At 60.3% G+C, this 111237-nt stretch carries 105 protein-coding genes, 2 tRNA genes and 2 pseudogenes; 82 read left to right on the forward strand and 27 right to left on the reverse strand.

Features of this window, described 5'->3' with window-relative positions; translation table 11 throughout:
* Positions 1–264 precede the first annotated feature (264 nt).
* Together ACTM86_RS05075 and ACTM86_RS05080 are read right to left on the reverse strand one after the other, a co-directional pair.
* Positions 265–672, reverse strand: coding sequence for a type II toxin-antitoxin system RelE/ParE family toxin (locus ACTM86_RS05075; RefSeq protein ID WP_441015903.1), 408 nt, complete (start codon positions 670–672; stop codon positions 265–267).
* Complete coding sequence (locus ACTM86_RS05080) at positions 563–979, reverse strand: type II toxin-antitoxin system prevent-host-death family antitoxin (protein WP_370513641.1); 417 nt, start codon at positions 977–979, stop codon at positions 563–565. Before ACTM86_RS05080 ends, ACTM86_RS05075 begins: the two co-directional genes overlap by 110 nt.
* A gap of 61 nt (positions 980–1040) precedes the next feature.
* Here ACTM86_RS05080 and ACTM86_RS05085 point away from each other — a divergent pair.
* Positions 1041–2786 (forward strand): annotated as a pseudogene (locus ACTM86_RS05085) (carbon starvation CstA family protein); the annotation flags it as partial.
* 183 nt (positions 2787–2969) lie between these two features.
* Positions 2970–5132: a hypothetical protein gene (locus ACTM86_RS05090; protein WP_441015906.1), complete on the forward strand. Its 2163-nt coding sequence runs from the start codon at positions 2970–2972 to the stop codon at positions 5130–5132.
* Between the two features lie 803 nt (positions 5133–5935).
* Here ACTM86_RS05090 and ACTM86_RS05095 read toward each other — a convergent pair.
* The 4 genes from ACTM86_RS05095 to ACTM86_RS05110 all read right to left on the reverse strand — a co-directional run bounded on the left by ACTM86_RS05095 (position 5936) and on the right by ACTM86_RS05110 (position 8693).
* Positions 5936–6010, reverse strand: a tRNA-Gln gene (locus ACTM86_RS05095).
* Between the two features lie 38 nt (positions 6011–6048).
* Positions 6049–6954 (reverse strand): peptidoglycan-binding domain-containing protein, encoded by a 906-nt coding sequence (locus ACTM86_RS05100; RefSeq protein ID WP_441015909.1) that lies wholly within the window; start codon positions 6952–6954, stop codon positions 6049–6051.
* Positions 6955–7092: 138 nt separating this feature from the next.
* The gene (locus ACTM86_RS05105) at positions 7093–8106 is read right to left on the reverse strand and encodes a polyprenyl synthetase family protein (protein WP_441015912.1); all 1014 of its coding nucleotides are present in this window, start codon (positions 8104–8106) and stop codon (positions 7093–7095) included.
* Positions 8107–8234: 128 nt separating this feature from the next.
* The gene (locus ACTM86_RS05110) at positions 8235–8693 is read right to left on the reverse strand and encodes an HAD family hydrolase (RefSeq protein WP_441015915.1); all 459 of its coding nucleotides are present in this window, start codon (positions 8691–8693) and stop codon (positions 8235–8237) included.
* 224 nt (positions 8694–8917) lie between these two features.
* On the opposite strand from ACTM86_RS05110, the gene ACTM86_RS05115 reads away from it, so the two are divergent.
* The 3 genes from ACTM86_RS05115 (at position 8918) to ACTM86_RS05125 (ending at position 10761) form a co-directional block, all read left to right on the forward strand.
* Positions 8918–9637, forward strand: coding sequence for a GntR family transcriptional regulator (locus tag ACTM86_RS05115; protein WP_441015918.1), 720 nt, complete (start codon positions 8918–8920; stop codon positions 9635–9637).
* A 184-nt stretch (positions 9638–9821) separates the two neighbouring features.
* Complete coding sequence (locus ACTM86_RS05120; protein ID WP_441015921.1) at positions 9822–10163, forward strand: extracellular solute-binding protein; 342 nt, start codon at positions 9822–9824, stop codon at positions 10161–10163.
* A gap of 25 nt (positions 10164–10188) precedes the next feature.
* Positions 10189–10761 (forward strand): extracellular solute-binding protein, encoded by a 573-nt coding sequence (locus ACTM86_RS05125; RefSeq protein ID WP_441016119.1) that lies wholly within the window; start codon positions 10189–10191, stop codon positions 10759–10761.
* A 114-nt stretch (positions 10762–10875) separates the two neighbouring features.
* Here ACTM86_RS05125 and galE read toward each other — a convergent pair whose 3' ends face one another.
* Positions 10876–11937 (reverse strand): UDP-glucose 4-epimerase GalE, encoded by a 1062-nt coding sequence (gene galE / locus ACTM86_RS05130; protein ID WP_441015924.1) that lies wholly within the window; start codon positions 11935–11937, stop codon positions 10876–10878.
* A 266-nt stretch (positions 11938–12203) separates the two neighbouring features.
* Between galE and ACTM86_RS05135 the strand changes: the two genes are divergently transcribed.
* A complete protein-coding gene (locus tag ACTM86_RS05135; protein WP_427719726.1) occupies positions 12204–13409 on the forward strand; it encodes a PcsB-like coiled-coil domain-containing protein in 1206 nt (401 codons plus the stop codon).
* A gap of 217 nt (positions 13410–13626) precedes the next feature.
* On the opposite strand, the gene murB is transcribed toward ACTM86_RS05135, so the two are convergent.
* Complete coding sequence (murB, locus tag ACTM86_RS05140; protein WP_441015927.1) at positions 13627–14589, reverse strand: UDP-N-acetylmuramate dehydrogenase; 963 nt, start codon at positions 14587–14589, stop codon at positions 13627–13629.
* A 183-nt stretch (positions 14590–14772) separates the two neighbouring features.
* Here murB and ACTM86_RS05145 point away from each other — a divergent pair, with 183 nt between their 5' ends.
* The 21 genes and pseudogenes from ACTM86_RS05145 (at position 14773) to hisE (ending at position 35589) form a co-directional block, all read left to right on the forward strand.
* Entirely contained in the window at positions 14773–15801 is a 1029-nt protein-coding gene (locus tag ACTM86_RS05145) for a LacI family DNA-binding transcriptional regulator (protein WP_118388843.1), read from the forward strand.
* A gap of 204 nt (positions 15802–16005) precedes the next feature.
* Positions 16006–18387: pseudogene (locus ACTM86_RS05150) on the forward strand (phosphoketolase family protein); the annotation flags it as partial.
* A gap of 237 nt (positions 18388–18624) precedes the next feature.
* Complete coding sequence (locus tag ACTM86_RS05155) at positions 18625–19116, forward strand: hypothetical protein (protein WP_441015930.1); 492 nt, start codon at positions 18625–18627, stop codon at positions 19114–19116.
* A 35-nt stretch (positions 19117–19151) separates the two neighbouring features.
* A complete protein-coding gene (locus ACTM86_RS05160) occupies positions 19152–19919 on the forward strand; it encodes a GntR family transcriptional regulator (protein WP_154515124.1) in 768 nt (255 codons plus the stop codon).
* Positions 19904–20617 (forward strand): GntR family transcriptional regulator, encoded by a 714-nt coding sequence (locus ACTM86_RS05165; RefSeq protein WP_154515122.1) that lies wholly within the window; start codon positions 19904–19906, stop codon positions 20615–20617. The genes ACTM86_RS05160 and ACTM86_RS05165 overlap by 16 nt, the downstream gene beginning before the upstream one ends.
* 275 nt (positions 20618–20892) lie before the next feature.
* Positions 20893–21954: an SIS domain-containing protein gene (locus tag ACTM86_RS05170; RefSeq protein ID WP_441015932.1), complete on the forward strand. Its 1062-nt coding sequence runs from the start codon at positions 20893–20895 to the stop codon at positions 21952–21954.
* Between the two features lie 22 nt (positions 21955–21976).
* Entirely contained in the window at positions 21977–22396 is a 420-nt protein-coding gene (locus ACTM86_RS05175) for a PTS sugar transporter subunit IIA (RefSeq protein WP_154515120.1), read from the forward strand.
* A gap of 57 nt (positions 22397–22453) precedes the next feature.
* Positions 22454–22936, forward strand: a complete 483-nt coding sequence (locus ACTM86_RS05180) for a PTS sugar transporter subunit IIB (RefSeq protein ID WP_441015935.1) — start codon at positions 22454–22456, stop codon at positions 22934–22936.
* Positions 22937–23229: 293 nt separating this feature from the next.
* Complete coding sequence (locus tag ACTM86_RS05185; protein ID WP_441015938.1) at positions 23230–24003, forward strand: PTS mannose/fructose/sorbose/N-acetylgalactosamine transporter subunit IIC; 774 nt, start codon at positions 23230–23232, stop codon at positions 24001–24003.
* Positions 23984–24817 (forward strand): PTS system mannose/fructose/sorbose family transporter subunit IID, encoded by an 834-nt coding sequence (locus ACTM86_RS05190; RefSeq protein ID WP_441015941.1) that lies wholly within the window; start codon positions 23984–23986, stop codon positions 24815–24817. Before ACTM86_RS05185 ends, ACTM86_RS05190 begins: the two co-directional genes overlap by 20 nt.
* A 113-nt stretch (positions 24818–24930) precedes the next feature.
* Positions 24931–25776, forward strand: a complete 846-nt coding sequence (locus ACTM86_RS05195) for a sugar phosphate isomerase/epimerase family protein (protein WP_441015944.1) — start codon at positions 24931–24933, stop codon at positions 25774–25776.
* Between the two features lie 267 nt (positions 25777–26043).
* Positions 26044–27105 carry an SIS domain-containing protein gene (locus ACTM86_RS05200; protein WP_441015932.1) on the forward strand — a complete coding sequence of 354 codons (1062 nt, stop codon included), beginning with the start codon at positions 26044–26046 and terminating at the stop codon, positions 27103–27105.
* A gap of 263 nt (positions 27106–27368) precedes the next feature.
* Positions 27369–29084 (forward strand): ATP phosphoribosyltransferase, encoded by a 1716-nt coding sequence (hisG, locus tag ACTM86_RS05205; protein WP_441015947.1) that lies wholly within the window; start codon positions 27369–27371, stop codon positions 29082–29084.
* A gap of 105 nt (positions 29085–29189) precedes the next feature.
* Complete coding sequence (gene hisD / locus ACTM86_RS05210) at positions 29190–30683, forward strand: histidinol dehydrogenase (protein ID WP_441015950.1); 1494 nt, start codon at positions 29190–29192, stop codon at positions 30681–30683.
* Position 30684: 1 nt separating this feature from the next.
* Positions 30685–31800 carry a histidinol-phosphate transaminase gene (gene hisC / locus ACTM86_RS05215; protein ID WP_441015953.1) on the forward strand — a complete coding sequence of 372 codons (1116 nt, stop codon included), beginning with the start codon at positions 30685–30687 and terminating at the stop codon, positions 31798–31800.
* Positions 31801–32388: an imidazoleglycerol-phosphate dehydratase HisB gene (hisB, locus tag ACTM86_RS05220; protein WP_427795451.1), complete on the forward strand. Its 588-nt coding sequence runs from the start codon at positions 31801–31803 to the stop codon at positions 32386–32388.
* 137 nt (positions 32389–32525) lie between these two features.
* Complete coding sequence (locus ACTM86_RS05225) at positions 32526–33227, forward strand: imidazole glycerol phosphate synthase subunit HisH (protein WP_441015956.1); 702 nt, start codon at positions 32526–32528, stop codon at positions 33225–33227.
* Positions 33224–33967: a HisA/HisF-related TIM barrel protein gene (locus ACTM86_RS05230; protein ID WP_427718862.1), complete on the forward strand. Its 744-nt coding sequence runs from the start codon at positions 33224–33226 to the stop codon at positions 33965–33967. The genes ACTM86_RS05225 and ACTM86_RS05230 overlap by 4 nt, the downstream gene beginning before the upstream one ends.
* Positions 33968–33970: 3 nt before the next feature.
* Complete coding sequence (hisF, locus tag ACTM86_RS05235; RefSeq protein ID WP_117769949.1) at positions 33971–34753, forward strand: imidazole glycerol phosphate synthase subunit HisF; 783 nt, start codon at positions 33971–33973, stop codon at positions 34751–34753.
* A gap of 142 nt (positions 34754–34895) precedes the next feature.
* Complete coding sequence (gene hisI, locus ACTM86_RS05240) at positions 34896–35225, forward strand: phosphoribosyl-AMP cyclohydrolase (protein WP_427728483.1); 330 nt, start codon at positions 34896–34898, stop codon at positions 35223–35225.
* 46 nt (positions 35226–35271) lie between these two features.
* The gene (gene hisE, locus ACTM86_RS05245; protein ID WP_006235893.1) at positions 35272–35589 is read left to right on the forward strand and encodes a phosphoribosyl-ATP diphosphatase; all 318 of its coding nucleotides are present in this window, start codon (positions 35272–35274) and stop codon (positions 35587–35589) included.
* 110 nt (positions 35590–35699) lie between these two features.
* Here the strand turns inward: hisE and ACTM86_RS05250 are convergent, their stop codons facing one another.
* Positions 35700–36611 (reverse strand): PHP domain-containing protein, encoded by a 912-nt coding sequence (locus ACTM86_RS05250; RefSeq protein ID WP_441015959.1) that lies wholly within the window; start codon positions 36609–36611, stop codon positions 35700–35702.
* A gap of 338 nt (positions 36612–36949) precedes the next feature.
* On the opposite strand from ACTM86_RS05250, the gene larC reads away from it, so the two are divergent.
* The 6 genes from larC to ACTM86_RS05280 all read left to right on the forward strand — a co-directional run bounded on the left by larC (position 36950) and on the right by ACTM86_RS05280 (position 41133).
* Complete coding sequence (gene larC, locus ACTM86_RS05255) at positions 36950–37435, forward strand: nickel insertion protein (protein WP_441015962.1); 486 nt, start codon at positions 36950–36952, stop codon at positions 37433–37435.
* A gap of 59 nt (positions 37436–37494) precedes the next feature.
* On the forward strand, positions 37495–38043 hold the full coding sequence (gene yfcE / locus ACTM86_RS05260) for a phosphodiesterase (RefSeq protein ID WP_441015965.1): 549 nt from the start codon (positions 37495–37497) through the stop codon (positions 38041–38043).
* Positions 38044–38045: 2 nt separating this feature from the next.
* Positions 38046–38906: a nucleoside triphosphate pyrophosphohydrolase gene (gene mazG / locus ACTM86_RS05265; RefSeq protein WP_441015968.1), complete on the forward strand. Its 861-nt coding sequence runs from the start codon at positions 38046–38048 to the stop codon at positions 38904–38906.
* 168 nt (positions 38907–39074) lie between these two features.
* The gene (locus ACTM86_RS05270; protein WP_441015971.1) at positions 39075–39836 is read left to right on the forward strand and encodes a hypothetical protein; all 762 of its coding nucleotides are present in this window, start codon (positions 39075–39077) and stop codon (positions 39834–39836) included.
* A gap of 19 nt (positions 39837–39855) precedes the next feature.
* Positions 39856–40863, forward strand: a complete 1008-nt coding sequence (locus tag ACTM86_RS05275; RefSeq protein ID WP_441015974.1) for a Ppx/GppA phosphatase family protein — start codon at positions 39856–39858, stop codon at positions 40861–40863.
* A gap of 114 nt (positions 40864–40977) precedes the next feature.
* On the forward strand, positions 40978–41133 hold the full coding sequence (locus ACTM86_RS05280; protein ID WP_441015977.1) for an IS3 family transposase: 156 nt from the start codon (positions 40978–40980) through the stop codon (positions 41131–41133).
* Between the two features lie 85 nt (positions 41134–41218).
* On the opposite strand, the gene ACTM86_RS05285 is transcribed toward ACTM86_RS05280, so the two are convergent.
* A complete protein-coding gene (locus ACTM86_RS05285; protein WP_441015980.1) occupies positions 41219–41404 on the reverse strand; it encodes a hypothetical protein in 186 nt (61 codons plus the stop codon).
* A gap of 201 nt (positions 41405–41605) precedes the next feature.
* Here ACTM86_RS05285 and ACTM86_RS05290 point away from each other — a divergent pair, with 201 nt between their 5' ends.
* From ACTM86_RS05290 to ACTM86_RS05320, 7 genes are all read left to right on the forward strand, one after another.
* Complete coding sequence (locus ACTM86_RS05290) at positions 41606–42715, forward strand: IS110 family transposase (RefSeq protein ID WP_441015983.1); 1110 nt, start codon at positions 41606–41608, stop codon at positions 42713–42715.
* 773 nt (positions 42716–43488) lie between these two features.
* The gene (locus ACTM86_RS05295; RefSeq protein ID WP_441015986.1) at positions 43489–44670 is read left to right on the forward strand and encodes a nucleotidyltransferase domain-containing protein; all 1182 of its coding nucleotides are present in this window, start codon (positions 43489–43491) and stop codon (positions 44668–44670) included.
* Positions 44660–45181, forward strand: coding sequence for a S24/S26 family peptidase (locus tag ACTM86_RS05300; RefSeq protein WP_441015989.1), 522 nt, complete (start codon positions 44660–44662; stop codon positions 45179–45181). Before ACTM86_RS05295 ends, ACTM86_RS05300 begins: the two co-directional genes overlap by 11 nt.
* Positions 45178–45948, forward strand: a complete 771-nt coding sequence (locus tag ACTM86_RS05305; RefSeq protein WP_441015992.1) for a hypothetical protein — start codon at positions 45178–45180, stop codon at positions 45946–45948. Before ACTM86_RS05300 ends, ACTM86_RS05305 begins: the two co-directional genes overlap by 4 nt.
* Before the next feature lie 25 nt (positions 45949–45973).
* Positions 45974–46240 (forward strand): PqqD family protein, encoded by a 267-nt coding sequence (locus ACTM86_RS05310; RefSeq protein WP_349117025.1) that lies wholly within the window; start codon positions 45974–45976, stop codon positions 46238–46240.
* Positions 46241–46403: 163 nt separating this feature from the next.
* On the forward strand, positions 46404–48089 hold the full coding sequence (locus ACTM86_RS05315) for an ABC transporter ATP-binding protein (RefSeq protein ID WP_441015995.1): 1686 nt from the start codon (positions 46404–46406) through the stop codon (positions 48087–48089).
* Between the two features lie 159 nt (positions 48090–48248).
* On the forward strand, positions 48249–48533 hold the full coding sequence (locus tag ACTM86_RS05320) for a hypothetical protein (protein WP_441015998.1): 285 nt from the start codon (positions 48249–48251) through the stop codon (positions 48531–48533).
* 279 nt (positions 48534–48812) lie between these two features.
* Here the strand turns inward: ACTM86_RS05320 and ACTM86_RS05325 are convergent.
* Together ACTM86_RS05325 and ACTM86_RS05330 are read right to left on the reverse strand one after the other, a co-directional pair.
* Positions 48813–48897, reverse strand: a tRNA-Leu gene (locus tag ACTM86_RS05325).
* A 31-nt stretch (positions 48898–48928) separates the two neighbouring features.
* On the reverse strand, positions 48929–49552 hold the full coding sequence (locus tag ACTM86_RS05330) for a hypothetical protein (protein WP_427718884.1): 624 nt from the start codon (positions 49550–49552) through the stop codon (positions 48929–48931).
* 163 nt (positions 49553–49715) lie between these two features.
* Here ACTM86_RS05330 and ACTM86_RS05335 point away from each other — a divergent pair, with 163 nt between their 5' ends.
* Both ACTM86_RS05335 and ACTM86_RS05340 read left to right on the forward strand, forming a co-directional pair.
* A complete protein-coding gene (locus ACTM86_RS05335; protein WP_055252380.1) occupies positions 49716–50003 on the forward strand; it encodes a PTS sugar transporter subunit IIB in 288 nt (95 codons plus the stop codon).
* An 11-nt stretch (positions 50004–50014) separates the two neighbouring features.
* Positions 50015–50389, forward strand: coding sequence for a VOC family protein (locus ACTM86_RS05340; protein ID WP_441016001.1), 375 nt, complete (start codon positions 50015–50017; stop codon positions 50387–50389).
* Positions 50390–50683: 294 nt separating this feature from the next.
* Here the strand turns inward: ACTM86_RS05340 and ACTM86_RS05345 are convergent, their stop codons facing one another.
* From ACTM86_RS05345 to ACTM86_RS05375, 7 genes are all read right to left on the reverse strand, one after another.
* A complete protein-coding gene (locus ACTM86_RS05345; protein WP_441016004.1) occupies positions 50684–51979 on the reverse strand; it encodes a sensor histidine kinase in 1296 nt (431 codons plus the stop codon).
* A complete protein-coding gene (locus tag ACTM86_RS05350) occupies positions 51963–52748 on the reverse strand; it encodes a response regulator transcription factor (RefSeq protein ID WP_441016007.1) in 786 nt (261 codons plus the stop codon). Before ACTM86_RS05350 ends, ACTM86_RS05345 begins: the two co-directional genes overlap by 17 nt.
* Positions 52749–52766: 18 nt before the next feature.
* On the reverse strand, positions 52767–53309 hold the full coding sequence (locus ACTM86_RS05355; RefSeq protein WP_154515076.1) for a DUF4342 domain-containing protein: 543 nt from the start codon (positions 53307–53309) through the stop codon (positions 52767–52769).
* A 731-nt stretch (positions 53310–54040) separates the two neighbouring features.
* Entirely contained in the window at positions 54041–55192 is a 1152-nt protein-coding gene (locus tag ACTM86_RS05360; protein WP_441016010.1) for an HpaII family restriction endonuclease, read from the reverse strand.
* Positions 55179–56192, reverse strand: coding sequence for a DNA (cytosine-5-)-methyltransferase (dcm, locus tag ACTM86_RS05365; protein WP_441016013.1), 1014 nt, complete (start codon positions 56190–56192; stop codon positions 55179–55181). The genes ACTM86_RS05360 and dcm overlap by 14 nt, the downstream gene beginning before the upstream one ends.
* 840 nt (positions 56193–57032) lie before the next feature.
* Positions 57033–57299, reverse strand: a complete 267-nt coding sequence (locus ACTM86_RS05370; protein ID WP_441016016.1) for an integrase core domain-containing protein — start codon at positions 57297–57299, stop codon at positions 57033–57035.
* A 15-nt stretch (positions 57300–57314) separates the two neighbouring features.
* Positions 57315–57536 (reverse strand): hypothetical protein, encoded by a 222-nt coding sequence (locus ACTM86_RS05375; protein WP_441016019.1) that lies wholly within the window; start codon positions 57534–57536, stop codon positions 57315–57317.
* A 126-nt stretch (positions 57537–57662) separates the two neighbouring features.
* Here ACTM86_RS05375 and ACTM86_RS05380 point away from each other — a divergent pair, with 126 nt between their 5' ends.
* The 10 genes from ACTM86_RS05380 to ACTM86_RS05425 all read left to right on the forward strand — a co-directional run bounded on the left by ACTM86_RS05380 (position 57663) and on the right by ACTM86_RS05425 (position 68172).
* Positions 57663–57926, forward strand: a complete 264-nt coding sequence (locus ACTM86_RS05380; protein WP_441016022.1) for a hypothetical protein — start codon at positions 57663–57665, stop codon at positions 57924–57926.
* Positions 57927–58302: 376 nt separating this feature from the next.
* Positions 58303–59490, forward strand: coding sequence for a hypothetical protein (locus tag ACTM86_RS05385; RefSeq protein ID WP_441016024.1), 1188 nt, complete (start codon positions 58303–58305; stop codon positions 59488–59490).
* Between the two features lie 12 nt (positions 59491–59502).
* Positions 59503–61347 carry a DEAD/DEAH box helicase gene (locus ACTM86_RS05390; protein WP_441016027.1) on the forward strand — a complete coding sequence of 615 codons (1845 nt, stop codon included), beginning with the start codon at positions 59503–59505 and terminating at the stop codon, positions 61345–61347.
* Positions 61348–61360: 13 nt separating this feature from the next.
* Entirely contained in the window at positions 61361–63001 is a 1641-nt protein-coding gene (locus tag ACTM86_RS05395) for an ATP-binding protein (RefSeq protein ID WP_441016030.1), read from the forward strand.
* Positions 63002–63004: 3 nt separating this feature from the next.
* On the forward strand, positions 63005–63844 hold the full coding sequence (locus ACTM86_RS05400; RefSeq protein ID WP_441016033.1) for an HNH endonuclease: 840 nt from the start codon (positions 63005–63007) through the stop codon (positions 63842–63844).
* Entirely contained in the window at positions 63841–65466 is a 1626-nt protein-coding gene (locus tag ACTM86_RS05405) for an ATP-binding protein (RefSeq protein ID WP_441016035.1), read from the forward strand. Before ACTM86_RS05400 ends, ACTM86_RS05405 begins: the two co-directional genes overlap by 4 nt.
* A 510-nt stretch (positions 65467–65976) precedes the next feature.
* On the forward strand, positions 65977–66378 hold the full coding sequence (locus tag ACTM86_RS05410; protein ID WP_441016038.1) for a hypothetical protein: 402 nt from the start codon (positions 65977–65979) through the stop codon (positions 66376–66378).
* Positions 66379–66531: 153 nt separating this feature from the next.
* Positions 66532–66771, forward strand: a complete 240-nt coding sequence (locus tag ACTM86_RS05415; RefSeq protein WP_441016041.1) for a hypothetical protein — start codon at positions 66532–66534, stop codon at positions 66769–66771.
* A 40-nt stretch (positions 66772–66811) separates the two neighbouring features.
* Positions 66812–67450, forward strand: coding sequence for a metallophosphoesterase (locus tag ACTM86_RS05420; RefSeq protein ID WP_441036925.1), 639 nt, complete (start codon positions 66812–66814; stop codon positions 67448–67450).
* Complete coding sequence (locus ACTM86_RS05425) at positions 67447–68172, forward strand: metallophosphoesterase (RefSeq protein WP_441016047.1); 726 nt, start codon at positions 67447–67449, stop codon at positions 68170–68172. Before ACTM86_RS05420 ends, ACTM86_RS05425 begins: the two co-directional genes overlap by 4 nt.
* 15 nt (positions 68173–68187) lie before the next feature.
* On the opposite strand, the gene gluQRS is transcribed toward ACTM86_RS05425, so the two are convergent.
* On the reverse strand, positions 68188–69198 hold the full coding sequence (gluQRS, locus tag ACTM86_RS05430; protein ID WP_441016050.1) for a tRNA glutamyl-Q(34) synthetase GluQRS: 1011 nt from the start codon (positions 69196–69198) through the stop codon (positions 68188–68190).
* A 525-nt stretch (positions 69199–69723) separates the two neighbouring features.
* Between gluQRS and ACTM86_RS05435 the strand changes: the two genes are divergently transcribed.
* Entirely contained in the window at positions 69724–71676 is a 1953-nt protein-coding gene (locus ACTM86_RS05435; RefSeq protein ID WP_441016053.1) for a DUF2207 family protein, read from the forward strand.
* A 273-nt stretch (positions 71677–71949) separates the two neighbouring features.
* Here ACTM86_RS05435 and ACTM86_RS05440 read toward each other — a convergent pair whose 3' ends face one another.
* A complete protein-coding gene (locus ACTM86_RS05440) occupies positions 71950–72591 on the reverse strand; it encodes a GNAT family N-acetyltransferase (protein WP_441016056.1) in 642 nt (213 codons plus the stop codon).
* 277 nt (positions 72592–72868) lie between these two features.
* Between ACTM86_RS05440 and purH the strand changes: the two genes are divergently transcribed.
* The 4 genes from purH (at position 72869) to ACTM86_RS05460 (ending at position 77364) form a co-directional block, all read left to right on the forward strand.
* Positions 72869–74476, forward strand: a complete 1608-nt coding sequence (gene purH / locus ACTM86_RS05445) for a bifunctional phosphoribosylaminoimidazolecarboxamide formyltransferase/IMP cyclohydrolase (protein ID WP_427794233.1) — start codon at positions 72869–72871, stop codon at positions 74474–74476.
* Positions 74477–74754: 278 nt separating this feature from the next.
* Positions 74755–75462, forward strand: a complete 708-nt coding sequence (locus tag ACTM86_RS05450; RefSeq protein ID WP_441016061.1) for a hypothetical protein — start codon at positions 74755–74757, stop codon at positions 75460–75462.
* A 177-nt stretch (positions 75463–75639) separates the two neighbouring features.
* The gene (locus tag ACTM86_RS05455) at positions 75640–76311 is read left to right on the forward strand and encodes a response regulator transcription factor (protein ID WP_154515056.1); all 672 of its coding nucleotides are present in this window, start codon (positions 75640–75642) and stop codon (positions 76309–76311) included.
* Between the two features lie 9 nt (positions 76312–76320).
* Positions 76321–77364, forward strand: coding sequence for a sensor histidine kinase (locus tag ACTM86_RS05460; RefSeq protein ID WP_441016067.1), 1044 nt, complete (start codon positions 76321–76323; stop codon positions 77362–77364).
* Positions 77365–77617: 253 nt separating this feature from the next.
* Here ACTM86_RS05460 and ACTM86_RS05465 read toward each other — a convergent pair whose 3' ends face one another.
* Entirely contained in the window at positions 77618–78055 is a 438-nt protein-coding gene (locus ACTM86_RS05465) for a universal stress protein (RefSeq protein WP_154515052.1), read from the reverse strand.
* Between the two features lie 242 nt (positions 78056–78297).
* Here ACTM86_RS05465 and ACTM86_RS05470 point away from each other — a divergent pair, with 242 nt between their 5' ends.
* Together ACTM86_RS05470 and ACTM86_RS05475 are read left to right on the forward strand one after the other, a co-directional pair.
* The gene (locus tag ACTM86_RS05470) at positions 78298–79278 is read left to right on the forward strand and encodes an undecaprenyl-diphosphate phosphatase (RefSeq protein ID WP_441016070.1); all 981 of its coding nucleotides are present in this window, start codon (positions 78298–78300) and stop codon (positions 79276–79278) included.
* 146 nt (positions 79279–79424) lie between these two features.
* On the forward strand, positions 79425–82328 hold the full coding sequence (locus ACTM86_RS05475; RefSeq protein ID WP_441016073.1) for an ATP-dependent helicase: 2904 nt from the start codon (positions 79425–79427) through the stop codon (positions 82326–82328).
* Between the two features lie 287 nt (positions 82329–82615).
* Here the strand turns inward: ACTM86_RS05475 and ACTM86_RS05480 are convergent, their stop codons facing one another.
* Complete coding sequence (locus tag ACTM86_RS05480) at positions 82616–83548, reverse strand: type I phosphomannose isomerase catalytic subunit (RefSeq protein ID WP_441016076.1); 933 nt, start codon at positions 83546–83548, stop codon at positions 82616–82618.
* A gap of 72 nt (positions 83549–83620) precedes the next feature.
* Positions 83621–84340 (reverse strand): GntR family transcriptional regulator, encoded by a 720-nt coding sequence (locus ACTM86_RS05485; RefSeq protein WP_441016079.1) that lies wholly within the window; start codon positions 84338–84340, stop codon positions 83621–83623.
* Positions 84341–84680: 340 nt separating this feature from the next.
* Here ACTM86_RS05485 and ACTM86_RS05490 point away from each other — a divergent pair, with 340 nt between their 5' ends.
* From ACTM86_RS05490 to nhaA, 3 genes are all read left to right on the forward strand, one after another.
* Positions 84681–85634 (forward strand): ROK family protein, encoded by a 954-nt coding sequence (locus tag ACTM86_RS05490; protein WP_441016082.1) that lies wholly within the window; start codon positions 84681–84683, stop codon positions 85632–85634.
* A gap of 167 nt (positions 85635–85801) precedes the next feature.
* On the forward strand, positions 85802–86725 hold the full coding sequence (locus tag ACTM86_RS05495; protein ID WP_441016085.1) for a manganese-dependent inorganic pyrophosphatase: 924 nt from the start codon (positions 85802–85804) through the stop codon (positions 86723–86725).
* Between the two features lie 263 nt (positions 86726–86988).
* A complete protein-coding gene (nhaA, locus tag ACTM86_RS05500; RefSeq protein ID WP_154515038.1) occupies positions 86989–88347 on the forward strand; it encodes a Na+/H+ antiporter NhaA in 1359 nt (452 codons plus the stop codon).
* A gap of 100 nt (positions 88348–88447) precedes the next feature.
* Here nhaA and ACTM86_RS05505 read toward each other — a convergent pair whose 3' ends face one another.
* Entirely contained in the window at positions 88448–88702 is a 255-nt protein-coding gene (locus tag ACTM86_RS05505; RefSeq protein WP_154515036.1) for a hypothetical protein, read from the reverse strand.
* A gap of 158 nt (positions 88703–88860) precedes the next feature.
* Between ACTM86_RS05505 and ACTM86_RS05510 the strand changes: the two genes are divergently transcribed.
* The 7 genes from ACTM86_RS05510 (at position 88861) to ACTM86_RS05540 (ending at position 95795) form a co-directional block, all read left to right on the forward strand.
* Positions 88861–90165: an aminotransferase class I/II-fold pyridoxal phosphate-dependent enzyme gene (locus ACTM86_RS05510; protein WP_441016088.1), complete on the forward strand. Its 1305-nt coding sequence runs from the start codon at positions 88861–88863 to the stop codon at positions 90163–90165.
* 66 nt (positions 90166–90231) lie between these two features.
* The gene (locus ACTM86_RS05515; protein ID WP_154515032.1) at positions 90232–90546 is read left to right on the forward strand and encodes an STAS domain-containing protein; all 315 of its coding nucleotides are present in this window, start codon (positions 90232–90234) and stop codon (positions 90544–90546) included.
* A gap of 153 nt (positions 90547–90699) precedes the next feature.
* The gene (locus ACTM86_RS05520; protein ID WP_441016090.1) at positions 90700–91272 is read left to right on the forward strand and encodes a twin-arginine translocase TatA/TatE family subunit; all 573 of its coding nucleotides are present in this window, start codon (positions 90700–90702) and stop codon (positions 91270–91272) included.
* Positions 91272–92066, forward strand: coding sequence for a twin-arginine translocase subunit TatC (gene tatC / locus ACTM86_RS05525; RefSeq protein WP_193221504.1), 795 nt, complete (start codon positions 91272–91274; stop codon positions 92064–92066). The genes ACTM86_RS05520 and tatC overlap by 1 nt, the downstream gene beginning before the upstream one ends.
* Positions 92067–92072: 6 nt before the next feature.
* The gene (gene hypA, locus ACTM86_RS05530) at positions 92073–92429 is read left to right on the forward strand and encodes a hydrogenase maturation nickel metallochaperone HypA (protein WP_152068469.1); all 357 of its coding nucleotides are present in this window, start codon (positions 92073–92075) and stop codon (positions 92427–92429) included.
* 54 nt (positions 92430–92483) lie between these two features.
* Positions 92484–93167 (forward strand): hydrogenase nickel incorporation protein HypB, encoded by a 684-nt coding sequence (gene hypB / locus ACTM86_RS05535; RefSeq protein WP_152068470.1) that lies wholly within the window; start codon positions 92484–92486, stop codon positions 93165–93167.
* A 54-nt stretch (positions 93168–93221) separates the two neighbouring features.
* Complete coding sequence (locus ACTM86_RS05540; RefSeq protein ID WP_441016093.1) at positions 93222–95795, forward strand: DNA topoisomerase I; 2574 nt, start codon at positions 93222–93224, stop codon at positions 95793–95795.
* 144 nt (positions 95796–95939) lie between these two features.
* Here the strand turns inward: ACTM86_RS05540 and ACTM86_RS05545 are convergent, their stop codons facing one another.
* Positions 95940–96920: a zinc-ribbon domain-containing protein gene (locus tag ACTM86_RS05545; protein ID WP_441016096.1), complete on the reverse strand. Its 981-nt coding sequence runs from the start codon at positions 96918–96920 to the stop codon at positions 95940–95942.
* Between the two features lie 306 nt (positions 96921–97226).
* Between ACTM86_RS05545 and tmk the strand changes: the two genes are divergently transcribed.
* From tmk to ACTM86_RS05610, 13 genes are all read left to right on the forward strand, one after another.
* The gene (gene tmk, locus ACTM86_RS05550) at positions 97227–97910 is read left to right on the forward strand and encodes a dTMP kinase (RefSeq protein WP_441016099.1); all 684 of its coding nucleotides are present in this window, start codon (positions 97227–97229) and stop codon (positions 97908–97910) included.
* Position 97911: 1 nt separating this feature from the next.
* Positions 97912–99039, forward strand: a complete 1128-nt coding sequence (locus tag ACTM86_RS05555) for a DNA polymerase III subunit (RefSeq protein ID WP_441016102.1) — start codon at positions 97912–97914, stop codon at positions 99037–99039.
* A complete protein-coding gene (locus ACTM86_RS05560) occupies positions 99030–100724 on the forward strand; it encodes a PSP1 domain-containing protein (RefSeq protein WP_441016105.1) in 1695 nt (564 codons plus the stop codon). Before ACTM86_RS05555 ends, ACTM86_RS05560 begins: the two co-directional genes overlap by 10 nt.
* 150 nt (positions 100725–100874) lie before the next feature.
* Positions 100875–101633: a ComF family protein gene (locus ACTM86_RS05565; RefSeq protein WP_441016108.1), complete on the forward strand. Its 759-nt coding sequence runs from the start codon at positions 100875–100877 to the stop codon at positions 101631–101633.
* An 11-nt stretch (positions 101634–101644) separates the two neighbouring features.
* Positions 101645–102754 (forward strand): hypothetical protein, encoded by a 1110-nt coding sequence (locus ACTM86_RS05570; RefSeq protein ID WP_441036926.1) that lies wholly within the window; start codon positions 101645–101647, stop codon positions 102752–102754.
* Positions 102755–103503: 749 nt separating this feature from the next.
* Positions 103504–104496: a substrate-binding periplasmic protein gene (locus ACTM86_RS05575; protein ID WP_441016121.1), complete on the forward strand. Its 993-nt coding sequence runs from the start codon at positions 103504–103506 to the stop codon at positions 104494–104496.
* Between the two features lie 317 nt (positions 104497–104813).
* Entirely contained in the window at positions 104814–105398 is a 585-nt protein-coding gene (hpf, locus tag ACTM86_RS05580) for a ribosome hibernation-promoting factor, HPF/YfiA family (RefSeq protein WP_055285508.1), read from the forward strand.
* Between the two features lie 80 nt (positions 105399–105478).
* Complete coding sequence (locus ACTM86_RS05585; protein WP_427718953.1) at positions 105479–106432, forward strand: DegV family protein; 954 nt, start codon at positions 105479–105481, stop codon at positions 106430–106432.
* Positions 106433–106530: 98 nt separating this feature from the next.
* Complete coding sequence (locus ACTM86_RS05590) at positions 106531–107610, forward strand: NAD(P)-binding domain-containing protein (protein WP_427718955.1); 1080 nt, start codon at positions 106531–106533, stop codon at positions 107608–107610.
* Between the two features lie 5 nt (positions 107611–107615).
* A complete protein-coding gene (locus ACTM86_RS05595) occupies positions 107616–108044 on the forward strand; it encodes a hypothetical protein (RefSeq protein WP_441016114.1) in 429 nt (142 codons plus the stop codon).
* A 15-nt stretch (positions 108045–108059) separates the two neighbouring features.
* A complete protein-coding gene (locus ACTM86_RS05600; RefSeq protein ID WP_427718960.1) occupies positions 108060–108758 on the forward strand; it encodes a hypothetical protein in 699 nt (232 codons plus the stop codon).
* 6 nt (positions 108759–108764) lie between these two features.
* Positions 108765–109850 (forward strand): isocitrate/isopropylmalate dehydrogenase family protein, encoded by a 1086-nt coding sequence (locus ACTM86_RS05605; RefSeq protein WP_427728602.1) that lies wholly within the window; start codon positions 108765–108767, stop codon positions 109848–109850.
* A 127-nt stretch (positions 109851–109977) separates the two neighbouring features.
* Positions 109978–111063 (forward strand): hypothetical protein, encoded by a 1086-nt coding sequence (locus ACTM86_RS05610; protein WP_441016117.1) that lies wholly within the window; start codon positions 109978–109980, stop codon positions 111061–111063.
* 101 nt (positions 111064–111164) lie between these two features.
* On the opposite strand, the gene ACTM86_RS05615 is transcribed toward ACTM86_RS05610, so the two are convergent.
* Positions 111165–111237, reverse strand: a 73-nt coding sequence (locus tag ACTM86_RS05615; protein ID WP_441015707.1) for an IS3 family transposase, incomplete at its 5' end; no start/stop codon positions are given.

Genomic DNA, 111237 nt, shown 5'->3' on the forward strand with positions numbered 1-111237 from the left:
AAGTACATAGTGGAGCACGAGTGGGGCAAGAGGAGGTACCTGGACATGTCGAAGCTGGAGGAGATGGACGAGCTGAGGGGAAAGGCGGAGGGCTAGAAGAGGACGGGGCCGAGGACGGCTAAATCAATTTGCGAAAGAATCTTGACGGTACCGTCGGGAACCTTTCTGTATCGATGCGGCTACTGAGCTGGATCGGCGTCGACAACGTCCGGCAAGGTTAGCCAGCCTGCGTCGAATTTACGGCGTGCTTTAGCTGAGAGAAACCTACCTGATAATCGACTCAATATCTCGGCTTTTATATAGCAGTCGGCGGACTTCCATGACGTCGTCGATGACGACATAAAAAACCATGTAGTTGCCAACGTAGAAGCGGTAATACGGGTGCGACCGTCTTCTTGTCGAAGGGTATGTTGGTGACATGGTTGGATTCTTGAGATGCTCGAGTATGCCTGCTTCAACATTGTCGACAAGCCTATTTGCTGCAGCGGGGTTATTGAGATCAAAGGCGATATATGACGCTGCTTGGCTGAGGTCCTCCCAAAATAGGGGAAGATAGCGGAGCTTATAGTGCCTGTTCATCGAGACCGCCGTCGAGCATTTTTCTGACAGAGCCAAAGACATCGTCGTGTGTATAGCGAAGTTGCATGCTGGCAGCCTGACGATCAGCGGCATCAAGTGCGCTCTCGATTGTATTGCACAGTGACTTGTACTGCTCAAAGCTCATGACGACCATAGAGCCCCGCCCGTTTTTAGTTAGAAAAACCGGACCCTCCTGTTCGACTTCGCGTTCAACATCCGGGTAGTGATTTCTAAGATCTGAGACTGGCCTAATATTCACAGCTACCTCCTGAGCTATCAGAATATTATCGTAATTATGATAACAGAGTTGAGATTTGGGATGGGAACTCCTCGGGGGCGGGGCGGGCGCCTGCCGCCATATATGAACTTTATCGCGAGTTCCGCACGAACAGGAGGCCACTTAATGTGGCCTCCGTCGTGAGCAGGACTGCCCGAGCAGGAAAGTTCATATATGGCGGCAGGCGCCCGTCTCCGCCTTCACCGCGTTCTCGCATCAGTTCAGCTCGATCTGCGGTGCTGGCCCTGTTACGGGTACGATCGTGGCCATGGCCTTCGGCTGGCTGCCCGTCGTGCTCTGGGTCCTCGTCGGCGGCATCTTCTTTGGCGCCGTTCACGACTTTGGCGCCCTGTACGCTTCGATGAAGAACAACGGCAAGTCCTTGGCTCAGCTCATCGAGAAGTACATCGGCAAGACCGGCCGTCGCCTGTTCCTGCTGTTCTGCTGGCTGTTCTGCATCATCGTCATCGCCGCTTTTACCGACATGGTCTGCAAGACGTTCATGTTCACCCCGGTCGTTGACGCCTCTGGCGCTGCCACCGGTGCCATCGACTTCACCAAGTCCTATGCCGCTGGCTGCGCTGGCACCATCTCCATCCTGTTCACCTTCGTCGCCATGGCCTTTGGTTGGGCTCAGAAGAAGTTCAACCTCACCGGCGCTGCCGAGTTCGTCACCGGCGTGGTGCTCATGGTCCTCATGTTTGCCGTCGGTATGCAGTTCCCGGTTTACCTGGACAAGTTCCAGTGGTTCGCCGTCGTCATGGTCTACCTGGTCTTTGCCGGTGCCATGCCCATCCAGATGCTCAAGACCCCTCGCGACTACCTCACTTCCATCATGATGATCGTCATGATTGTCTGCGCTGTCCTCGGCATCGTCGTCCTGGGCGTTAACGGCCAGGCCACCATCACCGCTCCGGTTTTCACCGGCTTTAGCAATGCCTCGGGCATGATGTTCCCGGTCCTGTTTGTCTCCGTTGCCTGCGGCGCTCTCTCCGGTTTCCATAGCCTCGTTTCTTCGGGCACCTCTTCCAAGCAGGTCGAGAAGGAGCAGGACGCCGTCAAGGTCGGTTATGGCGCCATGATCGTCGAGTCCTTCGTCGGCATCCTCGCCATCATCGTCGCCGGCATCATGTTCTCCGACATGAACACTGCCGGTACCGGCGCCCTCAACGCCGGCGTCGCTTCCACCCCGTTCCAGATCTTTGCTGCTGGCATCTCCCGCGGTATGCAGGCCTTCGGTGTTGACGGCACGCTCGCTACCGTCTTTATGACCATGAACGTCTCCGCTCTGGCCCTGCCCTCGCTCGACGCCGTCGCCCGCATCGCCCGCACCTCGTTCTCCGAGTTCTTTGCCCAGACCAACGACGCCCTGGCCATCGAGTCCAAGGCCGGCTACATGAAGGTCCTCGGCAACCCCTGGTTCGCCACGGTTGTCACCCTGCTCCCCGGCCTCGCCCTTGCCTTTGGTGGCTATGCCAACATCTGGCCGCTTTTTGGTGCTTCCAACCAGCTGCTCGGCGGCATGACCATGATCACCCTTGCCGTGTTCTGCAAGTGCACCGGTCGCAAGGGCTGGATGCTCTACGTGCCCGTCGCCTTCCTGCTCTGCTGCACCTTCACCTCGCTGGTCCAGAGCGCCATGGGCTGCATGACCGCCGTCCAGGCCTACGGCTTCTTCGGTACCATCCCAGCTACCGCCACTACGGCCGCCGTCTCCGTCGCCGCCACCAAGGGCCTGCAGCTCGTCTTTGCCGTCCTGCTGATGGTCCTGGGCCTCATCGTTGCCGTCAACTGCCTCAAGGAGCTCTTCGGCAAGGAGGCCGGTTCCATGCCCGACGAGGAGCCCGAGTGGTCCGAGATGGGCAAGGCCGAGTATGGTCGCGCTGCTGCTGCCGAGGCTCCTGCAGGCGCCGAGGCCGCCAAGGCCTAATCGACCTAACGGATTGAGCGTCACATCTATATGACTCGGAAAGGCCAGGTCCGCAACTGCGCGGGCTCGGCTTTTTTTCCTTGCAAAAGCTAGTGTGCCCGGGTGTTCTCGCAGATGTTTTGCGTGGATAGGGGCGTGCGTTGTACCATATAGACGTGTATGTGTACATATGAAAGGGGCCCCGTGGCCAAGACGGTATATTCCGATAACCAAAACAACGTCGATGCCCTGGCTGAGCGTCTGAGCAGCCAGACGTCGCTTTCTGCCGAGCGTGCCAAGCTGGTTGCCTACGACCTGCTCTGCCGCAAGGCGCTCAAGATCAAGTCGAGCGCGCTGGCGCAGATTTTCCGTTCCGTCGATAAGGAATGTGACACCAAGGCGATGCGCGATGAGCTTATCGCGGCAAAGATCGTTACCAAGATCGAGGGCAGCGGCATTAACGGGCGCCCAGCGTTCTATACCATTAATGCCGAGATTCGCGATGTCCAGGAGCAGCCTGCCGAGGCTGCCGAAGAGGCCGTCGAGGACGTTGTCGAGGCGCCTGCTGCGGTGGAAACGGCTCCGCGCGAGAACGTCGACACCGATGAGCTGCTTGACGAGAGCGTCGTTCGCGCCTTTACGGCCAAGGCGGGCCGCGGCGGTTTTGGCGGGGGCGGTAAACGCGATGCGCAGCGCCGTGCCCAGCAGGAGCGCTTCCGTCGCGCCGTGGCTCAAAAGGATGCGACGGATGTCGAGCCCGTCGAGGATGAGGCTGTTACCGAGCCGCAGTGCGCCGCTGAGGTCCAGGAGCCTAAGCGTCGCCGCGGTGCTCACTTTAAGGCCGAGCAGGGAGGTGTTGTGTGCGACGTTCAGGAGTCCGTCGAGGCTGTTGGTGCACCCGAGGAGCCCGTCAAGAAGGCTCCGGGTTCATGCCGTCCCGGACGCGGCTTTATGGATCGTGCGTATCCCGCAAGGCGTCAAGAAAAGACCGACCAGGCTCCCGCTGCACCAGCGGAGAAGGCTGAGAAGGCTGCCGAGCCGATGGTCCGTGAACAGAAGCCTGTTGAGCCGCGGCCTGCGGGCGATGTCGAGCCCCGAGGCCAGCAGTCTGCGGGCGAGAAAGCGGGGGAGAGCGCTTCGAGCAAGCCTCGCCGTCGTCGTCACCGTGGCGGCCGTGGCTCAAATGCCGAATCCGTGGCCGAGCAGGCAGCGGGGCAAAACAAGGATGCGAAGGCTGAGATCCCGGCGGAGCAGCCCAAGCGCCAGCCAGTAAAGGGGGGCAAGCCTGAGCGTTCGCAAAATGGCTTGTCCGCGCCAAAGCAAGAGCGCAATACTCGGACAGATTCCAAGTGCAAATCCCAGACGCAGCCCAAACCGACTGCAAACGATGCGACCGCCCAGCAGCCTGAGTCGACCGCTCATGGCGAGGTTTCGGCGTTTGCTATGGCCCGTGCCCTGGGCAGTCAGCTGCTCAAGGTCGTTCCCACGCCTGCTGCACTCTCCAAGATTAAGGAGCAACAGACTCAAATCGTTAAGGTTGAGGACAAGGACGGCAAAAAGGTTTCGCAGCGCACTCAGCACAACGAGATGTCCAACCGCAAGATTGCCGAGGAGATTGCGACCATCCAGGCTTGGATTGAGCAGAATCGCGGCGCCGACACGCCGGTCGCCTCGCGTCGCCAGCGCGCCTACCAGATTTTTAACGATGAGAAGGCCTTTGACGGCAAGCACGGCGAGCGCCTGATTCGGCGTATGACCGAAAAGGGTATCAGCATGCAGGCGATTAAGGTCGCCCCCAACCGCCCCGTGCACTTTACGGGCTTCTTTACGCTGGGCGCCGACAAGCCGTTCATTATGGTCGAGAACCTAGACACCTATGACGAGATCGTCAAGCTCTTGCGCGGCCGCAAGCACGCTAAGCTTTTTGGCACCAAGGTGGGTGGCGTGATCTTTGGCGGTGGCTGCAAGGCGAGCGTCTCGCACGCACTGGATGATTATCTGGCCGAGATCGGCTATCGCTTTAACTATGTCTACTACGTGGGCGATATCGACCGAGAGGGTGCGCGCATCGTCGAGCAGGCCCGCAATGCCAATGTGGTTGAGATTCGCTTGCATGCCGGCATGTATCGTGCCATGCTCGCCGAGCACAAGCGTCGCGTGAAAGCTGGCGGCGAGTGCGAGCCTGCGGCTGCCAATCAGGGTGTGCCGCAGAATTTGGCGGCGACAATCAAAGATCTGCCTATGGTCACGCGCGTGCAGTTCCGCAATGTGCTGCGCGAGGGCGGTCGCATTCCGCAGGAGATTCTGATGACCGCCGACTATCGGGATGGCGACTCGGGAAGCTTCGACCGCATGCTGAACAGCTAAATTCCGCCGTTCTACCGAACGGCGGTCTTCTTGACGCTGCGAGGGGCCCTGGCACGGCAATCTGACGTTCAACTTCGGCGGCGCGACCAGAAGGTCAGCGCCGCCTTGTTTCACGTCACCTTGCCATACCAGGACCCCTCTCGCTGTCACGTCCAAAACATCGAGGTCATGTGGCCTTCTTTGCGTGCGGAACTCGCGACAAACTTAATGCCCGGCCCGCCGGGGCCACGCGCCATTTTGTAGATGACGGCTCGCTTTTCGGAACGGGGCTGATATTTCTTGATGTAAGGCGCTCTTGGTCCTTTCGGGCTTGGGGCGTCTGTCTTTTGAGGGTGGATGAGCCGGCACTTGGGGACGTTCCTTTAGTGCCGGCACTTTGGGAACGTCCCCAAGTGCCAGTTGAGATACGGAGAGCCCGTTGTTGATATGGGACGGAGGGATTCCGCGTCCGCCTTCCGGCGGCCGCGCCCCGCTGCGTCGCTCCGTTCCTTGCGTGCTGCGCTGGAAAACGCTTCGCGTTTCCTCAGCTCCGCACCCTTGCGGGTTCGAATCTCTCCGCATGCCCACAAGAAAACGCCCCGGGCTGATGAAAGCCCGGGGCGCTCAGTTACCTTGGCTGGGACGGAGGGATTCCGCGTCCGCCTTCCGGCGGCCGCGCCCCGCTGCGTCGCTCCGCTCCTTGCGTGCTGCGCTGGAAAACGCTTCGCGTTTCCTCAGCTCCGCACCCTTGCGGCTTCGAATCCCTCCGCATGCCCACAAGAAAGCGCCCCGGGCTGATGAAAGCCCGGGGCGCTCAGTTACCTTGGCTGGGACGGAGGGATTCGAACCCCCAACAGCCGGCACCAAAAACCGGAGTTCTACCGTTGAACTACGTCCCAATGTGTGGTGCTGCCCAAAAGCAGCTCGTCTAGTTTACCTAATCTGCGAGGGCATCGCAAACGCCATCGAGCAGGCGTACGGCGAGTGTCTGTGCATCGCTTGCGGTGAAGGTTCCGTTGTAGCGCGTCATGCCCGTGAGCTCAATGCGGATGCGCGCGGGCTTTTGCTGCGCGGCGACATTGGCAGTGCGGATGCGCTGCGCCAGGTTGTGACATTCGGCAAGGGCAATCGTGGCGCGCGGCGCTGCATCTGCGGGCAGCTCATCGCTTGCGATCTCGAGTACCAGGTCCACGTCGGTCGGAACCTCGGAATCGCAAAGCATCATGCCGCTGTTGTCGGTCGTCGCCGTGGCGATGTTCCACATGCGCGATGCAACGCTGCGTGCGATGGGGTCCTCACCGATGACGGCAATCTGGAAGCGCTCGAGCACGTTGGCGGCGCGGGCAAAGCCGATGCGCGACTCGGCCTCGGTAACCGAGGGTTTGCCCTCCCACACGTGATGCAGACGGTTGATATAGGCGTAGGTATCCTGGAATGCCATGCCGTCGGCAAACAGGCCGACATTTTCTTGGAACTGCTGCAAGGCCGCCTCGGTGTGCGGGCCAAAGTAGCCGTCGTCCTCACCGCAGGCAAAACCCAAAGCGTTGAGTGCCCTCTGCAGGGCACGAACGTCGGCACCATGGAAATTGGGCATGCGCAGATAAAGCGTGCGGTCGCCCAGCTTATACGAGGCGTCTACCAGGGCGCTCCAACAGGGGATATCGACGGCGTAGCCAGCGGCAAGGCCGCTGTCGAGCCTAAAGGTGCCAACAGCCTGCTCGGTGGTGGTACCAAAGCGCTTGTCGGCGACCTCGGCGTCATCGATTGTATAGCCGAGCTGCAGAAGGCGGGACTGGACGTCCTCGACGGCTGCTCCCTGCATGCCCGTTGTGATAGGTTCCATGAACGAACCCCTTTCGGCGTACCATTCGTACTATTTGAGCGTGTGTCGGATAGACAACGCAAAGGGTTGCATAAACATGCACTCAACAGTGTAGCAAGTTGTACCCAAATGCGCTGCTGACAGGTTTTATAACCCCCGCTAGTTAAGGCGCTCCACAAAGAAATCTGCCATGGAGTCGAACAGCTCGCGTGCATGCGGGTCGAGCTCGACACCTTCGATAGCGGCCTTGGCCTTGGCAGTCAGGTTGAGTGCGTAAGTGTGGGCGAAATCGACAGAGCCGGTCTGCTGGAAGATCTCCACGGCGCGTGCGAGTTGCACGGGGTCCTCGGTGCCCGAGGAAAGGATTGCCTCGACTTCGTCGTGATAACGCTCGTCTGACAGGGCATGCACGGCGACGAGCGTGCGCTTGCCCTCTGTGATATCGGTGCGGAAGTCCTTGTTGGCGGCCTCCTTGGCGCCAATAAGGTTGAGCAGATCATCTTGGATCTGAAAGGCAAGGCCCGTGTGCAGGCCAAAGGCACGCAGCGCCTCAATCTGGTCTTCGCTGCCGCCACCGATAATGGCTCCGGCGGCAAGTGGCGTGGCTCCGCTGTAGTACGCGGTCTTGTGCGTCGCCATGTCCAGATAATCGTCGACCGAGATGTCAAAGCGCCCATCGCGGACCCAGCCCAGGTCGAGCGCCTGACCCTCGATGGTGCGAACGATCATCTCGGTGAGCTCGTGGAGCACGCGGAGCTTCACGTCTGCCTCGAGCGTGGGGTCGTCGAGAACCGTCTTGGTAACCATGGTGAGCGCTAGGTCGCCGCAGTTGATGGCAAGTCCCGTACCCTCGGTAAGGTACATACAGGGCTTGCCGCGGCGCAGCTGGCCGTTGTCGGCGATGTCGTCATGGATAAGCGCTCCCGACTGAAAGTGCTCGATGGCCGCCGCCGCGCTTCGGGCGCTCTCAAAGCTGCCGCCTACCGCGGTGGCGGCGAGCATGCAGATGAGCGGGCGGTGGCGCTTGCCGGCATTGGCCGTAAATGCCGAGAGCGGGCCATACAGGTAGCGCTCGATATCGGCAGAGGTTGCCTGTCCGTCAAAGAACGTGGCCAGATAGTCGTTAATCTGGTCAAAATGCTGGGCTAAAAAGCTGGTAAACGGACTGGACACGGGTTCTCGCATTCTTTCTTAGGTTGCATCGTTGCGTTATGCAGACAACATATTGCCACATTAGGGCATCGAGCGCGGCGGTTGAAGACGATTGAGCCATGTTGTCGCAAATGCGGCAAGAGGCGCGGCTAGATAAGTCCAAAGTGCTCGAGCGCGGTGACGACGCCGTCGTGGTCGAAGCTGTCGGTGACGTAGTCGGCCTTTTCCTTGAGGAAGTCCGGCGCGTTGCCCATGGCGACGCCAACATCGACCGCCTCCATGAGGGCGATGTCGTTGCTTGCGTCGCCGATGCCGTACACAGTGCCGTGATCTGGCCCCAGGGCGTCAAGCACGGCCTTGATTCCGGCCCGTTTGGTGCACTCGCGAGGCGAGATTTGCAAAAAGCAGTGGGAGGCGTTTAAAGATCGTCCACGAGCCGCGCTGGATGATAGCCCAAAAACATACCAAGGGGTTCCGTATACGGCGAGGTCGCCGACGATGTCCGCAGACGTTGCGAGGGCGGAGACGCCGACCATAAGGCCCGATATGGAAAACAGCATGGCGGGCGCGAACATTGCCCCGCCAAAGCGTTGGATTTTCTGCAGCATAATATGCCTTCCGGATGCAACATGCTGTGCGAGCAAGAACGTTTAAACAATGAACTCATTGTAGAGGACTGGCTGCTTGCCGCATTGACGGTTTTGATTCGGTCCGATTTGGGTGCCGGGGGAACCGTCGACGGTAAATAATACGAGCTTTGCCGATAGACGGTTTAAACAACCCCAAGAAATGCTATCGTGCCTAGCCATACATATTCATTAGAGGTGAAGCCATGCCAAAAGCGATTTACGAAGGAATCTACCGCGAGATCCGTTCGCGCATCATTAACGGGACCTATGCGTTTCAGGAGATGCTGCCAACCGAAGCCGAGCTGACCGCAGAGTTCGACTGCACGCGCAATACCGTCCGCCGCGCCTTGAGCATGCTGGCCGACGAGATGTTTGTGCAGCCCATACACGGCAAGGGCGTACGCGTTATTTGGCTCAAGGGCGAAACCGACATGTTGGGCGCACTCGAGGAAGTCGAGTCGTTTGGCGAATTTGCAAAGCGCAAAAATGCCGTTGCATCGACGGACGTTAAGTCCTTTGAACATCTGGTCTGCACCGAGCAGCTCTCTCGTCGCCTGGGCTTTAAGGTGGGCGAGGAGCTGATTCGCGTAGTGCGTGTCCGAAGCCTCAACGGCAGCGCGCGCCAAGTGGACCATGGCTACTTTTTGGAGTCGATCGCCAAGGGTCTGACCCCCGAGATCGCGGCAGAATCTATCTACGACTATCTGGAGCACAAGCGCGGCATCAAAGTGATGGCAAGTCGCCGTACGGTGAGTGTCGAGCTCGCCAACGATGAAGACTGCAGCTATCTTGACCTCGGCAAATACAACTGCGTTGCCGTCATGGAGAGTCAGTCGTACACCTCGGACGGCATCTTGTTTGAGGTGACGCATGCTCGCACACACCCCGAGATCTTCCATTACCGCTTCAATTCCAAGCGATAGGTAACAGACGCATAAGCTTGCGTTTCGATATGAAGCGCCCCGTGCGGTCGATGGGATATCGGCCGCACGGGGCGCTTTAATTGTTTAGACAATATTTGTCAAGTACGAATGTATCAAGAACCGTTCACCGAAGTTTTTCTACCGCTCTAGTAATACTTGTTCAAATAACTAGCCAAACAGCGTATTGCACAAATCAGAAAAAGGGGCAAAGTCCCCGAACCAATCTCCGAAGGCGGCGGCAAAGGGTGCCGCCACGGTCTTTGGCCTGGGTCTCGTGGGCTGCGGTGGCTCCGCCGGCTCCGGCTCCTCTGCTTCTGGTGACGCTGCCGAGGTCTACTTCCTCCAATTCAAGCCCGAGGTCGACAAGGAGTGGAAGGAGATCGCCAAGGCGTACAAGGAGGAGAAGGGCGTCGAGGTCAAGATCGTGACCGCCGCCTCCAACACCTACGAGGAGAAGCTCAAGTCCGAGATGTCCAAGAGCTCCGCTCCGACCCTGTTCCAGGTCAACGGGCCCACCGGTCTTTAAGAACTGGAAGGACTACTGCGCCGACCTGCCCGATACCAAGGTCCGCGGTGAGCTCGTCGACGACTCCCTGGCTCTGCAGTCCGACGGCAAGGATCTAGGTATCGACTGGGTCCAGGAGAGCTACGGCATCATCTACAACAAGCAGCTCCTCGAGAAGGCCGGCTACAAGGCCGAGGACATCAACTCCTTCGACAAGCTGAAGGCTTGCGCCGATGACATTCAGGCCCGCAAGGACGAGCTTGGCGTTGACGGTGCCTTCACTTCCGCCGGCATGGATGACTCCTCCAGCTGGCGCTACACCACCCACCTCGCCAACCTCCCGTTCTACTACGAGTTCGAGAAGGAGCACAACCAGGAGGATGACGAGATTAAGGGCGAGTATCTCGACAACTTTAAGCAGATCTTCGACCTGTACATCACCGACTCCACCTGCGATCCTTCGCAGCTTGCCTCCAAGACCGGCGACGACGCCACCAACGAGTTCGCAACTGGCAAGGCCGTCTTCTATCCTTCTTGTTGTGGGGTCGGCCTGCCGATGGGTGTGCAGTCCGCCTCCGATGTTCTGATTCGATACACCTATTGTATACATGTTGTTTAAACATGTATAGGCAAGATAAAAAAGTTGGTCGATTTTCGGCGAATGGTTACATGCCATGAAAAAGCCCCGGTCTCACATCGTGAGATCGGGGCAAGAACGGTGTGTAGGTTTTTGCTACTCGGCGTCGGCGAAGCCGTTGGGGTTGTGGCTCTGCCAGTTCCAGCTGTCGCGGCACATGTCCGCGATGTCGTACTGTGCCTTCCAACCCATCATGCGCTCGGCCTTGGAAGCGTCGCACCAGTTGGCGGCGATGTCGCCGGCGCGGCGCTCGCGAATCACGTAGGGCAGCTCTTTGCCACAGGCCTTGGAGAAGGCGGCGACGACCTCGAGCACCGAGGTGCCGGTGCCGGTGCCTAGGTTAAAGATCTCGACGCCGGTCTTGCCGTTCATCCAGTTGAGGGCGGCCACATGGCCCGAGGCCAGGTCACACACGTGGATGTAGTCGCGCACACCGGTGCCGTCGGGGGTGGGGTAGTCGTTGCCAAAGACCTGAACGGCCTCGAGCTTGCCCACGGCAACCTGCGCGACATAAGGCACCAGGTTGTTGGGGATGCCCTTGGGGTCCTCGCCGATCAGGCCCGACGGATGTGCGCCGATGGGGTTGAAGTAGCGGAGCAGCACAACGTTCCACTCGGGGTCGGCGGTGTGAACGTCCATAAGGATCTGCTCAATCATCCACTTGGTCCAGCCATAGGGGTTGGTCGCGGGCTTCTTGGGGTCTTCCTCGGTGACGGGCGGGTTATCCGGATCGCCGTAGACGGTCGAGGAGCTCGAGAAGATGATGGACTTGCAGCCATGGTTGCGCATAACGTCGACGAGCACCAGGGTGTTCTCGATGTTGTTGTGATAGTATTCGACGGGCTTGCTCACCGACTCGCCGACGGCCTTAAAGCCGGCGAAGTGGATGACGCGGTCGATCTGATGGGTATCGAAGATCTTGTTCATGGCATCGCGGTCGAGCACGTTGGCCTCGTAGAAGGTGAGGTTCTTGGCGGCCTTGTCGCCCACGATGGTCTTGATACGGTCGACGGCGACGGCGCTGGAGTTGGAGAGGTCGTCGACGATGACGACCTGGTAGCCACCCTCGAGCAGCTGAACGACGGTGTGCGAGCCGATAAAGCCGGCGCCACCGGTTACGAGGACGCAGGTGTCTTTGGGGTCGAGTGCTTTGGACATGTAGTCTCCTATCGAATCAGGAACACTTCCTGAGGGAGTATAGCGCAGGCAGGGGCACCCAAAACGTGCAGGGCAGGAAAAGCAGACGAACATGCTAACGTACTCATGGAAATGTTTGGCGTGGGCATAACCTTGACTTTGACGTTTGCATACGAGCCGCCGACCATGGGGTTTCCTGCCGTTCGTGGAAATCGTTGGGACGCGTCGGATGTACGCTAATATGTATGAGTTGAGCGACATATAAATAAACATGTAACGGAGTAGATATGTCACCAAACAGCGATTCCATCCTTTCCCAGGAGCTTTCGCGTCGCACTGCCCTCAAGGCCTTGTTCGGCGCCGCTTCTGCAGCCGTTCTTTTTGGTCTGCCCGCTCGCGCCCATGCTGCGGAGGCCACCAAGGAAACCACCGACAAGCTCAATGCGGCCCAGGCTCAGCTTGACGAGGTCCAGGCCCAGCTCGACAGCATCGCAAATGAATACGCGGCGCTGGCCAACAAGAACGCCCAGACCCTCAACGATATCGAGAGCGTACAGGGCCAGATTGACAGCACGCAGGCGCAGATTGACGAAAAGAAGGCCGAGCTCAAAAAGAAGCGCGGCGATCTTTCCGATCGCGTTTCCGCCAACTATAAGTCGGGCGGCACCAACATCCTGTCGCTGCTGCTCGCCTCGGGCTCGTTTGAGGAGCTCGTCGCCAATGCGCACTATGTTGAGAAGATCAACAAGAGCGACCGCGACGCCATCGAGGATATCCAGACCATCCAGAAAGAGCTCGATACGCAGAAGTCCGAGCTCGAGTCGCAAAAAGCCGACTTGGAGAAGCTCAAGGACCAGCAGACTGCCCAGATGCAGGACATGCAGGCCAAGCAGCAAGAGGTCCAGACGGTTCTGAACGGCCTCTCCGACGATGTCAAGGAGCTCATGGCACAGCGCGATTCCGAGATTCTCGCTGCCGCCCAGGCTGAGGAGGCTGCCAAGAAGGCTGCCGCTGCTGCGGCTGCCGCAAACAAGAACAATTCCTACTCGGGTGGTTCAAACTCGGGTGGCGGATCGTATGCGCCCGGAAATCCGCAACAGAATGCCGGCTCGGGCAAGCAGCAGGCTGTCGTCAACGCATGCTACTCCACGCCTTCGCCTGGCCTGAACTGGTGCGCCGCCTGGGTCACCAACGTCTTCCGCAACGCCGGCGTGGGCTACTTTGGCGGCAACGCGTGCGACATGTTTAACGCCTGGTGCTACAGCTCCGATCGTTCGGCGCTGCAGGTGGGCATGATCGTGGCCGACTCGTCGCACAGTGGCACCGGTATGCCGGGTCTGCTGTACGGACACGTGGGCATCTATGTTGGCGGCGGCATCGTTATGAGTAACGAGGGCGCCATCACGTCGAGGTCGCTTGACTCGTTCATTAGCTTTTACGGTACTGGCTCTGGTGTGCGCTGGGGCTGGCTCGGCGGTATCGCGCTGTCGTAGCTGCGGCTTGGTCCGGGACTGCGGGCGAGGCATAAGGTTGCCTGCTCGGGCAGTCCTGCTCGCGCGGAGAGCACATTAAGTGCTCTCCGGCTCGTGCGGAACTCGCGATCAACCTTATGCCTCTCGGACTGTCCCGGCCCTCACGGGTCCTGAGCACGACACACCGGACTGGGTTATCTGAATAAATATGGTGAAGGCCCCTTTTGGGGCCTTCTTTTTATAAAAATTCGCCTACTCGGTGGACTTCGGGTTCTAGGTCTACGCCGAATTGGTCTTTGACGGTTGCTTGGATGTGGCGGATGAGTTCGTCGACGTCGGCGGCGGTGGCGTGGTCGGCGTTGACGATGAAGCCGCAGTGCTTTTCGCTCACCTGGGCGCCGCCGACAGCGTGGCCGCGCAGCCCGGCGTCCATGATGAGCTTGCCGGCAAAGTGGCCCTCGGGGCGCTTGAAAGTGGAGCCGGCACTCGGCATGTCGAGCGGCTGCTTGTCCTCGCGGCGTTGACGGTAGTCGTCCATGTCGGCCTTGATCATCGCGGCGTTACCCGGGGCGAGATTGAAGGTGGCCGAAAGCACGATGAAGCCGTCGTCGGCGATGCGGCTCTTGCGATAGCCCAGATTGAGCTCGTTGACATCGAACTCGATGATGCTGCCGCTACCGCGAGTGCCGTCGTCGAGCATGTGGGCGGGCTTGTAGACGCGTACAGACTCCAGCACGTCGGCCATGCAGGCACCGTAGGCGCCGGCGTTCATGTAGCAGGCGCCGCCGACCGATCCGGGGATGCCCGAGATGGGCTCCATGCCGGTGAGACCGGCCTCGGCTGCCGCGGCTGCAACATCCGAAAGCAGCGCACCGGCTGCTGCCGTAACGTGCGTGCCGTCGACGGTAATGTCGGAGAGGCCCTCGCCTAGTGCTACGACGACGCCGCGTATGCCCTTGTCGCCGACGAGTAGGTCGGAGCCGTTGCCCACGATGGTGAGTGGCAGATCGCAGCGATAGCAGGTATCAAGCGTAGCGACGAGGCTCTGCTCGGTGTCGGGCGTGACAAAGACGTCGGCCGGGCCGCCAATCTTAAACGTGGTGTGCTCGCGCATGGGCTCGCTCATCAACACGTTGTCCTCGCCGGCAACGCCAGCGAGCGCGCACAGCAGGTCCTCGTTAAAAAAGTCGTTCTCGTGCATCCGAATATCCGCCTTTTGGTGGTCGTTGTCATCAATCGATTGCAATATACCCCACCTGGACGTATTTGGTGCGCTGGCGGCGATAAAACAGCCGTCTACCGGATTGGTAAAGTGTTTATCACCGAGGTAGAGGGGCAGTCGCTATACTTTCAAGAGATTGCGCGTAAACCCGGAAGGAGCGAGATGGCCAACAAAGTCACCCTCAAGCAGATCGCCCAGGAGGTGGGGCTTTCCCCCTCGTCGGTCTCGCTTGTTCTCAACAATCGGCCTTGTCGCATCTCGGAAGAAAACCGCAAGCTCATCAAGGAGGTCGCGGCGCGCAACCACTATGTTCCCAACCAGATTGCGCGCAGCCTGGTCATGCGCGAGTCACGCACCCTGGGTCTTATCGTCCCCAACATCGAGAGCCGATTTTTTGCCTCACTTGCCGGTAGCTTGGAAAAGCGCTGCCGCGAGGACGGCTATGCGCTCTTTATTACCAGCTCGGGCGGAAGCGCCGACGACGACCTGGAACTGCTGCGCCAGCTGGTGACGCGCGGCGTCGATGGTGTCTTCCTGGTGGTAGGCGACGAGTTCTCGGACGACCGTGCCCTGCGCGAAGAGGTCAGCCATCTACCCATCCCTGCCGTGATGGTCGACCGCGCCATTGAGGGGCTCGAGTGCGACAAGGTGATGTTCGACCACGAGATGGGTGGCTATATGGCTACCCGCTATCTGATCGAGCAGGGCCACCGTCGCATTGCCTGCTTGGTTAATGCGCGTCGTTCCAATACGGGTCGCAAGCGACTTGCCGGCTATGAGCGCGCGCTGCGCGAGGTTGGCCTGCCTATCGACGCGCGTTTGGAGTTTGAGAGCGAGTACTACATTCCGAGCGCCTACGAGGCCTCGGAGGCGGTGCTCGCAACCGACGCCACTGCCGTATTCGCAAGCTCGGACAACATTGCCCTCGGTTTGCTCAAGCGTTTGCACGAGATGGGGAAGAGCATCCCGGGCGATATTTCGGTGGTGAGCTATGACAACTCGGCGGCCGACGTTCTCTTTGAGCCGGCGCTGACCGCCATTGAGCAGGATCCTGGTGTCCTCGCGGAACATGCTTTTGGCTGCATGTCCAAGCGTCTTGCCGGTAGGGGCGGTAGGCGTGCCGAAGAGGTCGTCCTGGAGCCGGCGCTTATCGTTAAGGGCAGCGTGCTCGAGCTTACTAAACATAACTAAACACGTTTATCAATTTGCAGAGACCGAATGTGGAGCACCTGTGGCAGACAATGCTGCAGGTGAATGTCGCGTTTTGTTGATCGATGTGATTGATAAGGGTGATAAAACGTTTTTTCACCATGATAAAACGTTTTAGCAAATATACTAGTCCCAACGAATGGTTGCCGTATTGGAGGGCGACCGCACAGCGGAGGGACATAAACAATGGCTAAAACACTGGGGACGCCGTGGCAAAAGCTGGGCCACGAGGTGCCGGCTTCCGAGCTCGAGGGCGTCGACCTGTATTGGCGTGCATCGAATTATCTGTCCGTCGGTCAGATCTACCTTCGCTCTAACCCGCTCATGCGCCCCGACTTTGTCGATGAGAAAACCGGCGAGGTGCGCGACTTTGGTCGCCCGGACGTTAAGCACCGCCTGGTCGGTCACTGGGGCACCACGCCCGGCATCAACTTCCTGTTCGGTCATGTCAACCGCCTCATCGCCGATCACAACCAGAACGCGATCTTCTTGATGGGCCCGGGTCACGGTGGCCCCGCTGGCACCGCCCAGTCGTTGCTCGATGGTACCTACCGCTAGATTCGCCCCGACATTACCAATGACGAGGCCGGCCTGCAGAAGTTCTTCCGCCAGTTTTCCTACCCCGGCGGTATTCCGAGCCATTTTGCGCCCGAGACGCCTGGCTCCATCCACGAGGGCGGCGAGCTCGGCTACACGCTCAGCCACGCCTACGGTGCCGTCATGGATAACCCGAGCCTGCTGGCCGTGGCTGTGGTGGGCGACGGCGAGTCCGAGACCGGTCCGCTCGCGACCTCTTGGCAGTCTAACAAGCTCGTGAACCCGGCAACCGATGGTATCGTCCTGCCGATCCTGCACCTCAACGGCTACAAGATCGCCAACCCCACCATTCTTGCCCGTGTGTCCGACGAGGAGCTCACCAAGTTCTTTGAGGGCATGGGCTATAAGCCGCATTTCTTTGTCGCCGGCTTTGACGACGAGAGCCATGCGAGCATTCATGCGCGTTTCGCCGCCCTGTTCGAGCAGGTCTTCGATGAGATCTGCGACATCAAGGCCACCGCTATGGCTCAGGCCACTGCGGGCGAGACCGTGGTCCGTCCGGCCTATCCCATGATCGTGTTCCGTACGCCCAAGGGTTGGACCTGCCCCAAGCAGATTGATGGCAAGAAGACCGAGGACTCCTGGCGCGCCCATCAGGTGCCGCTCGCGAGCGCCAAAGATACCCACGAGCACTTCCGCGTGCTGCGCGAGTGGCTTCGCTCCTACAAGCCCGAGGAGCTCTTTACGCCCGAGGGCCAGGTGCGCCCCGAGGTGACGGCCTTTATGCCGACCGGTGAGCTGCGTATCGGCGCCAATCCCAACGCGAACGGCGGCAGGGTACGCCGCGAGCTCGAGCTTCCCGATATTCACGCTCACGAGATCCCCGTTGCAAGTAAGGGCCACGGCTGGGGCTCCACCGAGGCCGCCCGCGTCTTTGGTGAGTACACTGCCGATGTTCTGGCCAAGAACATGGATGATTTCCGCATCTTCGGTCCCGACGAGACCGCGTCCAACCGCCTGCAGGCTGCCTATAAGGTGACCAAGAAGCAGTGGGATGCCGGTTTCTACGAGGACGACGCCAACGACGAGCTGCTGGCCGGTTCCGGTAAGGTTGTCGAGCAGCTGTCCGAGCACCAGTGCGAGGGCTTCCTCGAGGCCTACGTGCTCACCGGCCGCTCCGGTGTGTGGAGCTCCTACGAGAGCTTTGTCCACGTGGTCGATTCCATGGTCAACCAGCACTGCAAATGGCTCGAAGCAACCAAGCGCGAGATTCCGTGGCGTGCTCCTATCAGCGGCCTCAATATTTTGCTGTCGAGCCATGTCTGGCGCCAGGACCACAACGGCTTTTCGCACCAGGACCCCGGCTTTATCGACCTGCTGCTCAACAAGGCCAACGACACGCATGTCGTGAATGCTTATTATCCGGCCGATGCCAACATGGCCCTTGCTGTGGCCGAGCGCGTCTACCAGTCCACCGACTGCGTCAATGCCATCTTCTGTGGCAAGCAGCCCGCCCCCACCTTCCAGACGGTCGACGAGGCCAAGTCTGAGCTCGCCGAGGGCGTAGCGACCTGGGAGTGGGCATCGACTGCCGACTCGCTCGCCGAGGCCGACGTCGTGGTCGCTACTTGCGGTGACGTGCCGACACTCGAGGCACTGGCCGCAACCGATATGCTGCGCGGGCTGGGCATCAAGGTCTGGTTTGTCAACGTAGTCGATCTGCTCAAGATCCAGAACGTCTGCGAGAACGACCAAGCCATCAGCGATGAGCGCTGGGCTGAGCTGTTTGGCCGCGGCGAGAAGCCCGTGCTCTTCGCATTCCACGCTTATGCCGGCACGATTCGCCGCCTGATCTGGAACCGTCCCGGCCACGATGCCTTCCGCGTTCACGGCTACGAGGAGAAGGGCTCCACGACCACGCCGTTTGACATGCTGCGCCTGAACAACATGGACCGCTGGGCCCTGGCCGCCGACGTGCTGCGCATGGTTGACGCCGATAAGTTTGCCGAGCAGATTGATGAGTGGGAGGCCCTCTCGACCGTTTCGATATGCGGGGGCTGATTCTTTTTTATGTAATGGGGACCTTGCTTATGCTGCCTTAGAAGCCGTGCATCTAACTATGGTCAGCCAAGATTGCCTCCCCGGCCTCGTCCGTGAACTTTTCCGCTGGGCGAGCCATGGACACCACGCACCGATGTGGTAAAGCGGCGGCTTGAAATTGGTGCTATATTCAACTTGAGTTGTTTAATACTAGTACGGGAGGCTGATATGGGGCTGTTCAAGAAGAAAAACCCGCAGGATGCCTTTGATCCCGATGTGTTTACCATCACGGATACGATTTTGGACCCACCGCGGTTTACACTTTTGCCGGCTATCTACCAGGACGCCACGCGCCGCAAGTGGGCCGTGCATCAGCGCGGCGGCGAGCCGAAGATTTTTGACTATGCGGACGTGCTGCAGTGCGAGATTGTCGAGACCGGAAATCCCGAGGATGTGCCGGAGCTTAGCAATCGCGAACTAGCTCAGCAGATTTTGATTAATCCAGCTCAGGCTACCAAAAACAACGCTGCCAAGCGTAATATGTGCCTTGGTATGGGTGTCATCGTTGCCGTGCAAACCGGCGAGGATGAGATTTCGAAGCTTGAGATTCCGGTGACCGCGGGCGAAGTCAAGCGAGACTCCGGCCTATATCGGTCGTATCGGAACGTTGCGGAGCAGATCAAAGAAGCCTTCGACGCCATGGGGCGTCCGGAGCAATGATGCCCGCAGCATCAAGCGGTTGAGGAGCCTTGCCCATGTCGAGTGAACCATATGCGATTCCGCCCAAAGATCGCGCCTTTGAGGGCATTCTTTGGTATATCAAACATTATGACCTGCAGGGTGGTGACCGGCTGCCCGCCGAGCGTGTGCTTTGTGAAGAGCTGGGCGTGTCACGCACGGCGTTGCGCGCTGCGATCACGCGTCTGATTTCGTGCGGAACTTTGGAAAGCCGCCGCGGTTCGGGCACCTATGTGTGTCCTCCCAAACCGCTGAACATCTTTCAGGAAACATGGAACTATACGCAGGCGGTGGAGAGGGTTGGCTCAAAGTCGACCGCGCGCCTGGTTTGGTCCAAGGTCGTGTACGCCGATATCGATTTGGCCCAAAAAGCCCAGATCGACCTGGGCACGCCGCTCTTCTGCATTCGACGTGTGCGCGTGGTTAATGGTTCCCCGGCGTCGATTGAGACGGCTCACGTCAACCTGTCTTTGTGCCCCTCGCTTCCCGATCACGATTTTGAGCAGGAAAGCCTCTACGACGTTTTGCTTAAAGAGGGGAATGTCCATGTGGCGCACGGCAAGGAGTATATTTCCATCAGCCGTCTGAACGCCGACGAGGCCAAGTTGCTGGGTGCCCAGGAGGGCACGCCGGTGTTTTACAAAGCTTCGCACGAGCGTGACGAGAACGATGGCTTTGTCGAGTATTGCAAGTCCGTGATTCTGCCGACCAAGTATCGTTTTGCCGATAACGGGGAGGCGGACGGCGTTGCGACGAAGGTGGGTGTCGAATGGCTGATGCAGTAGAAGACTTGCCGGTTTACAAGCAAATTCGCCGCTGCATTGCGGAGCGAATTGAGCGCGGCGACTACCCGACGGGCTCGATGATTCCGTCCGAAAACGAGCTGGCCGAGGAGTTTGGCACGACGCGCCTGACAATCCGAAGCGCCATGGACGAGCTGGTCAAAAGTGGCCAGATTCGTCGGGTACAGGGCAAGGGCGCCTTTGTAGGACACAAGTGGTTTGACGAGCACGAACGCAAGGGCGGCTTCCGTCAGTCGGTTCTGGCGTCGGGTGCGACGCCGTCGGTGCGCATCCTGGCGCGCTCCAAACGCTACGCCGGCCCGTATTACGCCGACCTGTTTGACATCGCCGAGGACGATCTGCTTTACTCGGTGCGCCGTCTCAACTGCATTGATGGTGAGCCCGTATCGATCGAGATGACGCTGATTCCGTGTCTGCTGTTTCCGGGCATCGAAGACGTGGACATTTCGGTCTTCAGCCTGTTCGAGACCTATGACATGTTGGGGCGCAAGCCGGACAAGTCGATTGAGAAACTCGATATTGAAGCGCTGGGCGCACGCGATGCGAGTTTGCTCAATCTTGAGCCGGGCGATCTGGCGCTCGTACTGGAATGCCTGACCTATGACTCGAGTGGGCAGCCGATTGAGCATGCCAAGTCTTTTAACCGCGGCGATGCCGGCGGATATACCTACAACTATTAGCGTCTAGAGCATCCTCGTGCACGGCGGGGTGCTCATTTTTTACGGACATGTGTCGCATGACCGATGAGCGGCAAAAACTGACCGTCTACCGAGATGGGAGGACGAAATCAAAAAATCGGTATTAAAAACGGCTAACCTGTAATCGTTCACTGGTATTAAGAACCTTTGAATTGTTGAGCTTGGGGCCAAGATGTCCACAAGGTTAAGCGGCGCGACGGGGCGGCAAGCCCGGTCAGTCCGTGCGACAATTCGAACTGCTCGTGAAAGGAGCGGGAATGAAGGAGACCGAGAAGATCGAGATCATGCACTTCGACCAGGAGGGCTACCTCGAGGACGGCAGGAACGTCTACGAGGCCGGCAAGCGGATGACCGCCCTGGCCGACCGCGTGCACGAGGAGGGCTACGACGCCGTCTTCCTGATGGGCGTCGGCGGCACCTGGGACGAGTTCATGCAGCTCGAGTACCTCATGAACAAGTTCGGCGACCGCGACCTCGAGGTCTACCTGATCCACGCCGCCGAGTGGAACGTCATGGGCCACAAGCGCATGACCGACAAGTCCGTCGTGCTGACCGCCTCCGAGTCCGGCACCACCCCCGAGGTGCTCGAGGCCGTCGGCAAGATGAGGGAGATGGGCGTGCGCGTCTTCGCCATGACCAACCCCGAGGGCAAGATCGGGCAGGCCGTGGGCGCCGAGAACTGCGTCATGATGGCCTCCGACCACGGCGCCGGCGGCTGCGAGAAGGGCTACTACCTCGCCGACTGCTTCGGCCTGCGCCTGCTCAACCGCCGCGGCTGCTTCCCCAAGTTCGACCTGTTCATCGAGCAGACGAAGGACGTCTGGAAGGACTTGCTCGACATCCGCAAGCGCTTCGAGCCGCGCGCCGAGGAGATCGCCAGGAAGTACGCGCTGGCCGACTACACCATGTTCATCGGCTCGGGGGCCCTCTGGGGCGAGACCATCCTGTACTCCATGTGCCTGCTCGAGGAGATGCAGTGGAAGCGCATCCGCCACATCACCTCGCACGACTTCTTCCACGGCACGCTCGAGCTGCTCGAGCCCGGCGTCCCGGTGTTCCTGTTCATGGGCGAGGACGAGTGCCGCGCCCTCGACGAGCGCGTCCGCGCCTTCCTCACCAGCGGCGTGACCGGCGACGAGGACTACGTCATCATCGACACCGCCGAGTACGCGATCCCGGGCCTGGACGACGACTTCCGCGTCATCGTGTCCCCGTGGATCCTGTCCGTGCTGACCACCGACCGCCTCGCGCGCAACTACGAGCTGGTCACCAAGCACAACCTCAAGTACCGCCGCTACTACCACCAGTTCGACTACTAATTCTATTTGGGGGGATACCACAATGAGGCAATACATCTTTGCCAGCCACGCGCATTTTGCGACCGGCATCAAGGAGAGCACCGAGCTACTCTCGGGCGCGCGCGATAACGTCCACGATCTGTCGATGTTTGTCGACGGCCGCACCGACGTCGCCGAGGAGGCCGCCAAGCTCCTGGCGACTATCGATCCCGCCGACGATGTGATCGTGTGCACCGACCTGTTTGGCGGCAGCGTCAACAACGAGTTCACCAAGATCGTCCAGACGCGCCCCAACACCTACCTGATTGCCAACATGAATCTGCCGCTGCTAATCCAGCTGCTCTTCTCGGACCAGGAGGCTCCCGCCGACCAGGTTATCCGCGAGATTCTCGCGGCTGACGACACGCGCGTCAAGTTTGTCAACGACCTGCTGACCGATGCGGATGACGAGGAAGAGTTCTAGTCACCGCCTGCTAATAATGGGGCCGGGTTTCCGGCATGAGACCTTTGGGGGTCAATCATGATTCAATTGGTTCGCGTCGACCATCGTCTGCTTCATGGCCAGGTGGCCGTCTCTTGGGTCCAGGGCCTGGGCTCCGACTGCATCTTCTGCGTTGGCGACAAGGTTGCCAACGATCCCGTCTGGAAGACCACGCTCAAGATGGGAAAGCCGGCCAACGCCAAGCTCGTCATCAAGGACATGGAGCACGCCATCGAGGCTATCAACTCCGGTGTCACCGATAAGTACAAGATGATCGTCTGCGTCGCCAGCATCGCCGAGGCCAAGCAGCTTGTCGAAGGCTGCCCGCAGATTACCTCCATCAACCTGGGCAACACCAAGTCCAAGGATGAGCAGCGTCCCGATGCCCGTAAGATCTCCCGTCAGATCTTTGTGACCGCTGCCGAGGAAGAGGACATTCGCGAGCTCGTCGGCCGCGGAATCGAGGTCGAGATTCGCGCTCTGGCCGACGACCCCAAGGTCGATGCTCTAAGCGCCCTCTAATTGGGAACTACAGGGCGGCGCGTACGGCTCCGCCCTGCCCGTGGGCGTACCGGATAAACGCTTTACCCGTTACCCCATCTACCGTTCACCGGGAGTACCTGCCCGTTGAGCGATTGGTATTAAATAGTTTTCGCATGACTATATAATTGGTATCAAATCATTTGCACCGGTTTAGGTGTTAACAGCACGCCGGTACAAGCTGGATCTGTCTGGACGATTGTCGGCATGGGAAAGGGCGCGCTGACAAGTCGGGAATCGCCGCGCGGATCCAAGAGGGATCAAAAGGAGGAACAATGCTTGTTCAAGCGATCCTCATCGGACTTATCGCTGCCTTCGGTAAGCTCGATTATCAGCTCGGTACGCTCTATGCGTTCCGCCCGATCATTCTGTGCCCGCTCGTCGGCATAGTCCTCGGGGACCTACAGTCCGGCCTCGCCATCGGTGCGAGCCTCGAGCTGCTCTTCATGGGCTCTATCTCCATCGGCGCTTATGTGCCGCCCGATGAGACAATTGGCGGCGTGCTTGCCTGCGCCTTCGCTATTCAGCTGGGTCAGAGCACCGAGGCCGCTATCGCGCTCGCGATGCCCATCGCCACTCTGACCCTGGCTATCAAGAACGTCGTCAATGCCGGTATGCCCCTTTTGGTGGACCGTGCCGACGTCTTTGCCAGCAAGGGTAACCTCAAGGGTATCTACGCTATGCACTGGATTATCGGTCTCGTGATTGTCGTTCTGGCCTTTGTCCTGTGCTCCGTCTCCTTCTATCTGGGTGCCGACGCTGTTCAGGGCCTGCTCGACTTCATCCCGACGTTCGTCCTCGATGGCTTTGGCGTCGCAGCCAACATCCTGCCTGCCATGGGCTTCGCCATGCTCGGCCGTCTGGTGCTTACCAAGCAGCTCGTGCCGTTCTACTTCCTGGGCTTCCTGCTGTGCTCCTATGCCAACGTGCCCGTCCTCGGCGTCGCTCTGATCGCAATCATCATCGGCATCGACAAGTACGACCTGCTGGGCCTTGGTGGCGCCCAGCCCCAGCTTTCTGTGGAAGGGGATGAGGACGATGACTTCTAATTCCGAGAACCAGATTACTCGCTCCGACCTCATTAAGAGCGCCGTGAACACCGGCGCCCTGGGCATGGAATTCTCCTGGACCTACTACAAGCAGATGAACATCGCCTTCTGCCTGATGGTCGCCAACATGCTCAAGAAGATCTATGCCGGCCGTCCCGACGATTACGCCGAGGCCCTGCACCGTCACAGCGCGTTCTTCAACATTACCCCGCAGCTCGCTCCCTTCGTGGGCGGCATCGCGATGGCCATGGAGGAGAAAGTCGCTCGTGGCGAGGTTGAGCCCGAGAGCGTCAACGACATCAAGGCCGCCCTTATGGGCCCGCTTTCCGGCCTGGGTGACTCCTTCTTCCTGTCCACCCTGCGCGTCGTCGCCGCTGCCGTGGGCATCAGCCTGTGCCAGACCGGCAACGTCTTTGGCCCCATCGCTTTCCTGCTCATCTACAACATCCCGGCGTTCCTGATTCGTATCTTTGGCGCTATCAAGGGTTATGAGCTGGGCATTGGTTTCCTCGACGAGGCTCAGAAGACCGGCCTGATGCAAAAGATCATGGCCTGCGTCGGCATCGTCGGCGTCATGGTCGTCGGCGCCATGAGCAAGGACATGTTCTGGGCTTCGCTGCCCGTCGCTATCGGTCAGGGCGACTCCGCCCAGACTCTCCAGGACATCCTGGACGGCATCATGCCCGGTATGCTCGGCATGGCCGCCTTCTGGCTCTATTACTGGCTGCTCTCCAAGAAGATCAACCCGATGGTCCTGATCCTCTGCACCATGGCCGTGGGCATCATCGGTGCTTACTTTGGCGTGCTTGCCTAATATGTTCGAATCACGCTTCCATCGCGTCTAACGGTTGCGTCGATCTTTGGGGGCTTGTCGCATCTGCGGCGGCCCCCTGTTTTTTTTAAAACTCCGTACGAAAGGGGAGGGCTATGGTCGTACCCGAGCTTTCGCTCATGAACATCAACCATCGTTACTACAGCATCGAGACGTTTTTTAAGGCTGCAGGTGAGGCCGGCTATCGCAATATCGAGCTGTGGACCGGCTCGATGCACCTGTATGTGGATTGCCATGAGCACGAATCGGTGGATAAGATTCGCGATCTTGCCGCCCAGTACGGCATCAAGATTGTGTGCGTGTGCCCCGAGCAGAACAACCCCAAGCCGTGGAACGTCGCGGTGCGCGGCGAGGCGGGCCAAAAACGCATCCTCTCGTACTTTAAGAATGTGATCGACGTAGCCGTTGAATTAGGCGCGCCGCAGATTCTGGTGACGAGTGGTTGGGCCTATCTGGACGAGCCAGCTGAGGACGCCTGGGCCCGTAGCGTTGCCATGCTGCGCTCGGTGTGCGACTACGCCGACACGCGCGGTATTCGCGTCGCGCTCGAGGCGCTGCAGCCGTCGGAGTCCGTGCTGGTCAACACTGCACAGGATGTGGCGCGCATCCTCGAGGCGGTCGATCGCCCCAACCTGAAGGCTTGTATCGACTTTGGCGCCATGGAAGTTGCCGGCGACACGATAGACGGCTACTTTGAGGTTTTGGGCAACAAGATCGTTCACACCCACTTTGTAGATGTGGGCGGCGGCACGACGCATCTTGCCTGGGGCGACGGCGAGCGTGATATGCGTTCCGACCTCGAGGCGCTCATGCGCCACGGCTATACGGGCTATGTCTCGGCCGAGACGTGTGATGGCCGCTACTATCAGGATCCGTCCAAGGCGACGACTCAGGTTATCGAGATGTATCGCCGTGTGACAGCGGAGATGGAGGCCGAATAACTAAACTGCGCGGTTGCGCCGGAAATGCTTGGGCGGGTCTGGCGCAACGCTTTTATAGCTGGCGAGTTGTGGGGAGCCCGTTGGCAGTAGCGCTCGAAATAGACAACTATTGGCGTTGTAATACCACTCGGGTGAGGAAACCGACCGTTTGCCGCAAATCTTCGTGAGTTTAGATTGGTATTAAATAACAAGCAATCGTATGTCTATAATTGGTATCAGCAAGAAGCGCGATGTATAGAATTGCGCACATGTGATGGGAGGACACACATGAAGGAGACCGAGAAGATCGAGATCATGCACTTCGACCAGGAGGGCTACCTCGAGGACGGCAGGAACGTCTACGAGGCCGGCAAGCGGATGACCGCCCTGGCCGACCGCGTGCACGAGGAGGGCTACGACGCCGTCTTCCTGATGGGCGTCGGCGGCACCTGGGACGAGTTCATGCAGCTCGAGTACCTCATGAACAAGTTCGGCGACCGCGACCTCGAGGTCTACCTGATCCACGCCGCCGAGTGGAACGTCATGGGCCACAAGCGCATGACCGACAAGTCCGTCGTGCTGACCGCCTCCGAGTCCGGCACCACCCCCGAGGTGCTCGAGGCCGTCGGCAAGATGAGGGAGATGGGCGTGCGCGTCTTCGCCATGACCAACCCCGAGGGCAAGATCGGGCAGGCCGTGGGCGCCGAGAACTGCGTCATGATGGCCTCCGACCACGGCGCCGGCGGCTGCGAGAAGGGCTACTACCTCGCCGACTGCTTCGGCCTGCGCCTGCTCAACCGCCGCGGCTGCTTCCCCAAGTTCGACCTGTTCATCGAGCAGACGAAGGACGTCTGGAAGGACTTGCTCGACATCCGCAAGCGCTTCGAGCCGCGCGCCGAGGAGATCGCCAGGAAGTACGCGCTGGCCGACTACACCATGTTCATCGGCTCGGGGGCCCTCTGGGGCGAGACCATCCTGTACTCCATGTGCCTGCTCGAGGAGATGCAGTGGAAGCGCATCCGCCACATCACCTCGCACGACTTCTTCCACGGCACGCTCGAGCTGCTCGAGCCCGGCGTCCCGGTGTTCCTGTTCATGGGCGAGGACGAGTGCCGCGCCCTCGACGAGCGCGTCCGCGCCTTCCTCACCAGCGGCGTGACCGGCGACGAGGACTACGTCATCATCGACACCGCCGAGTACGCGATCCCGGGCCTGGACGACGACTTCCGCGTCATCGTGTCCCCGTGGATCCTGTCCGTGCTGACCACCGACCGCCTCGCGCGCAACTACGAGCTGGTCACCAAGCACAACCTCAAGTACCGCCGCTACTACCACCAGTTCGACTACTAAGAGCTGGTCACAGGTCCGATATCTTGGCTGGTTGATATCTCAACCCTGCACAAGGGCGTCCGCAATTGCACGGGCGCCCTTTTTGCGTTGTAACAAGAGACTGCTGCTAATCGCTTGCCCTATGTTTCCAAATGAATACGCTGTGAGCCGAGGAGGGACGGTTCTCCCCGCAAGCACTCTAGTATGCTAAAGTACCCAGAAGACCGGCGGAGCTATGCCGGTCTTTTGTTCTATATGAAACGCAGTATGAGGAGGCTCACCAGATGACGGCCACACCGTGGGGATTCCGGGACATATTGCCCGAGGAGGCTCAGGCACGCGAGGAGATCGCGTATACGGTGAAGGGCTGCTTAAGGGAGCATCATTACCTTCCGGTCGAGACGCCGCTGCTCGAGGACAAGGGTTCGCTCGAGGAGGGCGGCCGCATTGCGGACACGCCGTTTAAGCTCTTTGATGACGACGGCCGCCTGCTGGTGGTCCGTCCCGACAACACGCTGCCGATCGTGCGCCTGGTTTCGACCCGCATGCGTGCGGCCGATCTGCCCCTGCGCCTTCGCTACGAGGCGCCGGTGGTTCGCGAGTGCCAGCGCAATGCCGGTGGCTCGCGTCAGTTTACGCAGCTGGGCTTTGAGCTTATCGGTGCGGGCGATACCGCGGGCGATGTAGAGATTGTTTCGCTGGTGGCCGAGGCCGTGCGTAAGCTGGCGCTTCCCGATGCTCGCATTATCGCAGGTAGCGTGCGTCCTTTTAAGGAGCTGCTCGCGGCGTGCGAGGATCGCGAGCTGGCAGCCGAGGCCCTGCGCTGCGTGCATGCCAACGACTTTGTGGGTCTCGATGCCCGCGTGGCTGCCAGCACCGAGTCTGATGCCGTCAAGGCCGCCATTAGCGAACTGCCGCGCCTGCACGGTGGTGCCGAGGTGCTCGACCGCGTGGACGCGCTGCTGGAGGCCGCCGGTATCGCCGCGCCGCCGACGCGCGAGCTGCGTGCCCTGGTCGAGGGTTTGGCTCCCGAGGACGCCCAGGTGCTGTCGTTCGATTTCTCCATCATGAACTCTTTCGATTACTACACGGGCCTGGTCTTTAAGGCCTATGCCGGCGGCTTGCCCGATCCGGTGGGTTCGGGCGGACGCTACGACTCCATCTTTACCGGTGCATTTGGCGACGGCATCGAGGTGCCGGCTGCGGGCTTCGCCTTTTCGCTCGAGCGCCTGGAGGCCGCGCGTACCTCGGCAGAGGACACCGCTTCCGACGGCGATCACGCCGCGGGCCGTGGCGCCGAGGGTCCGCTGCGCATTGCCGTGCCCAAGGGCTCGCTTAAGGCAGACACGCTCGACGTGCTCGAGGCCGCGGGCCTGGACGTCTCTGAGTTGCGTGACCCCGGCCGTCACCTGATTGTGCGCGGTCGCGACACGCGTGCCGGTGAGGGCACGGTCGGCGATATCGAGTTTGTTATCGTGCGACCCAGCGATGCGCCCGCCTTTGTGGGCTGCGGTGGCGCCGATTGCGGCATCTGCGGCTGGGATTCGCTCATCGAGGCCGACCTCAACCTGCTGCAGCTGGTCGACTTGGGCTATGGCCTGTGCACCTTTATCGAGGCGGAGCCCGCGTGGCGCGCCGGTCAGGCCGAGCGCAACTATGCTCGCCGCGGGTCGCTTCGCGTGGCAACCAAGTATCCGCGCATCGCGAGTGCCTGGTATGCCGAGCGCGGTGTGAACGCCGATATCGTTTCGCTGCACGGCAACATCGAGCTGGGCCCCATCGTCGGCATGGCCGATCGCATCGTGGATATTACCGCTACGGGTGCCACGCTGCGCGACAACGACCTGGTTATTACTGGTCGCATTATGGACTGCACGGCGCGCTTTTTTGTCAACCCGGGCGCCGCTCGCTTGGATCCTCGCGTACGTAATCTGGCAGATCGCTTGGCGGCGGCCGTTAAGGACAAGCATTTTGAGCCCGTTGCGGGCTCGGCACAATAGCGCGAGCACGCACGGGCGCCCCAACGTCTGGGCTGCGGGCCGATGGGCGCCGCCGCCCGGCCTCTCGTTTTTCGAACACAACCTCGACCGATAGGGGATACCGATATGAAGACCATCAAGCTTGCTCCTGGTGAGCGTCTCGTTACCAACCAGCTCAACCGTAAGGGCGTGCTGCCGCAAAACATCGTCGACGCCGCCCGCGATATCGTGGCCAACGTGCGCGCCAACGGCGATGCCGCGGTGCGCGACTACTGTCAGCGTTTTGACGGTGTAGAGCTGCAGAGCTTCCGTCTGCCGCAAGAACAGATCGATGCCGCGCTCGAGGGCCTCGATCCGGCCTTTGTCGCGGCGCTCGAGAAGGCTGCGCGCCAGATTCGCGAGTTCCACCAGCGCGAGGTCGAGCAGAGCTGGTTTACCACGCGTGCAGACGGCACCATGCTCGGCGTTAAGGTGACCCCGCTTGCGGCGGCCGGCATCTACGTGCCGGGCGGTCGCGCGCAGTATCCCTCCACGGTGCTCATGAATGCCATTCCCGCCAAGGTGGCCGGCGTCGAGCGCGTGGTCATGGTGACCCCGCCGCAAAAAGATGGCCTGATCAGCCCCTACACGCTCGCCGCGGCAAAGCTCGGCGGCGTGGACGAAATCTATATGGTGGGCGGCGCTCAGGCCGTGGCCGCGCTGGCATACGGTACCGAGACCATTCCGCGCGTCGACAAAATCACCGGTCCGGGCAATGCCTTTGTTGCCGCGGCCAAGCAGATTGTCTCGGGCGACGTGGGCATCGACATGGTCGCCGGCCCCTCCGAGGTCTGCGTGCTGGCAGATGCCACGGCCAAACCCATGGTGGTCGCGGCCGACCTGATGGCCCAGGCCGAGCACGATCCGCTAGCAGCCTGCTATCTGGTGACCTGCGACGAGCAGTTTGCGCGCGAGGTCGAGGCGGGTATCGACATTCTGGTGGCACAGTCCCCGCGCGCCGAGATCACGCGCGCCTCGCTCGACAACGAGGGCACCATCGTGGTGGCCGCCGATATGGCTGCTGCCGTCGAGGCGGTGAACACCGTGGCGCCCGAGCACCTGGAGCTTCACTGCAAGGATGCGATGGGCCTGCTCGGCGGCATTCGCAACGCCGGCGCCATCTTTGTGGGCGCTTGGAGCTCCGAGCCGCTTGGCGATTATGTTGCCGGCCCCAACCACACGCTGCCGACCGGCGGCACGGCCATGTTCTCCAACCCGCTTTCGGTCGAAGAATTCGTCAAGCGCTCGAGCGTCATTTGCTATACGCCCGAGGGCCTGCTCTCGGACGCTCCCGCGACGCAGCGTTTGGCCGAGGCCGAGGGCCTGTGGGCGCACGCGCTTTCCGCCGCGCTGCGTCGCCGTGTGCTGGAGCAGGGCGAGGGTGCCGTGAGTGCTGAGTCTCTGGCCGCGGCCGACCTGACCAAGGTCGCCTGGCCGGGCGACGCCGTGGCGACGGTCGCCGAGGGTGTGGACCTAGCGGCTGCAAGCGCGGATGGCGCTGGCGCGACCGGGGTCGCCGAGGGTGTGGACCTAGCGGCTGCAAGCGCGGATGGCGCTGGCGCGACCGGCGAGGAGGCCTAATATGGCCGAGCTGACGTCTCGCATGAAGGAGCTCGTCCAGCCTTACTTGGCTGGCATTGAGCCCTACGATCCCAACTTTACGCCCACGCGCATCAACCTTTCGGCCAATGAGAACACCTATCCCGTGCCGGCTGGCGTGCGCGAGGCGGTCGACGCCGCCCTGGCTGCCACGCCGCTCAACCGCTACCCCGATCCCATGTCCTGTGACCTGCGCGACGAGCTTGCCGCTTGGCATGGTGTGGCGCGCGAGAATATCTGCGTGGGCAACGGCGGCGACGAGCTGCTCTATAACTACCTGCTGGCGTTTGGCGGCGCGGGGCGGACCCTGCTCAACTGCCCGCCGTGTTTTAGCGAGTATGCGTTCTTTGCGTCGCTCTGTCAGACCGAGGTGCGCGACGTGTGGCGCGACCCGGCGACCTTTGAGCTCGACCAGGCTGCCGTGCTCGCGGCGGCGCCCGAGTGCAACCTGGCCATTGTGACCTCGCCCAATAACCCCACGGGTGATGTGGCACCGCTCGACTTTGTCGCGGCCCTGTGCGATGCGTGCCCCGGCGTGGTGATGGTCGACGAGGCCTACGTGGAGTTTGCCGACGATTCGTTTGGCGCGGCCACCACAGCGCAGGGACTTATCGCCGAGCATTCCAACCTGGTGATCCTGCATACGCTGTCCAAGGCGTTTGGCGCCGCCGGCACGCGTCTGGGCTATGTGATTGCGGCACCCGAGGTCATCGACGTGTTCGCGGCGATTCGCCAGATCTATTCGGTCAACGTGCTGAGCCAGGCGGCGGCGCTTGCCTGCGTGCGCGCCCGCGATGCGTATGCGCCCGTGGTGGCACAGGTCGCATCCGAGCGCGAGCGCGAACTGTGTGCCCTGCGCGCAATGGCTGCCGGGGGTCTGCCCGTGGAGGCATGGCCGAGTGCGGCGAACTTTGTGCTCGTGCGCACGCCGCATGCTACGCGCGTGCGTGAGCGCCTGCGCGACGAGTATTCGATTTTGGTGCGCGACTTTAGCTACGCGCCGGGGCTTGCGGACTGTCTGCGCATTACCGTGGGCACCCCGCAGGAAAACGATGAGGTGCTGGCTGCGTTTGCCGCGCTGGTGAAGGAGGAGATGTAGATGAGCCGTTATGCCGAGGTGACCCGCAAGACGGGGGAGACCGACATTGTTGTCAAACTCGACCTGGACGGATGCGGCGTGTGCGATATCTCGACCGGCGTACCGTTTTTCGACCACATGCTCAACGCCTTTGGCCGCCATGGCCTGTTTGATTTGACGGTGCATGCAGTAGGCGACGTGGAGGTCGACGCGCACCATACCGTCGAGGACACGGGCATTGTGCTGGGTGAGGCGTTTTGCCAAGCACTGGGCGACAAGGCGGGTATTACGCGCTTTGCAGACGCGGCGATTGCCATGGACGAGACGCTCGTGATGGCCGCCGTGGACATTTCGGGTCGCGGCCAGGCCTACTGCGAGCTGCCCGTGCCGACCGAACGTGTGGGCAGCTTCGATACCGAGCTGGCCGTCGAGTTCTTCTATGCCTTTGCGCGCGATGCCAAGCTCACGCTGCACGTGCGCGAGCTCGCAGGCGGCAACTCGCATCACATTATCGAGGCCGCCTTTAAGGCCGTGGGCCGCACGATGCGCCACGCCTGCGAGCTCGATCCCCGCGTGCAGGGCATCCCCAGCACCAAGGGCTCGCTGTAGCCTGCCAAAAAGGGACAGGTTTATTTTGGCAGGTTTTATCTGCGGAAATGCTGTCTCATACGGTGGGTGAACGTTTAACCGACCAAAATAAACCTGTCCCTTTTTGGCAGGTTTTGAATGGGAAAAAGGAGGGTCGCGTGGGCGAACCGAAGATCGTGGTGGTCGACTACCACAAGGGCAACTTGTCGAGCGTCGTGCGCGGGCTTGTGCGCGCCGGTGCCGCCGCCTGCACGTCGGACGATCCGGAGCAGATCCGCCGCGCCGACGGCCTGGTCATCCCGGGCGTGGGTGCGTTCTATGACGCGATCGCCTTTATGCGCCAGAGTGGCGAGGCGGACGCGGTGCTCGACGCCGTTGCCACCGGAACTCCGCTGCTCGGCATCTGCCTGGGCCTTCAGCTATTTTTTGAGCGCGGCAACGAGGGCGTGCCTGCGGACGAGGGCGCCCTCGCCGATGGCAGCGCCCCCGAGCAGGCTGGCGGTCCCTGGGTCGATGGCCTGGGCATTATGCGCGGTTCGTGCACGCGCTTGGAGTCGAGCCGCCTGAAGGTGCCGCACGTGGGCTGGGACCAGGTGCACATGACGCCCGCCGGTGCGGCCGATCCGCTGCTTGCCGGTTTTGCCGAGGGGGCCAACATGTACTTCACCCACAGCTACGCGGTGGCTGACGACGCCGATGCCGCCGATGTGCTGGCGCGCACACACTATACGCGGAGCTTCCCGTGCATCGTGCGACATGGCAACGTGTGGGGCTGCCAGTTCCATCCCGAGAAATCCTCCGCGCTGGGTCAGCGCATCCTTAAGAACTTTGTGAGCATCGTCGAGGAGGTTGGCCGATGATCCTGTTTCCCGCAATCGATCTGATCGGCGGCAAGGTCGTGCGCCTGGAGCGCGGTGACCGCAGCCGCTGCAAGGTATATTCCGACGATCCCGTGGCCGTTGCCCGCACGTTTGCCGAACAGGGCGCGAGCTGGGTGCACGTCGTCGACCTGTCCGCTGCCTTTGGCGAGGACGAGGGCGCACGTGCTGCCAACTCGGCGGCGATTAAGGCCATCTGCGGCGTCGACGGTCTGTCCGTGGACGTGGGCGGCGGCGTCCGCTCGCTTGCGCGCATCGACGAGTTGGCAGGCTACGGCGCATGCCGTATCGCGCTGGGCACCGTGCTGGTGACCGAGCCGGGTTTTGCCGAAGTGGCAGCCCAAGGCTTTGGCGAGTTGCTGGTGGCAGACATCGCCGCGCGCGACGGTCAGGTCAAGGTGAACGGCTGGCGCGACGGCGCAGGTGTGGCGCTCGACGATGCCGTGGCGCAGCTTTCCGAGCTGGGCTTTAAGCATCTGGTGTATACCGACATCGCGCGCGATGGCATGCAGACGGGTATCGATGTGGCGGCGTATCGCCATGTGGCCGAGGTCGCGGGCTTTCCCGTCGTGGCTTCGGGCGGCATCTCGACGCTCGACGACATCCGCGCACTGGCCGCGGTGGGTGAGGGCGCGATTGAAGGCGCCATTACCGGCCGTGCGCTCTACGAGGGCAACTTTACGCTGGCCCAGGCGCTGGCCGCCGCCCGAGGGGAGGAGTAGCCCATGCTTACCAAGCGCGTAATTCCCTGTCTGGACGTCAAGGACGGCCGCGTGGTCAAGGGGGTTAACTTTGTGAGCTTGCGCGATGCGGGCGATCCGGTGGAACTGGCCCGCGCCTACGACCGCGAGGGTGCGGACGAGGTCGTCTTCCTGGACATTACTGCCACGAGCGACAACCGCGCGACGACCATCGAGATGGCGGCGCACGCGGCCGAGGAGCTCGCCATTCCCTATACCGTGGGCGGCGGCTTTCGCGACCTGGCGGGCATGCGCACCATGGTTGCCGCCGGTGCCGACAAGGTGTCGCTCAACTCGGCGGCCGTGCGCGATCCGTCGCTGATTAGCCAGGCTGCCGCGGCGTTTGGCAGCCAGGCCGTGGTCGTGGCGATCGATGCCAAGCGCGTCGGCCTGCCCGGCGCATCCGGTGCCGACAAGTGGGAGGTCTTTACCGCAGGAGGTCGCAACGCCACGGGCATCGACGCGGTGGCGTGGGCCGAGGAGGCGGCTCGTCGCGGCGCCGGCGAGATCTTACTCACCAGCATGGACCGCGACGGCACCAAGGCCGGCTTTGATTTGGCGCTCACCCGCGCCGTGGCCCGCGCGGTGCCAATCCCCGTCATCGCGAGCGGCGGCGTGGGCACGCTCGAGCATTTTGCCGAGGGCGTGATCGAGGGCGAGGCCGACGCCGTGCTGGCGGCGAGCGTCTTTCACTTTGGAACCTTCAGCATTCGCCAGGTGAAGGAGTATATGGCCTCTCAGGGCATCCCTGTCAGGTTGGACTTCTAGCGCTGCGGCTTGCCCAGGCACCCGACCTTCCGGCTCCAACCCTCCTCGCGTACTTAAGTACGCGTCGTCGGGCTTGTCGCTCGGAATCTCGGGCACCTGGACAACCCTCGCCGACCTGCGAAGTTTGAATTTGGGGAGAGAAATGGAAGAGATAACCGATCCTTCAAAGCTTGCGTACGACGCCCGCGGGCTGATTCCTTGTGTGGTTCAGCAGTATGACACCGGCGAGGTGCTCATGGTTGCCTGGATGAACGAGGAGTCGGTGGGGCTGACGCTCGAGACCGGCACCACGTGGTTTTGGAGCCGCAGTCGCCAGGAGCTCTGGAACAAGGGCGCGACGAGCGGCAACATGCAGGAGGTTCGCGAACTCTGGGCCGACTGCGATAGCGATACGCTGCTGGTCAAGGTCGACTCGCCGGGTCCGGCCTGCCATACCGGCAACCGTACCTGCTTCTTTAAGAAACTCGCGTAGGGCGGGCGCTCGACCAGGCGCTTGGCCGACCAGAAAGGATTGAACCATGGGTGTGCGTACCGCAAACGTTCAGGATGGAAATATCGGCGAGACGCTAACGGGGCTGGCCGAGGTGATTCACGGTCGTCGCGATGCGTCGCCGCAGGAAAGCTATACCGCTCGACTGCTGACCGATGTGGAGGATGAGCTGCTCAAGAAGCTTGCCGAGGAGGCGAGCGAGGTGATCATGGCCTGCAAGGATAACGACCATGATCACATTCGCTACGAGGCTGGCGACCTGGTCTACCACCTGCTCGTGACGCTTGAGCGCTACGGCATTACCCTCGACGAGCTGGCCGGCGAACTCAACGCCCGCCGCCACTAGTCGTTAAAGAACGTCCCTGATGACCATAGAAGTTGCGGTGGAATAGTTCTTGTTTGACGGTCTTAGGGCTATAAATAGGAGCTATTTCACCGCAACTTATGAAGGGATGGCTAGGCGAGGGGTGTGGACTCCCATTCGCCGGTGGGGTGGGGGATGTCGAAGGTTCGGTAGCCGCAGTCGTAGGCATGGGCTTGGGCCTCGCGGATATTCCAGCAAATATCACAGGCGCGGTGCGCATCCGAGCCAAAGGTAATGGGCGCCTCAGCATGGGCAAAGCAGCGCAAAAGGCCGGTCGCGGGATAGTAGTCGTCGAGCCCCTTGCGCGGTGCGGCGGTCGAGACCTCAACGCGGCGGCCCGTATCGTGCGCACACTCGGCCATCTGCCGCCAAAACGGTGCGGGGTCAAAATCGGGCGCAAAGCCTTCCTTCGAAAAGCGCATGACCAGGTCGGGGTGAGCCATCACATCAAAGTTGAGCGAGCTTTCGCAGGCGCGGCACCATTCATCGACATAGCGCTCCCAAACGCCGCGCACACCTAAGTTTTCCCAAACGTGCAGGTTGGTGTCGTCGTCGATCCAGCCGCAGCGTGAGTCGGGCGTATCGGGGCGTGCGACGCCCTCTGTCCCCGTCGTGCCCGCAGCGCCTGCCATGATATTGCCCGGGTTACCAATCCAATGCACGCTGCCCAGGCGTACGACGGCGCCCCGGGACCAGCGCTCAACCAAAGGCTCGCAGCCTTCGTACCAATCGCACTCAAAGCCATAGACAAGCTCAAGCTCCGGCGCAATCTGCGCGGCAAGCTTGCGGGCATCCTCAAAAGCCAGACGATGCGCCGGCAGGTCGCCCTCGACAACCTGCACCTCGCAGGTGGCATCCATGCTGGCAGGCAGGGTAAGGTGATCGGCCGAGACCATGGTGCGGCAACCGGCCGCAGCAGCGGCGCGGACGTTGTCTTCAAACGAGGCGTGTCCGTCCGAGAACGAGGTGTGAGTATGGCAATCGACTAGCGGGCAAGCAGGCATGGCGGCTCCTTTACGTCAAGCGAATCTGCTCCATTGTAACGGCGCGGCCCCCAGTGCGATGTGCGCGCCGTGGGCCGAAATCGACTGGAAAGGACGGGCGGCGCATAAGGGCGGGCTCGCGACATCGGCCTTGCTTCGAATCATGTACCTCAGCCTCCAAAACCGACAAAAAATGACATGTTTGGAGGCTGACGTACATGTTTGGCCGAGGCGGTGGAGTGTCGGTTCTTGCAGACAAGGAAAATCGCGCTCATCGCGCGCCGCCACACTTGCGCCGCTCGCGATGTGCTAGCGTTTGGGTGAATAAAACGAGCCCGTGCGGAAAGGAGCCGGACCGTATGCAACGTGGAACTACATCTCCGCTGTCCCGCGAGACCGATGCGCCCGAAACCATCGTCAAGCTGGAGTGCGACATCGACGACGCGTCGCCCGAGGTGCTCGCCTACGCCGCCGACCGCCTGCGCGAGGCCGGCGCGCGCGAGGTGCACTGGCTGCCCCTCTATTGCAAGAAAGGCCGCCCTGGCTGGCAGTTGCAGGTAATCTGCACCCACGAGGATATCGAGCGCCTGCAGACGATCATCTTTTTGGAAACCACGACCAATGGCATCCGCCGCCAGGTTATGGAGCGCGTTTGCCTGCCGCGCTACTTTGAGCGCGTAACGACGCCGTGGGGCGAGGTGTCCGTCAAGGTGGCCACCTTGCCCGACGGCAGTGAGCGCGCGGCGCCCGAGTACGAAGACTGCGCCCGCCTTGCCCACGAGCACAATGTGCCGCTCCAACGCGTGATGCAGGCGGCCCAGAGCGCGGCACTGCGATTTGAATAACGCGGCTGGTGGCGACATTCCGCGCTCGGCCACGTCAACCCCACCCCGAAAGGACCTCCATGAAATACCTCATCGCTTCTGACATCCACGGCTCGGCATATTGGACCGAGCGTCTCTGCGCCGCCATCGAAGCCGAGCAGCCCGACCGCATCGTCCTGCTGGGCGACCTGCTTTATCACGGTCCGCGCAACGACCTGCCGCGCGACTATGCTCCCAAACGCGTGATTCCGTTGCTCAACGCCCTGGCCGACCGCATTATCGCGGTGCGCGGCAACTGCGACGCCGAGGTCGACCAGATGGTTCTCGACTTTCCCGTCATGGCCGACTACTCCACACTGTTCGACGAGGTCGGCCGCGAGCTGTTCCTGACGCACGGCCACGTCTTTGGCGCCGGCATGCACAACAGCGTCGATCACGTGCCCGCGCTGCCCGAGGGCTCCGCGCTCGTCTACGGCCACACGCACGTCAAGATCAACGAGGAAAGCACCGCGCACCCGGGTCTGTGGCTCTTCAATCCCGGCAGCGTGAGCATCCCCAAGGACGGCACGCACAGCTATGGTGTCTATGAGGGCGGCGCGTTCCGCCATGTGATCATGGAGGAGGACTAACCATGGCCGAGCACATGGCTCAGCAAAATGCCGAAGGTTCGCGCGACCTGTCCACGCTGGTCGATGCATCGGCCGAGTTACAACATCTGGTACAGACTATCTGGCGCCTGCGTCAGCCCGACGGCTGCCCGTGGGACCGCGAGCAGACGCACCAGAGCATTGGCAAGAACATGATCGAGGAGGCCTACGAGGCGCTCGACTGCATCGAGGCGGATGACGCGGCCCATCTTCGCGAGGAGCTGGGCGATGTGCTCATGCAAGTCGTGCTGCATGCACAGATTGCGGCGGACGCCGGCGAGTTTACGCTGGCCGACGTGGCGCGCGATATCGACGCCAAGCTCATTCGCCGCCATCCGCACGTGTTTGGCGATGTGGATGCCGACAACTCCGATGAGGTGCTCAAGATTTGGGACGAGGTCAAACTTGCCGAGAAGGCTGCCAAGGACCAGGCCGTGGCGGCGGGTGAGGCTGCGCCCGAGGGCCTGCTCGACGGCGTGCCCACGCATCTGCCGGCGCTGATGCAGGCTCAGAAGGTGTCGCGCAAGGCGGCTGCCGTGGGCTTTGAGTGGGATACGGTCCAGGACGTGTGGGACGAGGTCGCCGAGGAACGTGCCGAGTTTGAGGCCGAGGAGCCCGGCTCGCCCGAGCGCGAGATGGAGTTTGGCGACCTGCTCTTTGCCCTGGTCAACGTTGCGCGCAAGGAGGGCATCGACGCCGAGAGTGCCCTTCGTGCCAGCACGGCAAAGTTCCGCCGCCGTTGGGCCGCAATGGAGCAGATGGCGGCCGATGCCCATGTTGATCTTGCCGAGCTTTCGACCCACGGGCTCAACGACCTGTGGGATGCCGCAAAGGCAGGGGAGTAGGACACGGTGTTGGTCGGCGGGGCGTAAGGGCGGCGCCCCGTCGACTTGCCCGTTGGCGACCACGCGCGCTCGAGTAATGGATTTGTCCTACGGCTCGTCCGGCTGGTCCGCCCGCGTGCTATAACTAAAGGACTTAGCGCAAACAAACCTCAACCGCACAAGGCGCACATGGATCAGATTTACGACAACAGGCACTATTCCGCCGGTTCGCGCGAACCGTCACCTCGCCGTGCGCATTCGGTGCAGCTTGGCGGGTCTGGTTATGCTGGCGCTGATCGCTCCAGGTATAGCTCGCCGGCGACTTCGCATCCCAATGCTCAGCCAAATAGTTCCTCGGACAGTCCGGTGCGCCCATCGCGTTCCAAGCATGCGTCGCGCCCTTCGACCCAGGCGTCCGACAAGCCGCGCCGTCCCTCAAGCCGTCTTTCGGGTTCGGACTTTATGCACTACGCCAACGATAACGCGGTGGTCAAGGCAATCTATGATTTTACCCACGGTCCCCAGCGAGGGCTGTTTGTTGGCATTGTCGTCGCCCTGGCGCTCGTGAGCCTGTACTTCCCGGTGCGCGACCTGTATGTGGCAAAACGCTCGAGCGACATCTTGGCCAAGCAGGTCGAGATTCGCGAGCAATATAATGACGACCTGCAAAAAAGCGTCGACAAGCTGCTCTCGGAGGAGGGCATTAAGGACGCGGCGACCGAGGACCTGGGTCTGGTGATGCCCGGCGAGAAGAGGATTGAAGTGCAGGGCCTGGACGACGATTCCGATACCTCGTCGAGCCAGAAGTCGTCGAACGCCAAGAAGGCCAGCGAAGTTGCCAAGGAAATCGAAGAGGTCGGCAAGGACGCGCCGTGGTACATCCAGACGCTCGACATGCTGTTTGGTTTTAACGGCGTCGAGGGCCAGACAGTCGTGTCCAATGGCGAGTAGCGCCCGGAGGGGGGCCGCAATGACGAATTGCAAACGATATAAGGTGGCGGCGATTGACCTGGGAACGGTGTCGTCGCGACTGGTGCTGGCCCAGGTCGAGGACGGGGCGATCGTGGAATCGTCCAAGCATACCGAGATTACCGACTTGGGCGAGGGCGTGGACGCAACGGGGCGCTTTTGCGAGGCGGCCGTTGGGCGCGTGCTCGCTGCGTGCCGAATGTTTGTGGACGAGGCCCGTGCCTTTGGGGCCGCGTGCATCTGTACCACGTGCACGAGCGCCGCGCGCGATGCGTCCAATGCCGCGCTGCTGCTGGACGGCCTGCGCGAGCTGGGGCTCGAGCCGCAGGTGATTCCGGGCGAGGTCGAGGCGCGCCTGACGTTTTTTGGCGTGGCGCACGACTTTGCCGGCGAGCGCATCATTGTTGCCGATTCGGGTGGCGGATCCACGGAGCTCGCGACGGGCGTCTATGCGCCGGAGCGTGGGGTCTTTGCGCTGGAGGGAACGCGCTCGCTGGACATCGGTTGTCGCCGCGTGACGGAGCGGTTTTTCTCGGCGCTGCCGCCAACGGGCAGCGAGCTTGCCGCCGCTGGCGCGTGGGCAAACGAGCAGTTTGCAGGCTACTTTAAGAGCTTGCCTGTCGACTTTGAGCGAGCCGAGCGCCTGGTCGCGGTGGGTGGCACCGTTACCACGCTCGTTGCGCTCGTTCACGAGCTGGAGCCGTATGATTCGAGTTTTGTGCACCTGCGCGAGCTTTCGCTGGACCAGGTTTCGGCCGCTATCGAGCGCATGTCCTCGTTGCATGTCGCGGGCATCGCCGCGTTGCCAGGCGTGCAACCCAAGCGTGCGGGCGTGATCCTGGCTGGTGCTGTGGTGATTCGCGAGCTCATGCGAGCCGGCGGCTACGACGCGCTCACTGTAAGCGAGAACAGCCTGCTCGCCGGAATGGCCGCCACCATCAACGAGGTTCTCGACGGCGCGACCCCCACCATCGCCTGGACCCCCAGCCTCAGCGCCTTCCAAGAGTAGGCTTTTTGGGATGGGGCTTTTTAGCTGCATCGCCCACTCGAGACTTTCCGCGAATGAGTTTTCTGGGACGTGTCTCTATAGTTTTGTCAACCGCGTGCTTCGCGCCATTTCGGCATGACGCATCCGGACGCCCGGCGCCCCGCTTCCCCTTCGGCTGATCACGCCGCCCGCCAGGCCGCGTACGTCGACCATTGGGACACGAGGCGAAGGCGGGTTAAACTGAAAGGACTGACCCCGGAGGAGTTCCGGAGCCAGTCCTTCGCGGCGTAGTCTTTATTTAAGCCGTCCAAGTTTTGGGATGCAGTTCAGAAATCTCGGAGAGGCTCGCCTGTTGCTATAGGTGACCCAACGCTATTTACCAGTTACTAGGGTCGAAAGGGTCATAGCCACTGCCGCCGCTACTAATATTGCCGCTATCGTCAGGATTTCCGGTGGGCTTTCCGTCGGGACCGAAAACCACCCAACTGTTAAAGCAAACCATGTCTTCCTTGTCGAATTCGACAACTTCCATAGCAGGCGGATTGTACTGGTTCTTAGGCATTTGCGTGCCTCCGTTCCTCGGGATCGGAATCCCGGGTCGCGAGACTTACACAGACAATTTTAATCAAGACGATATGAGAAAGCCATTTGGGTCGCCTCCCCCGCGGCGCAGCTTCTTTCCGCGGGCTCGGGATGCCACAATGGGCTTTGAGTATCGGCCCGTGCGGTAGCCCTTACCGCACCTGCGGGGAGGAGGCTTCCCATGCCCCATGTTACCTCCATCGGCCTGGACGTCCACGCGCGATCGGTCGCCGCCGCGGCGTTCAACCCCTTCACCGGCGAGGTGGTGCACCGTGACTTCGGGACGGACGCCGCCGAGATCGCGGAGTGGGCCCTCGGGTTCGAGGAGCCCAGGGCCTGCTACGAGAGCGGCCCCACCGGCTTCCACATGGCGCGCGAGCTGCGCGCGCTCGGCCTCGACTGCGCCGTGGCCGCCGTCTCCAAGATGCAGAGGCCGGCGGCGGACGCGCGCCGCAAGAACGACCGGCGCGACGCCGAGTTCATCGCCCGCATGCTCGCCACCCACAACATCGTGGAGGTCCCGCTGCCCGATGCGGCCGTCGAGGCCGCCCGGGACCTCGACCGCGCCCTCGACGACGCCACGGCGGAGTACCGCCGCGCCAGGCAGCGCCTCAACATGTTCCTGATCAGGCTGGGCCACGTCTGGGACGAGCGCAACGCCGACGGGACGAGGAGGGGATCCTGGACGCGCGCCCACTGGAGGTGGATATCCGGGATCAGGCTCGAGGGGCCCCAGCGCGACGTGCTCGAGTACTACGTCACGGCCGCGAGGTGCGCGGAGTCGGACCGCCGGCAGCTCGAGAAGAAGGTGCTCGCCCTCGCCCGGACCGACCGGTGGCGCCCGGCCGTCGAGGCGCTCTCCTGCATCAAGGGAATCGACACCCTGACGGCCTTCAGGCTCGCGGCCGAGGCGGGCTCCTTCACGAGGTTCAGGACGGCCCCGGCCTTCGCGAGCTGGTGCGGGCTGGTCCCGTCGGAGCGCTCGAGCGGCGAGACCGAGCGGCGCGGCGGGATAACCAAGACGGGCAACCGGCTCGCCAGGACGGCGCTGGTGGAGTCGGCGTGGCACTACCTGACGTGCACGCCCCGCCCGAAGGCCCCGGCGCCCGGCGCGGACGTCCCCGCGGCGATCCGGGCGCGCGCCGACGACTGCACCGCCAGGCTCTGCCGCCGCCGCGAGGCGCTGGCGGCGGCGGGCAAGAGCCCGTGCAAGGCAAACGCCGCCGTCGCGCGCGAGCTCGCCTGCTGGGTCTGGGAGATCGGGCGCCGGGCGGAGGGGACCCTCGGCTGACCCCGTCGGACAACAAGCCTCCCGCCGGGAGGGCCCGCGCCTCGACGCATCGCCGGCGCGCGTTCACGACCCTTTTTTGGGCAGCCCAAGGCAAGGGCCGCGCCCGTGAACAAGACTGGTTTCGGACGAGCGCGCCGGACGGAGAATCGAAATGCGGTGGGGTGCGCGGACACACCGGGCTGACCGCCGGCAGCGCGCCCGCAAGAGCCCGCGGATATTAGCTTGCCAGGCAAGCGTCGACTAAACGCGCAGCGTGCGCGGGCCCTCCCGACGGGAAACGAAAAAGCCCGGTTTAAAACCGGGCCCGAACAAACACGCCTATTGACAATGGCTTTCTCATATTAAAGCCCCTCCTCCTCCTCATAGCCAAAGCCAGAGGTTAATACGGTGCAGATGGCATCGTCCTTACCGAATTCCACGACCTCCATAGCAGGCGCATCGTACTGATTCTCAGACATTTGCAGGCCTCCTTTCCTCCTGTAATTTTGCAATGCGATTTTCAGTCTAATTCTATGATGACTGGCAGTCAACAAGGGGTCTGACATGCGGAAATCTCTAAATATGCTATGCTATGATAGCATTTATCGGATTCGTGAACGATAACTTTCCGCCTGGGGCCATGTGGCATATTCCGTTGCGCTTGCCAGTACCATCCCCACCAGATGGGAGTAATATGCCGGCTATGGGTTGTTCCGATATGCTGACGGGGCGGTTACCATGGGAATCCCCGCTGCCATTGCGGGCTATCTGAACAGATCGGAAAGACGACGACATTGCTTGAAAGTACCGTTTGCCAAATCATTCGTTCGGCGTTCTCCGAAGACGGGTCGCTGAAGTTGCCGGAAGGCCTTGAGCCTTCGGTTGTGTATGCCGAGTTGCAGGCCCAGGCCATCCCCGGGTTTGCGTTGTTGCCGGGCGGGCTGCTTGACGCCTGTGCCGACAACGCGCTTGCCGCCGCCTGGCTCAACCACGATCTAGGTCGTCGTGCCTTGTTTGGGCATTTGCTTAACGTGCAGGATGAGATGCTTTCCGTTTTGGAGGCAAAGGGTATCCCGACCGTCATCCTAAAAGGCGCGGCGGCGGGTATGCTGTATCCTGATCCGGGTTTGCGCTCCTATGGCGACATCGACTTCATGGTGTCTCCTGCCGATTTTAAGCGCGCCCGCGCTGCGTTGGTGGCCGCAGGTTTTGAGGACAAGGAAGACGACGGCGTTTGCGATCACCACGTAGGGTTGGACAAGGATGGCGTGCACTTGGAGCTTCATTGGGAGCCAAACGGCATTCCCCAGGGCACACCTGGTTTGAAGGCCCTGTTCCAGGAGGCGCTCGGACACACGGAAGCAGCCTGCGTGCAGGGGCACAGCTTCCCTGTGTTCCCCCCCATGGTCAACGGCGTCGTTTTGCTGCTTCATGCGCGCAAGCACCTGGCGCTTGGGGGTTTGGGCTTCCGCCAGGTGATTGACTGGATGCTGTTTGCGAAGGCATATCTCGCCCATGATGGCTGGACGGAGTTTTCCGAGCTTTTGGGCGATGAACGTGTTAAGCGCACGGCAAAGTGCCTCACGCGTTTCTGCCAGATATACCTGGGCCTTCCCGAGGAGGGCTTCGAATGGTGCGCCGAGGTGGAGCCCGCTGTTTGTGCCGACCTGCTCGAGCATGTGATGCTGCTGGGTAATTTCGGTAAGAAGATCAAGGGCAAGACCGGTGCTACAGCGCTATCGGGAATCCGAGGCCCCGTCGGCTTTTTCAGGTATCTCCAAAGAGGCGGCGTATGCAACTGGAAAGCCGCGCGCAAGCATGCGCTGCTGCGTCCTTTCGCCTGGGTGTACCAAGCAGGGCGGTGCGTTCGCGTGATTTTGACGCGCAAGGACATCGCGGGTAGCGTGCGTTTCGATATGGAGGAAACCGCCCGCCGCCGCAACCTCGGTTCGGAGATGGGGCTGTATGATCGCTGATAACGAAGCGGTTCCCGTAACCAAAAGCACATTCAAGGAAGTGCTCGCCCGCGACGGCGTGCTCGTGTACCGCACGCGCGGCGTGTCCATGGAGCCTATGCTGCGGCAGGGTCGCGACCTTGTGACCATCAGGGCGGCGAAGACCGGCGAGCGTTTCCACGAGAACGATGTGGTGCTGTATTACCAGGCGGCTGATAGGTACGTGCTGCATCGCATCGTGGGGGTGGGCCCCGCGGGCTACGTTATCCTTGGCGACAATTGCGTCACCTATGAACGCGATGTCCCGTTCGAAGACGTGCTCGGCGTCCTGGTCTCGTTCGTGCGCGATGGCAAGATGTGCTCGGTCGACGATCCCGATTACCTTGCTTATGTAAGCAAGCTGCGCCGGGGCGAACGCTACCGTATCACAAGGCGTCGGCTGGCCATGCGGGCAAAACGGACGCTCAAGCGCGCGTTTCCCAGACTATCAAGACGTTGGAATCAGCGGAAGCGAGGAAGGGGTAGGTCATGACGCAAAGCGAAGGTAGCGAGCGTCTTTTGAGGTTTAGGCTCGCGGGCGTTCCGGTGCAGGTGGCTTCTCGTTTCGGCTTGCTCGAACAGGTTGGCGAGCCGTATCTAGAGGAGCACGCGGACGATGAGCCCTTGTTTACCGTAAGGGCTAGCGATGACGATCTGGCATTCGATAGGGCGATGGCCCCAGAATACCCCGATCCCTACGTTGAGCTTTGCACCGTGCATCGGCTGATCGCCGAGAAGGTTGCTCCGTTGCGCCGCGTGGTGTTCCATTCTTGTGTGGTCGAGTACGAAGGACGCGCATTCGCCTTCACCGCACGCAGCGGCACCGGCAAGTCAACGCACGCACGGCTATGGATGCGATACCTTGGCGACCAGGGGGCGAAGATTCTCTGCGGGGACAAGCCGTTCCTATACGTCCCCGAGTGTGGGGAACCCATGGTCTACGGATGTCCGTGGACGGGCAAGGAGGGTTGGGGCTATAACGGGCACGCCCCGCTTGCGGGCATCTGCGTGCTTCGCCAGGCACCAACTTGCTCCATCGAGCGCTTGGCTCCAGCAGATGCCTCGGAAACCATCGTAAGGCAATGCTATATACCGCGCAAAAGCCCTATTGGCGCATTGACGGTCTTGAGATGCATCGATCGGGTGCTCGCCGAAGTGCCTGTGTGGGCAATGGGGTGCGATATATCGGAAACCGCTGTCAAAACCTCGTTCGAGGCCATGACCGGGCAGTCATATGCAAAGGTTGTTCGCAAGCAATAGGGAAACGGCATGAAGGGAGTTAGCCATGAACATCAAGAAAGGCTTCGTTATCCAGGAAGTAGGCGGTCAATGGGTTGCCGTCGCAACGGGGGCGGCGGCTGCGGAGTTCAGCGGCATCGTGAAGCTTAACGACACCGCCGCGATCGTATGGCGCGGTATCGAGGAGGGCTTGTCACGCGACCAGATCGTTGCGCGCGTGGTCGAATCGTACGATGTGGACGAGCCGCGCGCGGCCGCCGATGTCGACACCTTCCTGCAGGCGCTTGTGAAGGCGGGGATCGCCTCGGAGTAGGCTACGCCTCTCGGGCGGTAGAGATGCGCCGATTCGGAGGGGCAAACGGCAAAGTGCCCCTTGCTGCGCGGCGCCCGACCCTGTGTCCTTAATCGCGAAGGGCGCTTCGACTGCGGGATCGGGGCTCCCTTCACATCGTGTTTCCCGCAAGGAGGCCAGTCTCGTGGATTCCGGTTCCAAGCTGCATGCCGTTCCCTGGATGATTCGCGTTTTAGGGAGCCGACTCTGGATGGTTGCCGCCCTTGTCGGACTTGAAGTGGTCATCGCCGGTGGCGGCGTCTACACCGCATGGGTGATGCGCGACCTGGTCAATGCTGCGGTTGGCGGCGCTTCTGATGCGCTTCGCCTCAGCGTTGTCGTGTTCGCGGCCGTTTCGGCTGCGTTGATCGCGCTGCAGGCTCTGTATCGCTTTCTGCAGGAACGTGCGCGCACGATGTTCCAGAATATCCTTAGGCTAAGATTCCTCGACAAAGTGTTGCATGCCGAGCTTTCCAGCGTGCAGGCTGTCCACACCGGCGAATTGATGAGCCGCCTGACCGATGATGCGCGTATCGTGGCATCCAACGCCACTACGGTTGTGCCTTCTGCGGCGGGTATGCTTGCCCGGCTTGTCGGAGCGCTTGCGCTGCTTGTTGTCATGGTCCCTCAAATCGCTTGGATGCTCATTCCCGCGGGAATCGTGCTCGCTGGGTTCACGTTGGGCTTTCGTCGCGTGCTCAAACGCCTTCACAAGTGCATCCGCGAAACCGATGGATGCGCACGTTCCCATCTTATCGAGTGCCTTAACAGCCTGCTTGTCGTGAAAAGCTTCCAGAGGGAAGATTTCGCCGAGCGCGGCGCTGCTGCGCTGTTGGAAGACTATCGGGCTGCATGCATGCGGCGTATTCGATTCTCCAATTTGTGCAACATCGTATTTGGATTGGCCATGAGCGGCGCGTATCTGGTGGCTGCCGCCTATTGTGCATACGGGATCCTCGGAGGCTCGGTGAGCTACGGTACGTTCGTGGCGGCGTTGCAGCTTGTCGGTCAGGTACAGGGCCCGTTGGCTAACATCTCGGGTTGCATTCCGCGGTATTTCGCTATGACGGCCAGTGCCGAGCGTCTGATGGATGCCGAAGCGCTGCCTTATGATGGCGTTGCCGATTCGGAGGAGGGACCCGCAGCGGACGCGACGGGTTTTGCCGGCCTGGAGCTGCGTGGGGTGTCATGCCGATACGGCTCCGAGACGTCCAATGTCGCCGACGCCTGCGGCCCGCGGGCGATTCGTTGCCCCGACATGAACATCGGGCGAGGCGAGTTCGTTGCGTTCACCGGTCCGAGCGGCTGCGGAAAGTCAACCACGCTGAAGGCGATGATGGCGTTTTGCCCTTGCGAAACGGGTGAGTGCTGCGTGCTGCTTGCGGACGGGTCCCGCCAGCCTCTGACGGCGCGCTGGCGTTCCCTTTTCTCTTATGTGCCCCAGGGTAACCACCTTATGGGCGGTACGGTGCGCGAAGCGGTCGCCTTCGGCGATACGGAAGGAGCCTCCTGCGATTTGCGCATGTGGGATGCGTTGCGTATCGCATGCGCCGATTTTGTGCGGGAGATGCCCGAGGGGCTTGATTCGCAGTTGGGCGAAAGCGGTGGCGGCTTATCGGAGGGGCAGGTTCAGCGCCTGGCCATAGCCCGTGCGGTTTTCAGCAATAGGCCCGTGCTCCTATTGGACGAGGCGACCTGTTCGCTAGACCCCGATACGGAACGGCGCGTTCTGCAGAACCTGAGCGCTTTGACGGACAAGACCGTTATCGCGGTAACCCATCGTCCTGCAGCGCTTGAAGTGTGCGACAAGCGCATCGAGTTTTCAGAATGACATCGGGCTTTGGCGTTGCGATGACCTGCGTTGATCCCGCGCCGCAAAAGGCTCCCCTTCTGACTGCTGGACTCTCGGATAAGGCAGATGTATGGGGCTGTCGCATGGTGCAAAACCGCCCCTAACCAGACAAGTCGGCTGATGGCGAGGGGGGCGAACATGAACGACAATCCGAAAGCGGCATCGACGCAGGAAAGCATTGCGTTTCATTTCGACTTCGCCGACGCCACAGACCCCGCAGAACACGAACGACCGCTTATGGAGGGGCTGCGCCGAACGCAGAGCGCGCTCGCCAAGGCGAAGGATGATATAAGGCCATATGCGCATTTCCCTTGGAAAATGTGGGAAACAACTACGTTTTTCCATCGAAAAATGTGCGAGACAACCACGTTTTCCCATCGAAAAATGTGGGAGTATCGCCCGCTCGAGCCTTTTTGCGAATGAGTTTTCTGGGACGGGGATTAAAAAATCATTAGGTACACAATGATTTTTTAATCCCCGTCCCAGAAAACTCATTGGGTGGGTGGAGTGGCAAAAGTAGCTAAAAAAGCCCCGTCCCAAATGAGCTACTTTTCAGAAGTGCGGGGCAGCCGGCGCCCTCGCCGGCTCGCTGCGGACGCTGCGCGTCCGCTTGACGCTCGCCCCCTCGCGGGTTCGAGCCCCATCGGCGTTCAAAAGAAGCGAGCCCGCATTCCAAAGGGACACGGGCTCGTAAACAATACGTGGTAGGGGCGGTGGGACTCGAACCCACAATCCTTGCGGCGAGAGATTTTAAGTCTCCTGCGTATGCCAATTCCGCCACGCCCCCGTAAGATTAGAAGTCTAGCACAAGCCGTCCGTTACGCGTTGACGGCCATCGAGTGTTGGCCCGACTTCTCGAGGAACTCTTGGAACTTTGCCTCGTCGCCCTTGTTTTGGTACTGCAGGGCCAGCAGGTACTCCAGTCGGCAGCGCTTGACCGGGTCGTTGCCGACATCCTCGAGCATGCGCTCCAGCTCGGGAATGTCGTTGTGGCGCTTGAGGATCATCGTGTCGTACATCAGCTGGCATTCGTGCGCGACTGCCTCGGCTTGGCCACCCTCAAAGCCCTTGATCTCGTGCAGCAGCTCCTTGGACTTTTTGCGGTCCTCCTGGCCAACGTAGTAGTTAAAGGCCTTGATCACCAGATCGACGCGCTGCATCTTGGGCAGGTTGAGCCCCAGCAGCAGGTCAAACATCTCGTCGGCGCGCTCGTGGTCCTCGCGCAGCAGATAGGAGTTCAGGCGCAGGTAGTCGCGGTTGTAGCGCGGGTACAGCATGCTGGTGAGTTTGCCGTCGAGCAAACGATCGAACTCGTCCCACTGTTTGGCGGCCATGAGCCGCTGCAGGCGTTTAAACGTGGTGCGTTTTTTGATGCTAAAGAGCAGCGACACGGCGATACAGATGACAACGACGACGGTCCAGAGTGTGCGGGAATCGGGCATATTGAGCTCCTCGGTCGCTCGTAAAACAAGCGGTATGACAAAACGTACTAGATGTATTATACGCAGCGTGCAAGCAAACTGGCACAAAAGTGCATCGAGGCCGAGCGCCATCGCTCGCTGCGGTACACTTACCTAAAGTAAACCATGAAGGGAGACATTACCTATGAAGAAGATCGTTTTGGCTTGCGGTGCTGGCGCTGCTACTTCCACGCTCGTTGCCCAGAAGGTCGCCACCATGCTCGACGCCAACGGTTACGCCGGCAAGTATGAGATCGTGCAGTGCGCCATTTCCGAGGCCAAGGACGCTTGCGACGAGGGCGCCGACCTGCTGATCGCCACCACCGTTGCCCCCGAGGGCCTCACCTGCCCGTACGTGAGCGGCGTGCCCTTTATGACCGGCATGAACCGCGTCGCTGCCGAGAAGGCCGTTCTCGACGTCATGGCTCAGTAGACGCTGCCTGTATGAACGAGCAGAACGCCGACCCGGTCGAGCTCTTTGGCATGCGCGTTGCCCATGTGGGCATTAACGCCACCGACCCGGCAAACGCCCTGGAGATCGCGGAGCTGTTCTCGACGATGATGGGCCTGCCCGTCAGCGAGACCCCGATTTCGTACTTTAACGACTCGCTGGTCGAGATCATGAAGCAGAACGGTCGTGGCGCCAAGGGCCACATAGGCTTTGCCGTCAACGACATCGATGCTGCCGAGAAGTGGTTTGCCGAGCACGGACTCGAGGTCAACGAGGAGTCGCGCGTGCTGCTGCCCGACGGCGGCACCAAGCTTGTGTACTTTAAGCGCGAGTTCGCCGGCTTCGCCGTGCACCTGTGTCGCGAGTAGCGCACAAGCTGCTATAACGAAAAAAGGGATAGGGCCGCATTGCCCTATCCCTTTTTTATGCCGAGGGGGCGACCTTTTGAGGGGACATGAAATCGGGGTCTAATACTTTTCCCGAGAAGTGAACGAGCAGAATTGGACCCCCGAAGCATCGACACTTTGAGGGTACCGTTTCCTGCGGTTTTCATGCTGGAATCCTGCGACTTTCCCGTCGAAAAATGTGGATGCTTCAGGGGTCCAAATACGCTCGTTCACTTCTCGGGAAAAGTATTAGACCTCGATTCACGAGGGGGCTTCCTACCGTGGCAGGCGAATCGTAAAGCGGCTGCCGACGCCCTCGACCGAGGTCACGCCAATGGCGCCGCCATGGCTATCGACAATCCACTTAGCAATGGCAAGCCCCAGGCCCGAGCCCTGCGCGCCGGCATCGCGTGCGTTGTCGGCGCGGTAGAACCGTTCAAACGCGTGAGCTGCGGACTCCTGGTTCATGCCGATACCCTCGTCCTCAACACTTATGTCGATCGCGCCCGTGCCCGTATCGGGAGTTATGGCAAACGTGACGGTCGTTCCCGCGTTCGAATACTTGGCGGCGTTCTGCACGATCACGCGCAGAGCCTGCTTCACAAGCGCCACGTCGACAGGTGCGTCGCAGCGCGGATCGTTGGCAAATGCAGCGTCAAAAGCCAGCCGATACGTGTGCGCGGCGTCGATCATCTGCGATTCCTCGCACACCTCGCCGGCCAGTGCGGCCAGGTTGGTATGCGCACGCCGCAGGACCGTGCGCCCGGCATCGCCGCGTGCCAAAAACAGCAGCTGCTCCACGAGCTCCTGCATATGCTCGCTTTCGGCCTTGAGGGACGCGATGGATTCCGCCAGCACGTCCGGGTCGTCTTTGCCCCAGCGGTCGAGCATGTTTACGTAGCCCTGAATCACCGCGATGGGCGTGCGCAGCTCGTGGCTTGCATCGTTGACAAAGCGCATCTGCTGCAGCTTGGCCTCTTGCATCTGGCGCAGCAGCCGGTTGAGCGCGACCTCGATGCTTGCCAGGTCGGCGTCGCCGGTGGTGACGCTCGGCGAGTCGACGCTTGCACGCTCGATGGCCTGCTCCAGTGTTTCCATCTTGCCGCCGGAGAGTTGCATGCGGCCGAGTTCGTCCACGCGCAGGGCCAAGTCGTTGAGCGGTGCCATGGTGCGACGCACGTGCCTTGCGCCGCCGAGCATGTTGAGCACGCTGATGACCTGCCAACCCACAACGACAAAGTAGAGAGGCCATAGCGCGACGAGGTCCTGCGCGAGGGGGAAGGTCTTGGTGGTACGCGCAAGTTCGACGGTATAGGTGAGCGTTGTCAGGTCCCAGTCGCGCGCGGGCTTCAGCGACATGCCGTGAACGGCGGCGCTGGGGATCCATCCTGAGGTAAACGCGCCTTCGGGCAGCGTCTGGTTGTATCCATAGACGAGGATCGCCGCCGCAATCACCATCAGCAGCAGATCGAGCCAGACGTAGCTCATCAGGCGGCGCCATATATAGCTCCAGTTGATGGCGCGGGCGATGGAGGTGACACGCTTGGCCTCGGCGTTACGCACGGCAGACATAGCCCACCCCGCGCACGGTCTGGATGATGCGGGCGCCGCCGGCGTCCTCGATCTTGGCACGCAGGTGCGCGATGTGCACGTCGACGTTGTTGGTGTCGCCCACGTATTCGTAGCCCAGCGCCTCGTGCGCGATGCGCTCGCGTGTGAGCACGGTTTCGGCATGTGTCATAAGCAGGGCGAGAACGTCGAACTCGCGGGCCGTGAGCGCGATGGGCGAGCCGCCGACCGCGACTTCGCGGCGGTCGGGGTCGAGCACGACAGAGCCCACGGTGAGCGCGGCGGGGGAGGGCGCGACGGAAGCCTTGGTCGACTCGCTGACCAGGGGCACCGCAGCGGCGTCGCCGCCCGCGCCGCCCGCCATGCCCGCCCCAGCGCCGGCGCCGCCAACGCCCGAAGCCGCCCTCACGGCCTCCGCGCGCTTCAGCGCCACGCGAATCCGTGCGAACAGCTCCTCAATCGCAAACGGCTTGGTCAGGTAATCGTCGGCACCGGCATCGAGCCCGGCCACCTTGTCCATCACGGTATCGCGCGCGGTGACCATAATCACCGGCACATCCTTGTGCTTGCGGACACGCCGCAGGACCTCCATGCCGTTGAGCTGCGGTAACAGCACATCGAGCAGAATCAGATCGTAGTCGTGCTCCAGCGCCAGGTCCACGGCGGTGCGGCCGTCGGCGGCGTGCTCCACCTGGTAGCCCTCGTGCTCCAGCTCGAGCGTCACAAAGCGGGCGATTTTCTCCTCGTCCTCTACGATCAGGATCCGTGCCATGCGTGTCCCCGTCTGCGATTACTTGTCGTCGTTCAGGTTTTGCTTGATGTCGTCCGCGGCGTCGGCGGCGTGATTCATAAGGTTGTTGATGCTGCCGGGCACGTCGCCGTCGCTATCGATGCGGTAGCGCATGCCAAAGAATAGGCCAATCAGCATGAGCCATATCGTGGCGCCCCAGGCAAACAGGGCGACGATGGGGATCAGGATGGGGATGTTGAGGATGATGGCGTCGCGGCGCGTGGCGATAAACTTGGTGTCCAGGCTCAGGCGGAAGAGCTTTTTGAGGTACTCCCACACGCTGTCCATCTTCTTGGAAAAGTCAGTCTTTTCGCTCGACTTTTCGTAGGCTGCCTGCGCGGCGACCATCTCGGCCGAGGGCTCATCGACTGGCGCGGCCTCGGTGGCGGCATGCGCCGACGTGGTCTGGGTCTTGCCCTGCGATTCGAGCCAAATGATGGCGTCCAAAACGTTGCCGTCGGCGGCGTCGAGCGCGGCCTTGGCATCGGTGTAGCTCACGTTGCACTTGGTGCGAATGGTTTCAACTTTTTCGAGGTCGTCCATGACCTGTCCTTTCGTTCGATGGGCGCGACGCCAGGCGATCTGCCCGGGCGCGAGCGTTGCGTTCGGCGGTCTGCGTTGCGCGGCGCCGCCCCGCCCTTGGTCGAACTCTATAGTGCAGGTTATAGATTAAGCGATTCTTGAGCCAAGATTAATGTTGGATGAGTTTTTGGGTGTGCAGCGAGGGGTCATTGTTAGTGGCTGGCGGCGAGGGATGGTGGGCCGGTAGCAAGCCGGTGGCAGAAATAGGATAAGCAAGGCGCGCCAATCACATGGAATCAGAATCACGTTGCAAAAGTATGAAAATATGAGGACATTAGCCTGGAAAAGAAATGCGAAATAGTCGAACAGGCGGTGATTGGGGTGCATTATACGAGTTGGGCCCCCAGCGTGATCAACATGATTATCTCACTTACGGTCGGAGGGTGTCTGTCTGTATGGGCGGCCAACAATTCAATCGATGCCAGGGTTTTCGTGACGCTATTCCTGATTGCCTTGGGAATATATGCATGGTTTCGTTTTTGCTTTGAACGAAATCGAACGGTACTGTTGTGTGCGCTGAGGCATATGATGATGGCTCAGCCGTAGTCGAGCAAATCATCATGATTTTATTATCCAATTGCAGTCAAAAGGTATGAAGCGCTAGAATTGCCATGCCTTATTGCAGGGCTGCTACTGATTGAAGAAACGTGAAGCGACTGTGGTTGACGGTCGCTTCACGTAAACAGGCATATTTAAATCTTTCGTAATCTGATTTGGAAATTCAGGTTAAAGAAATAGTCATCATTGATTTTATACACATACCCATAGTCACCATGGTCTGGGTTTGTGCTGGGGAAATCAAGATAAGCCAAATTGTATAGGTAGTCTTTGAATTCGTCGGATTCAAGAGCGTAATGACAGGTTATTTTTCCAGTTTTTGAAACATCGATGTAGCCACCATTGACAACGCCCTTGCCGTCCCAAAGTGTTGAGGCCGTCATTCTGCAATAAGATGCGTATAGAAATGCCTTAAACATGTACTGGTATTTTAAGTGGGGGCGGGAAATCTGGTGTGGATTAGCCTGGGCAAGCCTTTTAACTGCGGCTGGAAGGTCGACATCCTTGTTTCCATGAAAAAAATGATCTCTTAGGATCCATTCGATCGCCTCAGGCAAAAGCGGATTAAGAAGCTCAAGATTGTCTCTAAAAGCTCGAACCTTTGCCTTTTTTGCGATGACATAGTCTTTAAATACAACGGAGTTTGCCGCTTCAATGATTGCGTCGCATCGACTTTGGACTGCTGCGTGGTTTTTGCTGTCCACTAATGAATTGATGCGATTCATGTCATCGTCATTGATGCCGTTAATTTGATAGATCAATCCCGAGGCTGATGCCGTGTTGAATAGGGTGGGGTCATTGCCAAAATACGATTTAATCGAGAAGCCGATGCGGTCGCGCTTGAGGCCAGTGCGCGAATCAAGCGTCGTTAGATAAATGTCGTTTTTATCGCCGCTCCCGGCCTTCAGCTTCAGGACTTTTGCCAGCTTCAGGAAGGTCACCGCTTCTTCAGATGCTGTGAAGGTGCTTTTCCCGTGCTGAATTTGGTCCATAAGATCGTCAGCGACGACAGTAAAATCGCTGGCGGCAATCTTGGCAACGGGAGAGCCGTTAACGTCGATGATTACATCCGTATTGCTTTCATCCATGCTATACGCGACGATGCGGTCTTTGGTTTCTTTCCTAATGACCCCTACAACTTCCATCCATACATCGGTCGCTTGCGTTGAAGTGTCATACGAAAGGGCGATCTTTCCGTCGCCGATAAGGCGCATTGCGGCATAGAGCTCGCTCCATTCGCCTTTATTGGCTTGCCATTCACCTGCTTGCTTTTTATCGCACCCCATCTAAGACCCCCTTAATTCTCTTGGCAATTTCGGCAATGACGGGTACCGTTACCGAATTGCCAAATTGCTTATATAGCTGAGTGTCACTTAGGACTAAATTATATGAATCGGGAAAGCCTTGGAGTCGTGCCCATTCTCGAGGGGTTAGTTTTCTAACGTCTTCTTTATTGATTGACCCCTTAATCCTGGTCACTGGGATCATAGAATGCTCCCGATGATCGACAATCAGATTGCGCTCGCGACCCATGCCTCCGCAAACGATGGCTCCTGCGATGCCATCTAGCTTGCGAATTTCATAGCCAAACCCGTGTCCAAGTGCCTCATGTCTCGCTCTGTGCTTCCTGAGTGTTTCCAGGTAAACATCAGATAGATAGTATTTTGGGCTAATGGGGGCGTTTTCGAGAATGTCGCTGAGGGTGGCTTTGTGCTCAAGTCCAGATGGAAAAGTAAAGCTATCTGGCGCGACGTCGTCTCGAAAAGCAACAATATAAATTCGCTCTCTGTTTTGGGGGACACCAAAATCCTTAGAGTTCAATATCTTATAAAAAGGGACATATCCCTCTTCTTTTAGCGCACCAAGAATGGTCTCAAATGTCCTGCCTTTATCGTGGATGGGGAGTCCCTTGACGTTTTCGCAGAAGATAACGCTTGGTCTGTTTGCACGCTCAGTGCAAATGCGAAGTGTATCGAAGAACAAAGTTCCACGTGCCCTGCCTTTGTAATCGTCAGCAAATCCCTTTCGTTTCCCTGCCAGACTGAAAGCTTGGCAGGGAAAGCCTGCCAAGCAAATATCGAAATCGGGGACATCAGAAGCATCGATTTGCGTAATATCGCCTGCGATTTGAAAGGAGTCGATGAAATTAGCACGATAGGTTTTACGTGCTGGTTCATCCAATTCGCTTGCAAAGATGGTTTTGATGTCGGAGCCAAAGGCTTCTTCAAATCCCATCCTAATACCACCAATGCCAGCAAATAGATCAATGGCTCGATACGTTGCCATACCACTCCCGATAACAATGCGGTGTTGAAGCAGCTAGAAACCCGCAGACGTCTTCTTTCGAATTAAATATTTTATTATAGCTTTGGTTGAGTCGGTCTTGCATGCGGTGCCTAGTCAAAAACACTATAAAGCAATCCTGAGATAGGAAATTGAGGGTATTATTAAAATGTATGACAGAGCGAGAACTAGTTACATTTAATGGATGAGCATTGTTGCTGCCCTGTATCGTGTGCATTGACAGCGAACGAGACAATAGCGGTCAAGTGTGCATGTAGCAAAACCTAGGTCGTCGAGCGCGTCGGTGCAATGGGCTCATGCGTCGCGCGTCTTGGACGGTCAGGTCGCTTAAGACGCATTTGGGAATGTCACTTTCAGGCAAGGGCATGTGTCCCGCAATCAAATTCGACATTATTTATCCGTGCGCGCTTTTGGCGGATTGTCCGGCCTTACGTGCATTGAGCTGCATGAATACTTGACGAAATGTAAATAATCCAGAGTGGACTTTAAAATTGTCGTGAGGCATGGAAGCTAGGATTAATGACTATGCCCTTCGTCGTTTAACTCCTCTTCTATAGCTGCTTCTGCGGTTGCGATGCGACCGACTCTGATAGATAGGCAATCCTGGTAACTGGATAAACCGGGAACGGGGATATGTTCAATTGCATTTGCCCTCCTCTTTCTCGCCCTGTCTGCCTCTAGTTCTAATGAGGTGACGGAAACAACTAGATTGAATTTAGAAAGTGTCCATCCGTTATTCGGTTTATGACAGCTGCTGGCGTTCTTTTCTGCGAGTTTGCCTAAGTGAGCTGTTTCAATATTTCGGACACTAAGCTGCCAGTTTTACACGCTTCCTACATCAAACTCGACGACCCTCGCCGCGCGATCGAAGAACGACGCCGTCTTCTTGGCCGGAACCTGGCCATCGATGGTCGAGTGCGGCCTGAACCGGTTGCAGTAGCGTTCGATGCAGTCGATTGCGGCATGCTTCGCGTCGGCGCACGTGGCGAACTTCTGCTGGCAGCACATCTCATTTTTTAACGAAGAGAAAAACGACTCCGCGACCGCGTTGCCGTGGCAGCTGCCGGTGCGGCCGCACGACAGCCTCACGCCGTTTCCCTCGGCTCAGTCGGCGAACGCCTTCGAGGAGTACCGGCTTGCGCGATCGCTGCGGAAGATGGCGTTCTCGGCTACGTACCCGCGCCCCTCGGCCGTCTCCGGCGCCGATATCACGTTCTCCAGCTCGAGCTCGCGTATGCGCTTGCGGGCGGCCTTCATCTCGTCGCCCTCTGCCTTGGCCGCGGCCGCCGCGGCCAGGTTGGCCAGATCCTTCCTCCTGAACGCCACCCATCTCCCCAGGCCTTCTCATTGATGCCGAGGTCGGCGGCCACTTGGGCGATGGACTTCTCCGACGCGATGGCGAAGTCCGCGGTCTCGGTGCGGTTGTCCGCTGTGTAAGGGGGCCTGTCTGCCATGGCTGAACACTCCTTTCTTTTTGGCGCTGAAACGATAGTCGCCGCTCAACGCCATTCCTCTAAGTCAAGTGTCCAGAAATACGATACAGCTCGGTACGAGCTCCTCCCGATCGGCGAGTGGCTGACCGAGGACGTGGACGACGTCGCTGTCCGGTTCCTGTTCGAGCTGGTCGAGCGCAGGCACATGTCTCACTCGACCGTGCTGTGCACGCAGTACACGCCGGCGGAGTGGCACGGCAGGCTCGTCGCGTCGAGGAAGTAGCGTCCCGGTGATGTGGAAACCGCGAAGCACCCGATACTGAAACGGCGTGAGCATCGATACTGAAAGTGCGAAACGGGCGGTGCTCATGCTGCGAAATACTCACGGTAAGCCAAATTACCGAGTCCATGTCAAAGAAGTCGAACTCTGGGCGAAAAAGGAGCTCGCCGAGCTAGTCGATAAATACATCGGCTAGCCGCCAACAGCATCAGAAACCAGTCGCGTCGTCCAGGGCACCTCGATCTGGACGACGCGACTGGTTTCCGCCATCCCGCGTTGCAGACAACGCCACAGACCGATACGTCCATTTTCATGTCCGCACAGAGCGCTATCCTAGGTCTACATAGAACAACGTCTTTGCTTCACTAAGGAGCACGCCATGTCCGAGTCTACGCAGCTTGCAAACCTCATCTCCGAGCTTGAGATTGCACCCGTCACCGATGACGAGGCACTCAAGCACGAGAAGAACGCTATCCCGTTCGCTTCACTCGCCGCCCTCGGCGGATCCATGCTCTCGCTTTCGGACACGTTCCGCACGGTTACCACTACCGCAACGCAAGTTCTGCCCGAGGGACTCTACAGCATCAATTGGCGTGGATATGAAGGTTCCCTCATGGCGCTTAAAGATTGTGCCGGATTCACCTCAACGATCCAGAAGACAGTCGGAGGTCTTGGACAAGTCGGGCTCAACCCCGTCTCCGCCGTCCAAACAACCACCACCGCAACCGTCACCCTCATTGACCCGGTAACTCTCGGCATTGCAATCGCCATAGCAGGACTCGAGAAGAAGCTCGACGAAATCCAGGAGACCCAAAAGCAGATTTTGGGCTTCATCATCGACGTAGAGAAATCCAAGCTCAAGGGCAATCTCAACGCGCTCAACGGCCTCGTCCAGCGCTACAAGTACAACATCGATAACCAAACGTTCTGCAGCACCACTCTCAACACCATCGCCAGCATTGAGCGCGAGGCCAACCAGGCGATTGAGCTGTGGAGCAAGAAGGCGCAGGAGTGCCTAAGCAGCTCCGCACCCATTGAAGTCGGCGCCAGCGTGCACGACCGCGCGACCAGCGCAAAGGACGCGCTCGTCCAGTACCAACTCGCGCTCTACGAGGTGGCGTTCTGCACGCTGCTCGAAGTACTTGTGAACAAGAACTTCGAGCAGGCCTACCTGAATCAACGCAGCAAGGAGCTTGAGGAGAAGTCGCTCGAATACCGAAAACTCTTTACCGAGTGCTCTGAAAAGCTCGAGCAGAGCATGAACAACACGGTCGAGCAAGGCGTCCTTGGTGCAGGTGCCGCCGTAACCGGATTCCTCGGCGACATGCTCGCCAGTATTCCCGCAATCCAGGACTCCCCCGTAGACGAAATGCTCAAGGATGCCAGCAAGGACATCAACAAGTTCAAGGACAGCCAGATTAAAGACGAGATTGGTCGCTTTGCCAGCAAGAAAGACAGCTGCGTTGCCCCCTTTGTTGAGAGCATCCACATGATCCAATCCACCTTCAACAAGCCGCTGGAACTGTACATGGACAACGAGAACGTGTACTACCAGCTGGCGGGATAAGGAGGGGAGATCATGGAGTGGCTCTGCTCAAAAAACGAGCTGCTACTTAAAGTGTCTGATACGGCAACACAGCGCGTTGCCGCAGACTTTGTCTGGGAAAACGCGCAGGGCAATGTGGAGTTGAACCTACCTCCGCTTAACTCGATTGAGATTCGTTGTTCAAAAAGACCGCTAACGCCGCTGATAAAGCTTGAGGAAAGTGCTTCTACGAGCTTCGGGGTAATCCACCTCTACGCCCGGAACTTGCAGGGCAAGATATTTCCCATAGAGCTACCGCACAAATCAGACCATGCACTCATCAAGAACACATGGCATTCCTTCGATTACAGATATCAAGAGATCGAAGGCACCTTGAATAGTCTCGGCGTCACACTCGGGGTTGACCTCACCATCTCCCAATACATAAGCTGCCTCAAAGAGCTCGAAACTAAGGACTACTTCGAGTGTCTCTACCGTGTATCGGCAGATCTTGTCTCGACCGAGGCACTCAGCCTATGCGACAGCATCGAGGAAACCGTCTGTCACTTCACGGGTAGCCTCTTCGAATACCAGGCAGTCGGAAGCGCATGGTTGAACTTCATGCGAAAGCAATGCCCTGGGATGATCTTGGGCGACGGCATGGGGCTCGGCAAGACAATCCAAGTCGTCAAGGTGATCTGCGACCAGCTCAACGAGAACCCCAGTGCCAAGATCCTCATCATCTGTCCTTCCGCTCTCATGGAGAACTGGTCGCGAGAAATCGACAAGTTCTCGAACGGAATCACCAAACAGAAACATTCGGGACAGGCTCGATCCTACGATTTCAGAAACCTAAAGAAAACAAACGTCACCATTACAACCTACGACACGGCGAAGAACGACAGAACCGTGCTCGACCAGATCGAGTGGGACATTGTCGTTCTGGACGAAGCACAGGCGATCAAGAATCCAACGTCGCAAAGGTCCAAGCAAATAAAGCTCATCCCTCGCAAGCTTGGCATAGCGGTAACGGGCACGCCGTTCGAGAACCATATGACCGACATCTGGTCACTCATCGACTTCTGCATCCCGGGTCTTCTTGGAAGCCAAAACGAATTCAATTCAAGGTTCTCCGACGATGACGAGTCGGCGTCCCTGCTCGGCAGCATGATCGCCCCTTTGCTACTGAGACGAACACTAGATGACGTACCCAACGACCTGCCCGACCTCATCGCGATACCCATGCCCATAGAGCTTGAAGCGGCAGAGGCCAAGCGCTACGAAGAACTCAGGCAGCAATACACTACGTCCGGATTCGCGCTAGCAGCGATCAACAAGCTGATCGCATCTCTTGCTGCGCCAAAAACGAGGGACGAAGGCGTATCGGACCTGAAATACGAATACCTGGACACCGTTGTCGACGAGATTACATCGGTTAACGAGAAGATGATCGTTTTCGCGGACAAGCTCGTCGCAATCGAGGCCATGCGATCAAGGTACGGAAAGAAAACCAGCGTCTATACGCTAACGGGCGAAGACAAGCCCGATGAGCGACAGAGGATCGTCGACGATTTTTCGACGATCAAAGGCTCGGCCCTTTTGGTTGTCAATCCCAAGGTAGGCGGAGCAGGTCTCAACATCGTCGAAGCGAACCACGTCTTCCACTTCTCACCGCAATGGAACCCGGCAGTCATAGACCAGGCTGACTCCCGTGCGCACAGGAGAGGTCAGAAGAAAAAAGTAATTACGCATTACCCCTACTATGCCAACACCGTTGAGGAATACATGTGGCAGAAGGTCTACCTAAAACGTGATCTCGCCGAACAGGTAGTCGTCGGCAGCGACGGAACCATCAAGGCGAACGAAATCGCAGAAGCATTGACCATCTCACCGATTTAGGAAGGAACCAGCAATGAGCAGCAACGAAGAAAGCTATATCGTCCGACCAAATCCCGCACGCCTCCTAGAGGGTCTTCGCGATACCGGCTACGTTTTCAACACCGCCGTCGCGGACATCATCGACAACTCCATCGCCGCCAATGCTACGGAAATCTGGGTCACCGCCTTCCAGGGTGCGGATAACAAGATCAGGGTCTCGATTACCGACAACGGAACGGGCATGGACAAAGACGCCCTTAAGAACGCGATGCAGTACGGCGCCGCGCCACGTGAGGACATCCACTGCTTAGGCAAGTTCGGCCTGGGTCTAAAAACCGCATCGACATCGTGCTGTCGTCGTCTCAAGGTCATATCCCGCGATGACCCCAGTGGAGATTTCGAGTGCGCGATCTGGGATCTCGATAGCATCGCCAAGGAGAACGATTGGGTTCTTAAATTCGAGAAGCCCACGGATGACGACCAGGACGAGCTGGAGCTCATAGAAGACTCGGCGGGAACTGTAGTCGTCTGGGAAAAGTGTGACAAGCTGCTTTCAGCTCGCTACACGAACCCCGATTCCGAGCCATTCCACAAGGCGTTTGAACGCAGCCTGAAGGAACTCCGACAGCATATCGCCATGGTGTACGAGAGGTTCCTGAACCATGACGACGATCGCGCCGCAAACATCAGCATCCACCTTAACGGCGAAGCGGTCGAGGCATGGGACCCGTTCTGCAAGGAATACGATTCGGTAGGCTACGGCGAGCAGAACATACCCGTCTCAGGCTCCATCATCGAGGGTGGGTCGAGCACTATCAAGGTCAAGGCGTACATCGTCCCCGCGAAGCGCGAGCTGCTGAGCGAGAAGGAGTACGACAGGGTGATGCCGGGCAGGATCGAGAGTCTCAAGTCGTTTACCGACATGTCGCTGAGCGGTTTCTACGTATACCGTGAGAACAGACTTATCCACTGGGGCGACTGGTTCGGAATCAAGGGTGTCGACTTCCACAACAGCCTGTGTCGCTTCGAGCTTTCGTTCAATGCCGAACTCGACGACATCTTCCAGGTCGACATCAAGAAATCCAGAATCGTGCTCAACAGCTTGGTGAAAAGCAAGCTGGTGCAGTTCGCCGACCCCATCAAGAAGGAAGGCGACAAGCGCTACCGCGGCACGCAGAGAAAAGCCGCCGTGGAGAGCTCGGGAGACATGCACGCCGAAGTCATCCCCGCGCTGGAAAAGCAAGAATCGGATTACCGAGGAAGCTCCATGTCTGTAAACGAGGAAGGTAAAGTCGAGGTCAGCAACAACTTCGGAATCACTGTCACTTCATATGATTCAATAAACGCTGGACCGGTATTCGAAGTGGTAGAAAGCCTCGCAGACGGCATACTGTGGGAACCGGCGTTCATCGGCGGCAAGCGTGGTGTACTGGTAAACGCCGGACACGAGTTCTACAAGCGCTACTATGGCAACAATATGGACAACCCGCTGGCGGTCAAGGGCCTGGATTGTCTCTTCTGGGCCCTCGCCGCGGCGGAAACGGGAGCAACAAGCCAAGACGCGCAGATCAACCTTGAAGATTCGCGCTACGATACATCCAGGCTGCTCAGGGACCTCGCCCGAAGCGTGATGCCCGACGTTTCAATCGAAGATTTCGAAGGCGATGGCGAATAGTAGATGGCTCTGGATCCCTCTCACCTCGAGAAAGAGCTGACGGCAAAGCTTCTCGTACCAATAGAGTGCGAAGATTCCGGTGCACGAATCTCCTGTAGGCCCGCTATATTCCAACAAGGCCATGGGTTTTCGTTTGATTGCTCTGTCATGTCACCAACACTGTTCGTAGCCTCGCTTCAACTTGATTCCTTCGGTGTCGATATCGTCGACGCATGGAGGAACCACCATGCGTCGACGGCTCAAGAAGCATTCGCGTTCCTGGCATCTTTAAAGTGCGACATCTCGGTCTGGCTTCGAGCTAACGGCGCGCGCTTCTCAACCGCTGACGAGATCGCGGCGATTCCAGATGAAGACTTAGACGCAGCGAGCACGCGGTTGAGGCTCACGCTTCAGACCGATGGAAAGTCGAGCGTTTCCGAGAACATCGCAACGTTGCTATTCGCTTCGCTCGGCTTCTCCCTTATTCTCGCCGATGCCTACGCGAACCTGGAAAATAGCGAAGCCCCTGAGTTCAATACAGAGGCGGAACTCGAGGGGGCAGCTTACGAAGCAACATCCGTAAGGTATGAGCGTAGCAGGAAGAATCGCATGCGTTGTATAGCCGCCCATGGCGATAGATGCTATGTATGCGGCTTCGACTTCGGAAAGGCATACGGGCCCTTTGCCGAGGGGTTTATCGAGGTTCACCACCGAACGCCAGTATCGACGTTGAGCAAAGAAACGAAAATCGACCCGGTAAAGGATCTGGTTCCGCTTTGCGCAAATTGTCATCGTGCCGTCCACATCACAACACCACCCATGAATCCAGACGAGCTGAAAGAGATAGTCGGGAGTAGAAAGTGAAATACCACGTCCTTCCACCCAACGCAGGCCGAACGATCAATAGCCTTAGAGACTCAGGTTACGACTTCAAAACCGCTGTCGCCGATATCGTGGATAACTCCATCGCGGCGCATGCGTCCGTGGTGCGCATCACCGCTGTTTGCCGAAGCTACTCAGGAGACATCATCGTCTCTATCAGCGACAACGGCCACGGCATGGGCATCGACCAGCTCTGCAACGCCATGACGTACGGGTCGGACGTCCGCGAAGATAAGCACAGCCTCGGTAAATACGGCCTCGGCCTCAAGACGGCATCGACCTCCCAATGCAGGAGGGTGTCGCTCATCTCAAGAAACGTCCCAGGAGGCAAGGCGAGCAAGCTCACACTGGATATCGGCCATGCGGAGAAGACCGGCAAGTGGGAATACATCGAAAGCGAGCCTACTCGCAACGACATGCGCTACCTAAAGGCAACGGCGGGAGAAGGAACAGGCACCACGGTCCTTTGGGAGGACTGCGACCGTCTCATGGGCCGATCCTACAAGAACCCTGGTGGAACCGCACAGCAAAATGCACTGAAGAGAAAGGTCGAGGAGCTCAGCTTCCACCTCAGCATCGTGTTCCAACGATTCATCGACCATCAGTATTACGACGTCCCCAACGTTGAGGTGATCGTCAATGGCACAAGCCTAAAACCGTTCGATCCGTTCGCGCTCGAACTCGGCCTTACCGAAACCGTAGTGGATGAAGTTCTTTACCCCCAAGCCAAGCTCAACGGCGACCCTGAAAAAGGATTTCATCTCGTTGGCCGCATCATCCCCGCGCGCGATGAGCTCGAGACATCTGCCAAGCAGAACGTGGTATTCCCGCCCGGCGTTAACCCGGACGACATGCAGGGCTTCTATATCTACAGGGAAAACCGCCTCATACATTGGGGCGACTGGTGCGGTATCTATAAGACCGAATTTCATTACCGTCTTTGCAGGATCGAACTCTCCTTCTCCTCAGATTTGGACGAGTTCTTTAACGTCGACTTTCAAAAGTCCAAAGTAACTCTCGAGCAAGGAATCGCATCGAGACTCAAAGAGCAGATCCTTCCGGGCTTGCGGACGAAAGCTGGCGAACGCTATCGCTCCGGCTCCACGAATGCGGAAACCAGAGCGGCACCATCCCGCCACGCGAGATCGAACAAAACAATTTCCAAGCTTGAACAAAGTGAACAGGGCAGCCTATTCAAAGTATCCCAATTGAAAGACGGGACACGTAAGGTAACGAGTGCCAAGCAGCGTTCCTTCATCGAGGTAATCCCGCTTGAATCAAAAGTTGGACAGAAGGTCAACATCCGCCCGGTCGACCATCTGCCCGAAGACGCCCTATGGCGTTCCGGGCTATTCTCGGATTCGGGCATAACGAGGACCTACGTCGAAGTGAACGTGTCTCATCCGTTCTATCAAAGGGCGAACGCGATTGCTGGAGGAAGCTCGAGGATGACGAGGTGCCTCGACTACCTGATCTGGTCCCTCGCGCAAGCGGAGTATGCCACCAAAGACCAGGAGTCCCTTGAGAACTACCACGACATGATCACGGAGGTCTCGAGAACGCTTCGACTTTTAGCCGAGGACCTTCCCCCCGTTGACGAATAGAGCATTCGCTGCCTCGATTATCATGTCCGCACGGGCACATACTATCGAATAAACCAAGATTGCCTTCGAAGCGATGGAAACCCGCTTCGAAGGCTACACTTACTCGCAGTGCAACTTGATATGCCCCGAAAGATGCTACATACAGTGCGTATATAACGGTTAGGGACCTGATTGCGGGCGAAGAGGCGGCCAAAGCCAGCGCAAAGTCCGATGACAATCTTTAGCCACTGCGCTGAACGGCGCGACCGATCGGCAGGCTGTCGGGAAAAGTCCAGGCAACCTGCCGATCAACGCTTCATATCGTTGCCGCCGATATTCCTGTGGATAAGGAGTTTTTAACCGCATCTGCTCATTGTTCGGCGATGCTCGTATCGATGGATAATTCTGACGCTGCTCAAAAGTTCCGGACGAAATATCGATGGCGGCCTTCGTGTTGAACTGATCCGTCTTGCCGGGTTTTCTTTAAGATTTTCGTTTCGTCGAGCGGTGGCTGGGAGGGGGTTACTCCCAGTGACCTGCGGCATCATGTTTGGCGCTGCATCCGGAGCAGCCGGAGAGTGGGGCGCTCGTCGCCATGGTGAGCGCAGTGGATTCATGGCGGGTGTGGCAACGGGATTGCTGTTCGATGGGTGTTTCGACGGCTATATCAATCGATTCCGCGAGTTTGATTTTTCGAGAGGCAAGCCTCAGAAAACGGGGCCGTCTCGTCAGGAGGTGGCCGCGCCCATCGAGCCCCGCGGTGTAGATACCTCAAGAACGAAGGTAATCGTCACCAAGCACGGCAAGATTTATCACCGTTCTGCGGGATGCAAAAGCCTTCCTCAAAGCGCCATTAAAACGAGCGTGCCATTGGCGACTGCGCTCAAACGAGGCAAGACGCCCTGCCCAACATGTTGCCCGCCAGCGGCTTAGATGTTCCTTTGGGGGTGTTCTGCAAGGATATAGGTCCTTGCAGACGCGCGGGCCTAAAAACGTGTCCGCACGCAATGTGACACTTAGCCTGTCGCCCTGCTCTGTCGCGGCGGCATGTACCTGAACAACGACCCTCTAAGGAGCTCGAAATCTATGAGTGACAACACCAAGCATCTCGCAAAGAAGTGCGTCAAGGACGCAGGGCCGTGCCTCGCGCTGTGCGTGGCCGGTGCTGCGGTCGCGCTGCTGGCTGTTCTGGGGCCGTTCGACGTGCTCCGAAGTGCCAGCTCTCTGCACGTTTGCATGGCCCTTGCCGGCGCCATGATAACCGGTGGCGTGCTCGATCTGATTTTTTGGGTGCTCGACCCGTTTGGATGGAAGAACGAAGGGTAAGTCCTAAAGGATGGATACCCCGCAGCAACAGGAGGTCCCCGTGATCTGGTTTACCAGCGATACTCACTTTGGGCATGAGAACATGCTACGGCTTAGCGATAGGCCTTGGTCGACTGTTGCGCAGATGAACGACGCCATGGTCGCTAACATTAACAGCAAGGTCGCTGCGGATGACGAGCTCTACATCTTGGGTGACTTTAGCTTTAAGATGACCGCCCGGGATGCCTACGAGCTGCGCAAAAGCATTGTCTGCAAGCGCGTCCATCTGCTGCCCGGCAACCACGACAAAGACTGGACGCAGTCTGCGGTAGCGGATGCTTTTATCGTCGAGCCGTCCATTTGCGTGCTCAAGATCGACCGCCAAAAAATCGTGCTGAGCCACTATCCCATGGCCGACTGGCAGGGCATGTCGCACGGCAGCTGGCATCTGCACGGGCATATCCACAGCTGCGGCGACGCGTACAACAAGTTCAACCTCAGACAGGGGCTGCTGCGCTACGACGTGGGCGTGGATGCTAACAGCTACGCCCCGGTAAGTCTGGATGAGCTCAGGTCGTGGTTTGCTCAGGTAGACGAGCCAGTGCGGTGCGTTAAATGGCCGTGGTGGGTCAACGCCACGGGTGACGAGCAGATCGAGCACGATCTCGAAGCCTATAAGAGGGAAGTGGTGATCCGATGACGGTCTATGTGACGGGCGATATTCACGGCGGCGTCGACATGCAAAAACTGCGCGACTGGGAGCTTGGGGATAGTCTGACGAGTGGCGACTATCTGATTGTTGCGGGCGACTTTGGCTTTCCCTGGGATTTCTCTGCCGAGGAGTGTGCCGACATCGCCTGGCTGGAATCGCGTCCCTATACCGTGCTGTTCGTCGACGGCAATCACGAGCGTTTCGATCACTGGGCGGAGCGTCCCATGGAGCTGTGGCACGGTGGGCTAACGCAACGCCTGTCGGATACCTCTCCCATACGGCGCCTGACGCGCGGCGAGGTTTTTGAGCTCGACGGCTCAACGATCTTTACCATGGGCGGCGCCACGAGCGTGGATAAGGAATACCGCATTCCCTATTCCAGCTGGTGGCCACAGGAGCTGCCGGACGAGCGCAGCTTTGAGGAGGCGCGGACAAAGCTCGACAGCGTGGGCTGGAAGGTTGACTACGTGGTCACCCACACCTGCTCTACGCGCATGCTTTCGCCCACGCTCTATCCAGGGCCTGGCTGGAATTACCCCGCCGTTGATCGGCTTACGGCATTTTTCGATGAGCTGGAAGACCGCTTGGACTACAAGCGCTGGTACTACGGGCATTTTCATCGGGATGCCAACCCTGCCGAGCGCCATACCGTGCTCTATGACTGCATCGTTCGCTTGGGCGACGAACTCCAGCCCTGGGACGTTGCGTAGGGGCGAGGTATTTGGCTACTCGGCCGTTACAGCGATGTTCTCGCGGTGCGCGCGGATGACATTCCAGCTAAAGTGCTCGACCAGCTGCTCGGCAGAGCGCGGCGTGGTGTCCGGTGTGATGCCCGTTTGCCCGGCGAGCCATCCCAGCAGCGCCTCGGGCGTGCCAAAGCGTGCGCGTAGCTCGCCCAGGTCCAGATCGCGGTCGCGCTTGGAAAGGCGGCGGCCGTCTGGCGACACGAGCAGCGGAATGTGCGCGTAGTGCGGCGTGGGAAGTCCCAGCAGATGCTGCAGATAGATTTGGCGGGGCGTAGAGCCCAGCAGGTCGCATCCGCGCACGACCTCGGTGACGCCCATGGCAGCGTCGTCGACCACCACGGCTAGTTGGTAGGCAAAAACGCCGTCGCTGCGGCGCACCAAAAAGTCGCCGCACTCGGTGGCGAGTGCCTCGCATTGGGCTCCGTACGTGCGGTCAACGAATTCGATCACGTCGCCGGCGAGGTCGTCGACGGCGGGCACGCGCAGGCGCGTGGCGGGAGCGCGCAGGGCACCGCGGCGGGCGATCTCTTCGACAGAAAGGTTTCGACAGGCGCCGCGGTAGATGGGCGTGCCGTCGCTGGCATGCGGCGCGCTCGCGGCGTGGAGCTCGGCACGCGTACAAAAGCAGGGATAGGTGAGGTCGGCGTCATTCAGCCGGCGCAAGGCGCTTTCGTACAGGTCCAGACGATCGTGCTGGTAGAAGGGGCCTTCGTCCCACTCAAGCCCTAGCCAGGCCAGGTCGTCAATCAATTGAGCGGCAAGTTCCGGGCGCTTGCAGCGATCGTCCAGGTCCTCGATGCGCAACACGATGCTGCCGCCTTGGCTGCGGGCCGAAAGCCACGAGCACAGGCAGCTGAACACGTTGCCCAGGTGCATGCGGCCCGAGGGCGACGGGGCAAAACGGCCTACGACAGGTACGGGAACGGAGGCGGGCGGCGTTGTTGGCGCGTTCGCGGCGGGTGTTGCTATGTTGCGTGCGTTGATATCCATGCGGACGAGTATAGCGCGGGGCGCGATGGGGAGGCGTCACTGTGGTCCGCAAGTTGTCGAGGCCCCGCATTGCGTATGGTGGGCCGCAGGCTCGGTGCTTTGATTCCTGTCGATCAACTCAGTACCTTAGACAACAGAAACCCCGGCAGCTCTTCGCAACTGCCGGGGTTTCCGCGGAAAAGGGGGACATGATCCTCGAGCGAACGGCAAAGGGGCAAACCAGTTTCGCTCAACTGCTTTATGCCCCTCGGCTGGCGGCTCAATCAGCGCGTGCCGCGCCCACACAAAGCTGCTACACCTGTGACGGAGCTGTGAAGTGGTATCTATTGCTGGCGCGGGCCATGCCAAGGGTGTCCCTCATGACTAGTCATTTAAGAACGTCCCCAATGACTACCCAATGATTAGCTGCTGGCGGCAGGCATGACTTTCATCCCGTTTGGCGCTCCGGTCGCCTAGATGTTCGTCATGTGTACCCGCAAACGTGGGACAATGGCGCTGTTGGTTTTACAGACAAAGGATGTGCCTATGAACGCCCCCGTTGCCAATGCTTGTCGGCAGCGCTGCCTGCTTGCGCGATTTGCTTCCATTTGCGCACTCGTCGCGTGCGTGCTGCTGCTGTTGCCCGCCGTTGCACGTGCCGACGGGTATTCCATGACCCAAACCTATATCGGTGCCACGGTTGAGGCCGATGGATCGCTGACCGTTGTCGAGGGACGCCAGTTTGATTTCGACGACGACATCAACGGCGTGTATTGGGATATCAATACGGGCACCAACCAGCAGGGTGGTACGGCGGGTGTCGATGTGCTGAGCGTCGAGGAAGATGATGCCGCGTTTAGCAGGGTTGACTATGCAAACAAAGGCGACAACGGCGTCTATACGGTTGAGCAGTCCGACGGCGGCGTAAAGATCAAGGTGTTCAGCCCCCACGAGAGCGGCGACAGCGCGATCTATTACGTGAGCTACACCATGACCGGTGCGGTTATGAACTGGTCCGATACCGCCGAGCTCTACTGGAAGTTTGTGGGTGACGGCTGGTCTGCGGACTCCGATGACGTCGAGATGGAAGTTTACTTCGCAAATGCCGCTGCCGGAACGGCGGCCGTCAAGGGCGATAACTTCCGTGCGTGGGGCCACGGTCCGCTCACGGGCGACGTGTCGCTCGACGCGGACGAGCCCATGGTCACCTATACCATACCCTGCGTGCATCAGGGTGAATTCGCCGAGGCGCGCATCGCCTTCCCCAGCGATTGGGTGCCGCAGCTCGCCGCCTCGGGCAAGGAACGCATGTCGACAATTCTGAGCGAAGAGAAGGCGTGGGCCGAGGAGGCCAACGCCCGCCGCGCTCACGCCCGCATGATCGCCAATGCACTTGCCGTGGTTAGCGTTGTCGCGGCGGTTGCCTTTACCGGCACAATCGTCGTGCTCAAGTTGCGCAAGCGCAAGCCCAAACCGCTGTTCCAGGACGAATACTTCCGCGACGTGCCCTCGGCCGACCATCCCGCCGTGCTTTCGGCCCTCATGAGCTGGAACGAGGTGCCCGATCAGGCATATATCGCCACGCTCATGAAGCTCACCGACGATCGCGTGATCAAGTTAGAGGAGGCAATCGCGACCAAGGGCAAGAAGGGCCTGCTCCGTCGCGAAAAAGAGGAGCAGACGTATCGTGTGACGGTGAGCGATGCGGGCTGGAAGTCGGCCAAGGGCATTGACCGCATGGTGCTCAAGGTTTTCTTTGCCGGTGCTAAGCCCGACGAGAACGGCGATCGCTCGCGCACGTTTGACGAGCTGCAACACTATGTTAAGCAGCACGCTACGCCCGTGGGCGACAAGCTCAAGGACTATCAGAGCACCGTTAAGGGCAAACTGGCCGATAGCGAGTACGTTGCCTCGGACGGCATTGTCGCAATGGTGTTTTGCCTGGTTCTTGGTACTCTGATCGCCTTTGTTCCCGTGGGATCCATCTTCTTTACCGACGGCGCACAGGTGAACATTGTCGCCGCGGTTATCTCGGTGCCGATTGTGCTGGTGGGTATTGGCGTGGGCCTTACGTTCCGCCGCCTTACGCCGGAGGGCGCCGAGGTGGCGGCTCGCTGCAAGGCGCTCAAGCATTGGCTCGAGGACTTCACGCGTCTAAAGGAAGCCGTCCCCGGCGATCTGGTGCTGTGGAATAAACTTCTGGTGATGGGTGCGGCGCTGGGCGTTTCCAAGGAAGTTCTGCGTCAGCTTGCCGAGGCCGTGCCGCCCGAGGTGCGCGAGGCCGACGGCTTCTACGACAATTACCCCTGCTACTGGTGGTACTACCATCACTACGGAAACCAGTCTCCGCTCGATTCGTTCGATGGCGTGTATCACGAGAGCATCCGTGAGCTGGCTTCGAGTTCCGATAGCTCGAGCGGCGGCGGCGGTGGTGGCTTCTCGGGCGGCGGGGGCGGCGGGGGCGGCGGCGTCGGCGGAGGCGGCGGCGGAACGTTCTAGCGGTCCTAAATTATGGGATGGGCTTTTCTCGGCAGCCGTCGGGGAAAGCCCATCCCCTTTTTATGCGCCAAAATGCGCCGATCTTTTACTTTTGCCCACCGCCATTTGCAGAATCCTCTATAGGGTGATGCCAGCGAGGGTTTCGGTGACTCTTTTGTTCAAGACTGTCCCTGGCGACTAGTCATTTAAGAACGTCCCCAACGACTAGGTGTGGTTGCTGCCAAGGAGTGTCCCGGGGTGCCGGCACAAAGGGGACGTCCCTAACTGCCGGTTTTAGGCTGTTAGGTCGAGTTCGTAGAGGAAGCTTTCGCGCGGCATGTCGTGGCGGCGCTCTTCGCGGCTGGCGTGGTGCGTGGCCGTGCGCTTAAAGCCGTGCAGCTCGTAGAACTTCCACGAGCAGTTGGAGTCGGTATACAGGTGCGCTCTCGACGCTCCGCGCGAGGACAGGTGCGAGACCGCGGCGTCGAGCAGAACCGAGCCAACGCCCAGGCCGTGGACATCGCGATCCACGGCAAGCAACGTGACCTCGTTGTCATGCGGCAGCGGGCTGCTCTCGAGCAGGCGGTTGTTGGTCCGAATGGTGGCGCGCACAAACGAGAGATACTCGGCACAGGCATCGGGCTCCAGCTCACGCATCTGCGACAGCAATGCGCGTTCGGTATCCATCCAATGCTCCTTAACGGTGGCGCCGCTGCTTTGCCCCGCACGTGCGAGTGCAATGCCGCGCGCCTGGCCGTCGATTACGGCGACCTGCGAAAACGTCGAGGAAGAAAGGCAATAGGCAAGATCGCACGCGGCCTCAAGGCGGTTGTACTCTTCGTTATCCGAATTGTTATGCCAAAGCTGCTGCAAGATCAGCGCGATGGCGTCGAAGTCTTCGGTATCAAACGGTCGGTAGAGAACCCGCGAGACCATAGTGCCTCTTTCTATTGCGGATGCATATCGAGCACAGTTCTACCATGCCATTGGCATCTAATTATGGTGCCCCTGTGTTCCATCAACTCACCGTGCCTAGTGGCGCTCCTGCAACCCCCGCTCGCAAGCTTTTTCTGCACATGCGCCCGTTACGGGGTGCATCGATGCGCTCGATGCGCTACATTGAATCAGTATTTTCAATGCCGCTGCGCGAGCGCTGCAGATCGACGTATCACCGACTCACAGAGCACGGCGGCGTACCAGACAGGAGGACTGCATGGGATCTGATGTGAAGATCGCACGCGCGTTGATCTCGGTTACCGATAAGACGGGCGTCGTCGATTTCGCACGGACGCTGGTTGACGACTTTGGCGTCGAGATCATCTCTACGGGCGGCACGGCTCGTGCCATCGAGGACGCGGGCGTTCCCGTAACCCCCATCGAGGAGTTCACGGGCTATCCCGAGATGATGGACGGCCGCGTCAAGACGCTGCACCCCAAGGTTCACGGCGCGCTGCTGGCTCGCCGCGATTCCGAGCAGCACATGCAGGAGGCAGCTCAGCACGGCATTAAGCTGATCGACCTGGTCGTCGTCAACCTGTACGAGTTCGAGAAGACCGTCGCCAACCCCGAGGTCACCTTCGCGGATGCCATCGAGCACATCGATATCGGTGGCCCCTCCATGCTTCGCTCTGCCGCCAAGAACGCCGCGAGCGTTACCGTCATCTCCGACCCGGCCGACTATGATGCCGTCCTGGCCGAGATGCGCGAGACTGGTGGCTGCACCACGCTTTCCACCCGTCGTCGCCTGCAGGTGAAGGTCTACCAGACCACCGCCGCCTACGACACGGCTATCTCCCGTTGGCTTGCTGCCCAGGCAAGCGACGTGGCGGACACCTCTGCCAAACTCGAGGTCTCGCTGGAGAAGGTCGACGACCTGCGCTATGGCGAGAATCCTCAGCAGAAGGCTACGGTCTACCGCTTTGCCGATGGCTGCGAGAACTCCGCGAGCTCGCAGTTCCCGCTCGTGGGCTCCGAGCAGATTCAGGGCAAGCCGCTCAGCTACAACAACTATTTGGACGCCGATGCCGCTTGGAACCTGGTTCGCGAGTTCGACGAGCCTGCCTGCGTGATCCTCAAGCATCAGAACCCCTGCGGCTCCGCCGTTGCCGAGGACATCACGGCTGCCTACGACCGCGCCTTTGCCTGCGATCCCAAGAGCGCTTTCGGCGGCATCATCGCCTGCAACCGCGAGGTTCCCTTTGAGCTGGTTGAGCACTTTGCCGATCAGAACAAGCAGTTCGTCGAGGTCATCATCGCCCCGAGCTACACCGCCGAGGCGCTCGAGCGCATGGCCAAGCGCCCCAACCTGCGCGTGCTGGCTACCGGCGGCGTGGACCACGGCGCCAAGGTGGAGCTGCGCTCCATCGACGGCGGCATGCTGGTGCAGGAGGTCGACCACGTGATCGAGGATCCCGCGACCTTTACGTTCCCCACCGACCGCAAGCCCACCGATGCCGAGATGGCCGAGCTTGAGTTTGCCTGGAAGGTCTGCAAGGGCGTCAAGTCCAACGCCATCCTGGTCTCCAAGGGTAAGGCCGGCATTGGCATGGGCCCGGGCCAGCCCAACCGCGTTGACTCCGCACTGCTTGCCTGCGAGCGCGCCGAGGACTTCTGCGAGCGCGAGGGCGTGGAGAAGGGCGGCTTTGCCTGCGCAAGCGACGCGTTCTTCCCGTTCCGCGACAACGTCGACGTGCTTGCTGAGCACGGCGTGACCTGCATCATCCAGCCCGGCGGCTCCAAGCGCGACGACGAGAGCATCCAGGCCTGCAACGAGCATGGCATCGCAATGGTCTTCACGGGCGCCCGCCACTTCCGCCACTAATGATCGTTACGCGGTTTTACCAAACCGCGTAACTGCTCGACGCTGCGCCGGCCCCAAGCACCTCATCTCGCCGCTCAAACCGTCGCTCGCGTACAGAAGTACGCGTCGCTCCTCTTTCGCGGCGACCTGAGGCACTTGGGTCCGGCTCGCTGGCTTATGCTCCACCAGCGGTATTTGCTCGCCCCGAGCTAAAGCTAACTATTGCCGTCCGTGCCGATTGGTGCGGGCGGCTTTTTTGGGTATAACGGTGCGGTGTATGTTTTTGAGAAAGGTTGGATATGGCCGTTGTGGATGATGCCGAGCTGTTTGGCAATGCCGAGGACCAGCGTGCGTACGAGGACTTTTGCGCCAATCAGGAGGCGGTCGAGAAGTTTACGCTCGACAAGCCCGCGCTTGTCTGCCGTTGGCGCATGTCCAACAAAAAGGTGCCCATGCTCAACCGCCACATTCGTGCGCTGTCCGAGCGCCTGGTGCAGGGCGAGCCGCTCACCCATAACATGCTCAGCTGGGCCAAGCAGCACGTTGAGTGGTCGCTTGCCGAGGGCGATTACACCGCGCGCGACGGCGTGCTCATGCTGGTGATCGACGTTAACGGCAATGCCGCCATGACGGTGGGGGAGTACGAGCCGCTGGCCGATACTTCGGCCAAGGCGCTGCGTGCCCGCTCCGCCGAGGCCCGCTCCGAGGCCGACGAAACCGGCGTGGCGCCCGAGCTGCTCGCCGCCGTCAACAACGGCGAGCTGGTCTTTGTGGCACCGGCGGACGAGTGCCTGTGTGGCACGGCAACGCTTATCGAGCAGCTGGCCCAGACCAAGGGCATCCCGGTCACGCGCGTGGACATTCCCGCGCAGCTCAAGGGCGCGCTGTTCCTGGTGAGTGACGAGCACGGCGTGGTCCCTGCCGCCGAGACGGACGCCGTCGAGTCCGACGCCGCTACGGTTGCCTTCTTTGCCGAAGGCTACGAAAAGCTCCGTGCCCACCGCTAAATGATTTTCCTGGGACGGGGATTTAATAATCATTTGATCCTCGCTCCCGTTGCGAGCGAGGGGCGAGCCAAACGCTTTCGTTCGCGAACAGTTCTGTCACCTTGGTGCCTCGCGAGGCACGCACCTGCGGCTCCGCGGTCATAATGGGGCAAGACAACCAAGAGGGGAGCGGAATCCATGGCGCTGATCTATGTCGTTGAGGACGACGAGCGCATTCGTCGTGAGCTTGTCGACATCCTTGCCCGCGCCGGGTTTGAAATCGAGGCCTGCGAATCGTTTGAGCATGTCTCGCGCGATATCCTTGCCGCCGCGCCCGACTTGGTGTTGCTCGACCTCACGCTTCCCGTCAAGGACGGCCAACATATCTGCCACGAGGTTCGCCACGAATCCGAGGTTCCTATCATCGTCCTCACGTCGCGCACGACCGAGATCGACGAGGTCATGGCCATGACGCTTGGCGCGGACGACTTTGTTCCCAAGCCTTACAGCGCCCGTGTGCTCGTGGCGCACATCAATGCGTTGCTGCGCCGCACCGCGGCGGCGGGCGATCGCAGCACGCTCGTCCACAAGGGGCTGGAGCTCGACCTCGCCCGCTCCATGGTCACCAATACGGCAACCGGCGACAGTACCGAGCTCACCAAAAACGAGCTGCGTATCCTCTCGCTGCTCTTGGGCCGCGCGGGCAAGATTGTCTCGCGCTCGGCTATCATGCAGGACCTGTGGGACTCCGACGCCTTCGTGGACGACAATACGCTCACCGTCAATATCAACCGCCTGCGCACCACGCTCGAAAAAATCGGCATCAAGGGGTATTTGACGACGCATCGCGGCCAAGGCTATTCGGTCTAGGAGCCGGTTATGTCGTTTGCCAAGTTCTTTAAAGATGCACTGCTTCCCATTGCCGTGTGGACCTGCGGCGTGCTGCTGAGCTGTTTTGTACTGACGGTCGCCGGCGCCCCGGCATCCATCGTGGTCGTGGCGGTCGGTGTGTCCTTTATCTTTGGCATGCTGGGCATCGTGATCGAGTACGTGCGCCGTCGTCGTTTTCTGTGCCAGCTGGAGCGCGCGGCAGAGGAGCTGGGGAGCCCCGCTTGGGTGCAGGAGATGGTGCAATGCCCGACCTATGCCGAGGGCGAGCTCGAATATGAGGTCTTGCGCCGGGTGGGCAAAGCCGCTTGCGACGAGGTGGCGGAAGGCCGGCGCCAGACCGATGACTACCGCGACTATATCGAGAGCTGGGTCCACGAGGCCAAGCTGCCCCTGGCGGCGGCTCATCTGATTTTAGAAAACCTGGACGGCAGCGAAGACGACCTGTCGCGCGTGGATGACCTGGGTCGCGAGCTGGCTCGCGTGGAGCGCTATATCGATCAGGCGCTGTACTATGCGCGCTCGGAAGTCGTAGAGCGCGACTACCTGATTCGCCGCTGGGGTCTCAAGAGCTTGGTGACGGGCGCGATTAAAGCCAACGCGCGCGAGCTCATTGCGGCGCACGTGGCTCCGGTGTGCGAGAACCTCGACTTTGAGGTGTTCACCGACGAGAAATGGCTCGAGTTTATTCTGGGCCAGCTCATTCAGAACAGCATTAAATATGCGCGTGAGGACGGCGCGAAGATTGTGTTTTCGGGTGCGTTGCTGGACGAGGGCCTGGCAAACGAGCGCATCGAGCTTACCGTCGCGGACAACGGCTGCGGCGTGAGCGCGGCTGACCTGCCGCGCGTGTTCGAGAAGGGCTTTACCGGCGATAACGGCCGCACCACCAAGCGTGCAACGGGCATCGGCCTCTACCTGGTGGCGCGCCTGTGTTCCAAGATGGGCATCGACGTCACCGCGGCATCCGACTCCGGCGAAGGCTTTGTCGTAACATTCGCTTTCTCGACCAACAAGTTCCAATACTTCGAGTAGTCGGGCCGTCTTGTGGTGCGGATGGCTATGTTCCCGAACGTGAACATGGCTATGAGGCTCTAAAAAAATCACCCAAACAAAACGTGCCGCCCGACCAGGGTGGCACGCCATCTCTCTATTCAGCTAACTCGCTGAAGTACGGTGACGAAGGCGCAAGGCCGGGAGGGGTTATCTAAGCCGACATCCCGCAGCCGCGAAGCGGCGAGGACGTCGGCGTGATAACCCCGCAGGCCTTGCGCCGGCGGGAAGGAACCTACTTCACGACCAGAATGTCGCAGTCGGTGTTGCGCAGCAGGAATGTCGAAATCGAACCCAGGAGCGCATACTTGATCGAGGAAAGGCCACGAGCGCCGCAGAGCACCAGATCGGGCTTGACCACGTCGAGCATCTCGTCCTTGAGCGTCTCGCGAATACGGCCGGCGCGAATCATGACTTCGACCTCGGGAATGTTGGGATTAGCCTTGGCCTCTTCGAGCTGCTTGGCGATGGAGTTCTTAAAGGCCTCCTCCAGGCCGTTGACCAGATCGACCGGATAGGAACCGGCGCTCTCGAGCGCCGTGGAATCGATGACGTGACCGATGATCAGCTTGGCGCCATTGTTTGCGGCGACCTTGATAGCGCGTGTGAGCACAAAATCCTGCTGCTCAGTACCGTCGAGTGAAACAAATACCTTGGTATAGCCCTCGTTCATGGTTTCCTCCTTGGTCTATCGCACGGGCGCGGGGCTCGTGCATCGGACGACGTGTTGGCCGCCGGACACTTTAGCTTGTTGCAGTTATACCCAAGGATTTCGGTTTGACCGCTCGCAATTCTGTGAACGGGCGAGATTTTTGGTAAGGGTGGGCGCGGCCGCGGCCGAACGGTTGATAATGGGACATCGCCCGCAACCGTCCGCAGAACAACTATCGGCGGGTGACAAACGAGGGGGTCCCTTTGGATATCATCGAGCTTCTAAAATCTGCCTTCATGGGCCTGGTCGAGGGCATCACCGAATGGCTGCCCGTTTCGTCGACGGGCCACATGATCTTGGTGGACGAGTTCGTCAAGATGAATGTGAGCGAGACATTCTGGAATATGTTCCTGGTCGTGATTCAGCTTGGCGCCATTTTGGCCGTTTGCGTTCTGTTCTTCTACGACTTAAATCCGTTCTCGCCCAGCAAGGGCAAGGAGGGTCGTCGCGACACCTGGGTGCTGTGGGGCAAGATTGTGCTTGGCTGTATTCCCGCCGCGGCGATCGGTCTGCCGCTCAACGACTGGATGGAGGAGCATTTCTATAACGCTCCCGTCGTGGCGCTGGCGCTCATCGTGTACGGCGTGTTGTTTATCGTGATTGAGAACTGGCGTGCAAGTAAGCGCGAGAACGCCGCTCTTGCCGATTCGTTTGGTTCGCGTGCTGTGGTGGCGGGCGGGCGTCCCGCCGGTGCACACTTCGCGGCGCCTGCGGCGGATATTGCCGAAGACAATGACAATGACGAGGATTTGGATTTTGGATCCATCGCCACGCTCGAGGACCTGAGCTGGAAGACCGCATTGGGTATCGGTTGCTTCCAGGTGCTTTCGTTGATTCCGGGCACATCACGTTCCGGCTCCACCATCATCGGCGGCCTGCTGCTGGGCTGCACGCGCTCGGTGGCGTCCAAGTTCACGTTTTTCCTGGCCATTCCCGTTATGTTTGGCGCGAGCGCGCTCAAGCTGGTCAAGTACTTCGTTAAGGGCGGTACGTTTGGCACCAACGAGATTGCCATTCTGGGCGTGGGCTGCGTCGTGGCCTTTGTGGTTTCGCTTATTGCCATCAAGTGGCTCATGGGCTTCGTTCGCCGTCACGACTTTAAGTGCTTTGGCGTCTACCGCATTATTCTGGGCATCGTGGTGCTCGCGTACTTCTTTGTTCTGGAGCCTATGCTCGGCCTGTAACTTGGTTGACGCTGCGCGGCGGCCAGAGCGCGGCGCACGGAGTCGTGGTGTGATTTACATCGGTGTCCGCGCGGCTCGGTATACTGGTACGGCTCAAACTATGGCGCCGCCCGCAGGCGCGCCGTCCGTCAGATGAGGAGTCGCCCATGACCCAGCCCTTGCCCTGGGAAAAGAACGCCGCGGTACCCGTGCCGCCCGCGCCGGAACCCGTGCCGCTCGATGCATACATCGCCCCCGCTGCGCCGGAGCCCGAGCTCGTTCCGCTCGACATCTACGACGCTCCCGCGCCGGCACCCAAGCCCGTCAAGCCGCTCGTCGACATCGACAGCCTTAATCCCGCCCAGCGCGAGGCCGTCCTGACCACCGAGGGCCCGTTGCTGGTCCTCGCCGGCGCAGGCTCGGGCAAGACCCGCGTCCTGACCTTCCGCATCGCGCATATGCTCGGCGACCTGGGTGTTAAGCCTTGGCAGGTTCTTGCCATCACGTTTACCAACAAAGCCGCGGCCGAGATGCGCGAGCGTCTGACGGCGCTCATTCCCAGCGGTACCCGCGGCATGTGGGTGTGCACCTTCCACGCCATGTGCGTGCGCATGCTGCGCGAGGACGCCGACCTGCTGGGTTACACCGGTCAGTTCACCATCTACGATGACGATGACTCAAAGCGCATGGTGCGTGACATTATGCAGGCGCTCGGCATCGAGCAAAAGCAGTTCCCCATCAACATGATTCGCAGCAAGATCAGTTCGGCCAAAAACGCCATGATCGGCCCCGAGGACATGCTCAAATCCGCCGATAGCCCCAACGACAAAAAGGCCGCGCAGGTCTACCTGGAGCTGGAGCGCCGCCTGCGCGCCGCCAACGCGATGGACTTCGACGATTTGCTCGTGCGCACACTCGAACTGCTGCGCACCCGCCCCGAGGTGCTCGACAAGTACCAGGAGCGCTTCCGCTACATTAGCGTCGACGAGTATCAGGACACCAACCACGTCCAGTACGAAATCGCCAACCTTCTGGCCGCCAAGTACCAAAACCTCATGGTTGTGGGCGACGATGACCAGTCCATTTACAGCTGGCGTGGCGCCGACATCACCAACATCTTGGACTTTGAGCAGGACTTTAAAAACTGCAAGACCGTTAAGCTCGAGCAGAACTACCGCTCTACGGGCCATATCCTAAACGCCGCCAACGCCGTGGTGCGCCACAACTCGCAGCGCAAGGACAAGCGCCTGTTTACGGCCGAGGGCGATGGCGAGAAGATTCAGGCCTTCCAGGCGAGCGACGAGCGCGACGAGGGCCGCTGGATTGCCGGTGAGATCGAGAAACTGCATGCCAAAGGCACGAGCTACGACGACATCGCCGTGTTTTATCGCACCAACGCCCAGTCGCGTATTCTCGAAGATATGTTTCTGCGCGCGGGCGTGCCCTACAAGATCGTGGGCGGCACTCGATTCTTCGACCGTGCCGAGATTCGCGACGTCATGGCCTACCTCAAGATGATCGTGAACCCGGCCGACGAGATGAGCGTCAAGCGCGTCATCAACACACCGCGCCGCGGCATTGGCTCCACCTCAATCCAAAAGATCGAGCAGCTGGCACGCGACAACCGTTGCTCGTTCTTCCAGGCTTGCGAGATCGCGTGCGCCGAAACCGGCATGTTTAGCGCCAGGGTGCGCAACGGCCTGTCGAGCTTTGTCTCACTGGTGCGCGAGGGCCGCCGCATGGACGGCGAGCTCAAGGACGTTGTCGAGATGATCGTCGATAAGACGGGCCTGCTGCAGGCGTTTCGCGCCGAGGGCACCATGGAATCTGAGAGCCGCGCCGAGAACATCCAGGAATTTCTGGGCGTTGCGGCGGAATTTGAGGAGACGCACGAGGATATCGAGGGTACGCTCGAGAGCCTAGAAGAGCTGCGCGCAGCCGGTGTTGCCGACGTGCCTGCCGGCGCCGAGCCCGAGCCCGTCGTGGTGAGCGTGTCTGCGCCCGAACCGGGGCCATCTGTCCCGGCATCCTCGTTTGAGGCGCTCGTCGGCGCCCGTGACGCCGCGGGCTCCAATCCGCTCGATGGCTTGGCCGCTCCGGCGCTGTCTCCGCAGGATGCCCTGGCCGCCGCCATCGCAGGCAACGCGTATGCCGCGCCGACGGAGCTGTCGGCGGGTGCCGTGCATGCCGGCGAGATCGAGCGTACCTACGGTCCGCTCACCTGTAAGGCGCTGCCGGCACTCATGGAGTGGCTGGCCTTGCGCTCCGACTTGGATTCCCTGGCCGGCGAGACGCATGCCATTACCATGATGACCATCCACTCCGCCAAGGGCCTGGAGTTTCCGGCGGTGTTCGTGGCCGGCATGGAGGAGGGTATCTTTCCGCACGTGCACGACTTTGGCGGCAGCGATGATCCGGGCAAGCTCGAGGAGGAGCGTCGCCTGGCCTACGTCGCCATCACGCGTGCCCGCAAGCGCCTGTTCTTGACCTATGCGGCCACGCGTCGCACCTACGGTTCGACCTCCGCCAACCCGCGTTCGCGCTTTCTCAACGAGATTCCGTTTGAGGATATCGAGTTTAGCGGTATCGGTTCTGCCGGTTTTGAGGGCACGGGCTGGGAGAAACGCGGCGACCGTCGCGGCACCTTTGGCTCGGGCATGGGTTCGGATATGTATGGCGGCAAGGTGTTTGGTTCGCATACGCGCTCGACCGGCGGTTCCGGTTCGCGCGGCGGATCGAGCTTCGACGATTTCTTTGGCGGCAGCAGCTACGGGACCGAGCGCCATCGTGGGGTCTCGCCCGACGCCGGTCGCGTTGCCTCGACCTTTGGCTCGGGCGCACCGCGAGCCAAAAAGCCGTCGTCCAAGGTGTCCCCAACAGTGGAGCGCAAGGTCGATCGCGCCAGCGCGTCGCAGGACTTTGCCGCGGGCGATACCGTGAGTCATAAGACCTTTGGCACGGGTACCGTGATCTCGGTCGCTGGAGACATGATCGAGGTCCAATTCGAAAAGACCGGCCAGACCAAAAAGCTAATGAAAGGCTTCGCTCCGATTGTTAAGCTGAATGCCTAACTGCGAGGTTGGCCGGGCGCGCCGGGGGCTTTGGTCGCCTGCTCGGACAGTCCTGCTCGCACGGAGAGCACATTAAGTGCTCTCCGGCTCGTGCGGAACTCGCGATCGACCAAAGCCCCCGGCGCGCCCTCTTCCTTGTGACGTTTTAGCCTGCAGCTTTCGAACCTCGCTCTGCTCGTTCGCTTTTTGATCTGGAGAGCCGGGTGGGCTGATAGATAGATACGAGTAGGGGCTCTTCCGTACATGGTCGGGAGAGCCCCTTATTACGTTTCGGTTGTTGGCGCGACCTAGAGGTGGCTGATAATCAGTTCCATCTGGCCTTCGAGGTCAATGGAGCTGACGGTGCTGGGTGCCAGCAGGTGACTTCCCTTGTGGACGGGATCGCCGCAGACGGTGCCTTTGCCGTCGATGACCGACAGGCACATGAAGGGCCAGCGCTGCTCCAAGGTCTTGCTGCCGTCGACGCGCACGCGATCGACGGTGTAGCAGGAGTTAGACTCGAGCTCGGTCACGCCGTTCACCTCGGGTGCGGCCACCGTGCCGTCGGTCGGAGCCTGAGCATCAAAGTCGATGCAGTCGAGGCTCTGTTCAATGTGCAGCGGACGCAGTTTGCCGTCGGTGCCGGGACGGTCGTAGTCGTACAGGCGATATGTCACGTCGCTTGACTGCTGCGTCTCCAAAATGAGCGTACCGGTCTTGATGGCGTGCACGGTACCGGAATCAATCTGGAAAAAGTCGCCCTTGTGGATCGGCAGCACGTTGAGCATGTCGTCCCAACGGCCCCCCTCGATCATCTGTGCGGCCTCGGCGCGGTCATGCGCGCGCTGGCCGACGATGATCGTGGCGCCGGGCTCGCAGTCCAGCACATACCAGCACTCGGTTTTGCCCAGGCTGCCGTTCTCGTGCTTGGCGGCGTACTCGTCGTTGGGATGAATCTGGATCGAAAGGTCGTCCTTGGCGTCCAGAATCTTAATGAGCAGCGGGAACTCCTTGCCCTCGCACCTGCCAAAGAGCTCGCGGTGCTCGGCCCACAGCCACGACAGCGTGTGGCCTGCATACGGGCCTTCCGCAATCTGGCAGTCACCGTTGGGGTGGGCCGAGATGGCCCAACACTCACCGATGGGACCCTCGGGAATGTCGTAACCAAATACGGTTTCGAGCTGGCGGCCACCCCAGATCTTCTCGTGGAAGATCGGCGTCAGTTTAATCAAATCGGACATATTCATACCCCATTGTGTTGCGCGGGCGTTGCACAAACAGCTCAAAACGAGCGCCCGCATGACTACAAAAACCTATGCCAACGTTACGTTGTGCAACTCAAAGCGGTCGCCAACGTTGCGCGAGACCGAATACTCAAAGGCCGCGCCGCTGTCCAAAAAGCCAATCTGGTTGAGCTCGAGCAGGGGAGAGCCAGGTTTGGTGTCCAGGCGCTCGGCTTCTTCCTCGGTTGCTGCCACGGCGCGAATGGTACGGTGGAAGCTCGAGATCTTCAGCCCACATTGCTCGCGGATAAAGCGGTAGACCGATCCGTACAGGTCCTTCTTTTTAAGGCCCGGAATCAGCTCGAGGGGCATGTAGGTGTACTCGATAACGATGGGCTTCTCATCGGCCTGACGCACGCGCACGATGTGATAGGCAAAGTCATCCTCGGCAATTCCCAGCTGGGCTGCGATGTCCGCTGGTGGATTAACAATCGAGAAATCGTAGACCACCGAGGTCACCTTCTCCCCGCGGTGCTCATACGAAAAGCCCTGGGCACGGTCGTTTTTGCCCTGGAAAAACGCTTGGCCGGGAAGTCCCGCCGTGTCCTTAACGTAGGTACCCGATCCACGACGGCTGGTAACAAGACCTTCCTCGGTGATTTGCTCGATAGCTCGTTTGACGGTGATTTTGGAAACGCTATAGAGCTCGCAGAACTCAACGACGGTGGGAAGCTTGTCGCCTGGTTTAAGAGCGCCATCCTCAATACTTCGACGAATATCTGCAGCTATCGCCTCGTATTTGGGAATCATGGAACCTCCTTTCCAACTTGATTGAGTATAAAAGAAAGTATACTCAACACCTAAGTATCCCTATTGAGTCATTGAAAAGTTCGATAGATATATTACTAAAAGTCGCTTTGCTCTAAAAATAAAAGCGCTCTAAATAAATATACATTCGAATAATGTCGTGTTGAGAAATCTAATCGGTCCGAGGACGGGGCCGAACCGATTTAGCACCCAGCGAACCGAATCCTGTATTCTGCATTTCCTCAGATAAAACCTACCAAAACAAACCTGTCCCTTTTTGGTAGGTTTTTGCCTTGGGAGCGGTACCATACAGACAATGTTTAAACGAGAAAGGCGGGCCCCTATGGAACCTAAGCAGTACTACATCGGCATCGACGTCGGCGGCACTTCGGTTAAGGAGGGCCTGTTCGACGGGGATGGCAACCTGCTTGCGAAGGTCAGCGTGCCCACGCCTCCCATCGTTGACGCTGCGGGCTTTGCCGCGGTGACCGAGGCTATCGACCAGGTGGTCGCCAAGGCACAGATTCCGCGCGCCTTTGTGGCGGGCATTGGCCTTGCTGTTCCGTGCCCCATTCCGGCAGCGGGCGATGCCAAGGTCAAGGCCAACATTGCCATTAACCTGCCCGATTTGAGGATTGCCATTCAGGAGCACTGCCCCGATGCGGTCGTTAAGTACGAGAACGATGCCAACGCCGCTGCCATGGGCGAGGCTTGGCTCGGTTCTGCCAAGGACGTGCAGAATGTGGTGATGGTCACCATCGGTACCGGCGTGGGCGGCGGCGTTATCGTCAACGGCGATGTGGTGTCGGGTGTTGTGGGCGCTGGCGGCGAGATTGGCCATATGTGCCTGAATCCGGCTGAGGAGCGCACTTGCGGCTGCGGCGGCCATGGCCACCTGGAGCAGTATTCCAGCGCCACCGGCGTGGTGAGCAACTACCTTGCCGAGTGCAAGAAGGCGGGCGTCGAGCCCATCGAGCTCACCGGCCCCTCCGATTCCAAGGACGTGTTCCAAGCCTGCCGCGAGGGTGATAAGCTCGCGCTGGCCGCGGCCGATACCATGGCCGACTATCTCGGCCGCGCCCTGGCGCTTATTGCCAACGTGGTCGATCCCGAGATGTTCCTGATCGGCGGCGGCGCCTCCGCCTCGGCCGATGTCTACCTCGATAAGGTTCGCGAGTACTTCCAGCGCTATGCGCTTTCCGCCTCGCGCGAGACGCCCATTAAGGTTGCCTCGCTCGGAAACGACGCCGGCATCATCGGTTCTGCCTACGTAGCCCTGCGCGCTGCCGGTAAATAGCTGGTGCAAGGGGGCCAGGTTACTTTGCACCAACATGGTGCAAAAGGGACAGCCTTGGCCCCCCATACCTGCCACAAAATATGCCGTGGCCCTTCTGTCCCCAAAGGCCAGCTGCCAGCGTGCTACCATAGCTACGTCTAAGTACACATACCAAGTGGAGGATACCCATGGCAAACGTTCTTGTCTTTGGTCACCAGAACCCCGATAACGACGCCATCATGAGCGCCGTCGTTCTGTCTCAGCTGCTCAACCAGGTTGAGTATGCCGGCAACACCTATGAGGTCTGCGCTCTTGGTCAGCTTCCGGCAGAGTCCGCCAAGCTGCTCGCAGACGCCGGCATTGCCGAGCCCCGCATGATTGAGTCCGTCGAGGCCGGCCAGCTTGTCGTCCTCACCGACCACAACGAGTCCGCCCAGTCCGTTGCCGGCCTTAAGGACGCCACGGTCTTTGGCGTCGTTGACCATCACCGCATCGGCGACTTTGAGAGCGCCGGCCCGCTGCACTACATCTGCCTGCCCTGGGGTTCCAGCTGCACCATCGTCACTAAGCTCGCCGGCGTGCTCGGCGTTGAGCTTTCCGACGTTCAGGCCAAGCTGCTGCTCTCGGCCATGATGACCGACACGCTCATGCTCAAGAGCCCCACCACCACCGATGTCGACCGCGCCGTCGCTGCCAAGCTCGGCGAGCAGGTGGGCGTCGACCCGGTCAAGTTTGGCATGGAGGTCTTCCTCACCCGTCCGTCCGGCTCCTTCACCGCAGCCGAGATGGTCGGCAACGACATCAAGATGTTCGAGCCCGCCGGCAAGAAGCTGCTCATCGGCCAGTACGAGACCGTCGACAAGAGCCGTGCGCTCGGCATGATCGACGAGATCCGCGAGGCCATGCGCGCCTACGCCGCCGAGAAGGGTGCCGACGGCATCGTCCTGTGCATCACCGACATCATGGAGGAGGGCTCGCAGGTCCTGCTCGAGGGCGAGACCGAGGCCGCTCAGAAGGGCCTGGGCATTGCCGACGAGCACGATGGCGTCTGGATGCCGGGCGTCCTCTCCCGTAAGAAGCAGGTCGCTGCCCCCATCATGGCCGCCTGCTAGGTTTTGTAACCTGCTACGACCGGACCGCGGACGCCCCGCGCTCCGGTCGTTTTTTGTGCGCGGGACCGCGTCCTCTATTGGACAGGGGCGCCCGTACCGTTGGGCAAATAATGTTCAACCTGTGGTTCCGCTTTTCGGCCACGCCTGCGTGCTTGTCGTGCAGGGTAGGCTAGATGCAAGCGTAATACGTTGGAGCGCGGTGCCGCCACTTGGGCGGGCCGTGCTTTTTTAAGACGGGAGCTTTCCCGTGAAAGGAGCCGCCCATGGCAGCAACTGAGCAGCTGTTCAACGTTCGTGAGCGCAAGCGCTTTGAACGTCATGACATCTGGGAGCGCATCGCCGAGAACGGCACGATTTCCGCCGCCGTCATGGTCATCGCCGCCATCGCCGCCGTTATCTGCGCCAACACCGATGTCTACGAGGCTATCCATCACTTTTTGGAGACCCCGCTGTATGTGGGTCTGGGCAACCTTACGGCTGGCCTCACCGTCGAGCTTTTCGTCAACGACTTTCTCATGGCGATCTTCTTTTTGTTGGTGGGCATTGAGCTTAAGTACGAGATGACGGTCGGCGAGCTCAAGAATCCGCGTCAGGCCATGCTTCCCATGCTGGCAGCCGTGGGCGGCGTCGTCGTTCCCGCCTGCATCTACCTGATCTTTAACCATGCCGGCGCCCGCAACGGTTGGGCCATCCCCATGGCAACCGATATTGCCTTTGCGCTGGGCGTGCTGTCGCTTTTGGGCAATCGCGTGCCCAACGGCGTGCGCGTGTTCTTCTCGACGCTCGCCATCGCCGACGACCTCATCTCCATCGCCGCCATTGCCATTTTCTACGGCCAGAGCCCCAGTCCGTTTTGGCTGGGTGCCGCTGCAGTTGTGACCTGCGCACTTGTGTGGCTCAACAAGACTCAGCATTATCGCCTTGCCCCGTACTCGGTGCTTGGTCTGCTGCTGTGGTTTTGCATGTTTAAGAGCGGCGTGCACGCCACGCTTGCCGGTGTCATCCTGGCCTTCACCATCCCGGCCAAGTGCGGTGTTAAGCTCGATAGCCTTACCGATTGGCTTGGCGAGTACCTGCCGTTGCTCGACGACCGTTACGACGACGAGGCGCACATCCTGGGCCAGCACGACTTTACCCTTTCGACCACCAAGGTCGAGCGTGTCATGCACCGTGTGACCCCGCCGCTCATCCGCATGGAGCGCCTGATCTCCACGCCGGTCAACTTTGTGATCCTGCCGATCTTTGCGTTTGTCAACGCGCAGGTTCGCCTTGTGGGCGTGGACATGAGCGTGCTGCTTACCGACCCGGTGACCCTCGGCGTGTACTTTGGCATGCTGCTGGGTAAGCCGATCGGTATCTTTGGCGTGACGTTTGCCCTGGTCAAGCTTAAGGCTTGCGAGCTGCCTCATAACGTTAACTGGCATATGATCGCCGGCGTGGGCATTTTGGGTGGCATCGGCTTTACTATGTCGATCCTCATCAGCGGCCTCGCCTTCCCGACGGCCCAGTTCGAGGTTCTGGCCGCCAAGGCCGCCATTCTTGCCGGTTCTGTTACCGCGGCCGTGCTGGGTATGATCTACATGAGCGTGGTCTGCAAGCACCCTTCGCCCAAGGACGAGTAGGAGCGCGAAAACCGGGGCCGGACATGCCCCGGATGCCCTCGTGTGAAAAAACGCCGTTTGTGAGCACTGTCACAAACGGCGTTTCATTTATTTGCCATTTTTATTCCACGGTGCCGTAGACGGCGCCCCAGCCGTGGGCGGCAAGGGCCGAGTTAAGCTGGTCGCAAAGCGATTGGCGGTCGTAGTGACCGGGCGGCAAAAGATTCACGATTTCCATGAGATCGGGCGCCAGGTCCAAAATCTCCGCCTGAACGATTAGATCCAGGCGGTCAATGGCCTTACGGTCATAAAACAAGCCGTCGACCAGACGCTGCAGGTCTCCGAACTCCTCGGCTTGAAAAGAGCCGTATTCCATACTGCCTCCTTGGATGTGCCGTGCGGCTATACGGGTCATACGGTGGATATCGTAATTCATTGCGATGGACTTAATCTATCACGGCTTCATACCGTTGCGGCGGTAGCGGTCTATACTTAGACAAACTGCAACGTCCCGCTTTGCGAAAGGTCGCACCCATGCAGACGATCTACCAGAAGATGGAAACCACCGAACTCGATGCCGCCATCGAGGCGCTCAAAGCCGAGGTTGCCGAGGTCAAGGCCAAGGGCCTGGCGCTCGACATGGCGCGCGGCAAGCCGTCGCCCTCCCAGGTGGACATCTCGCGCCCCATGCTCGATATCCTCAATGCCGACGCCGATCTGCACGACGGTAACGTCGACTGCTCCAACTACGGCTGCTTTGAGGGCATTCCCTCGGCACGCAAGCTGGCGGGGGAGTTCCTGGGTTGCCCCGCCGATCAGACGCTCGTACTGGGTTCGTCGAGCCTTTTGATCGAGCACGATATCGCCGGTATGTTCTGGCGCTGCGGCTCGTGCGGCAGCGAGCCTTGGGAGGCTTATGAGGCCGCGCACGACGGTAAGAAGGTCAAGTTCCTGTGCCCGGTTCCCGGCTACGACCGTCATTTTGGCATCACCGCCGACCTGGGTATCGAGAACGTCCCCGTCGCGATGACCGGCAACGGCCCCGACATGGACGAGGTAGAGCGCCTGGTTGCCGCCGACGACTCCATCAAGGGCATCTGGTGCGTGCCCAAGTATTCCAACCCCACGGGCATCACCTTTAGCGAGGACACCGTGCGCCGCTTGGTCGAGATGCCCACGGCCGCGCCCGATTTTCGCATCTTTTGGGACAACGCCTACTGCGTGCACGACCTGTACGACGAGACCGACGAGCTCGCCAACATCTTCGATCTTGCCCGCGCGGCGGGTACCGAGGACCGCGTGGTGGCATTCGCCTCGACGTCCAAGATCACCTTCCCGGGCGCGGGCATCGGCTTTATCGGTGCGAGTCCCGCGGTCATCGCGGAGTTCTCCAAGCGCCTGAAGGCCGGTCTTATCAGCGCCGACAAGCTCAACCAGCTACGCCACGTGCGCTTCCTTCCCACCATCGAGGCGGTCAAGGAGCACATGAAAAAGCATGCCGAGTTCTTGCGTCCGCGCTTTGAGGCCGTCGAGCGCAAGCTCACTGAGGGCCTGGGCGATACGGGTTGCGCTACTTGGACGCATCCCCGCGGCGGCTACTTTGTGAGCTTTGATGGCCCCGAGGGCTCGGCCCAAAAGGTCGCAGCGCTTTGCGCCGACCTGGGTGTCAAGCTCACGCCGGCAGGTGCCACCTGGCCTTATGGCAAGGATCCGCGCGACACCAATATCCGCATCGCGCCGAGTTATCCCACGGTCGAGGACCTGGAGGCCGCACTCGACGTGCTGGTGCTGGCCGTCAAGCTCGTCGCTGCCGAGCTTGCTCGTGCCGAGCGCGCCTAACGCGTAGGGCCCCGCAAATCCGCGTCCAGTACCATCCGCACTCTCGATACGCAAAGGAGCGTATACATGGATTTGGGTATTTCCACCAACCCCACGCCGGAGCTCTACACCATCAGGGTGACCGGTGAGATTGATATCTCTAACGCCGACAGCTTGCGTAACGCCATCGACTTGGCGCTCGAGCAGCCCACCGAGGCCGTTGAGCTCGACTTTGCCCAGGTGAGCTATATCGACTCGACAGGTATTGGCGTACTTGTGGGCGCCGCGCACCACGCAGCCGATCACGACAAGCGGTTTGGCTGCGTCAACGTGCAGCCTCCGGTGATGCGCGTGGTTCAGTTGCTGGGTGTCGACCAGGAGATTTCAATTACGGCGGCATAAGCCCTGCCCCAAAAAGGGCGTGCCGTTTGGTATATGTTTGTGATGCGCTCGGATGTTTTGACGTCCGGGCGCTATACTTGACCGAATGAATAGACGAGTTCCGGCCGAATGGCGCGGTGCGGGCTCGACTCACATCGAGCCTTGGAGGTATGTGTGTTTGGTATTGGAGAGGGTGAGCTCGCGATCATCGTGGTCTTCGGCTTTTTGCTGTTTGGCCCGGATAAGCTCCCGCAGATGGGCCGCACGATCGGCCGTGCCATCCGTCAGTTCCGCGAGACGCAGGAAAAGATGACGGCTGTTGTTCAGTCCGAGATTATCGATCCGGTAAGCGAGGCCGCTTCGGCTCCGGTCAAGCCCAAGAAGGCTGCCGTCGATGACGATTCCGATGCGGACAAGGATGCCGTCGAGACGGCCGCGCCCGCAAAGAAGGAGACCTTTGCCGAGCGCCGTGCCCGCCTTGCCGCCGAGAAGGCCGCGAGTGAGGGTGCTGCCGAGGACGAAGGTGCTGCTGGTGAGGCTGAGGGCCCCGAGTCTGCCGCTGCCGCCGTCGAGCCCGAGCCTGCTGCAGAGCCGGAGCCCGAGCCCGAGCCGGCAGAGCCCACGACGGCTGACCTCTACGCCCGTCGTCCCCGCAAGCGCAAGGCCGTCGTCGACCAGCTCGCTCGCGAGCTCGAGGCCGAGGACGACGCCGCTGCCGCCCATGCCCCGAAGGGAGGCGATGAGTAATGCCTATCGGACCTGCGCGCATGCCGCTCTTCGATCATCTGGGTGAGCTCCGTCGTCGCCTGACCATCGTGGTCGTGTCAGTCTTTGCCGCCGCCATCGTGCTGTATTTCGCCACGCCCGTGGTGCTCGACATCCTGGAAGACCCCATCCGCTCCTTTGTGCCGGACGGTAAGTTCTACATCACCACCACGCTCGGCGGCTTTGGTCTGCGCTTTTCGCTGGCCCTCAAGATGGCCGTTGTCATGTGCACGCCTATGATCATTTGGCAGATTCTGGCGTTTTTCCTGCCGGCGCTTCGCCCCAACGAGCGCAAGTGGGTTGTGCCCACGGTGCTCGCCTCGACGGTGCTGTTCTTCCTGGGCGCAATCTTTTGCTACTTCATCATCATCCCTGCGGGCTTTGAGTGGCTCATCGGCGAAACCTCGGCCGTCGCTACGGCGCTGCCCGATCTGGAGAACTACGTCAACATGGAGCTGCTCTTTATGATCGGCTTTGGTGTGGCGTTTGAGCTGCCGCTCATCATCTTCTACCTGTCTGTCTTCCATATCGTGTCCTATGCGGCCTTCCGCGGTGCCTGGCGTTACGTATACGTTGGCCTGCTTGCGGGCTCGGCTGTGATTACGCCCGACGGCTCGCCCGTTACGTTGGGTCTCATGTATGGCGCCCTGCTCTCGCTCTACGAGATTTCGCTCGCCATCGCCCGCGTGGTCATTACCGCGCGCGATGGTAAGGAAGGCTTGTTTGTGAGCCGTCTGGATCTGTTCTCGAACGACGACGAGGACGACGAGGAGTAAATCCGTATGCACGAGGTTGGCATTGTCAACGGCATACTCGATACAGTGATTCGCGCGGCGCGTGGGGCGGGGGCCTCGCGCGCTGTTTTGGTAACGCTGCGCATTGGGGATATGACCGAAGTTGTGCGTGAGGCGCTCGACTTTGCATGGGAGACGTTTCGCGACGAGGACATGCTCACGCGCGGCTGCGAGCTTGCCGTGGAGGAAGTCCATCCACAAAGCGAGTGCCTGGACTGCCGTGAGGTCTTTGAGCACGACCGCTTCCATTGCCGCTGTCCTCAGTGTGGCGGCACCAACGTGCGCCTGCTGCACGGCCGCGAGCTCGACATCGCCAGCATCGAGATTGAAACCCCCGACAATTAACCAGCCTGCCATTTGGGGACGGGGTATAAATGGTAGAAGTAAGGAGTGCCGAGTATGGCCGAGAAAACTATTGATATCGCATCGCCAATTCTGTCGCGCAATGAGCGCCTGGCAGATCAGCTGCGTCAGCGATTCAAAGAGACAGGCACCTATGTGATCAATGTGCTGTCGAGTCCCGGCTCTGGTAAGACCACCACGATTCTGGGCACCAACGAACGCCTGCGCGACAAAGCCGGCCTGCGCTGTGCCGTCATCGAGGGCGATATCGCCTCGGATGTCGACGCCATCACCATGAAGGAAGCCGGCATGCCCGCCATTCAGATCAACACGGGCGGTCTGTGCCACCTCGAGGGCAACATGATCATGGAGGCCGTTGATGCGTTTGACCAGGCAGTGGGCCTTCAAAACATCGATGTTATCTTTATCGAAAACGTGGGCAATCTGGTCTGTCCGGTCGACTTTGACCTGGGCGAGAACCTGTCCATCATGATTCTCTCGGTGCCCGAGGGCGACGACAAGCCCATTAAGTACCCGGGCATCTTCCAGCACGCTGGCGCACAGCTGCTCAACAAGGTCGATGTGGCCCCGGCTTTCGATTTTGACATGGATAGGTATACTAAGACACTCGATGACCTCAATCCGCAGGCGCCGCGGTTTGCCGTGAGCGCACGCAAGGGCGAGGGCATGGATGCCTGGTGCGATTGGCTCATCGGGCAGATCGAACAAACAAGGGCGTAAGTCGGCCGTCGTACGTGCGGTCGCAGCCGCAGACACACGAGATAGGAGCCTCTTTTGAAGCTCATCATCGCCGAGAAAAACGACGCCGCGCGTCAGATTGCCGAGCGTCTTTCCACGGGCAAGCCCAAAAAGGACAAGGTGTACAACACCCCCATCTACCGTTTTGAGTGGAAGGGCGAGGAGTGCGTGACAATCGGCCTTGCCGGTCACATCCTTGCGCCCGATTTTTGCGACAGCGTGCTGTTCGATAAAAAGCTGGGTTGGTATTCGGTCACCGAGGACGGCGAGATGCTGCCGGCCGACATGCCCGATGGCCTGGCGCGTCCTCCCTATGACACCAAGCGCAAACCGTTCCTTGCCGACGGTATCTCCATCAAAGGCTGGAAGCTCGAGAGCCTGCCCTACCTTACCTGGGCGCCCGTTATCAAGCTACCGGCCGAGAAAGAACTCATTCGCTCGCTCAAGAACCTTGCCAAGAAGTCCGACAGCGTCATCATCGCTACGGACTTCGATCGCGAGGGCGAGCTGATTGGTTCGGACGCCCTCAACAAGGTGCGCGAGGTTGCGCCGGACTTGCCGGTTGCCCGCGCCCAGTACTCTTCGTTTACCAAGGCCGAGATCACGCAGGCCTTTGATAACCTCGTCTCGCTCGACCAGAACCTGGCCGATGCCGGCGAGAGCCGTCAGCACATCGACCTCATTTGGGGTGCGGTGCTCACGCGCTACCTGACGCTCGCCAAGTTTGGCGGCTTTGGCAACGTGCGTTCTGCCGGCCGCGTGCAGACCCCGACGCTCGCCTTGGTGGTCGAGCGCGAGCGCGAGCGCATGGCGTTTGTGCCCGAGGACTACTGGCAGATCCGCGGCATGGCTGCCGCGCAGGCTGCTGCCGAGGACGACCGCTTTAAGATCGCGCACAAGACGGCGCGTTTTACCGACAAGGATGCTGCTGAGACGGCGTACGGTCACGTTGACGGTGCCAAGACGGCAACCGTTGCCGCGGTGACCAAGCGCTCGCGCAAGCAGCAGCCGCCCACGCCGTTTGCGACCACCTCGCTGCAGGCTGCCGCTGCGGCCGAGGGCATCTCGCCCGCACGCACCATGCGCATCGCCGAGTCCCTCTACATGGCGGGTCTTATCAGCTATCCGCGTGTCGACAACACCGTGTACCCCGCGACGCTCGATCTGGGCGCCGTGGTGAGCGATCTGGCAAAGATCAACCCGGCGCTGGCGCCCGTATGCAAAAAGGTGCTCGCCGGTCCCATGAAGCCCACGCGCGGCAAGGTCGAGACCACCGACCACCCGCCTATCTACCCCACGGGCGAGGGCGATCCGTCCACGCTCGACGGTGGCCAGCGCAAGCTCTACGACCTCATCACTCGTCGCTTCCTGGCGACGCTTATGGGCCCCGCCACCATCGAGAACACCAAGCTCGAGCTCGACGTGAACGGCGAGCCGTTCGTGGCTTCGGGCGATGTGCTCGTGACCCCGGGTTTCCGCGAGGCATACCCGTACGGACTCAAGCGCGACGAGCAGATGCCGCCGCTGGAGCAGGGCGACACGGTCGACGTATTCGACATTAAGCTCGAGGCCAAGCAGACCGAGCCGCCCGCACGCTACAGCCAGGGCAAGCTCGTGCAGGAGATGGAAAAGCGCGGCCTGGGCACCAAGTCCACGCGCGCGAGCATCATCGAGCGCCTGTACGCCGTGCGCTACCTCAAAAACGATCCCGTGGAGCCGAGTCAGCTGGGTATCGCCATCATCGATGCACTGTCGCAGTTTGCCCCGCGCATCACGAGCCCCGATATGACCAGCGAGCTCGACGGCGACATGACCCGCGTGGAGCGCGGCGAAGATACCGAAGAGCATGTCGTGACGCACTCGCGCGCGCTGCTGGCCGGCGTGCTCGATGAGCTGCTCAAGCATACGCAGGAGCTGGGCGACGCCATCAGCGATGCCGTCACGGCCGATGCGCGCGTGGGCGCCTGCCCCAAGTGCGGCAAGGATCTGGTTATGAAGACGAGCGCCAAGACCCGCGGCAGCTTTATCGGCTGCATGGGCTGGCCCGACTGCGACGTGACCTATCCGGTGCCGAGCGGCGTCAAGGTGAGCCCGCTCGAGGGCGAGGCGGCCGTGTGTCCCGAATGCGGCGCACCGCGCATTAAGTGCCAGCCGTTCCGCCAGAAGGCTTTCGAGATCTGCGTGAACCCCACGTGTCCCACCAATTACGAGCCCGACCTTAAGGTGGGCGAGTGCAAGGTGTGCGCCGAGGCCGGACGCCATGGCGATCTGATTGCGCACAAGAGCGAGAAGAGCGGCAAGCGCTTTATCCGCTGCACCAACTATGACGATTGCGGCGTGAGCTATCCGCTGCCGGCGCGTGGTAAGCTCGAGGCGACGGGTGAGACCTGCCCCGAGTGCGGCGCTCCCATCGTGGTGGTCAACACGGCGCGCGGTCCGTGGCGTATCTGCGTCAACATGGACTGCCCGACCAAGGAGAAGAAGCCCGCCCGCGGCCGCAAGACGACGACCAAGGCGAGTACGGCGAAGAAGACCACGGCGAAAAAGACGACTGCCAAGAAGGCTGCCGCGAAAAAGACGACCACAAAGAAGGCGGCCGCCAGCAAGTAACGGCGCAGCCGAAACATTGCCCAAAACAAAAACGAGCGAGGGTCCCATGATCCTCGCCCGTTTTTTGTTCGGCGGTTGGGGACGTTCCTTTTCTGCCGGCAGTTTAGGAACGTCCCCAACCGCCAGCTCGGGAACGACAAAACGCTAGTTCACCTCGACGGGTTTGGCGCTGGGATAGCGGTCCTCAAAGTCCAAGCGATACTTGTTGCTGCTGGTTCCCGGCTCGTTGTCGCGTGCCAGCGGCGCCACGATTTCGTCCTTATGGTCCGAGGGCTTTGCGTACTTTAGGCTGATCTCCCAGGCATCGCAGATCGCGTCGATGCGGTGATCAAGGTCGTCATACAGGGCAATGATGTCTTTCCAGGAGTGGTAGTTCTTGGAGCTCATGGGGACGTCCAGGTCCTCGACGATATCGTAATACTGCTCGATGGTCTCCTCCGTGCGCTCGGCGACGTCGGCGAGATTTTGACGGGTGGTGCGATCTTCTTCCAGATAGCTACCATTGAAGGCCTGCGCGCAGGCGCGGACCTGGCTATCGAGGTCCTCGAGCAGGTCGTAGTATTCGCTCAGGCGACGGTAGAGGTTCTGCTCGGAGAGGGTTGCTTCGCCGCCAGCCTCATCGTCATCGTCATCGTCGTAAAGGCTATTGGGGTCGCCGAGGGGCTTGAGGTCATCATCGTCAACATCGTGGTGCAGCTTGGTAACCTCGGCAGTCGTCTGCGTGGCGGAGTCGTCGAACGGTTTGATCACAAAGAAGATGACCAGGGCGATGATGATTGCCACCAGCGCAACGATAACGGCGATAAGCGCCCCGGTGCCGCTCTTTTTGGGAGCGGGGGTCTGTGGCGAAGCAGGCGCGTATGCGGGAGCCGGCTGCTGTTGGGGCGAGCCGCTCGCGACGGGTATGCACTGCGTGGTCTCGACGGCCGCGGGGCTTGCGGCGGGGTCGGGGCGATAAGCGAGGGGGTCGTCCGCCTTGGCTTGCGGCGTATCAAGGGGCCCGGTCTGCTCAAAAGCGGGCTGGCTATCGCTCGCGGCTGTTTGCTCAACGGGTGCACCGCACGAGGTGCAGAACTTGGCATTATCTGCAAGAAGCTTGCCGCACGAGGCGCAATACCGAGACATTGCCACTCCTTTCGCCACATTTCAATGCCATACGACGATTATACCAAGCATCCAAAATTCCCCATCATAAGTTGCGGTGAAATAGGGACTGTTTGGCGGTCTTAGAGCTTCAATCAGTCCCTATTTCACCGCAACGTTGGAAAGGCACCTTTAGTCATTGGGAGTCATTGGGGACGTTCTTAAACGACCAGTCATTTAAGAACGTCCCCAATGACTAGGTTGGATTTGGGGTGCGCCTGCCCCTGGGGTATCATGATTTGGTTGATATATCTGCATTTACGCGCCTTGTAGGAAGGGACTGCGCCCATGGCTTTTGAGCCCGCTCAGCATAGCTTTATCACGCTCGAGGGCGTCGATGGTGCCGGTAAGTCCACGCAGGCGCGCCTGCTGGCCCGTGCGCTCGAGCTCGCTGGCTACCAGGTCGTGACCCTGCGTGAGCCGGGTGGTACCGCCATTAGTGAAAAGATCCGTGCCCTGCTGCTCGACCCCACCAATACGGCGATGGGGGATACCTGCGAGCTGCTGCTCTACGAGGCCGCACGCGCCCAGCTGGTGCACGAGGTCATAGCTCCCGCCCTTGCGGCCGGCAAAGTGGTCCTGTGTGACCGCTTCTATGATTCCACGACCTGCTACCAGGCGTTTGCCGACGGCCTCGATCGCCAGATGGTACGCGACGCCAACAACCTTGCTGTCGCGGGGACGCACCCGGCGCTCACGCTCGTCTATCACATCACGCCCGAGCAGGCGGCGCTTCGCATGTCCGCCCGTGGTGCGGTCGACCGCATGGAGGCCAAGGGCATGGCGTTCCAGGAGCGCGTTTACCAGGGATTTAGTGCCATTGCCGCCGAGGAGCCAGATCGCGTGAAGCTCATCGACGCCACCGCTTCCATCGAGGACGTCTTCGCGCAGACGGTCGAGCAGGTTCGCGCGTACGGTCTCGACATTTCCCAGGACGCCGTCACTGCCACGCTTGCCCAGGAGGCCGAGTAACATGGCCCCCGCTCAGACAAGCCTGCTGGCCAAGCTCGACACCCAAGAGCGCGTACGCGATTTTTTGACCAACGCCGTCGCCAGCGGCCGCGCATCGCACGCCTACCTGTTTTTGGGCGCTCCCGGTGCCGGCAAACTCGATGCCGCCTGGGCGCTCGCCCAAGCCTTCCTGTGCGAGCAGGACGGCTGCGGCTCATGCGATAGCTGTGTGCGTGTCGCCCGCCATACGCACCCCGACGTGCACTATTACACGCCCGAGAGCGCCACGGGCTACCTCATCGCCCAGACCCGCGAGCTGCTCGACGACGTGCCGCTGGCGCCCATCCGTGCCAAGGCCAAGGTCTACATCATCGACCGTGCCGAGCAGCTGCGCGCCAACACCGCCAACGCACTGCTCAAGACGCTCGAGGAGCCGCCCGAGGGCGTTATGTTTATCTTGCTGGGCACCTCGGCAGACGTGATGTTGCCCACTATCGTGAGCCGCTGCCAGTGCGTGCCGTTTCGGCTGGTGTCGCCCGCCGCGGCCACGAAGGCCGTGAGCCGCGCGACGGGCCAGGATCTCGCACGCTGTCGCATGGCGTTCGCCGTGGCGGGGAGCCCCACGCGCGGCATCGAGTTCCTTAAGAGCGCCGAGCGCCAGGATGCTCGCCGCCAGATGGTCCGCGCCATCGATTCGCTCATCGCCGCCGACGAGGCCGATGTACTCAGTCGCGCCAAGTCGCTCATCGTCGCCGTTAAGGCTCCGCTCGCCGAGGTCAAGTCCACGCAGGAAAAGGTGCTCGAGCAAAACGCCGATTATCTGTCGCGTGGAGCATTGAAGCAGCTTGAGGACCGCAACAAGCGCGAACTCAACGCGCGCGAGCGTTCGGGTATCATGGAAGCGCTGGCGAGCGCGCGGACGCTCATGCGCGACGTGCTGCTGACGCTTCAGGATGAGGCGGCAGACATTGTGAACGAGGACGTGCGCGACACGATCGGGCGGCTTGCCGCCGCGACGAATGTTGCGGGTGCCACCCGGGCGCTCGAGGCGGTCGCGACCGCCGAGCGCAACATTGCCAGAAACGTTACTCCCCAGCTGGCCATCGAGGTCATGCTGTTCGATATCAGGAAGGCACTGAAATGCCGTTAGTCGTACCCGTTAAGTTTACCTACGCCTCGCGCGACCTGTGGTTTGACCCGCAGGATCTGGATATCCTCGAGGCCGATTATGCCATTTGCTCCACCGAGCGCGGAACCGAGATCGGCCTGGTCACGGCCGATCCCTTCGAGGTGCCGCAAGACGAGATCGGTCAGCCGCTCAAGCCCGTGCTGCGTGTGGCGAGCGATATCGACCTGCAGCTTGCCGACGACCTGGCCATCCAGGGCGATGAGGCCATGGTCGATTTCCGCCGTCTGGTCAAAGATCTCGACCTCGAGATGAAGCCGGTGGGTGTCGAATACCTGTTTGGCGGCGAGAAAGCCGTGTTCTACTTTGCGGCCGAGGAGCGCGTCGATTTTCGTCAGCTCGTCAAGGACCTGTCCTCGACGCTGCACATTCGCGTTGACATGCGCCAGATTGGCGTGCGTGACGAGACTCGCTTGGTGGGCGGCTATGCCCAATGCGGACAGGAGCTCTGCTGCACGCGCTTTGGCGGACAGTTTGAGCCCGTCTCGATTCGCATGGCAAAAGAGCAGGACCTGCCGCTCAATTCGTCTAAGATCAGCGGCGTGTGCGGCCGCCTGATGTGCTGCCTGCGCTATGAGTTCGAGGCGTACAAGGACTTTAAGAGCCGTGCGCCCAAAAAGAAGACGCTCATCGATACGCCGCTCGGCAAGGCGCGTATCCAGGAATATGACACGCCGCGTGAGCAGCTGGTGCTGCGCCTGGAGAACGGTAAAGTCTTTAAGGTCAACCTGGCCGATATGACGTGCTCGGAGGGCTGCAAAAAGAAGGCCGCCGAGCAGGGCTGCAGCTGCCGCCCCGACTGCGTGACGCGCGATGTGCTCGAGCGTATCGAGTCGCCCGAGATGCGCCTGGCGCTCATGGAGCTCGATCGCGAGAACGGCGTCGACGTGGGCGATGGCCTGTCGAGTGCCGACCGTCTGGCCGGCACGTCGATGCCCAAGCGCCGTCGTCGCGATGCCGAATCCGATGCTTGTGCCGGTCAGGGCCAGGGCGAGGGTCGTGGCCGCGGAAAGGGCCGCGGCAAGGCCGAGGCTTCCGAGGCCGAGGAGGCGGCCGGCGGCCGTCGTCGCCGCAAGCGCGCGGCGTCCGTCGACAACGGCGAGACCGCGGGCAAGAACGCCTCTCGCGAGCGCGAGGCTCAGCAGCCCCAGCAGCAAAACCGCGGCGGCGGCATGAACCCCACGCGCCGTCGTCGCCGCCACCTGTCGAGCGAGGAGCGCGAGGACGCCTTCCGCACCGCAGCCGCTCGCGAGGCCGGTGCCGCTCCCAAGGGTGCCTCGGCCTCCGACGCGCCTGCCGACAAGGCTGGCAGGCCACGTGGCGAGGAGGAGCGCGCGCCGCGTCCGCGCCGTCGCCATTCCTCGGGCACGCAGCAGAAACCCTCGGTTCCTTCTGTGGCCGATCAGGTTTCGGATGGTGAAGTCAAGGTCACGCGCCGTCGCCCCGGCGATGGCGGAGGAGCTGCCGCCAAGGCTTCGCGCGGCGGTGCTCGCGACGAGCGCGAACCGCGTGAGGATCGCAGTGGCGAGGGCTCGGCCGACCAGAGTCAGAAGCGCCGACGCCGTCGCCGTTCCCGCAAGCCGCGCCAGGATGGTGGCGAAGGCTCGACCCACACCTCGTCCGCACCGCAACCGCCTGCCGGCGAATAGCGCCCGCAAGCGGATTCGACTTATCTGACCCCAAGTGCAACGGGGTATCATGGCACTGAATCGACAACCCTCCCTTCGCCCAAGCGTAGGGAGGGTTTTGTCATAAATAACTATCTGAATGGTTTGAGCCGCTTACGGAGTGCCGGCATCTTGCCGTTTGCGGATGAATTGCTACCGTTTGCCGAGCGCGCGGCGCATGAGGCACTCGAGGTTCTTTCGCCCACGCGATGCGCCGGTTGCGAGCGTGCCGGTGCGCTTATTTGTCGGGAGTGCCTGGCGTCGCTCACGCTTGTCGATCCGCGCCACAGCTGCACGAGGTGCGGCGCTCCGTTTGGAGACCTGCTGTGTACCGAGTGCTCGGTCGAGGGTGCGTCTTCGGCGGTGGCTAAGGCCCTCGATCGCTGCCTGGCGTGCGCTGTCTATGCACATCCGTTGCCGCGCATCATCAAGGCATACAAGGATGCGGGCGAGCGCCGTCTGGCACCGTATCTGGCAGAGCTGCTCTACGACACCGCCCTGCATGCCCAGGTAGCAGCCCCCGACCGTTACGGCGGTGTGCTGTCCGGTGTCGACGCGGTGGTATTTGTGCCCGCAACTGCGGCGGCGTTTCGGCGGCGTGGATTTGATCACATGGAAGCAATCGCGCGCTCGTTTTGCGATCTTTCGGGCGTGCCATTGGTGGACGCCTTGGTCAAATACGGTCATGGCGACCAGCGCGAACTCGGTCGCGCCGAGCGCCGGGAACATGCCCGGGACATGTACGAGACGGTCGAGGATGTACGTGGCTGTCGTCTGCTGCTCATCGACGATGTCATTACCACGGGCGCAACAATGGCAGCGGCCTCGGCGGAGCTTAAGCGCGCCGGCGCCAAAGCCGTCGATGGCCTCGCTATCGCACGCGTTTGGTAGGGGTGATTCGTGTGGCGGTAACAATCAGGCAGCACAATAAACCGACAAAAGAGCAGCTAGCGGCTTCCGTGATTCTGGCGGGCGCCTCGGCGTTGCGCTTGATTCGAGCCGAGCGCCGGCAGATGGGCTACATCGGCTGGAAGGACCTCAATCCCGATGAAGAGCGCCGCGTGCTGTGTACGTCATCGCCTTCGACCGAGGATGTCTATCTTCCCGACCTGGTGCGAATTGGAGCCAAAAGCGGCGAAGTGCAAGAAGATCTGTGCTTGCTGGTGGGATCTGCGGCGCAGCGCCGCCGCATGCCTGGCGTGGGCTGGTCCGTGTGCTCCAGGTTGCCTGCCGGCTCGATTCTAGAGGTGGAACCGGGGGTGTACAGCCTATCTCCCGAGGCCCTTTGTGTTGCCGTCGCCCGCGAGGTCGGCTGTACCCAGGCGTTTGCCCTGGCCCAGGAACTGTGTTCCAAGATTTCACTAAGCGATCGCGGGAAGTATCTACCTCCTTATACCTCGCCTGTTGCGAATAGACTTGCAAAGGACAAGGACCAACCGGCAGACGTGGGCTACTTTGAAGTCGAGCCGGTGCTGACGCCCGATCGCCTGGCAGATTACCTTGCGACATGCAAGGGGAGTGCGGCCAAACAACTGCGGCGGCTGTGTCCCTATCTGTCGGAAAACCTGCGCTCACCCATGGAGTGCATCATGCTTGCCATGTTTTCACTTCCGTTTTCCTATGGTGGATTTGCCTGCGGTCCTTTTAAGACCGACTACAAGATTGAGTTCGATGACCGCGCGCAGGCAATCTCGGGGATGCCGCATGCAGTTTGCGATGCGTATCAGGAAGCAGCCCGGTTTGACCTGGAATACAACGGTGAGCTGGGCCATTCCTCCCGGAGGGGACGTATCCATGATGAAAAACGCAACACGGGCTTGATTACTATGGGAATCGAGGTCGCGACGGTCAACAACGAAATGCTTTGCGACATGGAGGCAATGGAGGCACTCGCATGGCGCATCCACCAGCGTATGCGAAAGCGGTACCGGAATCGTGTCGATGCCCGCAGGAAGAAGCAAGAGGCGTTGCTTAACACGCTGCGGGCGTGTTTTGGGCTTAAACCGATATAATTCGCGTCGAAAATAGGGGGTTAATCATATGCCCTGGCCAAAAAATGACAAATATGAGTACTGTCACTAAATCAGTAACAGCAAAATCAAAGAATTTAGGACTCGGAGGCGGCGTAAAGAAAGAAGATAATAAACAAATGTAGAATAACTAAGCATCAGATTGGCGACACTAAGCGCAAAATCTGTCCGAGAGGCCAAAATTGCCTGTTACAAAATTGGTAACAGTACTCATATTTGCCATTTTTTGGCCACGGCACCCCGAGGCGGGCACCCCGGAGCTCCCCGTAGGGGAGCTCCGGGCTTCATGGGGGCACGAATGGTCCGCCTCGACCTGCGAAATCTGTACTCGCGGTGCGAATGACGACCTAACCTTAAACTTTAGCTTGAACTTAGTTATAATGCGCTACGTTCCCGCCAGGCTGTGGTTGCGGACGGGCAATGCGCCCATCCAAGTCCAAGACAGACGCGGTCAAAGGGATCCACGTAAGCGACCGCGTGCGCGCGGCGCGATCATGGCGCGTCCTAGATGTAAGCCGCACCGTCCGTTCTACTTTCTTTGGGGCAATACCGCCTCGCGGGCGAGCGGGCCAGTCGTGAAGGTGGCTGCGGCCTCCCGAGCAAACGCCCCGGTGCGCAAGTGTGGGGTCAAATACCAGGTCAGCTGGTGGGAACAACCCGATATTCCGTGCAGGGCACGGATCGTATACGACACAGAAGGCAGGGTAGCGGACATGGTGAGGGGCAGCTTGATGCATGCAGCTCGGTTGGGTGCTGGGACCGCGGCGGTCATTGCCGTTTTGGGCCTGAGTGGATGCGCGTTCAATCCACTGTCCACGTTCACGACGCCCACGATCGACCAGATCGAGCACGAGACCGTTACCCCCACGGTATCGGACGATGCCCTGGTCACGCCGGGAACCCTGACGGTCGCCCTCGATACTTCCGATGCCCCGCAAGCCATGCAGGATGCCGACGGAAACCTCACGGGCTATGCGGTCGATGCCGCTCGTGCCCTCGCATGCCGCATGGGTCTCAAGGTCGCCTTTGTCGATGCGTCCTCGGCCGATTCCGCGCTCAGCGATAAAAAGGCCGATATCTTCATTGGCGACGTCAGCTCTACGGACGGCGATATCAGCTCGCTTGGCACCTGTCTGTACGACGCCCCCGCCGTATTCGGCAAGAGCACTGACGGCGAGTCGTTGAGCGTTTCCACCGAAACGCTTAACACCGCTACCCTGGGCGTTCAGACCTTCTCGGCCTCGCAGGAAGCGCTCGCCAAGCAGGGCATCACGGCCAACCAAAAGACCTTCTCCAACATCAACGAGTGCTTCGAGGCACTCGAGTCGGGCGAGGTCGATTACGTGATCTGTGATTCCACGGCCGGTGGTTACCTCGCGCGCCTGATGAGCCAGATCTCCTGTGTCGGCACGCTCGAGACGCCCTCCACGCTTGGCGTCGCAGGCCTTAGCTCTAACGATGAGCTGTGCCGTGCCGTGGGCGATGCCCTCGACGACATCACGGTCGACGGCACGCTCGAGGCGGTCCACTGCGTCTGGTACGGACAGATGCCCTATGACCTTACCGCCAAGACTGTTTCGGGGGCCAATGTGCAGGCATCCGAATCCACGTCCAACGAGACCGAGTCCTCCGATGGCGACACCTCCGATAACAACGGCGACAGCCCCTCGTCTAGCCAGGAGGGCGCCATCACCGACGATGACATCAATAAGCTCAATAGCTAGTTATTGGTAGGGGTGGCGCCTGCCATACATTGAACAAGGCGCTTCTTCACGGTTTCAACACGCATGGCCGGGTCTCCCCCATAGGGGAGCCCGGCTTTTCAATTTTGATAAAACCAGCAGCTCAAGGGCAATTTCCAGGAGAAAAACCAACTCCGCCGACGCCCTCATATAGCGCACTTTGCCGCGGAAAAGTGCGAGACTTCGGTATGCGGTATCAAGCAGTCGTTATTCGGGCCTTTGGGAATTCGGGTGATTAAATGCACGGCAATGGGTACATAGCCAGTACAGTAAGTCCCCGAGGCAGATTGGAGCCACGTATGGATATCAAGGTTTCTGGACGCAAGACGACGGTAACCGATGCTCTGCGTGCGCATGTGGACGAGAAGATCGGCGAGGCGCTCAAGGTTTTCGATATCGAGCCCATGACAGTCGACGTCGTGCTTCGTTATGAGAAGAACCCCTCGAACCCCAACCCGGCAATCGTCGAGGTCACGGTTCGTGCCCGCGGCTCTGTGATTCGCGTCGCCGAGCACGGCGCAGATATGTATGCCGCCATCGATCTCTCCGCCGATAAGGTCACCCGCCAGCTGCGCAAGTTCAAGACCAAGGTTGTGGACAACCGCCAGGGCGGTGCCAGCGCCGCGGATGTCGCACCGGTCGAGCGCGTCGAGGATCTGGCCGACCTGCTGCTGCCCGAGGAGGACGACGACCTGCTCGTCCGCGAGAAGGTCATCGATGTCACCCCGATGACTGAGGAGCAGGCGCTGGTGCAGACCGATCTGCTCGGCCACGACTTCTACGTGTTCGAGAACGCGACGACTGGCCTCATCAATGTGGTGTATCACCGTAAGAATGGTGGATATGGCATCATCAAGCCCCGCATCGAAACACTTGACGAGTAAAATACGTTAACTTGCATGAGTTAACGGTTGGCGGCCATCCCATGCGGGTGGCCGCCTTTTTTACGTAAGGAGTCGCTTTGATGGACAAGGCCGCATCCGCCGGTCATTCGGACCGCTGCCGTATCGTCGTCGATACCTGCTGCGACTTTAACCCCGAGGTCGCCGCGAACCTCGATGTCGATATCTTGGGCTTCCCTTTCATTATCGATGGCGAGGAGCGCACGGACGACATCTGGTCGAGCATGAGCCCTAAGGAGTTCTACGACCGCATGCGCGCCGGTGCCCGCGTGTCCACCTCGGCTGTGTCGCTCGGTCGCTATATCGAGTTCTTTACCGAGTGCGCCAAAGAGGGCACGCCCACGGTTTACCTGTGCTTTACCTCGGCGCTGTCGTCGAGCTACAACTCCGCGTGCCAGGCGGCAGATGCCGTGCGCGCCGAGTATCCCAACTTTGAGCTCTACGTGGTCGACAACGCTCTGCCCTGCGCGACCGGCGAGCTCCTGGCGCTTGAGGCCGTGCGCCAGCGTTCGGCGGGACTGACTGCCAAGCAGCTGGTCGATTGGGCAAACGAGGCCAAGACCTACGTGCACGGCTACTTTACGCTCGAGAGCTTCGATGCGCTGGCTGCCGGCGGCCGCATTCCGCCCGCGGCGGCGCAGCTCACGGCAAAGCTCGACGTCAAGCCCGAGCTCTCCTACGACCTTGCCGGCTCGCTGTCGCTGATCGGCGTCAACCGCGGCCGCAAGAAGGCGCTCAAGTCCATCCTCAAGTCGTTCCGCGAGAACTACGTGCCCGATCGCACCATGCCCATCGCCATCATGACGGCCGATGCCGAAAAGGACGGTGACTGGCTCGAAGCCGCCATCCGCAAGGAGGAGGGCTGCGCCGACGTCACGATCATTCGCAGCTCCGTGGGCCCCACCATCGGCTCGCACGTGGGCCCCGGCATGGTGGCCTGCGCGTTTTGGGGCAAGAACCGCACCGACAAGGCGTCGCTTTCCGACCGCATCGCCCGCCGCGTGCGCGGCCAGTAGACAAGCGCTGCGTCCGTAATCGCCCTCGACTCACAGCCCAAACGCTGGCAACGAGTATTCAACCTGGTAATAACACCCAACCCAAAAGGAAAGGTTTCATGGCAAACAAGCTCTCTGTCGCATTTATCGGCACCGGAATCATGGGTGCCCCTATCGCCGGCCACATTCTGGACGCTGGCTATCCCGTCACGGTCAACAACCGCACCAAGTCCAAGGCTGCAGCGCTTGTTGAGCGCGGTGCCGTCTGGGCCGATACGCCGGCAGATGCCGCGGCGAACGCCGACGTCGTCTTTACCATGGTGGGCTATCCCTCCGAGGTCGAGGAGCTCTACCTGGCGGGCGACGGTCTGCTCGCGTGCACTAAGCCCGGTGCGGTCCTGATCGACCTCACCACGAGCTCGCCCGAGCTGGCGCGCGACATTGCCGAGGCCGCCCAGGTTTCCGGCCGCATGGCGTTTGACTGCCCCGTCACCGGCGGCGAGTCGGGTGCTATCGCCGGCACGCTTACGGCTATCGTGGGCGCTACCGAGAACGACATTGCCCCGGTCCGCGATATCCTTTCCACCTTTGCGGCAACCATCTGCTGCTTCGATGGCGCCGGCAAGGGCCAGGCTGCCAAGCTCGCCAACCAGGTGTCGCTGGGCGCCTGCATGGTCGGCATGGCCGATGCGCTGGCGTTTGCCGAGCTGAGCGGCCTTGATATGGAGAAGACCCGTCAGATGATCCTGGGCGGCACCGGCAAGTCCGGTGCCATGGAGAGCCTGGCGCCCAAGGCGCTCGACGGCGACTACAAGCCCGGTTTTATGGTGGAGCACTTCATCAAGGACCTGCGCTTGGCGCTCGCCTATGCCGACGACCGCGAGCTTGCGCTGCCCGGCGCCGACGTGGCCTTTACGCTCTATGACATGCTCGACGCCATCGGTGGTGCCAAGCTGGGTACCCAGGCCATCAATGTCCTCTATAAGGAGGAGGCCGACGCCATTGCCGCCGGTCTGGACTGGTCGCAGTATCGTCCCGAGGAGCATGGTGCTCACGAGGAAGGCTGTGGTTGCGGCGAGCATGGCGACGACCACGAGTGCGGTTGTGGCCACCACCATGGCGAGGACCACGAGTGCTGCGGCGGCCACGGCCATGACGACGGCCACGAGTGCTGCTGCGGCCACCATCACGAGGAGTAGCGCCCATGAGCTGGACGTTCGTGGTGCTCGCACTAGTGCTCTTTCTCTTTGCGATCTACATTGGCTTTTTGTGCGGCCAGTGGGCGTGCGAAAAGCGCGTCATCACCAAGCGCGACTACTGGATTGCCAACTTTGCAGGAGCGGCGGCAGTCGTCCTGCTGACCTGGGTGTTCTTGCCATTCCCGCTGGTGCAGTTTGCGCCGATCGGCTGGCTTGGCGGCTTTATCGCCGGCCTTAAGATGAGCTTTGGCGAGTCCGTTGGTCCGTGGCGCAAGCACGATGAGGTCTTTAACGTCAACAAGGCTCACCGCGCCGCCGCCGACGCAGGCGACGCCGAGGAGCGCCGCCGCGCGCGTCGCAATGGCGCGGCTGACCGACAGCTCATCTCGGTCACCGATGACAGCAAGGGTGCTGGCAGGCACACTAAGAAATAGTAAGAAGAGGTAACTATGGCAGAAAACAAAGACGAACAGCTCACCGACGAGGAGCTGGCACAGCTTCAGCTGGCAGAGGAGAACGAGAACACCGTCGACCGCTTGGTCCAGGAGCTCGGCTGCCCCACGCGCCGTATTCGCCAGTTTGCCGCCCGCGTGCTGCACCTGCTTGCCGAGCGCGATCCGCAGCGCGTCGTGCCCTGCGTGCCCGCGCTGATCGAGGCGCTCGACCGGCCCGAGGCTCAGACTCGCTGGGAGGCCCTCGATGCCCTGGCGGCGCTCGCCACCACCTGCCCCGACCAGCTGGGCGATGCCTTTGAGGGCGCCGAGACCGCACTGTTTGACGAGATTTCCTCCACGCTGCGCTATGCCGCCTTCCGCCTGCTGTGCGTGTGGGGTGCCACGAGCGTCGAGCGTTCGCGCGAGGCTTGGCCCATCCTGGACGAGGCCATCCAGTGCTACCACGGTGACCTCGAGTATCGCGATATGCTCGGCTGCCTGTACGAGTTTGGCAAAGGCGAGATCGATGCCGAGATCGCCGAGAAGCTTGCGCTGCGCCTTAAGTTCGATGCCGAGAACGGCAAGGGCAGCTATCTCAAGGCCCGTTCGAGCGAAATTTGCGAAATGCTTGTTAAACGTTTTGGCCTGGATCTCTCCAAAAAGAAGAAGCGTGCTAGCGTTAAAAAATCTGACGACGCCGAAGACGAGGAGTAACAGATTATGGCGCACGATGTAGTCCTGATTCCCGGTGACGGGATCGGTCCCGAGATTACGCAGGCCATGCGCCGCGTGGTCGAGGCCGCCGGTGTCCAGATCAATTGGAACGTCCAGGAGGCCGGTGCCGGCGTCATGGACGAGTTTGGCACGCCGCTGCCCCAGCATGTGCTCGATGCCGTCGCCCAGACCAAAGTTGCCATCAAGGGCCCCATCACCACGCCGGTCGGTACGGGGTTCCGCAGCGTCAACGTTGCCCTGCGTAAGTACTTCGATCTGTACGCCTGCGTGCGCCCCTGCCTGTCGCAACCGGGCGATGGCTCGCGCTTCCGCGATGTCGACCTGGTTATCGTGCGCGAGAACACCGAGGACCTCTACGCTGGTATTGAGTTCGACGAAGGCGCTGCCGAGGTCGAGGAGCTTTCACAGCTTGTCGAGCGCTCGGGTCAGAAAACCTTCGCCGCGGATTCCGCCATCTCGATCAAGCCCATCTCCATCGCCAAGAGCCGCCGTATTGTGGAGTACGCCTTTGAGTATGCTCGCCGCTGCGGTCGCAAAAAGGTGACGGCCGTGCATAAGGCCAACATCATGAAGGCGACTGACGGCCTGTTCCTGCGCGTGGCTCGCGAGGTGGCTGCCAACTATCCCGATATCGAGTTCAACGACAAGATCGTCGACGCCACCTGCATGGGTCTGGTTCAGAACCCCAACGACTTCGATGTTCTGGTCCTGCCCAATTTGTATGGCGATATCGTCAGCGACTTGTGCGCCGGTCTTGTGGGCGGCCTTGGCATGGCCCCCGGCTCCAATATCGGAGCCGACTGCGCCATCTTTGAGGCCACGCATGGCTCCGCGCCCGATATCGCTGGCCAGGATATCGCTAACCCCACGGCCGAGATTCTGTCTGCCGCCATGATGCTCGATCATCTGGGCGAGAACGATGCTGCCAATCGTATTCGCGCCGCCGTATCTGCCACGCTCGACGAGGGCGAGCAGGTTACCGGTGACGTGCGTCGTGCCCAGACCGGCTCCATTGAGGGCGCCGTGGGCACGCAGGCCTTTGCCGATGCCGTTATCGCGCATCTTGCCTAAGGGGATACGGCTTTCAAACGCCTAAGCGGTACTTATACGTTTGCGGATAACCTGAGAATGAATACGCCCGGCGCTCTGTCGGGCGTATTCTATTGAGGACTATGTTTCTTAACAAGGAGTAACTGATATGGGTCTGATTCAAAAGAAGGACGAAAAGGACGAGATCGACGGCATCCAGATCATCGAGCGCGGAGAAGGCCCCGACGGTGACGAGGACGAGAAGATCGATCTGGTCGCAGGTACGTCTGCCGAGCACATTGCTGCCGGCACGACCGCCGAGGAGGAGGACGCCCGCCTGGAGGCTCAGATTGCCGCGGATGCCGCCGACGAGAACCTCATGCCTGAGGAGCAGGACGAGGACGATGACTCCGACGTGGACGACAGCGCATCCAAGCACAAGAAGACGATGATTGCCGCCTTTGTGGTCGCCATCGTGATCGCTGCTGTGGTCGGCTTCTTTATCGGCAACGGTGGTTTTGGCGGCAAGGGCGTCGGCTCGGCGACCCTCACCGAGGACCAGCTCGATTCGACCGTGGCAAGCTACAGCTACAACGGCAAGAAGAGCGACATCACCGCGCGCGAGGCCATCGAGAGCCAGTACAGCCTTGATACCGTCAAGGATAGCGATGGCAACTACACCGCTCCCTCTGCCGATGTCATCCTGTCCTACGTGCGCAACCAGATTCTGCTGGACGCTGCCGAGGATGAGGGCATCACCGTCTCTTCTAAGGAGATGAAGAAGTACGCCGAGGATTCTATCGGCACTTCGGACTACAAGACCATGGCCACGCAGTATGGCGTGTCCAAGGACCAGGCCAAGCAGATCGTCCGCCAGTCCGCAACGCTGCAGAAGCTCTACAAGAAGAAGGTGGGCGATAGCTCCGCAAGCATGCCGATCGCTCCGACCGAGCCTTCTGACGGCAACGAGGACACCGCGAGCAAGGACTACGCCGATTACATCATCAACCTTGCCGGTGACGAGTGGGATAGCAAGAAGGGCACCTGGAAGGACGCTGATAGCACCTACGCTAAGGCTTTTGCCGACGATGCCTTTACGGCCGATAGCGCTACCTATAAGCAGGCCATGACCGCCTATTACACCGCCTACCAGCAGTACTCTTCGCAGGCCTCGAACGCCAGCTCCAAGTGGACCGAGTACGCCAACGGCCTCTACGCCAAGGCCAATATCAGCATCTACGGCCTGTTTGCGTAAAGATTACCTGAGCCTTCGAGTACGAAGCCGAAATATCTGATGAAGCCCCCTAGAACGGACATCTGAACTGCACCCCAAAACCTGGACGGCTTAAATAAGAACTACGCCGCAAGGGACTGTCTCCGGAACTCCTCCGGGGTCAGTCCCTTCAGTTTAACCTGGCGCCTCCTCGTG

Source organism: Collinsella sp. HCP3S3_E11, assembly GCF_052067375.1.
Taxonomy (GTDB): Bacteria; Actinomycetota; Coriobacteriia; order Coriobacteriales; family Coriobacteriaceae; genus Collinsella.

What these genes read in the sequence shown, in the direction of transcription:
- ACTM86_RS05075 (WP_441015903.1), bottom strand. Translation starts at nt 672, where the DNA reads ATGCCGCTGATCGTCAGGCTGCCAGCATGCAACTTCGCTATACACACG.
- ACTM86_RS05100 (WP_441015909.1), bottom strand. Translation starts at nt 6,954, where the DNA reads ATGGAACCTATCACAACGGGCATGCAGGGAGCAGCCGTCGAGGACGTC.
- ACTM86_RS05110 (WP_441015915.1), bottom strand. Translation starts at nt 8,693, where the DNA reads ATGCTGCAGAAAATCCAACGCTTTGGCGGGGCAATGTTCGCGCCCGCC.
- ACTM86_RS05115 (WP_441015918.1), top strand. Translation starts at nt 8,918, where the DNA reads ATGCCAAAAGCGATTTACGAAGGAATCTACCGCGAGATCCGTTCGCGC.
- galE (WP_441015924.1), bottom strand. Translation starts at nt 11,937, where the DNA reads ATGTCCAAAGCACTCGACCCCAAAGACACCTGCGTCCTCGTAACCGGT.
- ACTM86_RS05135 (WP_427719726.1), top strand. Translation starts at nt 12,204, where the DNA reads ATGTCACCAAACAGCGATTCCATCCTTTCCCAGGAGCTTTCGCGTCGC.
- murB (WP_441015927.1), bottom strand. Translation starts at nt 14,589, where the DNA reads ATGCACGAGAACGACTTTTTTAACGAGGACCTGCTGTGCGCGCTCGCT.
- ACTM86_RS05145 (WP_118388843.1), top strand. Translation starts at nt 14,773, where the DNA reads ATGGCCAACAAAGTCACCCTCAAGCAGATCGCCCAGGAGGTGGGGCTT.
- ACTM86_RS05155 (WP_441015930.1), top strand. Translation starts at nt 18,625, where the DNA reads ATGGGGCTGTTCAAGAAGAAAAACCCGCAGGATGCCTTTGATCCCGAT.
- ACTM86_RS05160 (WP_154515124.1), top strand. Translation starts at nt 19,152, where the DNA reads ATGTCGAGTGAACCATATGCGATTCCGCCCAAAGATCGCGCCTTTGAG.
- ACTM86_RS05165 (WP_154515122.1), top strand. Translation starts at nt 19,904, where the DNA reads ATGGCTGATGCAGTAGAAGACTTGCCGGTTTACAAGCAAATTCGCCGC.
- ACTM86_RS05170 (WP_441015932.1), top strand. Translation starts at nt 20,893, where the DNA reads ATGAAGGAGACCGAGAAGATCGAGATCATGCACTTCGACCAGGAGGGC.
- ACTM86_RS05175 (WP_154515120.1), top strand. Translation starts at nt 21,977, where the DNA reads ATGAGGCAATACATCTTTGCCAGCCACGCGCATTTTGCGACCGGCATC.
- ACTM86_RS05180 (WP_441015935.1), top strand. Translation starts at nt 22,454, where the DNA reads ATGATTCAATTGGTTCGCGTCGACCATCGTCTGCTTCATGGCCAGGTG.
- ACTM86_RS05185 (WP_441015938.1), top strand. Translation starts at nt 23,230, where the DNA reads ATGCTTGTTCAAGCGATCCTCATCGGACTTATCGCTGCCTTCGGTAAG.
- ACTM86_RS05190 (WP_441015941.1), top strand. Translation starts at nt 23,984, where the DNA reads ATGAGGACGATGACTTCTAATTCCGAGAACCAGATTACTCGCTCCGAC.
- ACTM86_RS05195 (WP_441015944.1), top strand. Translation starts at nt 24,931, where the DNA reads ATGGTCGTACCCGAGCTTTCGCTCATGAACATCAACCATCGTTACTAC.
- ACTM86_RS05200 (WP_441015932.1), top strand. Translation starts at nt 26,044, where the DNA reads ATGAAGGAGACCGAGAAGATCGAGATCATGCACTTCGACCAGGAGGGC.
- hisG (WP_441015947.1), top strand. Translation starts at nt 27,369, where the DNA reads ATGACGGCCACACCGTGGGGATTCCGGGACATATTGCCCGAGGAGGCT.
- hisD (WP_441015950.1), top strand. Translation starts at nt 29,190, where the DNA reads ATGAAGACCATCAAGCTTGCTCCTGGTGAGCGTCTCGTTACCAACCAG.
- hisC (WP_441015953.1), top strand. Translation starts at nt 30,685, where the DNA reads ATGGCCGAGCTGACGTCTCGCATGAAGGAGCTCGTCCAGCCTTACTTG.
- hisB (WP_427795451.1), top strand. Translation starts at nt 31,801, where the DNA reads ATGAGCCGTTATGCCGAGGTGACCCGCAAGACGGGGGAGACCGACATT.
- ACTM86_RS05230 (WP_427718862.1), top strand. Translation starts at nt 33,224, where the DNA reads ATGATCCTGTTTCCCGCAATCGATCTGATCGGCGGCAAGGTCGTGCGC.
- hisF (WP_117769949.1), top strand. Translation starts at nt 33,971, where the DNA reads ATGCTTACCAAGCGCGTAATTCCCTGTCTGGACGTCAAGGACGGCCGC.
- hisI (WP_427728483.1), top strand. Translation starts at nt 34,896, where the DNA reads ATGGAAGAGATAACCGATCCTTCAAAGCTTGCGTACGACGCCCGCGGG.
- hisE (WP_006235893.1), top strand. Translation starts at nt 35,272, where the DNA reads ATGGGTGTGCGTACCGCAAACGTTCAGGATGGAAATATCGGCGAGACG.
- ACTM86_RS05250 (WP_441015959.1), bottom strand. Translation starts at nt 36,611, where the DNA reads ATGCCTGCTTGCCCGCTAGTCGATTGCCATACTCACACCTCGTTCTCG.
- larC (WP_441015962.1), top strand. Translation starts at nt 36,950, where the DNA reads ATGCAACGTGGAACTACATCTCCGCTGTCCCGCGAGACCGATGCGCCC.
- yfcE (WP_441015965.1), top strand. Translation starts at nt 37,495, where the DNA reads ATGAAATACCTCATCGCTTCTGACATCCACGGCTCGGCATATTGGACC.
- mazG (WP_441015968.1), top strand. Translation starts at nt 38,046, where the DNA reads ATGGCCGAGCACATGGCTCAGCAAAATGCCGAAGGTTCGCGCGACCTG.
- ACTM86_RS05270 (WP_441015971.1), top strand. Translation starts at nt 39,075, where the DNA reads ATGGATCAGATTTACGACAACAGGCACTATTCCGCCGGTTCGCGCGAA.
- ACTM86_RS05275 (WP_441015974.1), top strand. Translation starts at nt 39,856, where the DNA reads ATGACGAATTGCAAACGATATAAGGTGGCGGCGATTGACCTGGGAACG.
- ACTM86_RS05280 (WP_441015977.1), top strand. Translation starts at nt 40,978, where the DNA reads ATGACGCATCCGGACGCCCGGCGCCCCGCTTCCCCTTCGGCTGATCAC.
- ACTM86_RS05285 (WP_441015980.1), bottom strand. Translation starts at nt 41,404, where the DNA reads ATGCCTAAGAACCAGTACAATCCGCCTGCTATGGAAGTTGTCGAATTC.
- ACTM86_RS05290 (WP_441015983.1), top strand. Translation starts at nt 41,606, where the DNA reads ATGCCCCATGTTACCTCCATCGGCCTGGACGTCCACGCGCGATCGGTC.
- ACTM86_RS05300 (WP_441015989.1), top strand. Translation starts at nt 44,660, where the DNA reads ATGATCGCTGATAACGAAGCGGTTCCCGTAACCAAAAGCACATTCAAG.
- ACTM86_RS05305 (WP_441015992.1), top strand. Translation starts at nt 45,178, where the DNA reads ATGACGCAAAGCGAAGGTAGCGAGCGTCTTTTGAGGTTTAGGCTCGCG.
- ACTM86_RS05310 (WP_349117025.1), top strand. Translation starts at nt 45,974, where the DNA reads ATGAACATCAAGAAAGGCTTCGTTATCCAGGAAGTAGGCGGTCAATGG.
- ACTM86_RS05320 (WP_441015998.1), top strand. Translation starts at nt 48,249, where the DNA reads ATGAACGACAATCCGAAAGCGGCATCGACGCAGGAAAGCATTGCGTTT.
- ACTM86_RS05330 (WP_427718884.1), bottom strand. Translation starts at nt 49,552, where the DNA reads ATGCCCGATTCCCGCACACTCTGGACCGTCGTCGTTGTCATCTGTATC.
- ACTM86_RS05335 (WP_055252380.1), top strand. Translation starts at nt 49,716, where the DNA reads ATGAAGAAGATCGTTTTGGCTTGCGGTGCTGGCGCTGCTACTTCCACG.
- ACTM86_RS05340 (WP_441016001.1), top strand. Translation starts at nt 50,015, where the DNA reads ATGAACGAGCAGAACGCCGACCCGGTCGAGCTCTTTGGCATGCGCGTT.
- ACTM86_RS05345 (WP_441016004.1), bottom strand. Translation starts at nt 51,979, where the DNA reads ATGTCTGCCGTGCGTAACGCCGAGGCCAAGCGTGTCACCTCCATCGCC.
- ACTM86_RS05350 (WP_441016007.1), bottom strand. Translation starts at nt 52,748, where the DNA reads ATGGCACGGATCCTGATCGTAGAGGACGAGGAGAAAATCGCCCGCTTT.
- ACTM86_RS05355 (WP_154515076.1), bottom strand. Translation starts at nt 53,309, where the DNA reads ATGGACGACCTCGAAAAAGTTGAAACCATTCGCACCAAGTGCAACGTG.
- ACTM86_RS05360 (WP_441016010.1), bottom strand. Translation starts at nt 55,192, where the DNA reads ATGGGGTGCGATAAAAAGCAAGCAGGTGAATGGCAAGCCAATAAAGGC.
- dcm (WP_441016013.1), bottom strand. Translation starts at nt 56,192, where the DNA reads ATGGCAACGTATCGAGCCATTGATCTATTTGCTGGCATTGGTGGTATT.
- ACTM86_RS05380 (WP_441016022.1), top strand. Translation starts at nt 57,663, where the DNA reads ATGGCTGAACACTCCTTTCTTTTTGGCGCTGAAACGATAGTCGCCGCT.
- ACTM86_RS05385 (WP_441016024.1), top strand. Translation starts at nt 58,303, where the DNA reads ATGTCCGAGTCTACGCAGCTTGCAAACCTCATCTCCGAGCTTGAGATT.
- ACTM86_RS05390 (WP_441016027.1), top strand. Translation starts at nt 59,503, where the DNA reads ATGGAGTGGCTCTGCTCAAAAAACGAGCTGCTACTTAAAGTGTCTGAT.
- ACTM86_RS05395 (WP_441016030.1), top strand. Translation starts at nt 61,361, where the DNA reads ATGAGCAGCAACGAAGAAAGCTATATCGTCCGACCAAATCCCGCACGC.
- ACTM86_RS05400 (WP_441016033.1), top strand. Translation starts at nt 63,005, where the DNA reads ATGGCTCTGGATCCCTCTCACCTCGAGAAAGAGCTGACGGCAAAGCTT.
- ACTM86_RS05415 (WP_441016041.1), top strand. Translation starts at nt 66,532, where the DNA reads ATGAGTGACAACACCAAGCATCTCGCAAAGAAGTGCGTCAAGGACGCA.
- ACTM86_RS05425 (WP_441016047.1), top strand. Translation starts at nt 67,447, where the DNA reads ATGACGGTCTATGTGACGGGCGATATTCACGGCGGCGTCGACATGCAA.
- gluQRS (WP_441016050.1), bottom strand. Translation starts at nt 69,198, where the DNA reads ATGGATATCAACGCACGCAACATAGCAACACCCGCCGCGAACGCGCCA.
- ACTM86_RS05435 (WP_441016053.1), top strand. Translation starts at nt 69,724, where the DNA reads ATGAACGCCCCCGTTGCCAATGCTTGTCGGCAGCGCTGCCTGCTTGCG.
- ACTM86_RS05440 (WP_441016056.1), bottom strand. Translation starts at nt 72,591, where the DNA reads ATGGTCTCGCGGGTTCTCTACCGACCGTTTGATACCGAAGACTTCGAC.
- purH (WP_427794233.1), top strand. Translation starts at nt 72,869, where the DNA reads ATGGGATCTGATGTGAAGATCGCACGCGCGTTGATCTCGGTTACCGAT.
- ACTM86_RS05450 (WP_441016061.1), top strand. Translation starts at nt 74,755, where the DNA reads ATGGCCGTTGTGGATGATGCCGAGCTGTTTGGCAATGCCGAGGACCAG.
- ACTM86_RS05455 (WP_154515056.1), top strand. Translation starts at nt 75,640, where the DNA reads ATGGCGCTGATCTATGTCGTTGAGGACGACGAGCGCATTCGTCGTGAG.
- ACTM86_RS05460 (WP_441016067.1), top strand. Translation starts at nt 76,321, where the DNA reads ATGTCGTTTGCCAAGTTCTTTAAAGATGCACTGCTTCCCATTGCCGTG.
- ACTM86_RS05465 (WP_154515052.1), bottom strand. Translation starts at nt 78,055, where the DNA reads ATGAACGAGGGCTATACCAAGGTATTTGTTTCACTCGACGGTACTGAG.
- ACTM86_RS05475 (WP_441016073.1), top strand. Translation starts at nt 79,425, where the DNA reads ATGACCCAGCCCTTGCCCTGGGAAAAGAACGCCGCGGTACCCGTGCCG.
- ACTM86_RS05480 (WP_441016076.1), bottom strand. Translation starts at nt 83,548, where the DNA reads ATGTCCGATTTGATTAAACTGACGCCGATCTTCCACGAGAAGATCTGG.
- ACTM86_RS05485 (WP_441016079.1), bottom strand. Translation starts at nt 84,340, where the DNA reads ATGATTCCCAAATACGAGGCGATAGCTGCAGATATTCGTCGAAGTATT.
- ACTM86_RS05490 (WP_441016082.1), top strand. Translation starts at nt 84,681, where the DNA reads ATGGAACCTAAGCAGTACTACATCGGCATCGACGTCGGCGGCACTTCG.
- ACTM86_RS05495 (WP_441016085.1), top strand. Translation starts at nt 85,802, where the DNA reads ATGGCAAACGTTCTTGTCTTTGGTCACCAGAACCCCGATAACGACGCC.
- nhaA (WP_154515038.1), top strand. Translation starts at nt 86,989, where the DNA reads ATGGCAGCAACTGAGCAGCTGTTCAACGTTCGTGAGCGCAAGCGCTTT.
- ACTM86_RS05505 (WP_154515036.1), bottom strand. Translation starts at nt 88,702, where the DNA reads ATGGAATACGGCTCTTTTCAAGCCGAGGAGTTCGGAGACCTGCAGCGT.
- ACTM86_RS05510 (WP_441016088.1), top strand. Translation starts at nt 88,861, where the DNA reads ATGCAGACGATCTACCAGAAGATGGAAACCACCGAACTCGATGCCGCC.
- ACTM86_RS05515 (WP_154515032.1), top strand. Translation starts at nt 90,232, where the DNA reads ATGGATTTGGGTATTTCCACCAACCCCACGCCGGAGCTCTACACCATC.
- tatC (WP_193221504.1), top strand. Translation starts at nt 91,272, where the DNA reads ATGCCTATCGGACCTGCGCGCATGCCGCTCTTCGATCATCTGGGTGAG.
- hypA (WP_152068469.1), top strand. Translation starts at nt 92,073, where the DNA reads ATGCACGAGGTTGGCATTGTCAACGGCATACTCGATACAGTGATTCGC.
- hypB (WP_152068470.1), top strand. Translation starts at nt 92,484, where the DNA reads ATGGCCGAGAAAACTATTGATATCGCATCGCCAATTCTGTCGCGCAAT.
- ACTM86_RS05545 (WP_441016096.1), bottom strand. Translation starts at nt 96,920, where the DNA reads ATGTCTCGGTATTGCGCCTCGTGCGGCAAGCTTCTTGCAGATAATGCC.
- tmk (WP_441016099.1), top strand. Translation starts at nt 97,227, where the DNA reads ATGGCTTTTGAGCCCGCTCAGCATAGCTTTATCACGCTCGAGGGCGTC.
- ACTM86_RS05555 (WP_441016102.1), top strand. Translation starts at nt 97,912, where the DNA reads ATGGCCCCCGCTCAGACAAGCCTGCTGGCCAAGCTCGACACCCAAGAG.
- ACTM86_RS05560 (WP_441016105.1), top strand. Translation starts at nt 99,030, where the DNA reads ATGCCGTTAGTCGTACCCGTTAAGTTTACCTACGCCTCGCGCGACCTG.
- ACTM86_RS05575 (WP_441016121.1), top strand. Translation starts at nt 103,504, where the DNA reads ATGCATGCAGCTCGGTTGGGTGCTGGGACCGCGGCGGTCATTGCCGTT.
- hpf (WP_055285508.1), top strand. Translation starts at nt 104,814, where the DNA reads ATGGATATCAAGGTTTCTGGACGCAAGACGACGGTAACCGATGCTCTG.
- ACTM86_RS05585 (WP_427718953.1), top strand. Translation starts at nt 105,479, where the DNA reads ATGGACAAGGCCGCATCCGCCGGTCATTCGGACCGCTGCCGTATCGTC.
- ACTM86_RS05590 (WP_427718955.1), top strand. Translation starts at nt 106,531, where the DNA reads ATGGCAAACAAGCTCTCTGTCGCATTTATCGGCACCGGAATCATGGGT.
- ACTM86_RS05595 (WP_441016114.1), top strand. Translation starts at nt 107,616, where the DNA reads ATGAGCTGGACGTTCGTGGTGCTCGCACTAGTGCTCTTTCTCTTTGCG.
- ACTM86_RS05600 (WP_427718960.1), top strand. Translation starts at nt 108,060, where the DNA reads ATGGCAGAAAACAAAGACGAACAGCTCACCGACGAGGAGCTGGCACAG.
- ACTM86_RS05605 (WP_427728602.1), top strand. Translation starts at nt 108,765, where the DNA reads ATGGCGCACGATGTAGTCCTGATTCCCGGTGACGGGATCGGTCCCGAG.
- ACTM86_RS05610 (WP_441016117.1), top strand. Translation starts at nt 109,978, where the DNA reads ATGGGTCTGATTCAAAAGAAGGACGAAAAGGACGAGATCGACGGCATC.